69 protein-coding genes and 3 tRNA genes (1 of these 72 cut by a window edge) are annotated in these 83,611 nt (G+C 40.2%); 33 read left to right on the forward strand and 39 right to left on the reverse strand.

Annotated features, from left to right (window positions below; translation table 11 throughout):
• From ABTV71_RS27945 to ABTV71_RS27955, 3 genes are all read left to right on the forward strand, one after another.
• Positions 1 to 2,185 carry the 3' portion of a BamA/TamA family outer membrane protein gene (locus ABTV71_RS27945; protein WP_433901791.1) on the forward strand. It extends 425 nt beyond the left edge of the window, so the window shows 2,185 of its 2,610 coding nt (coding positions 426–2,610); the start codon falls outside the window, past its left edge; the stop codon is at positions 2,183 to 2,185.
• Positions 2,186 to 2,199: 14 nt separating this feature from the next.
• Positions 2,200 to 4,560 carry a GAF domain-containing protein gene (locus tag ABTV71_RS27950; RefSeq protein WP_433901792.1) on the forward strand — a complete coding sequence of 787 codons (2,361 nt, stop codon included), beginning with the start codon at positions 2,200 to 2,202 and terminating at the stop codon, positions 4,558 to 4,560.
• Positions 4,561 to 4,626: 66 nt separating this feature from the next.
• Positions 4,627 to 5,238, forward strand: a complete 612-nt coding sequence (locus ABTV71_RS27955; protein ID WP_121125461.1) for a trimeric intracellular cation channel family protein — start codon at positions 4,627 to 4,629, stop codon at positions 5,236 to 5,238.
• Positions 5,239 to 5,293: 55 nt separating this feature from the next.
• Here ABTV71_RS27955 and def read toward each other — a convergent pair whose 3' ends face one another.
• Positions 5,294 to 5,875, reverse strand: a complete 582-nt coding sequence (gene def / locus ABTV71_RS27960) for a peptide deformylase (protein WP_121125460.1) — start codon at positions 5,873 to 5,875, stop codon at positions 5,294 to 5,296.
• 262 nt (positions 5,876 to 6,137) lie between these two features.
• On the opposite strand from def, the gene ABTV71_RS27965 reads away from it, so the two are divergent.
• The 3 genes from ABTV71_RS27965 to miaA all read left to right on the forward strand — a co-directional run bounded on the left by ABTV71_RS27965 (position 6,138) and on the right by miaA (position 9,051).
• Complete coding sequence (locus tag ABTV71_RS27965; RefSeq protein ID WP_433901793.1) at positions 6,138 to 6,917, forward strand: hypothetical protein; 780 nt, start codon at positions 6,138 to 6,140, stop codon at positions 6,915 to 6,917.
• A 65-nt stretch (positions 6,918 to 6,982) separates the two neighbouring features.
• Entirely contained in the window at positions 6,983 to 8,155 is a 1,173-nt protein-coding gene (locus tag ABTV71_RS27970; RefSeq protein WP_121125458.1) for a Gfo/Idh/MocA family protein, read from the forward strand.
• Entirely contained in the window at positions 8,152 to 9,051 is a 900-nt protein-coding gene (gene miaA, locus ABTV71_RS27975) for a tRNA (adenosine(37)-N6)-dimethylallyltransferase MiaA (RefSeq protein WP_433901794.1), read from the forward strand. The genes ABTV71_RS27970 and miaA overlap by 4 nt, the downstream gene beginning before the upstream one ends.
• Positions 9,052 to 9,101: 50 nt before the next feature.
• Here the strand turns inward: miaA and ABTV71_RS27980 are convergent, their stop codons facing one another.
• The 5 genes from ABTV71_RS27980 to ABTV71_RS28000 form a co-directional block, all read right to left on the reverse strand.
• Entirely contained in the window at positions 9,102 to 10,655 is a 1,554-nt protein-coding gene (locus ABTV71_RS27980) for an Rne/Rng family ribonuclease (RefSeq protein ID WP_077436961.1), read from the reverse strand.
• Positions 10,656 to 10,957: 302 nt separating this feature from the next.
• Complete coding sequence (locus ABTV71_RS27985; protein WP_121125456.1) at positions 10,958 to 11,794, reverse strand: tetratricopeptide repeat protein; 837 nt, start codon at positions 11,792 to 11,794, stop codon at positions 10,958 to 10,960.
• A gap of 17 nt (positions 11,795 to 11,811) precedes the next feature.
• Positions 11,812 to 12,096 carry an HU family DNA-binding protein gene (locus tag ABTV71_RS27990; protein WP_028071165.1) on the reverse strand — a complete coding sequence of 95 codons (285 nt, stop codon included), beginning with the start codon at positions 12,094 to 12,096 and terminating at the stop codon, positions 11,812 to 11,814.
• 247 nt (positions 12,097 to 12,343) lie between these two features.
• Positions 12,344 to 13,390, reverse strand: a complete 1,047-nt coding sequence (locus ABTV71_RS27995) for an aminotransferase class I/II-fold pyridoxal phosphate-dependent enzyme (RefSeq protein WP_433901795.1) — start codon at positions 13,388 to 13,390, stop codon at positions 12,344 to 12,346.
• Between the two features lie 196 nt (positions 13,391 to 13,586).
• Positions 13,587 to 14,582, reverse strand: coding sequence for a D-2-hydroxyacid dehydrogenase family protein (locus tag ABTV71_RS28000; protein ID WP_433901796.1), 996 nt, complete (start codon positions 14,580 to 14,582; stop codon positions 13,587 to 13,589).
• Positions 14,583 to 14,753: 171 nt separating this feature from the next.
• On the opposite strand from ABTV71_RS28000, the gene ABTV71_RS28005 reads away from it, so the two are divergent.
• The 4 genes from ABTV71_RS28005 (at position 14,754) to ABTV71_RS28020 (ending at position 19,678) form a co-directional block, all read left to right on the forward strand.
• The gene (locus tag ABTV71_RS28005) at positions 14,754 to 16,901 is read left to right on the forward strand and encodes a TonB-dependent receptor (protein ID WP_433901797.1); all 2,148 of its coding nucleotides are present in this window, start codon (positions 14,754 to 14,756) and stop codon (positions 16,899 to 16,901) included.
• Between the two features lie 144 nt (positions 16,902 to 17,045).
• Positions 17,046 to 17,660 (forward strand): hypothetical protein, encoded by a 615-nt coding sequence (locus tag ABTV71_RS28010; protein WP_433901798.1) that lies wholly within the window; start codon positions 17,046 to 17,048, stop codon positions 17,658 to 17,660.
• 7 nt (positions 17,661 to 17,667) lie between these two features.
• On the forward strand, positions 17,668 to 18,735 hold the full coding sequence (locus tag ABTV71_RS28015; protein ID WP_433901799.1) for a sensor histidine kinase: 1,068 nt from the start codon (positions 17,668 to 17,670) through the stop codon (positions 18,733 to 18,735).
• A 193-nt stretch (positions 18,736 to 18,928) separates the two neighbouring features.
• Positions 18,929 to 19,678: a LytR/AlgR family response regulator transcription factor gene (locus ABTV71_RS28020; RefSeq protein WP_433901800.1), complete on the forward strand. Its 750-nt coding sequence runs from the start codon at positions 18,929 to 18,931 to the stop codon at positions 19,676 to 19,678.
• A gap of 120 nt (positions 19,679 to 19,798) precedes the next feature.
• Here ABTV71_RS28020 and ABTV71_RS28025 read toward each other — a convergent pair whose 3' ends face one another.
• From ABTV71_RS28025 to ABTV71_RS28045, 5 genes are all read right to left on the reverse strand, one after another.
• Positions 19,799 to 20,263 (reverse strand): hypothetical protein, encoded by a 465-nt coding sequence (locus ABTV71_RS28025; RefSeq protein ID WP_121125450.1) that lies wholly within the window; start codon positions 20,261 to 20,263, stop codon positions 19,799 to 19,801.
• Positions 20,264 to 20,274: 11 nt separating this feature from the next.
• Positions 20,275 to 20,751 (reverse strand): hypothetical protein, encoded by a 477-nt coding sequence (locus ABTV71_RS28030; RefSeq protein ID WP_433901801.1) that lies wholly within the window; start codon positions 20,749 to 20,751, stop codon positions 20,275 to 20,277.
• 141 nt (positions 20,752 to 20,892) lie between these two features.
• Positions 20,893 to 22,023: a hypothetical protein gene (locus tag ABTV71_RS28035; protein ID WP_433901802.1), complete on the reverse strand. Its 1,131-nt coding sequence runs from the start codon at positions 22,021 to 22,023 to the stop codon at positions 20,893 to 20,895.
• A gap of 150 nt (positions 22,024 to 22,173) precedes the next feature.
• A complete protein-coding gene (locus ABTV71_RS28040; RefSeq protein WP_433901803.1) occupies positions 22,174 to 22,956 on the reverse strand; it encodes a lysostaphin resistance A-like protein in 783 nt (260 codons plus the stop codon).
• A gap of 111 nt (positions 22,957 to 23,067) precedes the next feature.
• On the reverse strand, positions 23,068 to 24,012 hold the full coding sequence (locus tag ABTV71_RS28045) for a LytTR family DNA-binding domain-containing protein (protein WP_433901804.1): 945 nt from the start codon (positions 24,010 to 24,012) through the stop codon (positions 23,068 to 23,070).
• Positions 24,013 to 24,231: 219 nt separating this feature from the next.
• Here ABTV71_RS28045 and ABTV71_RS28050 point away from each other — a divergent pair, with 219 nt between their 5' ends.
• The 5 genes from ABTV71_RS28050 (at position 24,232) to ABTV71_RS28070 (ending at position 30,648) form a co-directional block, all read left to right on the forward strand.
• Positions 24,232 to 25,566 (forward strand): amidohydrolase family protein, encoded by a 1,335-nt coding sequence (locus ABTV71_RS28050; protein ID WP_433901805.1) that lies wholly within the window; start codon positions 24,232 to 24,234, stop codon positions 25,564 to 25,566.
• A gap of 181 nt (positions 25,567 to 25,747) precedes the next feature.
• The gene (locus tag ABTV71_RS28055) at positions 25,748 to 26,557 is read left to right on the forward strand and encodes a hypothetical protein (RefSeq protein WP_433901806.1); all 810 of its coding nucleotides are present in this window, start codon (positions 25,748 to 25,750) and stop codon (positions 26,555 to 26,557) included.
• A complete protein-coding gene (locus ABTV71_RS28060) occupies positions 26,557 to 27,321 on the forward strand; it encodes a methyltransferase domain-containing protein (protein ID WP_433901807.1) in 765 nt (254 codons plus the stop codon). The genes ABTV71_RS28055 and ABTV71_RS28060 overlap by 1 nt, the downstream gene beginning before the upstream one ends.
• 10 nt (positions 27,322 to 27,331) lie before the next feature.
• Complete coding sequence (locus ABTV71_RS28065) at positions 27,332 to 29,482, forward strand: sensor histidine kinase (RefSeq protein WP_433901808.1); 2,151 nt, start codon at positions 27,332 to 27,334, stop codon at positions 29,480 to 29,482.
• An 80-nt stretch (positions 29,483 to 29,562) separates the two neighbouring features.
• Positions 29,563 to 30,648 carry a sensor histidine kinase gene (locus ABTV71_RS28070; RefSeq protein WP_433901809.1) on the forward strand — a complete coding sequence of 362 codons (1,086 nt, stop codon included), beginning with the start codon at positions 29,563 to 29,565 and terminating at the stop codon, positions 30,646 to 30,648.
• A gap of 26 nt (positions 30,649 to 30,674) precedes the next feature.
• Here ABTV71_RS28070 and ABTV71_RS28075 read toward each other — a convergent pair whose 3' ends face one another.
• From ABTV71_RS28075 to ABTV71_RS28090, 4 genes are all read right to left on the reverse strand, one after another.
• A complete protein-coding gene (locus ABTV71_RS28075; RefSeq protein ID WP_108635465.1) occupies positions 30,675 to 31,139 on the reverse strand; it encodes a response regulator in 465 nt (154 codons plus the stop codon).
• A gap of 855 nt (positions 31,140 to 31,994) precedes the next feature.
• Positions 31,995 to 32,067: transfer RNA gene (locus ABTV71_RS28080), tRNA-Lys, on the reverse strand.
• A gap of 294 nt (positions 32,068 to 32,361) precedes the next feature.
• Positions 32,362 to 33,099, reverse strand: coding sequence for a hypothetical protein (locus ABTV71_RS28085; protein ID WP_433901810.1), 738 nt, complete (start codon positions 33,097 to 33,099; stop codon positions 32,362 to 32,364).
• A gap of 165 nt (positions 33,100 to 33,264) precedes the next feature.
• A complete protein-coding gene (locus tag ABTV71_RS28090; protein WP_433901811.1) occupies positions 33,265 to 36,468 on the reverse strand; it encodes a S41 family peptidase in 3,204 nt (1,067 codons plus the stop codon).
• A gap of 496 nt (positions 36,469 to 36,964) precedes the next feature.
• Between ABTV71_RS28090 and ABTV71_RS28095 the strand changes: the two genes are divergently transcribed.
• Positions 36,965 to 38,155 carry an MFS transporter gene (locus ABTV71_RS28095; RefSeq protein WP_121125434.1) on the forward strand — a complete coding sequence of 397 codons (1,191 nt, stop codon included), beginning with the start codon at positions 36,965 to 36,967 and terminating at the stop codon, positions 38,153 to 38,155.
• 126 nt (positions 38,156 to 38,281) lie between these two features.
• On the opposite strand, the gene ABTV71_RS28100 is transcribed toward ABTV71_RS28095, so the two are convergent.
• A tRNA-Arg gene (locus ABTV71_RS28100) sits at positions 38,282 to 38,353 on the reverse strand.
• Positions 38,354 to 38,738: 385 nt separating this feature from the next.
• Positions 38,739 to 38,819: transfer RNA gene (locus tag ABTV71_RS28105), tRNA-Tyr, on the reverse strand.
• 287 nt (positions 38,820 to 39,106) lie between these two features.
• On the opposite strand from ABTV71_RS28105, the gene ABTV71_RS28110 reads away from it, so the two are divergent.
• The 6 genes from ABTV71_RS28110 to ABTV71_RS28135 all read left to right on the forward strand — a co-directional run bounded on the left by ABTV71_RS28110 (position 39,107) and on the right by ABTV71_RS28135 (position 45,252).
• The gene (locus ABTV71_RS28110; RefSeq protein WP_077436921.1) at positions 39,107 to 39,739 is read left to right on the forward strand and encodes a peroxiredoxin; all 633 of its coding nucleotides are present in this window, start codon (positions 39,107 to 39,109) and stop codon (positions 39,737 to 39,739) included.
• A gap of 85 nt (positions 39,740 to 39,824) precedes the next feature.
• Positions 39,825 to 40,139: a thioredoxin family protein gene (locus ABTV71_RS28115; protein ID WP_121125432.1), complete on the forward strand. Its 315-nt coding sequence runs from the start codon at positions 39,825 to 39,827 to the stop codon at positions 40,137 to 40,139.
• Positions 40,120 to 40,374 (forward strand): DUF6952 family protein, encoded by a 255-nt coding sequence (locus ABTV71_RS28120; RefSeq protein WP_077436919.1) that lies wholly within the window; start codon positions 40,120 to 40,122, stop codon positions 40,372 to 40,374. Before ABTV71_RS28115 ends, ABTV71_RS28120 begins: the two co-directional genes overlap by 20 nt.
• A 392-nt stretch (positions 40,375 to 40,766) precedes the next feature.
• The gene (locus ABTV71_RS28125; protein WP_433901812.1) at positions 40,767 to 43,220 is read left to right on the forward strand and encodes a PIG-L family deacetylase; all 2,454 of its coding nucleotides are present in this window, start codon (positions 40,767 to 40,769) and stop codon (positions 43,218 to 43,220) included.
• Positions 43,221 to 43,229: 9 nt separating this feature from the next.
• Positions 43,230 to 43,439: a hypothetical protein gene (locus ABTV71_RS28130; protein WP_077436917.1), complete on the forward strand. Its 210-nt coding sequence runs from the start codon at positions 43,230 to 43,232 to the stop codon at positions 43,437 to 43,439.
• 97 nt (positions 43,440 to 43,536) lie between these two features.
• Positions 43,537 to 45,252 (forward strand): sodium:solute symporter, encoded by a 1,716-nt coding sequence (locus ABTV71_RS28135; protein WP_433901813.1) that lies wholly within the window; start codon positions 43,537 to 43,539, stop codon positions 45,250 to 45,252.
• A gap of 135 nt (positions 45,253 to 45,387) precedes the next feature.
• Here the strand turns inward: ABTV71_RS28135 and ABTV71_RS28140 are convergent, their stop codons facing one another.
• From ABTV71_RS28140 to ABTV71_RS28175, 8 genes are all read right to left on the reverse strand, one after another.
• On the reverse strand, positions 45,388 to 46,257 hold the full coding sequence (locus ABTV71_RS28140; RefSeq protein WP_433901814.1) for an N-acetylmuramoyl-L-alanine amidase: 870 nt from the start codon (positions 46,255 to 46,257) through the stop codon (positions 45,388 to 45,390).
• Positions 46,257 to 47,294, reverse strand: coding sequence for a DUF3078 domain-containing protein (locus ABTV71_RS28145; protein ID WP_433901815.1), 1,038 nt, complete (start codon positions 47,292 to 47,294; stop codon positions 46,257 to 46,259). The genes ABTV71_RS28140 and ABTV71_RS28145 overlap by 1 nt, the downstream gene beginning before the upstream one ends.
• Positions 47,295 to 47,317: 23 nt before the next feature.
• Complete coding sequence (locus ABTV71_RS28150; RefSeq protein ID WP_433901816.1) at positions 47,318 to 48,079, reverse strand: hypothetical protein; 762 nt, start codon at positions 48,077 to 48,079, stop codon at positions 47,318 to 47,320.
• A gap of 61 nt (positions 48,080 to 48,140) precedes the next feature.
• Positions 48,141 to 48,974 carry a glucosaminidase domain-containing protein gene (locus ABTV71_RS28155; RefSeq protein WP_433901817.1) on the reverse strand — a complete coding sequence of 278 codons (834 nt, stop codon included), beginning with the start codon at positions 48,972 to 48,974 and terminating at the stop codon, positions 48,141 to 48,143.
• 15 nt (positions 48,975 to 48,989) lie between these two features.
• Positions 48,990 to 49,511: a glucosaminidase domain-containing protein gene (locus ABTV71_RS28160; protein ID WP_121125425.1), complete on the reverse strand. Its 522-nt coding sequence runs from the start codon at positions 49,509 to 49,511 to the stop codon at positions 48,990 to 48,992.
• 22 nt (positions 49,512 to 49,533) lie between these two features.
• Positions 49,534 to 50,169 (reverse strand): O-methyltransferase, encoded by a 636-nt coding sequence (locus ABTV71_RS28165; protein ID WP_121125469.1) that lies wholly within the window; start codon positions 50,167 to 50,169, stop codon positions 49,534 to 49,536.
• 241 nt (positions 50,170 to 50,410) lie between these two features.
• The gene (folE, locus tag ABTV71_RS28170) at positions 50,411 to 51,040 is read right to left on the reverse strand and encodes a GTP cyclohydrolase I FolE (protein WP_121125424.1); all 630 of its coding nucleotides are present in this window, start codon (positions 51,038 to 51,040) and stop codon (positions 50,411 to 50,413) included.
• A gap of 27 nt (positions 51,041 to 51,067) precedes the next feature.
• Positions 51,068 to 51,481, reverse strand: coding sequence for a 6-pyruvoyl trahydropterin synthase family protein (locus ABTV71_RS28175; RefSeq protein WP_104384781.1), 414 nt, complete (start codon positions 51,479 to 51,481; stop codon positions 51,068 to 51,070).
• A gap of 173 nt (positions 51,482 to 51,654) precedes the next feature.
• Here ABTV71_RS28175 and mqnB point away from each other — a divergent pair, with 173 nt between their 5' ends.
• The 3 genes from mqnB (at position 51,655) to ABTV71_RS28190 (ending at position 54,266) form a co-directional block, all read left to right on the forward strand.
• Entirely contained in the window at positions 51,655 to 52,296 is a 642-nt protein-coding gene (gene mqnB, locus ABTV71_RS28180; RefSeq protein ID WP_433901818.1) for a futalosine hydrolase, read from the forward strand.
• 123 nt (positions 52,297 to 52,419) lie between these two features.
• Entirely contained in the window at positions 52,420 to 53,406 is a 987-nt protein-coding gene (locus tag ABTV71_RS28185; RefSeq protein WP_104384779.1) for a pyruvate dehydrogenase complex E1 component subunit beta, read from the forward strand.
• Between the two features lie 104 nt (positions 53,407 to 53,510).
• Positions 53,511 to 54,266, forward strand: coding sequence for a DUF6263 family protein (locus ABTV71_RS28190; protein WP_121125422.1), 756 nt, complete (start codon positions 53,511 to 53,513; stop codon positions 54,264 to 54,266).
• A gap of 58 nt (positions 54,267 to 54,324) precedes the next feature.
• Here the strand turns inward: ABTV71_RS28190 and gcvH are convergent, their stop codons facing one another.
• Positions 54,325 to 54,705: a glycine cleavage system protein GcvH gene (gene gcvH, locus ABTV71_RS28195; RefSeq protein WP_104384777.1), complete on the reverse strand. Its 381-nt coding sequence runs from the start codon at positions 54,703 to 54,705 to the stop codon at positions 54,325 to 54,327.
• A gap of 100 nt (positions 54,706 to 54,805) precedes the next feature.
• Here gcvH and ABTV71_RS28200 point away from each other — a divergent pair, with 100 nt between their 5' ends.
• Entirely contained in the window at positions 54,806 to 56,002 is a 1,197-nt protein-coding gene (locus ABTV71_RS28200; RefSeq protein WP_121125421.1) for an anhydro-N-acetylmuramic acid kinase, read from the forward strand.
• A 1-nt stretch (position 56,003) separates the two neighbouring features.
• Here the strand turns inward: ABTV71_RS28200 and ABTV71_RS28205 are convergent, their stop codons facing one another.
• From ABTV71_RS28205 to ABTV71_RS28250, 10 genes are all read right to left on the reverse strand, one after another.
• Positions 56,004 to 56,675 carry a DUF2461 domain-containing protein gene (locus ABTV71_RS28205; protein WP_433901819.1) on the reverse strand — a complete coding sequence of 224 codons (672 nt, stop codon included), beginning with the start codon at positions 56,673 to 56,675 and terminating at the stop codon, positions 56,004 to 56,006.
• A 7-nt stretch (positions 56,676 to 56,682) separates the two neighbouring features.
• Positions 56,683 to 57,483, reverse strand: a complete 801-nt coding sequence (locus ABTV71_RS28210) for a phosphatidate cytidylyltransferase (RefSeq protein ID WP_433901820.1) — start codon at positions 57,481 to 57,483, stop codon at positions 56,683 to 56,685.
• Position 57,484: 1 nt separating this feature from the next.
• Positions 57,485 to 57,694: a DUF2007 domain-containing protein gene (locus ABTV71_RS28215; RefSeq protein WP_121125418.1), complete on the reverse strand. Its 210-nt coding sequence runs from the start codon at positions 57,692 to 57,694 to the stop codon at positions 57,485 to 57,487.
• Positions 57,669 to 58,592, reverse strand: coding sequence for a lysostaphin resistance A-like protein (locus ABTV71_RS28220; RefSeq protein WP_433901821.1), 924 nt, complete (start codon positions 58,590 to 58,592; stop codon positions 57,669 to 57,671). The genes ABTV71_RS28215 and ABTV71_RS28220 overlap by 26 nt, the downstream gene beginning before the upstream one ends.
• Before the next feature lie 240 nt (positions 58,593 to 58,832).
• Positions 58,833 to 62,150: a S41 family peptidase gene (locus ABTV71_RS28225; protein WP_433901822.1), complete on the reverse strand. Its 3,318-nt coding sequence runs from the start codon at positions 62,148 to 62,150 to the stop codon at positions 58,833 to 58,835.
• A gap of 215 nt (positions 62,151 to 62,365) precedes the next feature.
• Entirely contained in the window at positions 62,366 to 63,118 is a 753-nt protein-coding gene (locus ABTV71_RS28230) for a zinc ribbon domain-containing protein (RefSeq protein ID WP_077436898.1), read from the reverse strand.
• On the reverse strand, positions 63,118 to 64,218 hold the full coding sequence (locus ABTV71_RS28235) for a Nif3-like dinuclear metal center hexameric protein (protein ID WP_433901823.1): 1,101 nt from the start codon (positions 64,216 to 64,218) through the stop codon (positions 63,118 to 63,120). Before ABTV71_RS28235 ends, ABTV71_RS28230 begins: the two co-directional genes overlap by 1 nt.
• Positions 64,208 to 64,693: a hypothetical protein gene (locus tag ABTV71_RS28240; protein WP_433901824.1), complete on the reverse strand. Its 486-nt coding sequence runs from the start codon at positions 64,691 to 64,693 to the stop codon at positions 64,208 to 64,210. Before ABTV71_RS28240 ends, ABTV71_RS28235 begins: the two co-directional genes overlap by 11 nt.
• 19 nt (positions 64,694 to 64,712) lie before the next feature.
• On the reverse strand, positions 64,713 to 65,471 hold the full coding sequence (locus ABTV71_RS28245) for an alpha/beta fold hydrolase (RefSeq protein WP_433901825.1): 759 nt from the start codon (positions 65,469 to 65,471) through the stop codon (positions 64,713 to 64,715).
• A gap of 216 nt (positions 65,472 to 65,687) precedes the next feature.
• Positions 65,688 to 66,398 carry an SAM-dependent methyltransferase gene (locus ABTV71_RS28250; RefSeq protein WP_121125413.1) on the reverse strand — a complete coding sequence of 237 codons (711 nt, stop codon included), beginning with the start codon at positions 66,396 to 66,398 and terminating at the stop codon, positions 65,688 to 65,690.
• A gap of 148 nt (positions 66,399 to 66,546) precedes the next feature.
• Between ABTV71_RS28250 and apaG the strand changes: the two genes are divergently transcribed.
• The 4 genes from apaG (at position 66,547) to ABTV71_RS28270 (ending at position 72,870) form a co-directional block, all read left to right on the forward strand.
• Positions 66,547 to 66,933: a Co2+/Mg2+ efflux protein ApaG gene (gene apaG, locus ABTV71_RS28255; protein ID WP_121125412.1), complete on the forward strand. Its 387-nt coding sequence runs from the start codon at positions 66,547 to 66,549 to the stop codon at positions 66,931 to 66,933.
• A 361-nt stretch (positions 66,934 to 67,294) separates the two neighbouring features.
• On the forward strand, positions 67,295 to 69,160 hold the full coding sequence (locus ABTV71_RS28260) for an ABC-F family ATP-binding cassette domain-containing protein (RefSeq protein ID WP_433901826.1): 1,866 nt from the start codon (positions 67,295 to 67,297) through the stop codon (positions 69,158 to 69,160).
• A 93-nt stretch (positions 69,161 to 69,253) separates the two neighbouring features.
• Positions 69,254 to 71,113 (forward strand): tRNA uridine-5-carboxymethylaminomethyl(34) synthesis enzyme MnmG, encoded by a 1,860-nt coding sequence (gene mnmG, locus ABTV71_RS28265; RefSeq protein WP_433901827.1) that lies wholly within the window; start codon positions 69,254 to 69,256, stop codon positions 71,111 to 71,113.
• Between the two features lie 158 nt (positions 71,114 to 71,271).
• Positions 71,272 to 72,870, forward strand: coding sequence for an Ig-like domain-containing protein (locus tag ABTV71_RS28270; RefSeq protein WP_433901828.1), 1,599 nt, complete (start codon positions 71,272 to 71,274; stop codon positions 72,868 to 72,870).
• Positions 72,871 to 72,924: 54 nt separating this feature from the next.
• Here the strand turns inward: ABTV71_RS28270 and ABTV71_RS28275 are convergent, their stop codons facing one another.
• Positions 72,925 to 73,431, reverse strand: a complete 507-nt coding sequence (locus ABTV71_RS28275; protein WP_433901829.1) for a gamma carbonic anhydrase family protein — start codon at positions 73,429 to 73,431, stop codon at positions 72,925 to 72,927.
• 5 nt (positions 73,432 to 73,436) lie between these two features.
• Positions 73,437 to 75,029 carry an L-aspartate oxidase gene (gene nadB, locus ABTV71_RS28280; protein ID WP_433901830.1) on the reverse strand — a complete coding sequence of 531 codons (1,593 nt, stop codon included), beginning with the start codon at positions 75,027 to 75,029 and terminating at the stop codon, positions 73,437 to 73,439.
• Between the two features lie 2,831 nt (positions 75,030 to 77,860).
• Between nadB and nadA the strand changes: the two genes are divergently transcribed.
• Both nadA and thiL read left to right on the forward strand, forming a co-directional pair.
• Positions 77,861 to 78,856 (forward strand): quinolinate synthase NadA, encoded by a 996-nt coding sequence (nadA, locus tag ABTV71_RS28285; RefSeq protein ID WP_121125406.1) that lies wholly within the window; start codon positions 77,861 to 77,863, stop codon positions 78,854 to 78,856.
• 155 nt (positions 78,857 to 79,011) lie between these two features.
• Positions 79,012 to 80,064, forward strand: a complete 1,053-nt coding sequence (gene thiL / locus ABTV71_RS28290) for a thiamine-phosphate kinase (RefSeq protein WP_121125405.1) — start codon at positions 79,012 to 79,014, stop codon at positions 80,062 to 80,064.
• A gap of 111 nt (positions 80,065 to 80,175) precedes the next feature.
• Here the strand turns inward: thiL and ABTV71_RS28295 are convergent, their stop codons facing one another.
• The gene (locus ABTV71_RS28295; protein WP_108635418.1) at positions 80,176 to 80,964 is read right to left on the reverse strand and encodes a segregation and condensation protein A; all 789 of its coding nucleotides are present in this window, start codon (positions 80,962 to 80,964) and stop codon (positions 80,176 to 80,178) included.
• Between the two features lie 161 nt (positions 80,965 to 81,125).
• Here ABTV71_RS28295 and dxs point away from each other — a divergent pair, with 161 nt between their 5' ends.
• The gene (gene dxs, locus ABTV71_RS28300) at positions 81,126 to 83,054 is read left to right on the forward strand and encodes a 1-deoxy-D-xylulose-5-phosphate synthase (RefSeq protein ID WP_433901831.1); all 1,929 of its coding nucleotides are present in this window, start codon (positions 81,126 to 81,128) and stop codon (positions 83,052 to 83,054) included.
• The last annotated feature ends 557 nt before the right edge of the window (positions 83,055 to 83,611 follow it).

Here is an 83,611-nt window from a genome sequence, read left to right on the forward strand (position 1 = left end):
TGCGACAAGTGCGCAACATCCTTATTCCGCGCTGATGATCCCCGCACTAGCCAATGCTGTCAACGTCCCACATGCACATCCTATTATTGGATTTGTCGCACCGGATCCGATCCTTGGCCAATACGCAGGGCTATTCGAAAATACTGTAGCCCTATTGGAAGAACGGGAACCGCTGGGCGACTCTGATAATAGTGCTAAAGCGGTTCGCAAACTCCAGGAAGACAATGACGATAATTTTAAACCCAAGGCATACCTCAGAGCACGCATGCTGGACGTGATGGTAAGCGATTGGGATCGTCATGAAGATCAATGGCGCTGGTACAATGAAAATCAGAATACGAATGACAAAGATAAGGACTATATTCCCATTCCACGTGACCGCGATCAGGCTTTACGTGTTACACAGGGATTTTTGATGAAAGATATTTACCAGCGATTTGTAAATCCTGTTATGCAAGGTTTTACTATGGGCATTCCAAATATCAGATATTCCCTTTTCAAATCCAGGTTTTTAAATGCACACCCCAGCAATCAGCTCTCCCACAAAGAATGGACAAAAGAAGTAGACCAATTTGTCGCCCGATTGACCGATTCGGTACTCCGGCAGTCTGTCAACAGCTTGCCCCAATCATCCATAGCGATTCGGGGCGAACAGATTTTCCGCACCCTTCAGAGCAGACGTGATGCTCTGCCTACTGCGATGGAACAATATTATCGCTTTATCAATAATATTGTAGATATCCATTTCAGTGATAAGAACGAGAAGGTAGAGATCGTCAACACCAAAGACAGGGGATTAAATGTCAAGGTATCCAAAATCAACAAAGATGGAAGGGTGACTAAAACAATAATGGACAAAGTTTACGAAGAAAATTTGACGAAAGAGATTCGGTTATACCTTTCTGAGGGGCAGGACTCGTTGTTAATAAATAATACAAATTCTCCGATAAAACTGCGAATAATTGGCGATAGTTTGCCAAAAACCTATGTAATCGACAATAGCAGATCAAGAATAAAGCTCTATGAAAACACGTCCAATTCAACGATTTTAGGAGAAAAAAAACGAGTCAAGCTACATCGCGGTAAAGATAGCGTAAATACAGCATTTGTTCCCGTAAATTTATACAATTCCTGGCTACCATTGTTAACAGCTGGCTACAATGCTGATGATGGTTTTTCTTTGGGGCTTGGCGCAGCATATACCCACCAGCGGGGATTTAGGAAAACGCCTTTTACCTACAAACAACAGATTACAGTCGCTACGGCATTCCGCACAGGTGCCTATAAAATACATTATCGCGGTGAATGGGAAGATGTCATAGGCAATGCCGACTTCGTCATTGACGCACTGGCAAAAGCTCCCGACAATACACAAAACTTTTTTGGCGTGGGCAACAATTCATTGTTCTTAGAAGACCAGCATGGGGCAAAGTACTACCGTAGCCGATTCAATATTTTTAATATCAATCCGCTACTGAGGTGGCATCCATCATCAACGTTAAATTACGCGATTGGCCCCCATATCCAGTTCTATCATCTGGATCCCGTTGAAAATCAAGGTCGTTTTATCCTAAATCCGCAGGCGCTGCATTCCTATGATAGTCTCTCCATTACCCATGACAAGGCCTTCGCTGGATTAAATGCTTTTCTAATACAAGATACACGTAATCGCAAGATCAATCCCAGTAAAGGAGTATTTGTCAAGGCTGCAATGCATTCCTTTTTAGGTTTAAATAAATATTCGCGTCATTCGGCACAGTTAAGCGCAGAAATGACCGGTTATTTTAGTGCAATTAACGAAGGTATTATATTTGCCAACAGGGTAGGAGGAGGAACGGTGGTAGGTAACCCAACATTCTATCAATATCTTTTTCTTGGTGGTCACGAAAATCTACGTGGTTATCGACAATACCGTTTTGCTGGGGAACAAATGGTCTACAATAACCTCGAGGCTCGTGTTAAGATCCATGATATAAAAAGCTACGTTCTGCCCGGGGAGCTGGGCCTCATGGGCATGTATGATATTGGAAAAGTCTGGGCAAAAGACCATAACAGTTCCACTTTCCACCAAGGATTCGGCGGTGGGCTTTATTATATCGTGGCAAATGCCTTGCCCCTGCACTTCGTGATGGCCAAATCCAACGAAGGCTGGTATCCTTATTTTAGTACAGGCTTTCGCTTCTAAAGTATGTTCAATAAATGGAAATAAGGAAAGTACAACTGACAAAAGGCAAAAGCATAATCTATAAGCTCGAAAAAAAACTTCATTTTGAACCTTTCTTTCGATACCTAGAATCCTTTACCGAAAGTGGTATATCTTCTGATGATATGATTCCATTATTTGCCCTAGAGCGGATAAAAGAAATTGAAAGTGTCAGCGGTAAGCTATGTAAACACAACTTAAGTGCCTATAAAGATATTTTGCAGCTCATCTATAGCCTTTCGGTATCGCTTATAGATACAGATCCCAAACGATATTGGGCGCTCGCTACGCCGCTTGCAGAAGAAACGTTTTATGGGACAGATGCCTTTTTTGACCTCTGGAAAAATAGATTGGAGGAACAGGATATCCCAGGTCAAATGCAAGATGGAAAGACCCTAAGCAACCAGGAAAAGCTGATATATGCGCTTATTCTCGAACGTCTATACGGACTGCCTGCCAAAGAAAATAATACAATTGTTTATCATCATTTAAATGAAAAAGGCGACATCATCGATTATTATGATCTAACTATAGATTTCAAATTTGTTGATATTAAGCAAAAAAAGGAACTTCCGCAATTTGACTTGAGAAATCTGAGCAAAAACACCAATGACGCTTCTTTGTTCAATTGGGATCATGTCATTAATGCAATTAAGCTAGAAGATTTTGAATTATCCGGGTTCACTATTCTCACTGTCAAAAAAAGTAGTCTTGAACATACTATTAACAGAATTCAGTCTATTTTATTGGATCTTGCCACATACAATTATCATCTTTTTTTATCAGATGTGGAGAAAATTATCACTCCGATCCTAAAGAGTACGGATACAATCTTTAGTCTGTTTCCATTGTTTCAGTTAAATGGCCTGCCTTTTTTTGATTATTCCATTACAAATAAAAGTATTTTAATCTCCGAAGCACACGCCAGCAACAGCTATACCAACATCAATCCGCAAGTTGCAAACTACTTAAAACACCCGCATCTTATTTTTTATAATACCCTAGATGCCATTAAAAATACAACATCCATTTTTGATGAACGAATTAAGGCGTCCGGGGTTAAGACCTATCTGTGTATTCCATTGATACATAACCACGCCTTGTCCGGGATTATGGAAGTCTACAGTCATCGGCTGGATCAATTGGATAATGAAACCATTCAATCCCTTCGCGCGCTTGTGCCGCTATTGTCTCAGCTATCCTATGATATCACGGCAGAGTTCAAGAAACGCATTGACGAGATTATTATTAATCGGTTTACAACAATCCAGCCGGCCGTACAGTGGAAGTTTAATCATATTGCAGCTCAATATATTCAGGAACTGGAAAATGATGAACAGAACGCCCATATTAAACCTGTTATTTTCGAAGAAGTCTATCCTCTTTATGGTGCTATAGATGTAAAGGATTCTACCGTCATCCGCAATGCATCTATTTTAAAAGATTTTGGTTTCAAAGTGAAACAACTAGCTCTTCTCATTGACGAACTATCCAGGGACGGCAAACATCAGCTCATTATTGATTTTTCAAAACGGGTAGACCAGATTACTTTGTCACTCGACCAAATCTCCTTTGATGAATCCATGGTCAAGATCATTGAATTTTTCAGAAAAGATGTACAGCCATTTATCGAGGCCGCGAGACGAGAATTCTCAACAAAGCACGCCATTATTGAGCATTATGCCAAGCATTTTTTCACGAATCGTGAAACTGGAGAATTTTACAGAAATGAATTTGAGACCTCATTATGGAAGATAAATCAAATCATCAGTAAGGAACTCAATCATTTCAACAGTTTTATCCAGGGCAATTATCCATCGTATTTTCAAAAATTCAGAACCGACGGTATTGAATACGATATCTATATAGGAGAATCCATTACACCACAGCAGACCTTTAGCAAAGAATTTATCAATATCTTTAGACGACAGCAGATTATCTCCATGGCCCGTATTGCACTGAAAGCACATCACGCAAAACAGGATTTACCAATTCCCTTAGAGACCACACAGCTTATTTTCATCAACCCTCACAGTATTGACATCAGCTTTCGTGAAGACGAGCGTAGATTTGATGTCGAGGGCTCATTGAATATCCGTTACGAAATCATCAAAAAAAGAATAGATAAAATACGGGTAAAACGGACCAAGGAAAGGCTCACCCAGGTCAACAAGATTGCCATTGTCTATCTTTCGGACGAGGTGTTAGAAGACCTTAATCTAAGTATAAAGGCTATCTATGATATGGGCATCATTGAAAGTACCATAGAGCATCTCAAACTGGAGGATGTACAAGGAATAGTAGGTTTGAAAGCTATTCGTCTTACAGTAAACCTAAACTATCGGGATTTCTCCTAAATTTGCATAAATCTCTCTCGATCTAGTAGAGCGTAAATAGGGGAATTATTTTAATAAAGTATTACGATGATAACTGATGCCAACTATTTTTATTTAAGCGATTTGCTTGGCACCTTATTTTTTGCGATATCGGGCACCTTATCCGCAAAGCGTAAGGACATCGATATTTTTGGAGCTGCTTTCTTGGGCTTTGTGACAGCTATTGGCGGCGGATCCATGCGCGATGTATTTCTAAATTTACGCCCCGTTTGGGTAAATGATAGCAATTATCTTATTGCGATATTCTTAGGCATCTTAATTGCAATTGTCTTCAATAGGCAGCTCTATGGCTATTATAGAACCTTGACACTTTTTGATGCAATAGGAATCAGCTTCTTCACCATCTTAGGCGTGCAAAAGTCATTGAACTATGAAAGTAATGTCTATGCAGCCATCATCTTTGGTATGTTTACAGCTGTATGTGGGGGTATGATACGAGATATCCTTCTCAATGAGACGCCTTTGATCTTCAAAAAGGAGGTATATGCTACGGCCTGTTTGGCGGGCGGATTAATTTATATTCTGCTTGTTCACCTCGATCTGGATTTGTCCTGGGCAGCCATTATTGCTGCCAGTGTCGTTTTTCTGATTCGAATGACCGCGGTTAAGTATCGGTTATATCTTCCCCGATTGGACTGAGTGGGAAGATTGGAAAACTATCGCTACTATAAAATAAGAAAAGCGTTAGTTTGGACTAACGCTTTTTCTTTTGCTGTGGAAATTTCATTTTATAGCTCACTCGGATATTGCCTTTGGCAATCGCATCCAACTTACCCTTTAACATTGTTTTCTTAAGTGTACTCAATTTGTCTGTAAACAGCTTCCCTTCGAGATGGTCATATTCGTGTTGAACAACGCGTGCCGCCAATCCGGTCAGATCCACTTCGTGCTCCTCAAAATTCTCGTCCAAATAATTGATACGAATATTTTTATGACGAAGTACGTCTTCATTAATATCAGGAATACTTAGGCAGCCTTCGCCAAAAGCCCATTTTTCACCAGATTCCTCTACCATAATCGGGTTAATGAAAACTCTTTTGAAAGATTTGAGCATTTCTTTATTCTCTTCGTCGTCGTCAGCAAACGGCGTCGCATCAATAACAAACATACGTATTGGCAAGCCTACCTGCGGCGCCGCAATTCCTACACCATGTGCAGCATACATGGTGTCAAACATATCATCTATCAATTTCTTTAAATCAGGATAGTCTTCATCTATTTCCTCGGCAACCTTTCTTAATACAGGGTCGCCATACGCCACTATCGGAAGTTTCATATATAAATAATTATTTATAAGTGTCGATTGTCATTGGTACAAATGAAGTCGTCGCACTTAGTTTGTTTTTTAAAGTCCTATGAAATATGCTGTATAAATTATATAACACAAATTTTTTTCGCCTGCAGATGCTCAGCCAACATCGGTGTTATGCTTTTTAAGCATGGATATTTCACAGTACAATCATATTTTGCACAAAGATACGGATAATTATTAAAAGCGAATATTTCGTCAGAACTTCCATAAGAGTTACTTTTGTTTTATGAATCCAGCTTTTAAAGATCTTGTTATTCGGTTCAAAATCGAGCTTGAACGGCACCTGGCAGTGCGATTACCCATGATCGAACTAGATGGATATCTACAAATTGAATCTTCTGAATTAACAAAAAAGATCTTCCTCTATCCCAACGAAAGACGTTCACGGTTTCAGGGGCCCGAAGAAGGCATCCATATAGACGAGGATATATTGGCACAAAAATTCGACCTCATTGTGCAGCGCATCGTTGCCAAATGGAAGAATAATCGTCGTATTTACGCACGGAAAACAATCGTTGCGCGGATTGATAAAAAAGTAAGCCAGCAGTTCCTCGTGGAACATCATCTACAAACTCCACTTCCGGGAAAATACAGATACGGACTATATGAGCAGGGCGAACTCGTGTCCATAGCTGTTTTTTCCGGAGGGCGCCGTATGAGCGATAAAAATGACGAATACCGATCTTTTGAGTTATTGCGCTTTTGCAATAAATCTGGCTATAATGTGATTGGCGGACTAAGCAAATTAATCAAGGCTTTTGCGAAAGACTTTTCCCCGGGAGATATCATGACTTATACCGACAGAGATTGGAATCAGCATTCTTCCTTAGAAAAAATCGGTTTCACGATAAAAGACATTACAGCTCCTATCACTTTCTGGGTTGCAGGAGCGCATAGATATACTTATCGTAATGAAGAAGAGCTAAGTGTATTAATGGATCAGGCTCCACTTGGTTTTCCAAAGGAAAACATGGGAAGCATCAAGATGATTTTGTATATAAAATAAGCTAAATTGTGTATATTGTACACTGTAATAAATTTGAAAAATAAATAATCAAAAATAATAACGTTATGAAGAGAAAACTTCGCATGGGTATGGTCGGAGGCGGAAACGACGCCTTTATTGGAGCTGTACACCGCATTGCCGCTTTTATGGATGGAAAGATTGAATTGGTTTGTGGCGCATTTAGCATTGATCCACAGATTTCAAAACAATCTGGAGAAGACCTATTTGTAGCTCCTGAGCGTGTCTATCTAAACTACGAAGAGATGATCGAGAAAGAATCTTTACTCCCTGAGGGGGAACGTATGGATTTTGTAACGATTGTTACTCCAAACTTTCTACATTTTGCTCCTGCTAAATTGGCTATGGAAAAAGGTTTCGATGTTGTTGTTGAAAAGCCAATGACAGTATCTGTTGAAGAAGCAAAAGAATTACAGGAGACTGTAGAACGTACAGGCCGTACATTATGTCTGACACATACCTATTCAGGTTATCCGATGGTAAAGCAGGCCAAAGCGATGGTAAAAGAAGGCCATTTTGGTAAAATAAGAAAAATTGTTGTTGAATATCCACAGGGCTGGTTGAGCCGCTTAACTGAACGCGAAGGCAATGCTGGCGCGGCTTGGCGCGCAGATCCAAAACGCTCGGGCAAGTCGTTGGTCATGGGTGATATCGGTACACACGTAGCTCATCTTGCGGAATATGTTTCGGGATTAAAAATCGAAGAGTTATGTGCTGATTTAACGACATTTGTTGAAGGCCGATTATTGGATGATGATGGCTCCGTATTATTGCGTTTCCAAAACGGCGCCAAAGGTGTATTAATGGCATCACAAATCTCGGCAGGAGAAGAGAACGCTGTTCGCATACGTATTTATGGCGAAAAAGGCGGATTGGAATGGGCCAACGAAGACCCGAACAACCTGATCATCAAAATGCTTGATCAACCTCGCCAGCTGTACCGTACAGGAAATGCATACGCTGCGCCGTATACATTGAGCTCGTTTGCAACGCACAATACACGTGTTCCTGCTGGTCACCCAGAAGGGCTATTGGAATCCTTTGCCAATATCTATCGTAACTTTGCTGCAACAGTTACCGCAAAACGAGAAGGAAGAACTCCAACCGCGGAAGAACAAGACTTTCCAACAGTTTATGACGGGGTCAGAGGTATGGCTTTCATCGATACTGTCGTAAAAAATAATGAAGGAACAGAAAAATGGACTAAATTTGTTCTGTGATAGACAGACTAAAACCTATACTTTCTCTTTTGGAACAACAATCGGTTCCAAAAGAGAAAGTTATTGTTATCCTAGGCCCAACAGCCTCTGGCAAGACCAAACTGGCAGTACAACTAGCCCAACAAATTGATGCCGAAATTATCAGTGCCGATTCCCGTCAAATTTATCGACGCATGGATATTGGAACAGGAAAAGACCTGACTGAATACCAAGGCATTCCATACCATCTCATTGATATACGAGAACCGGGAGCTAAATACAATCTTGGAAATTTTATTGCGGACTTCCATCAAACCCATCAGTCCATTTTAAAAAAGGGCAAGCACACGATCCTCTGCGGCGGAACGGGTTTATATTTGCAGAGTGTTATCCAACAGACACCCTATGCACTAATTCCCAGTATAACAGGCTTCAAAGAGTCTCTCGCCGGGAAGACAACACCTGAATTGATGGAACGGCTGAGCGCCTATGTATGTCCGTTGGATTTTCAGATAGACCATTCCACAAATAAACGTATTGTCCGTGCCATTGAGATACTGGAATTCCTGCAACAGAATCCTGAGTTCAAACCCAAACAGCAAGCTCCAGAAGCTCTTGTCATTGGTTTAAATCCACCATTAGAAAATAGGCGGGAAAGTATTAGTAAGCGATTGAATGAGCGAATCAAAAGTGGTTTTCTACAAGAAGTCGAACAATTACTGACCGAAGGAGTTTCTCATGACCAGCTGCAATATTATGGTTTAGAGTACAAGTATGCCTCCTTATATCTCCTTGAGCAAGTGGATTATACGACCTTTTTCACCAAACTGGAAACAGAAATACACCGGTATGCCAAACGTCAAATGACTTACTTCCGAAAAATGGAAAAAGACGGGATCAAGATCCATTGGATATAAACAAAAAAGGGCTAGTATGACTACTAACCCTTTTCGTTAATCTCTTTCTATTATAACTTGATTTCCTCGTCCTTCGCATTGAAAAAGTGGAATTCAGTTAGATAATATGACGTCATTGGATTTACTTTAATCCATTTACCGTACTTCATAAACCATTTCATTCTTTTAGAAATCAACCCAGACTTAATGTAGGCGTCTATGTACGGGTGAACACATAAGGTCACCTTTTTCTCATTCTGTTCTTGAAGAATAAAACTCAAATTATTTTCAATATCATCCATTAGGACAATGCTTGACCGGATTTCACCTGTACCATCACAAGCCGGACATTTCTCGTTTGTGACAATATTCATTTCAGGTCTTACACGTTGGCGGGTGATCTGCACCAGACCAAATTTACTTGGCGGCAAAATCGTATGCCTCGCCCTATCCGACACCATACATTCTTTTAAGAATGTATACAACTCTTTTCGGTGATTGGGTTTATGCATATCAATAAAATCGATGACTACAATTCCCCCCATATCACGCAGGCGCAGTTGCCGCGCAATTTCCTTTGCTGCTTCCATATTGACCAGCAATGCATTATCTTCCTGATTCTCCTTATTGGCAGAACGGTTACCACTATTGACATCGATTACGTGCAGGGCTTCAGTATGCTCAATTACGAGATACGCGCCGCCGGGCAAAGTAACAGTCTTGCCAAAAGCTGCCTTGATTTGCTTTTCAACTCCGAAATGGTCGAAAATTGGTTCTTTATGTTTGTAAAGCTTTACAATTTTCTCCAGATCCGGAGATATATCGTGTATATATGATTTTGTTTCTTCGAAGATCGAAGGATCATTAACATAAATATGCGAGAACTCATCCGTTAGGATATCCCGTAGAATAGTGGACGCGCGATCCATTTCGCCGAGAACCTTTTGTGGTGGTTCAGCATTACGAAGACGTTTGGTAAACAGCTCCCATTTTGAGATCAGGTCCAATAAGTCGCGTTGCAGTTCTTCAACACCCTTTCCTTCAGAGACTGTACGGATAATTACACCAAAATTAGCTGGTTTAATACCTTCGACAATCTTTTTGAGGCGGTTGCGCTCGTTACTGCCTTTTATACGCTTGGAAATGGAAACAGTACTTGAGAAAGGCACCAAAACGACAAAACGACCTGCAATTGATAGGTCTGAGCTCAGACGAGGTCCTTTTGTTGAGATGGGTTCTTTGGCGATTTGCACTGGCACGAGCATATTTTTGCTCAAGACATCAGAGATCTTACCAGCTTTATCGATATCCTTTTCAAGTTTTAAACTATTGAGCAGTTTTTCTTGATAACTGCCATTCTTTACGATACGCGTAAGCTTTAGCAAAGATTGAACTTGGGGACCCAAATCTAAATAATGTAGAAAAGCGTCCTTTTCGTAGCCTACATCCACGAAAGCCGCATTTAGCCCCGGCATAATTCGCTTAATCCGTCCGAGATAGATATCCCCAACGGCAAAATTGTTATTTGCGGGCTCACGGTTAAGTTCAACGAGCTGCTTGTCCTGTAGTAAAGCAATAGTTACCCCTTTATCAGGAGTCGAATCGATAATTAATTCCTTTACCAAAAGCTACTCATTTTTGATACCTATGCAATATCCTATCGCAATTTTCGGTATCCGATTAAACATTTAAAGAACGTTGTTACGAAAAAAACAATCTACACATCCATAAAGACATGTAGATCGTTTCGTAAAGCTATCTCAGCAAAATGGGCCAAGATGTTTAAAAGCTCATCACAAGATTATTTTTTCTTGTGTCTATTTTTTCTTAAACGTTTTTTACGTTTGTGAGTAGCCATCTTGTGTCTTTTTCTTTTTTTTCCGCTTGGCATAGCTAAATTTTTTAATGATTATAAATAATAAATTAATTACTTGCTCAATTCCGCAATCTTTCGATCGATGAATTGTGATAGGGATGGATCAGCAGCCAGCTCTTTACTTTTTTGAAAAGCAGTGACGGCCTCTTTTTTCATCCCAATATTTTCATAGCCTGTGGCTAAGTAAAAGTATGACTCTGCATCGGGCTTCTGATCGATAACGGTCTTAAAACGCTCGATGGCTTTGTCAAACTGACGGGACTGTAATGAAAACAATCCCAAAGTTTTATTCGCTTCTAAGTTTTTAGGATCAGCAGCAACAACTTCCCGTAATAAAGCAATACCTGCCATTGGGTTGTTTGTTCCTGATACCATTGCGGCACCTAATCCTGTCTTTGCATCCAGACTACTTGAATTCGCTTTTAGCGCTGCCTCATAAGCATGAATTGCATTTTGATTGAGTGCTTGGGCTAAAGTAGAATCTTGCAAATTCGTATAAGCAGCACGATAAGCATTGCCGGCTTTCAACCAATATTCAAATTGAGGGGAAACCTTTGCCATTTCCTCATACACAAATGCTTGAGGGGCTGGTTTTGCGACATCGTCCCACTTATCTGCCAACTGTTGCAACAGCTTTATCTTATCTTCACCAGAAGCTTTTGCAACTTGGGCCTCAATATCGGAAATTTCTTTGACTAAACTAGCATCTAAACCTTGTTTTGTCATCGAAGAGATATTTTCCAAGTTTACTTCATTGGAAGGTTTCGATTCAGATGCTGCAGCAGTTTGTTTTTCTTTGTCCACCAAACCTTTAATAGGCTGCGCAAATAGCACAGCAACCAAGGCTACAACTGCTCCTATGACTATTATCTGTTTGGTTTTTGCCATTTTAATCTATTTTAAGATTATTTATTGCCATTTTTTACTTTCTCTACGAAAATCTTAGCTGGCTTGAAGCTAGGGACAAAATGCTCCGGAATAATGATTGCTGTATTTTTTGAAATGTTTCTTGCAGTCTTCTCCGCTCTTTTTTTGACTACGAAGCTACCAAAACCTCTTACATATACATTTTCTCCTCCGATCATTGCGTTTTTGACAACTTTGAAGAACGCCTCTACGGTCTCTTGAACATCTACCTTCTCTAAGCCAGTTTTGTTAGAGATTTCTGCAATAATTTCTGCTTTAGTCATATCTATTTTACTGTAATTATTTATTTTTCAACCCTTAAGCCAACTAATGTTTGGGGATGCAAAAGTATTGTTTTAAAATGAGGAATGGAAATTATTTAAATACTTTTTTGATAAATAAGCTTCCAAAAGCCAAACATTTACAATCAATTAACGCGATTTCACATCCAACAAATACTGAAATAAATATCAAAAATAAAAACAATTTCCTAATTTACAACAAGTTGATTCATTGGATGTCATAGAAAATTCAAGATATGCCAATTGCATGACTAATACGGTCCAAATCTTCAAATGTATGATGTGCATTGACCACAATCCTATTCAATAAGGAGTCCGTAGGAAGCGGATAGGGGAAACTCGAGACCAGTATACCGGACTCCATCAGCCTTGCATATAGGCTGGTATCCTTGGAAGAAAAGACCGGAAAATTAGCAATGCTATTTAAATATCCATCAGAAAGTGATTCGAAATAACGAATATTTGCCTGCAGTTTTTCAAATTGTGTACGATAGATGTGTTCCCCATTTAAAAAAGCAAAGAGGCTCGCCGGGGAACTGGGGGAGGCCCCCGTATAAAAATTTGATTTCTTAAGCTGTTCAATCCGTTTCGCACTGGCCAAGATCAGCCCTGCATCTGTCGCTAAGCCTTTTGCCAAGGAAGCCACAACAATCAGCTCGATATTTAATCCCAGAAAATCACGCCCGGTTAAAGAAATGCCATTTTCAGACAGTACACCTATACCATGAGAATCATCCAAGATTAAGGCTACTTTCTTCGTTGCCGAAACGTTCCTAAAAATCGAGAAGTCATAGCTTTCTGGAGTCATATTATCCAAGCTATTGCTAACGATAACAAAAGAGGCCGCTCTGGATTGATTGATATACTCGACAGTTCGCAGACCCCAGTCCCTAAAGTCGCCCGTTACAGCAGGATTTACGTCAAGCCATAAAGAGGGGTGGCAGGAAGGAGCGTAAAGCAGCTCACCCTCCTTTGATAACATTTTTACAACAAATTGGGTCGCCAAATAGCCGCTTGACAGCAATAATCCCGACTCAAAATCAAATCGCTGCGCCGCATATTGTTCAGCTTGATCAAATATAGCCTGTTGAACATTATTATTCCGCGAAGTACCGTTATTAACACCATACCGTCTCACTCCCTCAATAAAAAGTTCGGCATATGCTTTATCCGTGGCCAGCCCCAGATAAGAGGTTCCCCCAAAAAAGAGGTACTCCTTTTCATCCAGATATATGGACCGTCCGGTGGGCTGATCAAGTTGTGTGAAATTTTTCATTTTAACCATGGAGTCCCTGCTGCATGCAGGGTATTATAATCAATAATACGCATTTGGATTGGTCTATCAAATTGTAACAGAAACATTCGGTTCTAATTTTCAGCTCCGTTTATGACCAAAGAGTAGCATCACAGGTGTCATTTACTTGCGTCATTTACTCATGAACGAAAAATCCATTAGCACTACAAAAAGCAAGTTAACAGCTCGGGCCGGTCGATCTAGGGTAAGCTTTAAGTACTTCCGGATTGGCGATATGCTGCGGTTTTCCTTGCGCGAAAGCGACAATATTTTCAAAAGCCGGCTTAAACAGCTTTTCGTATCCATCTTCTTCCACATAGCCCAAATGCGGAGAACAGATGACATTTGGCATTTGCAACAATGGATAATTGGGATCGGTGACTGGTTCGGATTCATAGACGTCCAGGCCTGCAGCGCCCGGAGTTCCCATTCGCAACGCGTCCAGCAATGCCCCCTGTTCAACCAACTCCGCACGTGAAGTATTTACAAATAGCGCCGTAGGTTTCATGGACCGTAGGTCTTCCAATTTTACGATACCCCGGGTTTCTGGCACCAATCGTAGGTGCAAGGTTACCACATCCGCAAAATGGAAGAAATCTGATTTACTGGCTGCTGCTAATAGCCCATCCTTCACTGCCTCTTCCCGTGAACGTTCGCTGCCCCAAACGATCACTTCCGCGCCGAATGCTTTGGCATATTGGGCGATCAGCCTACCTATCTTACCGTAGCCCCATATCCCCACTGTTTTTCCTGCCACGGACTGACCGATATTCGTCTGCCATTGCCCCCGTTTCATCGCAGCAATCGCCTGCGGCAGCTTCCTTAAACCATTCATAATTAACAACCAGGCCAGTTCGGCAGGTGCAGTCGGGGCCCCGACACCTTCTGCTACAGCAACCTGATAAGCAGTACAGGCCGCTAGGTCAAGGTGATTGGAAATTTTACCGGTCTGACTGATAAGCTTCAGGTTTGGAAGCTTATCGAGCAGATCCGTAACGATTTTCGTTCGCTCCCGGATTAGCACCAACGCCTCTGTATTTTTAATCTTTTCGGCTAGCAGAGCCGGATCTGTATAGGATTGTTTCAATATCTCAACATCATGACCATCAAGTATTTTGAAACAATCCAACTGTCGGACAGCATCTTGATAGTCATCTAAAATGGTTATTCGCATCTCTATGTGACTTAATTTTCACCGCTCGTCAACACGAGCGGTTCTCATTCCAAGCATTAATTTACAGCATAAAATCGGAATCCGACATTTCATCATCATATTTTGACATTTCATCCACTCTTTTTCTTGAAAGCAAGTGCCCCGTTTCATTTTTGGATAAAAGTCAATAAAATGAAGCTGGTATTAACCTTATTATTTTTAAGTATCACCACCGTTTTCGCTCAGTCTATTCTCAAGGGCAGGATAGTAGAGAAAAACGGTAAACCTATCTATTTAGCCAATGTTTATATAGAAGGTACCTACGATGGGAGTACAACAGACTCGCTCGGAAATTTTACTTTTGAAACCAATGAGCGGGGTGCCAAGACAATCAAAGCGTCAGTTGTAGGTCGTCCACTGTATAGCAAACTCATTGAATTACCACATAAGGAACTTTTGGTTATTCAATTACAGGCCAGCGAGAATCGATTGCAAGAGGTCAGTATTCAAGCCGGAGTCCTTCAAGCCAACAGCTCTGGTAGAAACACCGTGATGAGCCCTTTGGATATTGTCACCACGGCTGGGAGCATGGGCAACATCATTAGTGCCCTGGCAACATTACCGGGTGCACAAGTTGCGGGAGAAAACGGCCGTCTCATGGTTCACGGCGGAGATGCCTCCGAGACACAGACTTACATCAACGGGATACGAGTCGCACAACCCTATACCGCAAGCCCAAATGAAGTTCCTGTCAGGGGTCGATTTTCACCGATGCTCTTTAAAGGGGTGAATTTTTCCACTGGCGGTTATTCTGCGGAATTTGGCAATGCCTTATCCAGCATTTTGGCCCTTAGTACAGAAAACACCATTGAGCAGCCCAAAACAGAAGTTTCCTTATCATCTGTGGGCCTTGGTCTGGGGCATACATTACAATGGGGTAAAAACTCACTGACATTCAACAACAGCTATACAAACTTAAAACCCTATTCAAAAATCATTACCCCCGACATCAAATGGACCAAACCCTATGAAAACGCTTCCGGAGAACTGATCTATCGCCATCAGTTTAGAAAAGGTTTTCTAAATATTTATGGGGCGTACAATTTTGAAAATATGGGGCTTTTTCAGTCCGACATCAATTACGAGGAGCCTATCCCATTGAAAAAGAAGTCCAACAATAGCTACGCCAACATCACCTATAGTCAAGACTTAGGAAATCGCTGGGCATTCAATTCAGGTGTTGGAATAGGCTATCTGACAGACAAGCTTCATTACAGTAACATTTACCTGCCCAACGACGAAAAGAGCCTCCATGTAAAAGGATCCTTAAGGAAAACCTGGAAAAACAGTATAAAAAGCATTTGGGGAATAGAATATTTTGACAACAATTACAAGGAAGAATACCATCGTCAAGAAGTCGCCTACAGCTATGGGTACCATAGCAAAATAACTTCATTGTTTACCGAAACCACTTTTGGCCTATTACCTAACCTTATTGGAAAGATCGGCCTACGGGGGACTACGTCCAATTTACAAAGCAAAAAAACAATAGAGCCAAGGGCATCCTTGGGCTACGCTATGAACAAGTACACCCAGCTCTCGCTGGCCTATGGAACGTTTCATCAACAAGCTCCAAGCCCATTTTTAAAATATGACCCTCAGCTGGATTGGCTAGCCGCCAGACATTATATCGCAAATTACTTTTACGAGAAGGGTGGACATCTCTTGCGTCTGGAAGCCTACCATAAGACATACGACAACCTGATAAAATATAACAGCCAAACAGCAAGGTACGACAGTCAATATGACAACAATGGCAACGGCAAGGTCAAAGGTTTTGATGTATTTTACAAAAACACCAGTAGCGTAAAGAATCTACAATACTGGATTTCATACTCCTACACAGACAGCAAAAGAAATGAAGCGAACTATCCCCATACAGTTACTCCCTCTTATGTTTATAAGCATAGCCTTTTTATTGTTGGAAAATACTGGTTTTCAGGCCTCAGATCACAGCTCAGTTTGACAAATTCGTTTGTTTCAGGAAGAAATTACAACGACCCGAACCAAACCACTTTTATGAATGGCCATACCAAAGGATATAATAATCTATCCATGAGTTGGTCATTCCTCTACAGTCAGCAAAAAATTATCCATTTCTCTGTCAGTAATGTTCTCGGAGCTTCACCGATCTATGGATATCAATATGCAGACCGACCGAATACACAAGGGACTTATGACCGGAGAGCTATTGTGCCTACAGCTAAACGCTTTGTCTTTTTGGGCTATTTCTGGACGATAAGTAAAAATGAAAAAGACAATCAACTGGATAATCTATAACAATCAACAACTCATCATCAAAATATGTCGGTTCATCCAAAAATATTCCCAATTGCAAGCAACTATCCGCAATTTCACTGGAGTTCAACAAGATATGAACCAGCTATAGAAGAATCAAAAATGTTAACCACTAAACGAAAAATCATGAAATCAATTATTATCGCCATTATCTGCTTCATAAGCAGCAGCACATTTGCACAAAGTAACTACGAAAAAAGTATGGGGCAAGCCATGGGCTTATGGCAGTCCGGGGAGATACAGAAAGCCGCTGCACTCTTAGAACGTATTGCCCAAGCCGAAAAAGACAATTGGATCCCGACCTATTATCAGGCAATGATCCTGACGACAGCCGCTTTTAGGGAAAAGGACAAAGAAGCGCAGACAAAATACATACAATCTGCCGAAGACATTCTGAATAACAGTATGCAGGACAATAACTCGGAATGGCTCGTATTGCGAGCCATGAATAAAACTGCATTAATGGTAACCGATCCCATGACAAAAGCCAAGGAGCTATCACCGATCATCATTGGTTTGTATAAAAAAGCATTGGCAATCACACCCAGTAATCCACGAGCGGTGTTGGGGCTGGCAGAATTCCAGATGAACGCCAAAAAATATTTCAATCAGGACAGCAGTAAAGAATGCGAGGATGTCAAGAAAGCGGTATCTTTATTCAATGAAGAAAAGCCTGCTGCTCCCTTTGCACCTTCTTGGGGTAAAGATCGGGCAGAGCAGATACTAAAAGCGTGCAAATAATATTGCTGTGAAAAGATTCCCAATTAGACCCATTATTCAGGCCATATTAGCAAGTGTGGTTGTTTCCACCTATTTTGTCGTGGTGGCCAAGCTCGATCATAAAGACATCCCTTTACTATCCATCATCTTGCATCCTAATATGGCAAGAGGTTTATTGTATGGATTTATTCTTTTTCTGGGTCATGGTTATTTATCAAAGTGGGTCACAAAAAAATATCCAAGCAGTAAGGCTTTTAAAAAGAAGATGATTGCTTTTTATAGTCTCAGTTTCATCTTGACCATACTGGTGGTTTTTTTAGTAAATGCTTTTTTTTCCGGCCTGTTTATCCCGACCGGATCTAAAGACTTTCTCCAACGCTTCAATCATTTTATTAATCAACAGCGTGTTGCTTACTACTTTCAACTTGCGATTATCTCCTGGTTCATTTCAATGCTGTTTTTTGGTTTCTATTTTTATAAAAGGTTCAAAGATTACCAGATTAAAGAATCGGAACAGGAAAAACAACAGATCACAGCACAGTTCGAATCTTTAAAAAACCAATTGGATCCCCACTTTCTGTTCAACAGCTTAAATGTGCTGAATGGACTAATCGAAGAAGATCCCAAAAAGGCAAGCCTGTTTACAACGGACCTTTCAAGGATATACCGCTACGTACTGGAACATAAAGACAAGAGTCTTGTTAGCTTACAGGAAGAGCTGACCTTTTCAAAAGCCTACTTGAATCTCTTGAATCTGCGGTTTGAAGCAGGCATCCAGATTGATTTGCATATCCATCAAGACGAGAGCAGTGGTTGTATTTTACCGCTTTCTCTCCAATTGCTCATCGAAAATGTAGTAAAGCACAATATTATTTCGTTAAAGAGTCCACTGATGTTGAAGATTTATCGTAAAAACGATTATTTATATGTCGAAAACAATCTCCAGAAAAAGAAAGTATTCAACAGCACCCCTGGCATCGGTTTAAAAAATATCCAGGAACGTTATGCATTACTGTCCGATCAACCAGTTTACATTCAGGAAAGCGTTGATTTGTTTTCTGTGGGGCTGCCGATTATTGCCGAAACAGTAGCATGAAAGCCAGCTAGTTCAAAAACAAGTCAATGCCAGTAGTATTTGATGACAAGGATCAATCCGGTCCAAGAGACCATTAAATAAAACAAAGAAAATACCAGTAGCAATTAAATGTCATAAGCAGGCAGGTATGACCTGAATGCGAAATAAATAAACCACTCAGGGATCAGACGATCAATGGGAACGAAAATATCCAATGAAAATATTAATTATAGAAGACGAACTTCCCTCCGCAAGATTGCTCCGAAGAAAATTGGAACGGCTCGGTTACACGGTAGCAGCAACACTGCAGACCGTTGAAGAATCGATTGAATGGTTTAGGTCAAATGCCGAACCTGATCTACTTTTTATGGACATTCAACTTGCTGATGGCATATCGTTTGAAATCCTCGAACAGGTAAGACCTAGCTCGGCTATCATTTTCACGACAGCGTATGATGAATATCTATTACGGGCATTTAAACAAAATAGCATTGATTACCTGTTAAAGCCGATTGAAGATGAAGAACTGGAAAATGCGATTGAAAAGTTTCTGCAGTTTCGGCGCCCAGTCTCTCCATTTGATCTAACAACTTTTGAGACATTATTTAAAAATACCACTCAAACATTTAAGGAGCGTTTTACCATCAGGATCGGCCAAAACCTCAAGATTGTAACCAGCCAGCAGATCGAGTGTATCTACAGCGAAAACAAAGGGACCTACCTGTATACCAATGAAAATGGGAATTACCTATTGGACCAAACCTTAGATGCTTTGACGCCACAATTGTCACCCAAAGACTTTTTCAGAATAAACCGAAGCAACATTGTTCAATTTAATGCCATCAAAACTATTGCGATACATTCCAATGCCAGATTGAAAATATACCTCAACCACTACGAATCTGACGAACTTATCGTTTCGAGGGAGAAAGTCGCTGCTTTCAAAAATTGGCTCGATCAATAACCTCGGGTTGAGCGTACACTTCACTATCCATGAAGTTATTAAATTACATGCAAGTGATCCAGGATCAAGTCATCGAGCAAGCATCTGCCGGCTAGGAAAAGGCAGATATAATGGTAGCGGTTACATATTGAGCCTATAGTTCAGCGGAATACTAAATCTCAGGGATACAGCAAACCCCTTCATTGGACGATAATCTTTTTTGTCTTTGATGGAAAAGCCATATCCAAAATCGATATCCAACAGTGTCGCCAAGCTGGCCCCGACTTTTGGAGTGAAAGTATACGGGGTCACCTCCGCACGTACAAATGGTGTTAATACATACGTTTGCGGATAATAGGTTAACGCTGCTTCTGGAATAACAGCAAATTTCTTTTGTGTCCAGGTAAAGTTGGCTGTGGCATCCGCCCGCAAGATATTATCACCTAAAAATGGAAATGCAAAATAGGCTCCTGTTTTAACGATGCTTCCTTTTTGGAACTGGTAGCTCAGTGTTGGACCGATCAAATGATCTTGTGCAGTGGCCTTTCTTCCAAATGCAAGCAATATGATCATACAGGTTATCCAAAGTGTATTTCTATTTTGCATGGTTCATCATTTTAATAGAGATGAAAATTCAAGGGGATATTCACTCCCACAGATACCGTAAAACCATCTATAGGCTTAAAATTCTTCTTTGTGTTATAATCAAAGCCATAGCCTATACCCAAGTCGACGATAGAAAACAAACTTGCGCCAACTTTAGGCGTTATCGTATAAGGAGTCAGCTCGGCCTTTACAAAAGGAAACAGTACAAAGTCATTCAGATAATAGGTAAAGCCCACCTCCGGAACCACTGTTGTCCGGTTCTCCATCCAACTAAAATTGGCACCAGCATCTATTTTCATATACTGAAAATCGTTTGGGGCAAATAAACCCCATCCTGAAACTTTTAAGAAATTGCCACTTTGGTATTGATACCCTACCGAAGGTCCCCAGATCCATCTATTGTGTTCTTTCCAAGATTTATCTTGTGCCTTTACGAGGAGAAAAGAACAACATAGCACAGCAAATAACAGTAGTGTTTTTAGTTTCATTCAGCTAAATTACAAACTATAATCTATTTTATGGAATACAACAGGTGCGTCCCAGAATAGTTTTACTTAAAACAGAAAAATAGTGTTCATGCAGTCTGATATTCGCAAATTGAATCGGCAAAACTCCCTCTTTGGCACCGACTAAGGTTTAAGCAACTTGATTCTAATAAACTGAGATCTTTCACTCAAACTTCCTTCCTCGCCCCAATAACCATTCACGTGGTTGGCAGCGGTATAGATATACCCATCTTTACCCCAGAACATCAGTTCCTCTTTCCAGGTCGGCATCCATTCTTTAAAACTAACTGAAAGCATTGGGATCACTTTTCCCTGTTTCACGTGGAAGACTTGCAGATCACCTGTTGATTCATAGGGATCAGCATGCAACGTCATCAAATATTTTTTATCCGCGGAAAAGAAAGGATAATCGCCGCATTCCACAATAAGATGACCATCCTGCCGATCAAAAAGGCGTACATCAGCACTTTCCCAATAGTTGCCCGCGACGGCAAAAGCATTCAGAAAATCGTAATGCCCCATATACGAATAGCGAGATTCCAGCTCATTATCTATATCCTTATCTGTAAATGTCAATTTTTTTCCGTTTGCCAATGGCAATTCCAAAATCTTTCCGTTTTTAATATATGAAAGTGTGTCTTTGATCAGATAGTCTTCTGCCGTATTTCGAGCGGCCAAAAAAGTTTGCTCATCTATTAATTCCAAAAAGAGATGCTGATCCAAAGGATGCCCTTTTTCGTAATAGTTTTCCTTTCCGTTCACCCTCTGTGAGACAATAATATTTAAATCTTTGGGTGATATTGTTATTTTATCCTGCTTACCCAATTTAGATTTCGCCACATATCCTTTTTCCCATTGTGTTACATCATTGGCTTCACCATTGGGGCCTTTATAATCCCGTTGTATGCGATCCATCACTGCAAGCCATTCCCCCTCTTCACCGATCACGTCCAGTTTTGTCCCATACGGATATTTTCCAAGCGCCGGAGCATTGTCATCTGCCCCCTGACGCAAAACCACGCCTGCACGGTCGATCACATACAGATTTTTCAAGACCTTCGTCTGATCATAATTGATCGGCAAGGGCGGAAACTTCTCCGCTACCGCGGTATCTTTGATCGCACTCACATCCATTTGCACCGAATCCGCCTTCTGGATAACTTTCTTTTTTGCTCCGTCACCACAGCTTAACATTCCCATCAAAATAGTACTTCCGACAAGCATATACGCAGGTAAAAATAACAGTCTTTTCATATAGGTGAAGATAGCGATTCCTGTGCCGAAAAAAAATACTGGTATTCAGGGGTTCTCCCATATTGCTATAAATTCGGAAACGTCCATATACCGTCCCTACCGATATCACACAAACGCCAATGTATCTCCGTAACTTCACGCTTCCTAATTTTATAACTTGCGCCAGAGTGTCTTTCGATTTACCCGTAGACCGATCTTCATATTCTTGGCTCTTATTACTGTCAATACGATAACCAAAGCGATCGTCAAAAAGCGGAAGATATTAGCATACCAGTTGCCCGCAGCATTGTCGTCCACATTAAATAGCATCCAGGCCAGATTCATCAATATATGTAAGGCTACCGGAATCCAAAGATTAAACTTCCACTCCGTATATAACCAGGCAAACAATACCGATCCCAAAAATGTTGTCATAAAAATGAGAACCAATTCCATCGGATCCTGACTTTGATATAGATGCAGGAATGCAAACACCAACGAAGTTGCCAGAATAGCGGGAATAAACCCAAGGCGTGTATAGCGGTAAACAAGACCAAAAAAATAAGCCCTAAAGATAAGTTCTTCAAACAATCCCGCAGAGAAGGTATTAATGACCAATGAATTGAAATCGGGCTCCCTGATCAAAGAAAACCTAAATGCATAACCGATAAACATCGGGAGTGTTGCCAACGCGGCGATTCCTATCCCTAAAGCAGGAGAACCATTTACTCCAAATTTAGACACCAGTGTATCCTGATCTTTAGGCTTGAGTAAAAGTGCCCCTAAGAGCAAAGGCAGCAGGCTGAGGATATAGGCTACCATATGGGCCAGGGCCCTGTTGTGAATAAAGCCGATTATCCGGGACTGAACAGCCGCAAAAAATAGCTGGTCTAATGCAAAGTAAATCCCGAAAAAGAAAAACAAAACAAGCAAGTTGAAATTAGTGCGATTCATATTTTTTTGGGGACAAAACTATATGGCAATGTCAGGACTAACAAAAATATGTGGCGGTTCGCCAGATTTAGGGACGAATGGTACAGATTATCGCAAGCCAATTGAACCACATCATTTCAATAAATAGGCTTTTACAGCCGGGAGCATCGAACGCGATACCAGTGCATATTCGTCCCTATCAGCGAAACGCAACAGATAGCCTTTTGCATTGCCCTCCTTGACCAGAATCTTGTCGAAATTAACCAGATAGGATCTATGGCAGCGGTGTATGTTCACATCTGTCAATTGCTCCTCTAACTTTCCCAAAGTGATCCGTATAATCTCTTTTTTGGCTATTTTATTTTCATAAAAATAGACCTCACAATAATTATCCATGGATTTGGCAAATATAAAATCCTGTCGGCCAAAACATACAAGCTGGCTTCCATTAGCAAGACAAGCAATAGCGTTGTTATCAGAAACAACGGCATGCTGATCCGTTAAGCTCCCCAATAGTGGAGTTGCTGGGGCATGAGCACCGAGGTTCGATATACGCTGCGCCGGTAAACTCACCCGTATCGGCAAAACTTGCTTCTGGGCGACAGGGACCGATACAGACTCGGTCGGTTTACCCCGATCCGTTTTTATGAGTATTAAAAAATAGATCAGTCCGATGGGCACATAAAGCGACAGGGTATAAAGTCCCATATACAGCAAGTTGATCCATTGCATGGACACCCGGCTCACAACACAACTATTGTATAAAAAATTCAATATTGTCGCTGCTACGTATACCAATAGCATACGCAGGAATTCTTTTTTTACCGTCCATTTCTTTCCGTTGGCCAATAAGGCGGAAGCGAATAGATAAGATAAGGCGAAAATACCCCCATAGCCCATCAATAGTATATATTTGGCTGAATCCTCAAAATTGTAGGTACCAAAAGGCTGAAAAATGATTAAAAAAAGATAACAGGATCCTCCCAGCAAAAAAGCGTACCGCAGCGAGGCCCGGAGAGAAAATATGCCAGGGATGACCTGTTGATACTGCCCTAGCCATCGAGTTAGATTGATCATAATCAGCAACAAATTTACTAAAAATTTAGCGCTGATTATAGCACTTTTTGATCGTACAGAAACACTTATCGACTAATTATGGCGAAATATTATTACACTATAATAAAGAAATATCCAAATTATATTTAACTTAGGAAATAGCTTTCATCAAACAGGCCTTTTATATGGTCTGATGACTATAGTCATAGTATTATTTAAACACATTATATTTTAATAATTATGCGTTTACGTCATGTACTTACCTTCTTTTTCTGTGTTTGCAGTATCCATGCTTTAACAGCACAGCAAAAACAGATCCTTTTGGAAAATGTCAAACTCATAGATTATAAAAACCAGAGCCTTAGCGGCCTGAAGCACGTTCTGATCAATGGCAACACGATTCAAACAATCAGTGCTGCACCCATTAAAACCACGGGAGCCGAAATTGCAAAGATAGATGCCAAAGGCAAAACATTATTGCCCGGCTTGATTGATGCCCACGTGCATTTGGTTTTTGGAGCACTTACTATGCCACAGATGATGACAAACGATCTTTCTGAGGAATTTCTGGTAAACAAGGTTGGCCAATCAGCGCGGAAAATGCTCATGCGTGGATTTACGAGTGTGCGCGATGTGGGCGGGCCGATTTTTCCATTAAAGGCTGCGATTGACAAAGGTAAACTAATCGGCCCCAGGATCTGGCCTTCCGGGGCTACGATAAGCCAAACTGCGGGGCATGGTGATTTTAGGACGCCAGAGGAAAAATCGCGCAGATTCTTCGGCATTGTTTCACGCGCCGAAAGATATGGAGCCACTTTTATAGCCGACGGACGCGATGAGGTACTGACCGCCGTCAGGGAAAATTTACGGTTCGGCGCCAGTCAGATCAAACTCATGGCCGGCGGGGGAACTTCCTCAGCGTATGACCCCGTGGATGTTACACAATATACCCTGGATGAGATGAAGGCGGCGGTCGAAGCAGCAGAAGATTGGGGCACTTATGTTACCGTACATGCTTATACGCCCAGGGCGATACGCCGGGCGGTCGAAGCAGGGGTAAAGTGCGTCGAACACGGACAGCTATTGGATGAGGAAACGCTGCAACTTCTTGCAGAGAAAAATATCTGGCTCAGCTTACAAAATCTGGTCGAAGACACTCCTGATATGGATCCGCAAAGGCGAATAAAACGCAAGCCCGTTATCGAAGGACAGGAAAAAGTATGGCCTTTGGCCAAGAAACACGGTGTTAAGCTCGCCTGGGGAACCGACTTCCTTTTTGAACCAGATCTGAATGAACTGCAAAATTCATTTATCCTCCGTCTTCAAAAATGGTTTACGAATGCTGAGATCATTAAAATGGTTACCCAGGACAACGCGGAGCTTTTACAGCTTGCGGGTTTACGGAGCCCATATCCCGGTAAACTAGGCGTGATCGAAGAAGGAGCCTTGGCCGATATGCTTCTGGTCGATGGCGATCCGCTCCGAGACTTGACACTGCTGGCCGATCCGGACAAGAATTTTCTCCTTATTATCAAAGACGGACAAATTTATAAGAATAGTTTACAAAAACGTTGATAGGTCATTCCAAACTGATCCGCGATCTTTATTTTTATAATTGACTTTTACATATAGGACCAGCCTTACACATATTTTTTGTAAACGGCAGATCATAAAGGTGTTTATTTGTCAAAGCTTTAAACACCTTTTGCTTTTTATTGATTAGTTTTGTGTTTCAACGATAAATTAAAGCATTTCGGTGGCATTATTATTCAACGATGGACGTCCGGTAGTTAGACTGAGAGCATTTCGTGCTATCGACGATCCTACGACCTGTGAACGTTTTATAGAAGGGCACGCCCATGTCTTGACAGCGATAGGCGTCAAGAAAGTTACTTCATCCAAGAACGAATGGATGTATAATCCGGCGTCATTCGTCCTTATTGTAGAATCTCTTGATGGTGAGAAGGTATATGGAGGTGTCCGGATACATGCCGCCGGAGGAAGTGAGCCGTTGCCGATAGAACAGGCTACAGGTGCCATGGATGCGCGGATTTACGATTTAGTATACGACTACGCTTTACACGGTACCGGCGAAGGCTGCGGGCTATGGAACTCCCGTGAAATCGCAGGATATGGAATCGGCAGTATTTTCCTCACCAGGGCCGGAGCAGCCATCAGCACACAGATCGGGATCAAATCGTTATTTGCACTGTGTGCTCCATATACGGTAAAACTGGCAGAAAGTGTCGGTTACCGCATAGATACCAGCGTTGGTAACAATGGTACTTTTTACTATCCAAAATTAGACTTAGTGGCGACAGTCATGATCATGAGAAATCTGGATACGTTGACTGAAGCAGATCAGGAAAATAAGGAAGCCATTTTCTCCCTCCGAAACAATTCCAATATCGTACGGATAGAAACCCTGCGGAATAAAGAAATTGAAATTCACTATCAAATAGACATCCCTAACCTAGACCGGTGGGATCTTGAAGAAGTCATAAAAAATTTGCAACACACATCGGCAGATCACAATACAGATCAACGTAATCTAAATATTTTGTAATGGACACTAAACACTATGGCGCCGGTTATTTACAGGATACCGGAGAGTTTCTCAAGCAATTAAAAATACAGTCCTATTCTCCTTTCACTACGATCAAAGAAGGGCTCCTTGCCGATTTGGGTTGCGGTACCGGAATGGATGCTATTAACCTGGCCAATATGCTGGGAAGCGAAGTACAGGTGATCGGCATTGACCATGATGCGAAATTGATTGATCATGCGAAAGCAGGTAGCGACGGAATCAGCAATGTTAATTTTGTTCAGGGTGAGGTATATCAGCTCGATTTCAAAGATGAGGAGGCTTCCGGAGTGCGGATGGAACGTCTTGTCCAGCATTTGACTGATCCACAAAAGATGTTTCGTGAGGTATATCGCATATTGGGCAAGGGGCAACCTGTGGTTATCGTTGAAACCATCTGGAATAGCCTGACTTTCTACACCCAACATGTAAGCATAGAAGCCAAGATCTGCCATTATTTGACCGAAGAGAAGATCAACAACGGCTGGGCGGGCAATAAGCTAACAGCAGACCTCCTTGCAAATGGATTTCAAGATGTTCAACTGCAAACGTTGTGCATGGTGACACGTTCAAAAGAAGAGGCCAACCGTTATCTTTTTTTAGACAGCATCCTCTTGGAAATGTTCGAAAAAGGCAAATTGAGCCAAGCAGAATTTGATGAATTCCAACAAACCCTGAAACAATTGGATGAAACCGGCTGTTTTTTAGTGTCCATGAATCTGGTCATCGCCCAGGCAAAAAAATAGCGTCCTAAACATGAAATGCTGGTTTTCCTTGATCTGTCTGTATATTCTCGCCTGCCTCCCATCACGAGCACAGCTCACTGTTGACCATTCCGGACAACGGCTACTGATCGGTCGCCAGCTGGAGCGCTATACGGGACCGGGAAATCCTGAATTTTCAAACATTTTATCTTCATCGGACTTTCAACCCCTAAATAGTGCAGTACCAAACTTGGGCACCTCATCTGACGCTGTCTGGTTTCGCCTTCCTATAAAAAATGCCAGCGAACAAGATTTATATTTTCTATTAGAAATTGCCTATCCGCTATTGGATGAAGTTGAATTATATAGCCCGTCCGGGAATGGCTCTTACCAATCGATCAAACTTGGGGAACATCAAAATTTTTCCATACGAAAATATAAAGTTCCGAACTATGTATTTGATATTCATCTGCCCAAACGGTCGGAAAAGACCTTTTTCATTTGTATAAAAAGTACCGAGCAGATTATATTACCCATCTATCTGAGTAGCGAGCGACAATTTGTGACGCAGATGAATAACGATAGCCTCATTAGTGGCATCTATATCGGAATAGTACTTATTATGGTGATATATAATCTCTTTCTATTTTTCTCTGTAAGGGACAGGGGGTACCTTTATTACGTGTTATATGTCCTCTGTGCAGGTGTCACCCAAATGGGCATCAAAGGTTATAGCTTTCAGTATCTGTGGCCTTCCTGGCCTTACTTTGCAACCAAAGGCCCCATCATATTTGGTTGTTTATCGGGGCTTAGTGCGCTTTTATTTGCAGATTCATTTCTCCAATTAAAGAAAAATGCACCGCGATCAAGACGGATAATCACCATTTTTATTATTTTGTTTGCCATTGGTACCATCCTGGCGCTAGCCAGTTTAACGCAATCCGCATTTTTCGTGATGCAGGTGACCACCGGTGCTGGCTCTTTATTTGTCCTCTATTTATCCTACCGAATTATGATAAGCGGTTATAAACCAGCAAAATACTTTGTTTATGGCTGGACCGTCTTACTCCTGGGGTCCGTTGTGTTTTTGTTAAAAGACTACGGAATATTAGACTATAATAACTTTACAAGCAACGCTGTTCAGATTGCCTCAGTAATCGAAATGGCATTGCTATCCTTTGGTCTGGCCTACAGCATCAATATACTCAAGCAGGAAAAGGAAGAATCTAGGCTACGAGAATTAGCTATCTCTTTAGAAAACGAGCGGCTCATCCGTGAGCAGAATGTGGTGTTGGAGCAAAAGGTCAGTGAACGGACACATGAACTAAAAGAATCCAATGCGTCATTGCAAATGACACTGACACATCTGAAAGAAGCTCAGTCACAACTGGTTGAAGCCGAAAAAATGGCCTCGTTGGGACAGTTGACCGCAGGAGTCGCACACGAAATCAACAATCCAATCAACTTCGTCACCTCGAATGTAGCCCCCCTGAAAAGAGATATCAGGATGATCTGGGACACTTTGGACGAAGTCGAACGTATTGCTTTTGCACCGGAGTTTTCTGATGACGAGAAGCAATTACAGATCAAAAAATTCAAGGATGATCTGGACCTTGACTATTTGAAGACAGAAGTCGATTTCCTATTGAAAGGAATGCATGATGGGGCCCATCGTACCGCTGAAATTGTAAAAAGTTTACGTATCTTCTCACGTGTCGATGAGGACACATTAAAATTTGCCGATATCAACGAAGGCATAGCGTCCACGATGGTGATACTGAACAGCTTGATCAATAATACGATTGAAGTTGAAAAAAAATATGGCGACTTGCCGATGGTAGAATGCCATGCAGGGAAATTGAACCAGGTATTTCTGAATATTATAACGAATGCACTGTATGCCATCAACAAAAAATTCGGTGATAACGGAGGAGGGAAATTAGGGATAGAAACCGGACTCGCTGCGGATCAGTCCAGTATTTTTGTTAAAATAGCAGACAATGGCATCGGTATTCCAAAAAATATTCAGGAACGTATTTTTGAACCTTTTTTCACGACAAAGGACGTCGGCGAGGGGACAGGGTTAGGGATGTCCATCGCCTATAATACCATTGCCAAGCATCATGGTAGGATTATTGTAGAATCGGAAGTAGGAGAGGGAACAGTCTTTACGCTACAAATCCCCATACAACAAAAGAATTGACGTAAAAGTAAACCCAATGAGTTCGATAAATTATGATTAATTTCGGTCATTTTGGGAAAGTAAACCAGATTATAAAAATTATGCAGACGGAGCTTGAAATACTATATATTGATGATGAAGCAAATAACTTAATTGGTTTTAAAGCGAATTTTAGATACGATTATGTCATTCATACTGCATCAAACACAGCTGAAGCCGAGAAAATACTTCTCGCCAATCCAAAGATCCGTGTGATCTTTTGTGACCAGCGTATGCCCGAAGAACTGGGAATAGATTTTCTGCACCGCATCAAAAGAGATTTTCCGAAGCCTATCCGTATTTTATTGACTGCTTATGCTGACATGGATACAGTTATTGACGCGATCAATAAGGGGCATATCTTTCGCTTTGTCCGCAAGCCTTGGATGAGGGAAGAGATTATTTCAGCAATTGAAGAAGCAAATAAATTTTATGTTGCAAATTCGCTGTTGGAGACCAAGAATCAAGAACTACAGAAAGCGTACGATGAGCTAGATAAGTTTGCCTATAGTGTCAGTCATGATTTACGTGATCCTTTAACAGGGGTACTCTCCGCCGTAAAACTTGGGCTAGAATTTGACAATATAGACCGCATCCATGAATTACTTACTTTGATGGATAGTTCATTGGTCAGTCTAGACGCTTATATTGATAGTCTAAGGGACTACTATCTGTTGCGGAGAGGTGAGCTCTTGCTCTCTGAAATTAATTTTGATGAACTTTTCGGCAATGTGAGACAGTTCTATAAAATGTATACCCAAAACAAAGACGTAACCTTTGATATTTGTGTTGACCAAAAAGAACCATTTAAATGTGACAAAGCTATCCTGGAATTGATTTTACACAATTTACTATCCAACGCCTTCAAATATCAGCGAAAGGGTCAGGCGGAGCCATTCGTTAAACTATCTGTTGACGTATCTGACAAGCAGGCGAAGATTGTGGTGAGCGATAATGGTATCGGTATTTCTCCCGAACACATTCATGATATTTTCAAACTATTTTTTAGGGGCAGTGATCAGGCCAAAGGCATGGGATTTGGCTTGTATAATGTACAAAACGCATTACTAAAGCTGCAGGGAAGCATTGATGTACAATCGCCACTGGGTGCAGGCACGACATTTACGGTCAGTATACCGAGTAAATAGTTCTGACTTTCCTAAAAGCTTTTGTTTTAGGAAAGCAGTTTTTGGCGCAGCATAAACTCAAGTTGATCATTGGATGATTCGAGTTTCGCATTCGTTTCGATTATTTTTTGCCGTTCCAGATATACCTCATACGCACGCTGAATCGTTTCGTCCAGTTCCGCTTCGCTCCAAGGTTTATTGAGGTAATGGAATATCTTTCCTTTATTGACTGCATCGACCACAGCAGCCATATCAGTATACCCCGTTAAAAGTATCCGCATTGGAGCTGCATCAATCTTAATGATCCTCTCCAAAAACTCGACACCGGTCATTTCGGGCATCCGTTGATCTGTAATAATGATATTAATCGAATTATTTTTAACAAGATCAATTGCCTCTGCTCCACTAATGGCCGTAAATATCTTATATTTTAAACGGAATGTCGCCTTGAAGGAAAACAAATTATTCTCCTCATCATCAACATACAATATTGAAATCTTCTTGTTTTCCATAAACTTATTGCCTCCGATACAAATTTACGGAATAAATTTACTGAATTAAGTAACACGAAGGTAGTTTTTACAGAGTTGGCCATTTAGGGAGCACGAAGAAGATCTGGATCGAAAAAATATCCTTCACATATAAATGTATAAAACAAACCCGTTTAAAAGAGTCTCAATTAAAATCTCGATCCTGCCCATAAATATTTATAGTAGAAAATAACATAACCATCGCTATTAAGGGTTTCATCATCGTTTTGGTATTTGATAAAGAAACAAATTTAGGAGCTATTCAAGTAAAGGTACCATCTACACGGGATTCCAGTTATTATTTAGATTATGGGTGGAGAATTAGTGAGAACTCATTTCTATATTTTATACCCCTTAAAAATTTTGAGTTCTCACAACTTTCTAGTCTTATTCAATTAGAGAGCATTTGGTTCGCTACTCGTTAAAACTTAAAAAATAAAAAACCTCCTTAACTTTATACAAAGGGGAAGGAGGTTTTATCATATAGATTAGCGAGAACAGATGCCTGTTTAAGGCTCAAAAAACAAGGTTAATTAACAATATTTTTAAACTACTGTTCTAACAATAGATTTGTCTATACATTTTGAAGTTTTAAGTATCCCAAGAGAAGTTCAATATTGATTTTTCACTATTTTGCGAGACAAAAATGAGACAAAGTGAGACACTTTGCGAGACAAAAAGGCCCTAAAATGACCATTTTTTAGTATCTTTAAACAAAGAAGTAATTAATAGATTTTATAACTTCTCGGCATGGCATAAATGCAAAAAACCGCTTTAAAGGCACTATAAGCCAACAAAAAAAGCCATCCTACATTTGTAAAACGGCTTTTTTGAAAGTGACCCCGCTGAGGCTCGAACTCAGGACCCACAGATTAAGAGTCTGTTGCTCTACCAACTGAGCTACGAAGTCATTCGATAAATCAAATGTAAGGTTCAGCAAAGAGAAAGTCAAGTATAAAGTAGATTTTTTATTTTTTGTCTTCCATTTTTTGTTCCATGGCTTCGATCACCTTAAATGTACATTCATACATTGGTTCCACAAAATTATAACATGCGATAACGATCAAAACCTATTCGGCAAAGTCCAGATTAGACATATAAGCACTTATAAACTGTCAAAAGAGTCTTCTGGGCATCTCGATGAATCGACCATTACTCACTTACAGCCAAGCAAAAAATAGAACACCTTCAGGTGGCCTAGTTTCTACCGATCCGAAGTAGCAATAAGCCCCATGATCATTGGTCTAACCTCCATCTTAATAGGCTTATTTATAGCTTTCGAGTTGCCCTTTTTTAAGCGAACAACAACAGTCTTATACCCGATCATTTGTGCACGTAGTTCCTGGTCTTTACTAAATAGGGATTGTGGTACCCAAAGCTCAAAGCTGCCATTTTCACCAGCTTTCGTATGGTGATCTCCAATTGACACGTCAGTTCCCGCCATGCTGCCCTCGCCAGAAGCACATACAATTTTTCCTGAGATCTTTACCTTAATGCTATCCTGATTTGACAATGCAGGTTCACTTTTGAGAGCTTGGCTCGGAATTGTCTGTTTTTCGACAGATTCGATCGCTGCTACGTCTTTTGAATGTACCATAGCCACTTTTCCTGTTGTGAAGGTTTGTGCCTGCACCGCAGGCAAGCTCAATGAACCGATCAGCATCAGTCCGGCAGCAATCCCATTCCACTTATTAAGCCATACCGGATTTTTTGCAAAGGAAAAACTGGCATCCAATTCACGTAACAGCTGATCTTCATAAAAACGACCGCAAAGCCCTTTACTGGATCTTTTGATCTGATCAACGATTTCCTGATCACTCATCTGTGAGAAATCAACGACTATCTTTTCGCACTTGCCACAAAAGCGCCCTTGTTCCTTTGCTGTCATTTTTCCCCAATCCGCCATGCAGGATTCTTTTACTTGTAATATGATCTTTTCCATGTCTATTCTTTTTATGTTTTGAGAAGGGATGCACAAAAGATCAAGATTTCACAAGAGCGGGATAAAATAATTTTAAATAGCTGTAAAGAGGTCGCAGGGGAATTAATCTTGCTATAGCCGGAGGGGATTCCCCTCCAGCTTCCAGCCTTGTATTGTTGTGCAGTATTACTTGAGATCGGCTAAGATTTCTTTCACTGCCCGCTCCAGCTGCGGATCTTTATTTTCCATACGGTCCTGAACTGTATTTTTCACAAAAATATCAGGTGCGACACCTGTCTGCTCCAGATCCTGACCATCCAGCGTATAGCAACCCCAGGAAGGTAGGCGGTAGAACGACCCGTCCACCAGTCCCTTACCTGAGGTAAAGATGATCCAGCGGTAAGTTTCATTACCAATGATTTTACCCAGTTTCAATGCTTTGAATCCAGCTGCGGTCATCTCTGCGTCACTCAGAGACTGTTCATTGATCAACAGCACGATCGGCTTGGCAGCGGGTGCAAAATTACTCTGTGGCGCTCGTTTTCCACCACGATACTGCCATTGTAGATAGGGCCGCTGCGACAAAAAGCGTAAGACCTCATCGTGTACATTTCCTCCGGTATTATACCGCAGGTCTAAGATGATGCCCTGCTTGTTATTTTCCTGCTCAGCCATATCGATAAGAAAACGCTGTAATTCTCCGCCCGACATATTCTTCATATGTGAATAAGCAATCTTATTGTCACTAAGTCTGTCTACACGGCTGCGGTTATCCTTGATCCATTCATCGTAAATCAATTCCCTAAAAGCTGTACTCGAAACCGGCCGCACATTGGTATGGACCTCTTTGCCATTACGGCTTAATGTCAGTTGCACTTCCTCTTCCAATGATGGTCCTGTAAAATAACTGTCCCGATCTGCCGTAGTATTCAATTTAACACCATTGACCGCGACCAGCACATCACCCGCTTTAATATCCACCTCTTTCTTTGCTGCAGGTCCGTTGCCTACGATCCGGCTGATCTTATACGGGTTTTCGCTATCATATTCCACTCCGATTTCGTTGGTCACGAAGCCAAAAGGCTTCCGTTCTTCGGCCCCCGTGGAACTAAAGCCCAAGTGTGATGAGTTGAGCTCGCCCAGCATATCGTTCAGGAGAATACGCAGATCATTGCGGTCGTTAATGCCGGGCAGATATTTTTCGTATTTCTTTTTGGTTGCCGTCCAGTCTACCCCATGAAAATTACTGTCATAAAAGTTCTCTTCCAGATTGGCCCAAGTCTCATAAAACATCTGGTTAAACTCTTTCTCCAGATCTCGGTTGAATTTAAAGCTCATGGTTATCGCATCGAGCTTGTTTCCCTCCAGACTGTATTTCTGGATGGTGCCCCTGTTCAGCACAAAGTATTTACCTGCCGATTCCTGTACCTGTCCCATGCCACCTTCGATGACCTTTTCAGTTTTGGGCGCCGTGAATGGTTCATATACGGTACGGTAAGCACTGAATTTACCCTCATGGTCAGACGAATAGAACACATAGGTCTTATCTGCCTTTTGGATCACCAAAGGGTTGTACTGTGTCCCGGACGCAGGACTGACCTGTTCGATACGATCACGCAAGCCCTCAAGATCAAGCTGTACCAAGACCGTTTTCTTCGATTCTGAACCGGGAGCTGCCGGCCTATTCTTATCTGCATTTGACTTACTCTTATCCTTAGCGTCGTTTTCTTTTTTAGGCGCTTTCGGCTTATTTGCGACCGAATCTTTTTTTACTGCGGGCTGGGCAAATAATTCGTCAAACTTGGCACTGCGATACGGTTGGTCAAAATTGGTCAGTGCCATACGGAAGATGCTCGAATTTTGCATTCCTGTAGGGTATGAGGGTTTCGTTCTGTTGCTCGCAAAATAAATATACTTCCCATCCGGAGACCAATAAGGGCTGGTTTCGGAGACACCGGTATTGGTTAGGTTGGTCGTTTGTCCGCTCTTGAGGTTATGGACAAAGATATCCTGCTCAAAATTACGCATTGCCGTAAATAACAGATAATTGCCGTCGGGCGAAAATGAGGGGGAAGAATTCTGGAAGCCCCAGATTTCGTCTTTAACCACGGTCTGGCTTTTGAGACTCCCTAGATCCAATGTTCGTACCTCATCGCGGCCGCTTAGGTATACTGCTTTCGTTCGGTCGGCGTTAAAGCTAATGTCGCGGTTGTTTCGAAGGTCTTCGGTCAGCTGCTTCACCTCACTTTTTCCATCCGCCGTACGTGAAAACCAGTTTTGATATCCCCGGTATGTTTGACTATAAAGCAGGGTTTTACTGTCCTTAAGCCATTTGACTTCCATGACACGCTCGCCTGAGCCCGGCATCTGACGCACAAACTTGCCTTCGCTATCGGAAACAAATAGCTCTCCTCTGGATACAAAGGCTATTTTTTTGCCATCGGGCGAAACATCAAAATTGCTGATATTGCCCGAAATATTGAATTCCTTCAGCTTTCCAAGTACTTGATTACGGTTTAAAGCGATATTGGGCTGTACCGTTTTTTTTCCGGCGACATCATAAATATAGAGTTGATACCCCTTTTCAAATGCAATTTTATCGCCATTTGCTGACACAAACGGTCTTTTAATGGATTCTGTAAAGCTTGTCAGTGCTGATTTGGTCGTACCGCTGAGCTGATACAGGTTGTATTCGCCGTTGTTTTCATCCGAAACATAGTAGATGTTTCCCTTTTGATCTGCCGTTGGCCAAAGATCTTTTCCAACATAGTCTGTATATTGCTGAAAGGCTTTTGTTTTGGGGTTATAGGAACGGATATCGGGGTTGAATGCTCCTTTATATCGCTTGCGGTTTGCCGAACTATATCCTTCCCAGCTATCGTTAAATAGGAGCTCTCCTGAAGGTGTAGGAACGATACCGCTGATATAGTTGAAAAAATGTGGAAATAGGCGGGTTGCCGTCCCCCCGTCCAATGAGACTTGGTAGCCTCCCATGCGATTATAACGTGTCGAAGTAAAATAGAGTGATTTACTGTCCCAGCTCCAGCTGTCCACCTCATCGGAGGCATCATGTGCGGTCAGCTGACGGATATCCCCACCGGCCAAAGGCATGACATACACATCCATATTCCCATTTTGATTGGCCGAGAATGCTAACCATTTACCGTCCGGAGAGATTCGGGGGTTGATTTCGTTGCCCTCCATACCCGTAAGCCGGACAGCAACCCCTCCCTGGCTCGCTACTTTCCAAAGATCTCCTTCATAGCTGAATACCATCTCCTTCCCATCGGGTGTCAATGTTGGATGAGACAAAAATGTCGGTTGCTGCGCAACGACATAAGCAGATCCGCCGTAGGCCAGAACTGCACTCAAAAGCAGTTTTTTTATCATTTATCTAGGAGGCTAATAATTGTTTGCCTTTAACAAAAATAGAATACGAAATCGAAAAACTACTGACGTATTGCGAATTTTACATTTTGATTGTATTTTAACCTGACATAAGTAGGTCTTGTTTGGACAACTTCGTATATTTAAAGTAAAAAAGGCAGGTAAATTCTACATATGCCGTCTTGATCAAGTAGAAGTAGGGGCAAGTTTGGTTCTGGAAAATGTATCAATCTGATAATAAAGCGTTTAACATAACAAAATTTACACAAATGCATAAAAGAAGATAATTATCGCAACCTTAGCTGTTATAAAGCAAAATTAAAGAAGATAATTATCACTTATTTTAGATATAATTTTCAACAATCTTTATTATCATTTTCTACTCTTGCCAAGCCTTAGCGATTATGTTCCTTCGGGACTGAGTGATTAAATTTCTTTATTGATGCTGTCGTAAAATGAAATACTTATCCGTAACTTTGCACCCTCAAAATCAGGAACTATGGACACTACGCTAACTCTCTCAGAAGAAGATCTTTATAATAAACGTAATCGCATTCGGATTGCAGTATCTCTTTTCTTTTTTTGTCAGGGTATTGCTTTCGCCTCCTGGGCTAGCCGTATTCCGGTCATCAAGGAGCGTCTTCATCTGAGCGAAGGGCAGCTGGGAACCATTTTATTGATGCTTCCCATAGGACAGCTGGTCACAATGGCTCTTTCGGGTAAATTGGTCACCAGATATGGTAGCGCCAAAGTGCTGCGTATCGTACCGATTGCATATGCATTGGTCCTATGCTCCATCGCCTTTGCTCAAAATGCCTGGCAACTGGGAGCTATTCTCTTTCTTTTTGGCGTAACGGGAAATATGTGTAATATCTCCGTCAATACGCAAGGGGTAGCTACCGAACAGATCTATAAAAAGTCCATTATGACATCTTTCCATGGCGCATGGAGCATCGCCGGCTTTACAGGCGCTTTGGTCGGGCTGCTCACCATGAACCTTGGTCTGGATACCTTATCACATTTTTTGATCATATTGGCCTTGGTCATCGGCAATACATTCATCAATCAACGCTATCTGGTTCCTGGAAAATCACCACAGAAAGAACGGCGAAGTTTTTTTTCCAGACCTGAGGGCAGTCTTTTACAACTGGGCATCATCGGTTTTTTCAGCATGGCAACCGAGGGCGCCATGTTTGACTGGAGCGGGGTATACTTTAAGGAAATCGTTCATGCGCCCGAAAAGCTCGTTGTCGTGGGCTATGCTTCTTTTATGATCATGATGGCGACGGGCCGTTTTGTGGGCGACGCCGTGATCCGTAAGCTGGGACGCAAAAGAACCTTACAATATAGCGGACTCCTGATGTTCGTAGGTATGATGACCTCGGTCATTTTTCCTCAATTTATTATATGCACGCTTGCTTTTATGCTCGTGGGTATCGGTGTCGCCTGTAATGTACCGTCTATCTATAGCATCGCCGGTCAAAATAAAAATGTGCCATCAGGCGTGGCCTTGGCCATGGTTTCCAGCATTAGCTATCTCGGGTTTTTAATGGGTCCTCCACTGATCGGCTATATTGCAGAAGCATTTAGTTTGCGCTATTCCTATGGTGTTTTCGCCTGCTTCGGCCTACTCATGTTTGGCATGGTCGGAAGGCTATCCCTATTTAAAGAGACGCCGTCCAACACCTAATTCAACTACATTAGGGAATACAAATAGCGAAGATGATTATCCATTAAAATAAAACAGGAGAAATTACTTTCATCGTATTTCTCCTGCAATTGAAAAGCGAAATTGCTGACATCACTTCTCCTTATGTAGCCCCGAGCAGAATCGAACTGCTATCAAATGTTTAGGAAACATCTATTCTATCCGTTGAACTACGGGGCCGTTTCAAAAGCCAAACTTAGGTTTATTTTATAAATAAGTCAATAGTAAGTTGAAAATCCATACTATATTTTTTTCCGGACGCTGTGATCAGAAGCAAAATGCAATTCGGTGAGGATTGCCGCCAATAATCTCAACTGCCACCGCACGCTGTTATAAACCCGATAATACATACAATGGCAGTTCCAGCTATACCTTAATAGATTCACCGAATTTTTAAAAGGCAGTACTTAATACACTTACAATATGCTTTATAAGGGCAACAGCAGTAGACTCCCATCAATGGAGTTATATAATTTAAAAATCCATCTTTAAATGGTGCCGTTGGTCCAATATGCTCATCTATTTTGGCGGGGAAATTTAAGTCAATTTTATAAAGGAAAAAATGTGGAGGGAGAAGGATTCGAACCTTCGAAGCCGAAGCAACGGATTTACAGTCCGTCCCATTTGACCGCTCTGGAACCCCTCCAGCATTGCCCTATTTTGAAATAGAACGTCGCAAAAGTAGTTTTTGCACATCAATTGTGCAACTATTTTGACGCATTAATCTGTAACTACCCCAGTATGAATTGTTTTATTTTTTCAAGAAATCCCCGTTCGGGCCGTCTCCCTTCAAACGCACTATATTAATATAATAAAAACTTATTGTTATATTCCAGTCATAATAGATTTTGATGATAGTGTATTGGTAAAATCAATTCGCTTTTTGAACCGGGTTACCTTATCTTTGTGTCAACAAAAAAAGAAAGATATATTATGAGTTTCACAGGTAAAAGTTTTCCAAGCATTACAGTAGATGCGATTGATTATTTAGGCGACAATTTGCAGATCAACATTTTTGAAAAAGCAGTTAAAGAAGGTAAAAAAGTACTTTTGTTCTGGTATCCAAAAGATTTCACTTTTGTATGTCCTACAGAATTACACGCGTTCCAAGAGGCTGCTGCTGAATTCGAAAAACGCAATACAATTTTAATCGGTGCTTCTTGCGACACAAACGAAGTTCACTTTGCTTGGTTAAACACTGCAAAAGATAATGGTGGTATCGAAGGTGTTGAATATCCTATTTTAGCTGATACGAACCGCAACTTATCTAGCGTATTGGGTATCCTGGACGTTCAGGAAGTTGAGCATCCTGAGTACGGTACATTAGCACAGGGATCTGCTGTTACTTACAGAGCTACTTATTTGATCGACGAAACTGGCCGTGTATTCCACGAGTCTGTAAACGACATGCCTTTGGGCCGTAACGTAAAAGAATATTTACGTTTGATCGACGCTTATGCTCACGTGCAAAAATTTGGCGAAGTGTGTCCTGCAAACTGGGAAGAAGGTAAAGATGCAATGAATGCAGACAGAAAAGGTGTAGCTGACTATTTAGCTAAACACTAACAATAAAGGACCTCAGGTCTTATCAACAGGGGCCTTTATCCCGGCTCCTGTTGATTTCTCCATCAATCACCTTAATAATAAAATCATGTTACAAGAATTAGAAAGCGATAATTTACAAGAAATTGTAAACAATAACGATATTGTGATGGTTCAGTATGCTGCTACATGGTGTGGTAACTGCAAAATCATGAAACCAAAATTCAAGAAATTGTCCGGCGAAAACGAGAGTGTTCCTTTTATCATCGCTGATGCGGAGAAATTTCCTGAATCACGCAAATTGGCAAACGTCAATAATCTGCCTACATTTGCTGCATTTAAAAATGGTAAATTGGTAAATCAAGTACAAACAAATAAGTTGGACGCATTAGTAGAATTATTCAATGAAGCTGCCGGTAATTAAACATCTTACAGAATTCATCGAACAAAATGATGTTGACTATGTCCTGGAGACCATCGAGACACTGGAAGCTCTTACAGAGGCTCCATTGAAAGATGAGGAACTCGACGTGATCGGTGAATTAATTTCTAACCTATACGGTGCCGTGGAGGTTGATAAATTGATAAAAGAAGGCAATTCGAAGAAAGATGCCTTAAATATGTTCATGAAACGTGTTCTAGGAGCAATAGACAAATAATTTTGCTTGACTTAACACACTGAAGTGAAACTTTCTTTTCATATTTTTAGTTGCTCAAAAGCTAAATTGTTGACAAAATTTAGCAATGTGGAAAACTAATTGAAGGAATCTGACAGAACTAAATATTTTCTACATATATTTACTATGTTAAAGGTTGCCACTTGGAGCGAAGCGACAAAATAACTATTCTCTAAAAATTCGTTTCAGGAAAAAATATTTTAATTGTTAAACGGAAATTTCAACTTGGTTGGAATTTCCGTTTTTTAGTTTTGGACGAATTTTAAGCTAACCTTCTTATTTCCTCAGCTTTTCACCTTCTTTAAATCAAATAATATACATTAATATTACAATGCGTAACGATGCTGTTTTGGATGAAATCTTTATCTTTAGGCATGCGAAAACCCTTTCTTTCTGTCATTATTCTATTGGCCAGCATGCTGTCAAAGTCAACTGTACAAGCACAAAATCCCCAGTGGAATGCCGCCGAGATTAAGCTCAACCTGGAAAAATTGAATGTTTTAGGCTCCGTTCTGTACTTTGCAGCACATCCGGATGACGAAAATACCCGTCTGATCGCCTGGCTGGCCCAGGAGAAAAAATATAGAACGGGTTATTTATCCCTGACCCGTGGTGACGGAGGGCAGAATCTTATCGGCACCGAACAAGGTGTTGAATTGGGACTGATCCGCACGCAGGAGCTTCTTGCTGCGAGAAAGATCGACAAAGGGGAACAATTTTTCTCCTCAGCTTACGATTTCGGCTTTTCAAAGACTCCTGAGGAAACATTTGACTTTTGGGACAAACAACGGGTGCTCGCCGAAGCAGTATGGTTAATCCGCAAATTTAGACCTGATGTGATCATAACGAGATTTCCACCCGATGCCAGGGGTGGCCATGGCCATCATCAGGCCTCCGCAATGCTCGCACACGAAGCATTCAAAGCCGCCGCTGACCCCAAGCAGTTTACGGAACAGCTTCAATATGTAAAGCCATGGCAGGCGAAACGCCTTCTCTGGAATACCTTTAACTTTGGCGGACAGGACAATACGCGTGAAGATCAGCTCAAAGTGGACATCGGCAACTACAATGCGCTGATAGGTGCCTCATACGGTGAAATTGCCGCACATAGCCGCTCTTCCCATAAAAGCCAGGGTTTCGGATCTGCCGCCCAACGCGGCTCTTCCATTGAATATTTTGAATATGTCGACGGCGCACCCGCAACAGCTTCTCCGTTGGAAGGAATAGATACTTCCTGGAAAAGAATACCAAATAGCGGAACAGTACAATCACTGATCACAAAAGTCAATCAAAACTATCAGATCGACAAACCGGAATCGGTCTTACCAGAACTGCTGCAGCTCTATAAAGCCCTCAATCAGATCGAGGATGATTACTGGCGGGATCAAAAGAAAAAAGAAGTCGAAAAACTGATCCTTGCCTGCGGCGGGATCTGGCTTGAAAGTATCGCAAAAAACCCGGATTATGCTGTAGGTGATCAGATCAATGTCGACAACGCCCTTATTGTGAGACGTCCGGATGCTACCGTACAGCTGGTGAAGCTCAATGGCAAAGAGATCCATAAAAATCTGGTCAGCAACCTTCTTTTAAAAGATACTATTGCGGTAAATGCGACAAACTCCACACAACCTTATTGGCTGAATGAGCCCCATGCCAAAGGGAAGTTTAATGTCAGGGACTTCAGCCTCACCGGTTACCCCGAAAACCCCGATCATCCAAAAGTACGCTTTGAATTAATGATCAACGGTACCACCGTCACATTTGACCAGAATATACAATATAAGTATACGGACCCTGTCCGTGGTGAAATCTATAATCCGGTCGTCATTCTGCCACAGCTCACAGCAAAGAGTTCGAGCCCACTGGCTCTGACCCAAAATGCCCGATCTGTCAAAGTAAATATTTCATTCCAAAAAAATGGACAGGCACCCGCACAATCATTTCGCATAACGCCAATTAGCATAAAAGGCTGGGAAATAAATCCGCCTTCATTTGACCTCCAGTTTAACCCGGACGTTAACAGCCTATTAAAAGAAATCACAATAAGCCCTTTGAATTCGGCTATTTCATCCATTGATACGCTACTCTTCCAAGTTGATCAAAAAGATCGACTAAAAGAGATAAAAACCATAGGCTATAACCATATTCCGGAGATCGTTTATTTTCCTGATGTTGCTATAAAAATGAGCAATATAAATCTCAGCAATGAAGTCAAAAGAATAGCCTACATCCATGGCGCGGGAGACCTTATTCCCGAGTCGCTCAGTGCTATTGGCATCAAAGTGGATGTATTAACAGGTGAGCAGCTCTTAAAAGGAGATCTATCAGGCTACGATGCGGTCATCCTGGGTGTCAGGATATTCAATGTCAATAAAGATATCGCACAGATTCAGAAAACACTGCTGGACTATGTCAGTAGTGGCGGCACTGTTCTCGAGCAATATAATGTAAGTAACGGATTGGTTTCCAAAAATTTGGGCCCCTACGCTTTTGGCCTTGGGAGGAACCGGGTTACCGATGAACTTGCCACGGTTCATTTTGACGAAAAAGATCCGGTTTTCAATTATCCCAATAAAATTACAAAAGCAGACTTTGATAATTGGGTGCAGGAGAGAGGTCTGTATTTCGCCGAAAATATCGACAAGAGATACCGTACACCGATCAGTATGCAGGATCCGGGCGAGCAACTGCACAAAGGATCTCTTTTGATTGCTAACTATGGGAAAGGGAAATTTGTCTATACATCACTATCTTTTTTTAGACAATTGCCTGCGGGAATTCCCGGAGCTTACAGATTATTTGTAAATTTGTTATCAAAATCAAAATAGAATATCATAATGGAAAATCAGATTGACAACAACTGTACAACAATAGATGCAGGAAAGGCTAAAGGAATTATCCTTTTAGTTGCTGTAGTATTTGGTGCATTAATTGGCTTCACTGCAAATGAGACATTTTTAAGTATCATTGGTGGTGCTGTTATCGGATTGATTATCGCTGCATTTTTTAACAGTGTGATCTATCCTCAAAAGGCCTCAGATAGATAAAAAACAAGATGAATAGCTGGAAACGTTACTATTGGATAGTCGTTATCTGGCTATTTATATTTATCCTTTTTCTGTACTTTTTTACGAATCATTATTCATGAGTACGGTAGATTGGATTGTTCTATTGCTAACACTTTTGTCGATTGTCGTCTATGGCATCTATAAAAGTAGAGGGATCAAAAATATTGATGGTTATCTTCTGGGCAATCGTTCATTGCCCTGGTACCATGTCGGGCTTTCGGTAATGGCCACTCAGGCGAGTGCCATTACTTTTCTGTCGGCTCCGGGATTAGCCTACTCCTCGGGAATGAGTTTTGTACAGTTTTATTTTGGCCTCCCCTTGGCCATGATTGTACTCTGTATCACTTTTATTCCGATATTTCACAGACTTAAAGTCTTCACGGCTTATGAATTCCTGGAGAAAAGATTCGATGTCAAAACCCGAGGGCTCACGGCATTGCTGTTTTTAATCCAGCGTGGTATTTCAACGGGTATCACCATTTTTGCCCCTTCGTTGATCATTTCGGCCATTCTGCATATCGACCTGACACTAACAACGCTGATTATCGGAAGTTTTGTAGTTATCTACACCACCTACGGAGGCACAAAAGCCGTATCCCATACACAGTTGCTCCAGATGAGCATTATCTTTGGATCACTACTTATCGCAGGTATGCTCGTCATCCATTTGCTCCCGGAGGATATCGGTCTTTCCAAAGCGCTTCATATAGCCGGTAAATCGGGTAAAACCAATGCACTGGACTTTACTTTTGACTTGAATAACAACTATACGCTGTGGACGGGGCTGATCGGAGGTTTTTTCCTGCAGCTTTCTTATTTCGGAACTGACCAGAGCCAAGTAGGCCGTTATCTCACCGGTTCATCCATAAAAGAGAGTAGAATGGGACTAATTATGAACGGGCTTTTGAAAATCCCCATGCAATTTGCCATCCTGCTGATCGGTGTCCTGGTATTTACGTACTATCAATACCATCAACCACCGATTTTCTTTAACCAGGTCGAAGTACAGAAGTTGAAAGAAAGTCAATATGCTGCGTCCTATCAAGAGCTTGAACAAAAACATACACAGCTATTCCAACAGCGTGAATCGCTCGTCAATGGCCTAAGTACCGCACTGGATCAGGAAGATCGGGATGGCATCGAGGCCTCACGCTCGGCATTACAACAACTGAATGCACAGATGCAGCAAGTGAAAGACAGTACACTGACACTAATCAAGAAAAACAATCCGGCAGCCGAAACAAACGATAATAATTATGTATTCCTTTCGTTTGTAACCAAAGCATTCCCGAAAGGCCTGATCGGTTTACTGATCGCCGTTATTTTTCTGGCATCCATGGGTTCCACGGCCAGTGCCATTAATTCCCTGGCCTCAACCACAACCATAGATATCTACAAACGTTTTATAAACCGCAACGCAACCGAAAAGCAGGATCTCTTCTGGTCACGTATATTTACCTTGATCTGGGGTATTTTTACCGTCGTTATCGCACTTTATGCAAACAGACTGGGCAATCTTTTGGAAGCGGTAAATATCCTAGGTTCTTTATTCTACGGCACGATCCTCGGTATATTTATCGTCGCTTTCTATCTACACAAAATTCAGGGGAAAGCCGTTTTTATCGCTGCGGTCCTCTCTGAAATCATGGTCATTGGCATCTGGTATCTCGATAAGATTCCTTTTCTATGGCTAAATCTCATTGGTTGTGTGGCGGTAATGATAATCGGGTATCTTATACAGCTTTCGCTCGGAAATAATACTGCGGCATCAAACAGGAGCAGTAATCCATAAAAATAATCCATAAAAATAGGGTAGCGGTAGATGGCCCGTAAACAGAAAATCTGATTACGAATCGGAGTTTTATTTGAAGAGGGGATTTTAATCGTCTTATTTGGCATCACGGCTCATGATTCGCTTTTAGAAAGCCTATTCGTATTTTTTATAAATATTGTAAAGTACGCTCTTATCATACACCGTCAGCTCGGGTGTTGTGTCGCGCACGATAAATTTCCGCTTAAATGCGACGATCGCTGCCTTTAGGTTAGAGGTGTCATACCCGATGATTTTAAGCGCATCTCTGGCATTAAAACTATCAGGAGGGGTAATTAGTTGGCCTTCATCATACCAGATACCAAATCCTCTTTCCGCAAGCTTCTTCCAAGGGAAGAACACACTGGGGTCATTCTTGCGCGACGGAGCGATATCTGCGTGACCGATAAAATTATTGTCAGGGATCAGATAGCGTGATTTTAAAGTATCCAAAACCGTCATCAGTGAATTGATCTGGGCATCTGGAAAAGGCTCCCTGCCATTATTGTCCAATTCTATTCCGATAGAGCAGGAATTCATGTCCACAATGGATCCCCACTTTGCAACACCAGCATGCCACGAACGGACATAGTCATTCAGCATCTGGATAATCTCACCGTTGCGGCCGATCACATAATGTGAACTCACCTTGGTCCGTGGAATCTGGAATGTCTTGATGGTCTGAGCGACGCTATCTTGTGCCGTATGATGGATGATCACAAAGTTTGGCTTGCGAACATCATAGTGAATAGCTTCTGCTTGACGCCATTCGGGGTGAACCCCGGTTTTCTGCAGGAAGATTACCTTTCTCTCCTGAGGTGTCAATTGATTCGTATCGGGCTTGGCAACAACCTTTTCTTCCAATACAACTGCAGGCGCAAAAGAAGCGACCAATGGTCTGGACACAGCGGCATGTCCCTTGGACTTACAGCTCGCCAAGGACATCAACACAGCAAGTATGATCCCAATTGACACTGGTCTAAACATTATTTTGGTAAACTATAGACAATTCCCATGGCCAACGACTGGCTTAACTGAACTTTTGAAATAACATCCGGATCATAGATCATAATGCCGTTTAAATTGACGTTGATCACCCGGGTCACTTTTGCTGTTACGGTAACATCCAAACGATGGGTCGGATCCGAAATCTTCTCATAGTCAGCGAATAGATTGTAACGTGCCTTCACATTCAATTTATCCGTAAAGTTCTTGTCCAGGTTGCCCGTAAGCTGAAAAGCGAGTGCATTCGCAAAAGTACGGTCTTCTTTCACCCCAAATCGTTCCCCTGTTCCTACCGTAGGGTTGTTAGGGTCTCTATAATAACCGTATTTCTGAAAAAAGCCTTCTCCCGAACGAGGTTTTACACGCTCATCCAAAATAAAGGTCTGCCGTGCGGTACCCGTACCAAAACGCAACGAAAACTCATTGCTCGGCTTATATTCAAGACCGAATGATTCCGTTAGATAGGCGGGCGCCATAAAGGCATTTTCAATGTAATCAATGGTGTCCTTACCATTCACCGTTTTATATTTATAACCCGCATCGAATTGTGACTCGAAGGTAACAGATGTAAACAGGGCCCAGTTTGCCGATAATTTATAAGATAACTTGTTATCCCAAAATATCCGGTCATTATTCTTTTTGGCGATATTATTCGTATTCTTGATCTTACCGTAACGAAGGTCTACTTCGGTCACAAAATTAAAGTTGTCCCGCGTATAGTCTGATTTATGATTGGCGTTGAGGCCAACAGCGATGGAACCGACACCACCACCTTTCCAGTTATCATTAAAGGACGCCTGGTTTAAATTGATACCAAACTTGGTCCAATGCTTCCAGTAATCTACTTCAAGATTGAGCTTGGGTACTACCGGACGAATAGTTTTGATATTTAAAGGTTGCTCTTTTTGTACAGAAATTATGGTATCTGGTTTTGCTCTAAGATCCTTCAGATCCTGTGCCCTTATGCTCGTAAAAGAAAGGCAAAGCATAGCCATGCCCACAACATTGAATAATTTCATTCTGAAAACGTCTATTTTTTTGTTTACGGTACTAATTTATAATTAATTGTTGGAAAAGGCTCTATAAAATATTGCGAAGGGTTCAATCGGTAGCGTGAATAGCAGTCTTTGATGTAATTTGTTACTTCGTAATCGCTTGCTGCCAGAATGAAAAAATAGGACGGTCTAAATATTCGCCTAAATTTTTCGGCTTCCTCAAAACTGAGTCCTGTCACTTTACTGATGAGTTCCTTCGTAAATTTATAATCAATCACATTCTCCTTATAATCGTTTTCAATGGTTTTAGTCAGCCTACGCGCTCTCTTAGCCTCTTTGCTAAATAAACTGTAAATGGAATTTATACTCAGTCCTGCTCCGGTAGGGCCAACGGAAAAAACATCACCATATCCAGCCAGCCGATAGGCTTTGTTATAATCTTCTTTTGCTTTTTTCAGAATTTCCTCAGGACTCTTTCGTGCGGACACCTGAACTTCATCAATATAAATGGATTCACGCAATAAATGAAACAATAGCAATCCCTTATTATCAACAGATAGGGTATCTGAAAAATAGCCTTTGCTCATCGCGACAACCTGATCACCTATCCGGGCAGAAAAGTCAAATTCGCCTTTGATATTATTATAGATTACTTCACCTGTACGGAGGTTCGCAAGTCTCACATTTCCGATACGTTGTTTGGTGTTTTTGTCAAATACGATACCTTCAACTCTTTTTTCCTGACAAAAAAGTAGCGGGATACAGCCAAGTATGGCCGAAAATAGAAAAATATATCGTAATAGCTTCACTTTCGTAAAACTACTATATCGCCATACAAAACTGAAATATTTAACATCTTTTAAAGCGTAACTATTTAGATATAACCAATAGCTGTCCTAAGGACAATGCTTCATCTGTTAGGTCATTTAATGATTTGATCTGTTCGACAGAGACATTATAGCGTTTGCTCAGCGAATAAAGGGTATCTTGTGCTTTTACCTCGTGAATACGCATTGCCACGGGGCTTTTGATTTCTTCGGTCTTGACGACAGCAGGAGGAGCCTCCTGAACATGCTGAACGATTTCCTCTTTCACAGTCTCTTCACGTACCACTTTCTCCTTCGGCGTTTCTTTACGGTCATATTGGTCGAGCTGATACCGTTCGATCATTTCTATCAATAAATCCGGATAACGGGGGTTGGTTGCGTATCCTGCGGCTTTAAGCCCTTTGGCCCAGCCTTTGTAATCGTTCTTATCTAATTTAAACAATGCGGAATATCGGGGACGCAACAGGAATTCGGAATGATCCCTAAACGATTGTTCGGGGTTTTCATATACGCGAAAACAATCGTTGATATTATCGTCAGGGCGAGTTACAGACTTACCTTTCCATACGCCTCCGCACTTTATGCCAAAATGATTATTTGCTTCACGCGCTAGATAACTATTGCCATTACCTGACTCTAAAAGCGCCTGAGCAAGTTTTATACTGGCCGGAATACCATACTTGTTCATTTCCGCAATTGCGATATCTTTATAATGCGCAATGTAGTCATTTCCAGCCATGGAGGGCCGACCTGTAGAAGAAGATGAAGAAGTTTTTGAATTGGAACCGGATTTAGCTGATGATAATGTGCCTCTCCGGCTTGAACAGGATGTAATCAACATCATGAATACAAACATGCCATAAAAAAACTTCTTCATGCAGTAATGTCGTGCTTATTTTTTTGTTGACGAGAATTTATTTTGCTTAGAATCGTTATCAAACATATCAAGGTGATACCGTTTTATGGTAGCGATTACTTTTGCTGTCCAACCTTTACTCGTGGAGTATCCCGAACGAGCTATCGCCTTGACCCAAGCTTCATATTTTTCTCCCGGATGTTTTTCAAAAAGGCTTTGGGTAGTCTTTTTTCTTTTTACTATCCCTACAAAGTCATCGTACGAGTCCAATACAGACCGATAACCTTTGTAAGCTGACCGAATAACGGTACTGTTGTTTTTTCCTTTGACACCAAAATGGTTGTTCAAATTCTTTGCTACCCTGCTACCACCATTTCCACTTTCATGCATGGCGATGGCTAAGATAACCGATGCCGGAACTCCATGTTCCTCCATCATTTCTTTTGCAATTGGACTGTACTTATCGACATATGCCGCACTTTGAGCTGAAACCTTTGATATTCCAAAAGTTGCTAAAGCCAGTAACAGTACAAAGCTTTTTAATTGTTTTAAATTCATGAAGAATGTTTTAGTTCACAAATTACTTCTTGCGCAACGCAAAAAGTCCGTCTCGAATCGGTAATATTACCTTCTCTACGCGCTTGTCCTGAGCTAAACGTGCATTCAAATCAATGATCTGCTTTGTTTGGTTGTCTGGTTTTGAATCTAACACCTTACCTTTCCATAAGACGTTGTCAATCAAAATGAGTCCCCCAGACGGGACTTGATTTATTATCGTTTCGAAATAATATAAATTTCTCTTTTTATCAGCGTCAATAAATACCAGATCAAATGTTTCATTCAATGTGGGTATGATCTCCGCTGCGTCACCAATATGGTACTTGATTTTATCCGCAAATTCAGATGCATCAAAATACCCTTGGACTCTTTCCTGTTGCTCTTCATTGATATCAATGGTATGTAAAATCCCATTTTGCTGAAGACCTTCTGCGAGACATAATGTGGCATATCCCGTAAAAGTTCCGATCTCCAAAATGCGTTTCGGAGCAACCAATTTACTCAATAAAGAAAGAACTCTTCCCTGGTAATGACCAGATAACATATGGGGCATTGTCTCCTTCAAATATGTCTCCCGATTTACCCTTTTCAGTAACGAATTTTCTTCGTCTGTAGTATGTTCCAAATAGGACTCTAAATCGTTGGCAACAATTTCCATAACCACAAAGGTACCAAAAAACATTTTTATGATAAAAATATTTTTTTATAAAAAACTGATAAACAGAACGATATAATTATCGGTTTGTAAAGAGATTTTTGAGCGACTTGCCCTAAAAGCCCAAAAACGCACTATCCCCATTTTTTGATTTTTGCATTTATTTCCCGAATTCATCAAAAAATAAGCCCTCTTGAAGACGTGCTTCGAGAGGGCTTATTTTTATTATTTAGCGATAAAAATACTAAGCAAGATCGGCCGTGATCAGGCGTAAAAACTCGGATCGGGTTACGTCATTTTGAAATGCGCCTGTAAATGCGGAGGTCGTTGTAACGGAGTTCTGCTTTTGTACCCCACGCATCGCCATACACATGTGCTTGCACTCCATCACCACAGCGACTCCACGGGCGCCCAAGGTTTCCTGGATACAATCTCTGATCTCATTGGTAAGGCGTTCCTGTACCTGCAGACGACGGGCAAAGATATCCACGACACGAGGAATTTTACTCAAGCCTACAATATGTCCATTTGGAATATAGGCGATGTGTGCCTTGCCAAAGAAAGGTAACATATGATGCTCACACAAGGAGTATACTTCAATATCCTTTACAACCACCATCTGGCTATAATCTTCCTCAAACATGGCTCCTTTAAGCACTTCTGCAGCATCAATATCATATCCATGCGTTAAAAATTGCAGGGCTTTAGCGACACGCTCAGGAGTCTTTACCAGACCTTCACGCTTGGGATCTTCGCCCAAACATTCCAATATATCTGTATAATGAGAAGCGATGCGATCTACTTTTTCAGTATTGTATTTGTCGATCTTAATATATCCATCCAACTCTTCGCTGTCAAATGAGTGTTGACTCATAGTTTCTCTATTTAAATGTATTAAAGATTAATCGCCAAAATATTCGACGTAGTTATTTTCGGTTTCATGCAAACGTACACTATGCAATGCAACTCCTTCTTCCTCAAAAAGCGGTTTGAGGATTTTGAATATCTCAATAGCGATATTTTCTGTAGAAGCCATGACGTCTTTCATAAAATCAACATCCAAATTGAAATTACGATGATCCACTTTGTCAATAATGCTGCGGTTGATAATTTCTTTCATGATCTTTAAATCGATCAAAAAACCAGTTTCGGGATTTACTTCCCCCTTGACCGTGACAAAAAGGTCATAATTGTGCCCATGCCAATTTGGATTAGAACAAAGCCCAAACACCTGTTCGTTTTGTTCATTGCTCCAATCTTCACGATACAGCTTATGTGCTGCACAAAAACGTTCACGACGAGTTATAAATATCATAATAATACAAAGATACGGCTTTAAGGCCAATTTTAACATTTCTATTTTAGGAATGCCGTCAGAATATGGTAATATAATTAAGGGAGAAAGATCATCCGCTGATTTTTACTTTAAAGTACCCGAGACCTGCTCGATAATTCGTAATTTTCGCACACTATAAAAGGAAGTTCATCATGAAAATATTAATTGTTTCCGCCACGCAGTTCGAAATTCAGCCTTTTTTGGAGGTTGCCGCAAATTACCCCGCCTGTGACACAATAATCACAGGCGTAGGAATGGTGGCAACAGCATTTGAATTAGGAAGGGTGTTGCACGAGAATAAATATGATCTCCTTATCAATATAGGTATTGCGGGCTGCTTTGACCGCAATCTGAAAATAGGAGCGGTTGTACAGGTCGTCTCAGAATCGTTGGTCGAATTGGGGGCGGAGGATGACCAACAATTCATTCCGATCGAACAATTGGGTTATGGAAAATCCAAATTTCAATCGTCTTTGCTTCATGGCGAAAATATAGTGCTTCCGTTTTTACCCCAAGGACAAGGCATCACAGTGAATAAGGTACACGGGAATGCAAATACTATTGAAAAACTTAAACAGCTCCACCCTGACAGCTGTATCGAGAGCATGGAAGGCGCTGCAGTTTTCTTTGCGGCGGATAAAATGGATCTTCCGGTGATCGAGCTTCGTGGTATCTCCAATTATGTCGAAAAAAGAAACCGTGCCACGTGGAACATTCCGCTGGCAATAATGAATAGTAATAAAGCACTTATACAAACATTGGATTTCCTGCCGGACTTATTTTCCAAAATTTAATACAAAAGTCATTTACTTATTAAAAAATGACATAAAACTATACAATTAGGCTGGTCAAATCTTCAAAATATCAATTTTAAATAGTAGATTTGTAATCTAAAAATTGACACTATTTTACAACTGATGAGAGAAATACAATTCAGAGAAGCACTTCGTGAAGCAATGAACGAAGAAATGCGTAAAGACGACAAAATATTTTTATTAGGTGAAGAAGTTGCTGAGTATAACGGTGCTTATAAAGTAAGCCAAGGTATGCTTGATGAATTCGGTGCAAAACGTATCATTGATACACCTATTGCTGAACTTGGTTTTGCTGGTATCGCTGTTGGTGCAGCAATGAACGGTCTAAAACCGATCGTTGAGTTCATGACATTTAACTTTTCACTTGTTGCGATTGACCAAGTTATCAATGCTGCTGCAAAAATCCACTCCATGAGCGGTGGACAATTTTCTATTCCTATAGTATTCCGTGGCCCGACAGGAAATGCAGGTCAGCTAGCAGCACAACACTCTCAAAACTTTGAAAACTGGTTTGCAAATACACCGGGTTTAAAAGTGGTTGTTCCTTCAAATCCTTACGAAGCTAAAGGTTTATTGAAATCTGCCATTATTGACCCAGATCCAGTTATTTTCATGGAATCCGAGGTTATGTACGGTGATAAAGGTGAAGTGCCTGAAGAAGAATACTACCTCGAAATCGGAAAAGCAAATATCATTCAGGAAGGTACTGATGTTACTGTTGTTTCTTTCGGTAAAATGCTTCCTCGTGTTGTAATTCCTGCTGTTGAAGAATTGAAGAAAGAAGGTATTAGTGTAGAATTGATCGATTTGCGTTCTGTGCGCCCAATTGATTACCCTACACTTATCGAATCTGTTAAGAAAACAAACCGTCTGGTTATCGTAGAAGAAGCTTGGCCTTTGGCATCAATCTCTACGGATTTGGCATTTAATGTGCAACGCAATGCGTTTGATTATTTGGATGCTCCTGTTATCCGTGTGAACTGTGCTGACGTACCTCTTCCTTATGCACCAACCTTGATCGAAGCTGCTTTACCGAGTGTAGAGAAAGTGGTCAAAGCCGTGAAAGAAGTATCTTATATCAAAAAGTAATTCAGTTACTTTTCGAAGCAAATAAAAAAAACCCTTTTACATCAGTAAAAGGGTTTTTTTTATATATTTATTTGTCCTGTTATTAACAACAAAAAATCTAATAGATGAAAACACTAAAAACAATGGCTTTGACTGCTCTATTTGCATTTATAGTCCTATCTGTATCCGCACAAAAAAAATACACCCTACGGGTAAATCCCGACGAAGGAAAGAAAATAGCGCAAAATGTGATCATGGCAATGGACATCGAAACCGGGGAACAGAAAATTGTAACCGATTTGACGATGGGGTTTGATATTACAAACACTGCCAAGAAAGACAACTCCTTTCTATTTGAGCTTAAATACACTGGTATCAATATGAAAATGAGCGGAGAAGCTATGGAAATGACCTATGATTCCAAAAATCCGGAAGCAAATGAATTTTCAAAACAGATGCATGCTACAGTAGGCAAGCTAGTAGATAGTAAGATCAGCTTTTCAATAGATCAATTGGGAAAATCTTCCGATATACAATTGCCAGAAGGGGTCAATCTGCCTTTTGATCGAAGTATGTTTGAAAATATTAGCACAGTATTGCCTGAACAAGCCATTGCTGTCGGCGAATCATGGAGTTCAAAAACCGAATCGGAAGAATCAGGCCTACTCATCGAAAATAAAATGACACTCGCCGAAGTGAATGAGCAGGGATATAAAGTAAATGTGGAAGGAAAAATGTTTGGATCGGACGCAAAGCAGGTGGGTAGTATTCAGGGATTCTATGTGTTGGATAAACAGAGCTGTCTGACCAAAATAACAGAGATGACAAGTGATGTCGATATGCCCGAGGCAAAGATCAAGACGGTCATAAAATGCCAGTAGATGGCAACAAAAAAGGGGCTTAATTTTAAAATTAAGCCCCTTTTTTGTCACGCAGATATTAAGCGTTGATTTCTTCTTTGTATTGATCCGCAGATAACAATGCATCTACATCAGCTGCATTATTCAATTTAATACGAACAATCCAGCCTTCACCATAAGGATCAGAATTCACCAATTCAGGAGAAGCATCAATTGCATCATTAACCGATAAAATTGTAGCTGCTACAGGTAAAAACAGATCAGAAACCGTTTTTACAGCTTCGATTGTACCGAAAACTTCATTTGCGGCAACTTCTTCACCTACAGTGTTAATGTCAACAAAAACGATGTCACCCAATTCACGTTGAGCGAAATCGGTAATCCCTACAACTGCTTCATCACCTTCAACACGAATCCATTCGTGATCTTTGGTGTATTTCAATTCTGCTGGAAAATTCATTGTATCTAATTTTTTGATTTTTAATGCCGTGAAGTTACAAAATATCTTCAATTGTCAAAAATGTTATAATGAATATCATTTTTGTGTTTATTTTTAAGCTATGAATCCTCAAATCGAAAAACTTTATCAGATCGGCCTAAAAAAAGAGCGCTTTATTATTGGTCTGATGTCCGGAACCTCATTAGACGGCCTTGATATCGCATTATGCCGTATTGAAAATGCCGGAAAGACGACCAAAATCAGTTTGGAAAAGTTTATCACAATGGACTACGAGGAAATTTTTAGGACCAAAGTCCGCGAAATATTCGCAAAAAGAACCATCGACCAGCAGCTACTTTCAGGCCTTAATGCATACATAGGTATCACCCATGCAAATCTGATCAATCAAGCGCTCAAAAGTTGGCGTATTTCAGCTGCCGAAATAGACTGTATCGCCAGTCATGGGCAAACGGTCTACCACGCACCGCAGTCGTTGACAAAAGACCTTAATTGGCCTAACAGCACATTGCAGATCGGTGATGGAGATCATATTGCCATGCATACGGGCATAATTACACTGTCAGATTTTAGGCAGAAACACATTGCCGCAGGGGGAGAGGGGGCGCCATTGGCAGCCTATGGCGACTACCTACTTTTTTCTCATCCTACTGAAAACAGATTTTTACTGAATATAGGTGGTATTTCGAATTTCACCTTTATTCCGAGTCATCAAAGTCAACTGGAGGCTTACGCTACGGATCTGGGACCTGGAAATACCATGATGAACCAGTATATGAAAGCACATTTTGACCTGGAGATGGATCGAGACGCCGGGACCGCAAAAAAAGGAAGTGTCAATAAGGACTTGTTGGAACAGCTTCTGGCCGAAGAATTCTTAGCCTTGCCCTTTCCCAAAACAACAGGACCGGAACTGTTCAACCTAACTTACCTAAAAGAGGCTCAAAAACGTTCAGATACAGTAGCACTTCCGGATGAGGATGTCATGGCTACACTCAATCGCTTTTCGGCTCAGGCCATGATCAACGGCATACGCCGGCAAGCAGCCGGATTACCGAACGTCTCGGTATATATCAGTGGTGGAGGATTACATAACCCTTTGCTTTTCGACGGTATCAAAGCCAGTCTGCCCGACTGCAAAGTAGAAAGCTTCGCAAGCCTGGGGATTGACCCAGATGCCAAGGAAGCTGTTCTCTTTGCTTTGTTAGCCAATGAAACCCTCGCTGGAACAAGATCGAATGTTGAACACATTAAAGACTCTCCGGCGGTTTGCATGGGCAAAATTAGCCTGCCAGAGTAGACTACTCACTTTCTATCGCCTCTTGTAAAAACTCCTTGAACGGTAACATCTTTTTATAAGAGGCGATAATATTATCCAGCGCATTTTTGTTTGACAGGTCTTTAATGGTCAGGGGCTGATCCAGAACAAAGCTTTTTAGCTTGATAAAATCAATATGGGGATTGTCCTCGCTATAACCAGCAGGAGCACGCTTAAGCAGATCTTCTTTGAACAGCGTTATTTTCCCATCATCCAAGGCTCCGTTGAGAATTTTTGCCAAATGCTCACCACTATAGTCAATTTCCTGTCTTATCGCTTCCAGATGAGGTTTCTCCGGCCGCCAATAACCACAGGCAATAAATGAATTTTCTGCACCGATATGAATATAATATTCAGGACCCTGCAACTTCCTTCCGTCAACAGATATCCCAGCCCCAAACCAAGTCTTATAAGGCGTTTTATCATTTGAGAAACGAGTATCTCTATAGATACGGAACAGACATTTATTGGCTTGAATGGAGGTATTTATTTTGGGGTCAAATTCACTCAGCGCAGCTATTAAATCGGTTAGAAAACTCCGTACATCCGCTAATGCAGACTCATATTTCTCGCGGTTCTCCGCAAACCACTCCCTTGAATTATTTTCCTTTAATTCTATCAAAAAATCAAAGGTAGATTTCTGAATGTGACTCATAATGCTATTAACTGATTAAAATTAAGAAAACATAAACTATAGGTGCTGCCAATAGTAAGCCGTCAAAACGATCTAAGAAACCTCCATGTCCCGGTAGAATACTGCCCGAATCTTTGACGTGCAAGCTTCGCTTTAACATAGATTCAACCAGATCACCCAATGTTCCAATAATACTGATAATCATGGCAACAGTAATCCATTGCCACAACGGCAAACTTCCAAAATATTTTTCCAGATTTATAGCGACAACAATGGCCAAAATGAAACCTCCAAAAAAACCTTCCCAAGTCTTTTTTGGAGAGATACGCTCAAACAATTTATGTTTACCAAAACTCCTTCCGGCAAGATATGCCCCCGTATCATTGGTCCAGAGCAATATTAAAAACCCAAGGGGAATATAATGATTATATACCCCATTGATAAATCCCAGTTTAGCAAAAAGAAAGAAAGGAAATGTGACATAACAGATACCCAAAAAAGTATAGGCGATATCATTAAAGGGAAAACTTCGCTTTTGAAAAAGTGAAATGATATAGGTCAGGCCGACCAATGGTGTAATGAGCCATAGAAATTTAGGTTCCAAAAGGTCCATGGCCACCATAGCGCCTATAGCAAATCCTGTCACCGCCAAAATGATCCCCAAAGTCTTGTTGGGCGCTCGCTCTTCAGAAGACACAATACCATAAAACTCATACAGACACCATGCACTTAACAGTGTGAAAAAGATACTGTATAGATATGGCCCGAATAAAGTGGATGCCACCATGACAGCTACAAAAATAGCACCTGTTATCGCTCTTGTTTTCATTTTAATTCTCCCCCTCAGCTTCTTCAATCAATCTTTCGGCAGTATCAACCGAGTTTTCACTAACATATAGTTCTATTTTTCCAAACAGATAGGAAGAATCCTGTTTATTTAATACCACCGTTGGGATACCATTCTCTTCCAGCATCTGTTTTACTATTTCAGCCTGAATAGCATTTGTATATGTTTTAATTTTCCTCCAATCGTTCTCCATGGTTTCCTTTTTGTGTTGACAGATAAAATAAGAATACAAAAATAGCAGTAAAAATGAAGCCTACAACATATATCCACCAAGATTGCAGCTCAAATGCATTGATCTCTTCATAACTTTTACCATTTCTTGTATAATAAAAAGACATCACTGTCGCTCCGGCGTTATTGACAAAATGACCAAAAATAGGCAACAGAATATTTTTGCTCCAGACATAGAGGTAACCGAAAAATGCCCCCAGCAGCATCCGTGGTATAAAACCAAAAAACTGCAGGTGTATTGCACTGAAGACGATTGCAACAACCCAAATGATAACATGAGGATTGGAAATCCACCGGCCGACGATATTCTGGAGGACACCGCGGAATAAAAGTTCTTCGCCTATGGCCGGTATCAGCGCCAGAACCACAAGATTAAACAGAAATCCGAAAAAACTTGTTTCAACGATAATTCCTTTGATCAGATCCCCTGATTCTCGCTCACTGCGCTCCATCCATAACTGCACGGATCTCATATTGTCCGGCAGCTGTAACGATTCGTTCCAATGTCCGATCAAACTCATCAGCGGCATAAAGGCAAGCATCGCAAAAAAGATGTAAGCAAACTGCTTTGCCTGTGGTGTATATTCCTGTTTAAAATAAGTGATTCCGTACCCCTCACGTGTATGCATCAGATATGCCGGTACAACAAAGGACCCCAGACTACTCATCAACAACAAAAAACGCATTTCATTTGCGGAACCTTGCATGAGGGTCGCCAATGAAAATACTTGCCCTGTAAATTTGTAATAGAAAAAGAGCATAAGGATACCGATGACCTGTGAGAGAAAGGTAAATCCGATGACCAACAGGACCAGACGCAATAAGGATTGAAATGGGGAAGTAGTTTGCTCGGGATACATAAAATTTTAAATATGTTTTAAAGATAACAATAAAAGCATGCTACTTTATAAATTTCGCGGCAATTCAATAAGACATCCCAGACCGGATCAGTAGAAAAAACGTTATTATGAAATGCTCCGGATCTGTTTGAAACTATAGAAATAATTATCAAAATCTAGTAAAAAGCGCTGAGATGGTATATAAAAAAGGTTCCGGGAATTATTTCGGAACCTTTTTTATGCATTATCGATATTGATCTATTAATTTACCCGTATCGGATCTGCCGGTTTTTGTAGATTTTTGTAAGGATAGGTTTTCATTTCTTCCAGTAAAATCTTCACCGTTCTTTCCAGTTGTGGATCACGTCCTTCTAAGAGATCCTTCGGCAATTGCTCCACAAAGATATCCGGAGCAACACCTTCATTTTCTATAATCCAGTTACCTTTCAGGTCGTATACCCCAAAGTTTGGCGAGGTAATGCGGCCACCATCCAACAACGGTGGATATCCGCTGATACCGACCAAAATACCCATTGTAGTGCGGCCAACCAGCTTACCTAAACCTTTGAAACGGAACATATATGGCATCATATCACCTCCCGAACCCGCATTCTCATTAATAATCATTGCTTTTGGTCCGTAAATACCATTGCCAGGAGTGGTAAACCCTCTACCATCACGGATCCCCCACCCAGCAATTAATTCACGGGATAGTAAATCAATGACATAGTCGGCTACCCAGCCACCACCATTGTTTCTTTCATCCATCAGAAGGGCCTTTTTATCCATCTGGGAGAAGTAATAACGGTTGAAGTAGGTGTATCCCTCCGGACCGGTATTTGGCATGTAAACGTAAGCTATTTGTCCATTGCTTAGCTGATCCACTTTCTTGCGGTTACGTTCCACCCACTCCATACTGCGCAAACTCATTTCGTCTGCAAAAGAAATCGGTTTCACAATGACTTCGCGCGCGCCAACCAGCGATGGTTTAGAATTAATTTTTAACGTCACCTGTCTGTCTACAGTATTATCAAATAAACTATAGATATCCTTGTCTTCCGTTAATTCAATACCATTTACAGCAACAATGTAATCGCCCTCTTTGATATTCAATCCCGGTTCCGCCAACGGTGCCTTAAAGGAAGGATTCCATTCCAGGCGTGTAAATACCTTCGCGATCTGGTAATAGCCATTTTTGATCGTATAGTCGGCTCCTAATACGCCCACCGACACAGATGGGGTGGAAGGCTGGTCACCCGGATAAATATAATTGTGTCCAACAACCATTTCACCCATCATTTCATTCAATAAATAACCCAAATCTGAACGATGGCTAACAAAAGGGAGAAACTTCTCATATTTTGCTTTCATGGCTTTCCAGTCTGCTCCATGCATATTCTCCACATAGAAATAGTCTTTCTGCATTGCCCAGACTTCATTGAAGATCTGTTTCCATTCTGCGACAGGATCCACCAACTGTTGAATACCATCCAATTTGATAACTCCTGCTGTCGGGGAGGCTACTTTCTGTCCGGCAGTCACAATATTATAACCGTTAGCTGTCTGATATAACATCTTCTTGCCATCGGCACTGATCACAAAACTACGGGCATTCTCCACCAATGTTTTATTTTCCAGATCTTTGAAATCATAGGCTCCGATGGTACCTCCGCGCTGATACGTCAACTGGTTTGGAACCAGTCCGTTCAGATTCCAATAAGTACCTACCGGCAAAGGTAAAGCGACAATGCGACTCTCAATACCGTCAAAATCGACCTGAATTTTTTTATCTTCAGGCTTACTGGCCGGAGTTTCTTCCTTTTTATCCTTTTTCGGTGCTTTTTTATCGTTTTCTTTTACGCGAGCTGTTTTGTTGTCTTCTTTTTCAGCTGGTTTGTCCGCTTTATCTTCACGAATCTGCTCTTCGTCACTTTCATTCTTAAAGAACGAAGGGGTTTTACTTGACAAAATAAAGGCATATACGGCATAATCAACATTACGCTGTGTAGCCGACATGTGCAGACCAGAATTGGTCAATCCCGTATTGGTACTTGCCGTGAAGAAAAGATATTTCCCGTCCTGTGAAAAAGCAGTGCTGCGAACAGAACTCATGCCATCTGTAATCTGCTGCGTTTTCTTGGTATCCAGATTGTACATAAAGACTGCCGGTACGCCGTTTTCTAAGGTACGAGTAAATGAAATCCATTTGGAGTCCGGAGACCAGCTCGGTTGAAAATGATTCGAAACTCTGCCGGTTTGGCCACTCAGTTTATCATCCGCGACCTTCACGATGGCTTTAGATGTTATATCAATGTAGTACAGATTGAGGTGAGCATCGTTATAAAACAACTTTTTCGAATCTGGAGACCAGGTAGGTTCAAAATAAAAATTGGTTTCGCCCAGATTGAAATATAACGGCTGGTCCTTTCCAAACTGATCCACTAAAACTAACTGGTAAGAACCGTTCTTATCCGAAATATAAGAAACCCATTTTCCATTGGGTGACCAATCCGGAAAACGTTCGTGTGAACCCGGAGAATTCGATAAATTGCGTGCTTCACCTTTCTCCTTGGGAACAGTAAAGATTTCTCCACGGGCTTCAAAAAGGGCACGTTGCCCTGTGGGAGACAGGGCCGCATAACGAATGTCGTCCTTGATATTTTTATAGAAAGGGCGCTTAAACATGGCATCCGTATTTACACGAATGTGCAGGGCGGTTACCTTATTATTTGTTAAGTTTAATGTATTCAATACACCTGCGTATTCAAAAATCAGTTCATTGCCGTTTCCATTTAACGAGCGCACATCGTAATCCTTGAAATCAGTTAGCTTTTCGACTTTCTTCGACTTGGTATCGTAACTGAAGATGTTGACTATTTTATCGCGATCCGACAGGAAATAAACCTTATTACCTAACCAAAGGGGCTTAACATCATTACTTTTTACCTGGGGAATTGCTTCTATTTCCTTGGTTTTTGTATCAAAAATCCAGATGGTAGGTGTACCACCGCCTCTATAGCGCTTGAAAGCCACGCGATCCCGCTCTGTCGGATCGGTATTTTTGATATAGGCCCAATAGCGTCCGTCCACGGAGGGGCTACCCTGTGTTGCTTCAGGCATCAGTAAAGCCTTATCCATACCAAGCCGCTGAATATTAGAACTGTATAATCGTGGGCTTAGTGCATAGGTAAAATCACGGGATGTCGTATAATAAACTTCATCATTATTCAGCCAGCCACGTAATACATCCGAAGAAGGATGATAAGTAATGCGTTGCGGTTCCCCTCCTTCAATAGGAAGAACATAAACATCTGTGTTACCGTCATAATTGCCCGTAAAAGCCACTTTCTTTCCATCAGGAGAGAACATCGGGTTTTGTTCGACACCCGGATTTGTTGTCAGACGTCTCGGATTAGCACCATTTTTGTCTGCTATCCAGATATCTCCACCGTACACAAAAGCAATATTACTGGCGCTGATACTTGGATTTCGGAGTAATAAAGTTTCCTGGGCTTTTACCTGTAGAAATGAAGTACCAATCAAAAATGACACAATAAACTTAAAAGGAGTTTTATTCATAAATGTTAAATGGTTAAAATTAATATGCAAAGCTACTATTTTGTTCATTACATTGCTCAGCATATCAACTTCATAAAAATATAAAGGTTAAAACTTACCATACAAAGCTACTATTTTGTCCAATAAATAACTTCGTATATCAACAAAGTTGCATAAAAAATACCGTAAAAAAAAAGCCCTGCTTTATGGGCAGGGCTTTATCCTTTTATTAACGATTAAAAACCGTATTCTTGCTCAATTTCCAATACGATACCTTCGTCGACCAAAACACGACCGCAATGTTCGCAGATAATGATTTTTTTACGTTGACGAATCTCAGATTGCATCTGAGCAGGGATTTTATTGTGACATCCTGAACAGCTATCACGATCGATAGAAACGACCGCCAAACCATTTTTGAAAGAATTACGTAAACGGTAGTAAACTTTTACCAAACGTTCTTCAATATTCGCTTCCGCTTCTGCAGCTTTAGCCAATAAAGCATCTTCTTCCTTTTGAGTTTCTGAAGTAATTGTTTCCAATTCTTTCTTTTTACCCTCAAGTTCGTTTTTGCTGTATTCCAGGTTACCTACAGTAGCATCGTAGTTTTCTGTTTTGTTACGAATCTCGAATTCTGCTTCTTTGATTCTTTTTTCACAAACCTGAATCTCAAGACCCTGGATTTCAATTTCTTTCGAAATAGCGTCGTATTCACGATTGTTTTTTACCTCATTTAACTGCGACTCATATTTTTTGATGGCAGCCTGGGCATCCTTAATCATGTTTTTACGCTTAACGATCGAATCTTCTAAATCGTCTAAGTCTGTTCTGATCTTCTCAATACGAGTTTCTAAACCCGCAATCTCATCTTCAAGATCTGCAACTTCCATAGGCAACTCACCACGAACCTGGCGAATTTTGTCTATTTTAGTATGTATGGCTTGCAAAAGCCATAGTGCTTTCAATTTTTGTTCTACGGTTTGTTCCATCAACTGTAGTATTTTATAGGATTTGTATCTATTTCTGTTGTTAAGGTTGCAAAGTTAGGAAATTTTTTCGTAATAATGTCGTACAATAATTCTTGCGTAAATTGTTCGCTCTCAAAATGTCCCGTATCCGCAATGACAATTTCACCCTCCGCATCAAAAAATTCATGGTATTTATAATCAGCCGTTACAAAAAAATCAGCTCCAGAGCGCTTTGCCGCCCCTAATAAGAAACCGCCTGCACCACCGCAAACAGCAACCCTGCTTACCTTTTTGCCTAAAAGCGCCGTATGACGAATAACATTTAGTTTGAGATTCGCCTTCAGATAAGCCAAAAAATCCTGTTCATCCATAGGCTCCGATAAATTACCGATCATTCCGGCTCCAATTTCTGTGGCTGTATTCTGCAAATCAAAAAGATCATACGCAACCTCCTCGTAGGGGTGTGCTTCATAAAGTGCCAGAAGAAGTTTTCTTTCAATTGAACGTGTATAGATCACTTCAATACGCGTTTCCTCGACACGCTCCTGTGTTCCTATTTCGCCGATAGTAGGTGCTGATCCAGCCAAGGGCCTGAAACTTCCATAACCAGCCGTATTAAAACTGCATTGGTCATAATGCCTACCGATCTGGCCCGCTCCGGCATCAAATAGGGCTGTCCTGACTTCTTCTACATGACTCCTTGGCACAAATACAACCATCTTGCGCAGCACATTGGGTTTCGATTCCAGTATCGCCTGATTAACCAATCCAAGCTTATCTGCTATCTTTGAATTGACCCCGCCAGTGACATTATCCAGATTGGTATGTATCGCGTATAGCGCAATTTTATTCTCTATAGCTTTTATGACAGTGCGCTCCACATAATTCTTTCCATTGAACTTTTTTAAGCCTTTGAAAACAATGGGATGATGTGAAATAATTAAATTGCATCCTTTTTCGATCGCTTCCTGTACAACTTCCTCCGTACAATCCAACGAAATTAATACTTTGGTAATCTCCTGATTTGCATCGCCTACGATAAGTCCGGCATTATCATAAGATTCCTGCAAATCCAATGGAGCCAGCTGCTCCAGGTATTGAATAACTGCTTTAATTTTCATCGTTTATAATCACCTCCTTTTCTCTAAATTTATCGTGTTCTTCTAAAATTCTACGGTTTGCACTGATGTTGAACCAATAGTTGGCCAATGTGACAAAGTGCATAATACCCAAAACACCTAGAATAGAAATCGGCAAGGGGATATTTGCAGCCAAATAAACCCATGCATATAATGATCCTTTCCGATAAGTTGGGTTTTCCTCTACAGCTATCTTACGATCATAGAACTCATTGATGAGGGAATCTCTCAGGCGGGAAGCGACCTGAAAATTCCAATAAATATTGACTAATGGAATCGCCACCAACCAAGATTGATTGGGTGTCATCAATCTATTTTCCACCGCGACCAAGTTTAAAGTTTTGCGAATCGTATTCGCAAATAATAACCAAATAATGGTGCGTATAACGATTAGACCTAAGGCTGTATACAGTACTTCGGGTTTACTCAATTCTTTTACTAATTCTTCTTGCGTCATTGGAATATCTTGCTCTTATTTATTTTTCCTGTAATAACAAATCTACTAATTCTTTCAGCTTTTTTATTTGGGGGTTGTGATCGCTGATCAATTCAACGGTCTTAAAATGACGCTTCTTTGCTTTGGCATAAAACGGATAAAAGTCATCTTTGTCCATTGCCTTATTATCTTCGTAGGTCAAGATGTAAGTCGCCGGAATTTTCTCTCTTTTCGGGTTTCTTAAATTGATTTTATCAGTTATCGTTTTCAAAGGGTGGGGGACATCCCGCGGAAACTTGCGTTCATCCTTTACCCAAAATGGAATAATAAAACCGTCCTTCTCAAATTTTAAAAGACCATTGTCCCCATCAGGCTTTACCATCAAACTCAGAACGGACTCCTGATTATCCGGAAGGATAGCATCTAAATATACCAACTTTTTTATCCGGTCCGGAAGACTGTCTGCTACACCCGTTATGATCATGCCTCCATAGCTATGTCCAACCAATACAATATCCGTAAGATCTTCAAATAATATCGTATTGATCACATCGTTGATATGAGTCTGTAAACGAATAGAAGTGTCCGCTAAATGATAACGTTCTCCCAAACCGGTTAGTGTAGGACGATATATTTTATGCCCTTCTTTCTCTAATTCATTTGCTGTCTTTTTAAATTGCCAGGCGCCACCCCATGCTCCGTGCACAATAACATAAGTAGTTTGCTGTGCATAAGTGGATTTTAACCCCACAACTAATGAAAAAAACAATATAAAATAACTTAATACACTAAATTTCATTGTATTATATTTCTATAAAATAAACATGTCACCATTTCTAAATCTACTCAACAATTTGCTATGTTCCAATATGCATTTACCATTTCAATAGCAAAAACATTAAATGTAAGTACTCACTCATTATCCATTTACTCAATTAAACGGGTTTAAATACAGATTTCATATAAAAACTGTTATCACAATTAAGCAGGGTAGGGGAGAACACCACAAAAAAAGTCAGACATACAATAAAAATATGGTTGGCTTTTTATGATAATCCACCTTCTGTTTTTTCCATTCCGCAATGGTCAGGCTCCGTATAGATTCATCAGCAGAGGTCACATTACAGGCTACACAGAGCTGGGTATTCGCTTTACAGGTTTTCAGAAGATCCTCGAGCAGGTGATTGTTTCGGAAAGGTGTTTCAATAAAAATCTGGGTTTGCTTTTCGCGCATGGATTGCAGTTCAAGATCTTTGATCTTCTTCGTGCGTTCATTTTTATCAATAGGTAAATAACCTTGAAAAGCAAACTTCTGTCCACTAAATCCTGAAGCCATAAGTGCCAATAGGATCGAGCTGGGACCAACCAATGGCACCACTTTTATCCCGAGCTGATGAGCACGGGCAACAACAGAAGCGCCGGGATCAGCTACGCCCGGACAGCCGGCCTCCGACATTAAGCCGACATTTTTACCTTGCTTCAAGCCCTCAAAAAAATCGTTGATATTTCCTTTGTCCCGCGCATGCTTCCCATAATCATGTATTTTCAATTCGCTTTGGGGTATTTTTAAACCAGCCAGCTTTAGAAACTTTCTTGCAGTCTTTTCATTTTCCACGATATATTCGTCCAATGCATTGATTGTTTCGACCAAATAGGGAGTAAAAGACTGGAATGCAGCATCATCGCTCAGAGGAACGGGAATTAAATATAATATACCATTTGCCATATACAAACCTACTAATTAACGATCATTTGATTGTAGTAATTTTAAACTTAGCATAATTTAACCTTTAAAAATGATTAAGTTTGCAAATTTTAAACTCATTATTAGTATTTTAGCATAAGTATTTGTTGCAACAATAAACATCATCCAAATGATCACACAAATTACAGAAGGCGTAAAAATCTCGGTTGAAACCATCTATCAATCGGAGTATTCTAATCCCGACCGTGAACATTTTATGTTTGCTTATCACATCAGCATAGAAAATCTGAGCGATTACACGGTACAATTGATAAGTCGTTACTGGAGAATTTTTGATGCAAAAGGCGACTATAGGGAAGTATCAGGTGAAGGTGTTGTAGGCGAGCAGCCCGTCATCGAACCGGGCCAGATACATCAATATACTTCGGGATGTAATCTTAACAGTGAATTTGGTTTCATGGAAGGCCATTACAACATGATCCGTTCTTTGGATAATAGCAGTTTTCAGGTTGAAATACCACGTTTCAATCTGATTGCGGATTATGCATTGAATTAAATTTATCAAGGTAATATCATTATTGCCGATTTATCACACAACGACGCTTTTTTCGCATCGAATAAGAAACTATTTCTTTATTTTTGCGTGCATTCTAAATCAACTTGTTACTGAGACCATGCTACACGGCGACAATTTACGCCTCATGCACCGGTTAACATCATATAGAAAGCCACCCAACAGATTTAATTAGTCAGCAATCAAAACAGATTATTGATTCACTATATAAATAATTGAAAATCAAAAAGAAACAACACAACTATTTGATTTTCAGATCATTAAAAACTATCAAGGGTAATGAATTCTTGAAGGAAATTTTATTGTATTAAAATGACTAAAATTAATTTTTGGGTGATATAACGTGAGTATTTTAGCTACAGAACAAGTAAGCCATTCCTTCCACGATAGGTGGCTTTTTAGAGATTTACACTTCGGACTTCAAAAAGGAGAGCGGGTGGCTTTGGTCGGAATAAATGGTACGGGCAAATCAACATTGCTTTCTATTTTAGCAGACCGTACCTTGCCAACAGCAGGAAAAGTTGTCAAAGAAAAAGGTATAAAAATAGGTTTTCTCGAACAAGATCCTGATTTCACAGGATTAAAATCAATCAATGATTTTATATATAGTGCGGACAACGATCAGCAACGTCTAATCAGGGAATATGAAGAACTTCTTGAAAGCAGTGATATCGATCAAAAAAAATTAGAAGACCTTACGGAAAAAATAAGTTCACTGAATGCCTGGGAATATGAGCATAATATAAAGACGATTTTAAATCGCCTAAACATTATGGACTTTCAACAGGATATAAAAAGTCTCTCCGGAGGGCAACGCAAAAGACTGGCACTAGCCAAGCTTTTGATCGATGAGCCGGATGTATATATCCTCGATGAACCAACCAACCACCTGGATATAGAGACCATTGAATGGTTAGAGAAGCTACTCACAACAGGAAATAAAACTGTACTTTTGGTCACACACGATCGCTACTTTCTCGATAATATCTGTACGGAAATCCGGGAACTGGATAGGGGCAATCTATATATATATAAAGGTAACTATTCCTATTTTTTGGAGAAGAAGTCAGATCGCGAGACTATAGATGCAGTCATGGTTGAAAAGAGCAGAAATCTACTACGTAAAGAGTTGGAATGGATGCGGCGCCAGCCCCAGGCTCGGGGTACCAAATCGAAATCCCGTATCGAAGCATTTTACGATCTTGAGGAAAAATCAAAATCAATCAAGGGAAACGACTCTGTTCAGCTTAGTGTAAAAGTAAGTAGACAGGGAACTAAAATTCTTGAGTTGGAAAAAATCTCTAAACATTATGGACCAAAAGAAATCATTACGGATTTTTCTTACACATTCAAAAAAGGAGACCGCATAGGTCTAGCAGGAAAGAATGGCACGGGTAAATCGACCTTTCTAAATCTTATCACAAAAGAAGAAACCCCGGATGCCGGAACCATAGCAGTAGGAGAGACCACCGTATACGGATACTATAAACAAGGGGGACTCGAAGTAAACGAAAATGACCGCGTACTTGATGTTGTGAAAAATATTGCGGACTATATTGAGATGGCAAACGGAGAGGTAATTACGGCATCTCAATTACTCACGCACTTTTTGTTTCCTCCGGAGAAGCAGTTTGGCTTTGTCAACAAACTGAGCGGTGGAGAGCGAAAACGTCTCCAGCTGATGCGGGTATTAATGAAGAATCCAAATTTTCTTATACTGGATGAGCCTTCCAATGATTTGGACATCGATACCCTAAATGTACTTGAAGAGTTTCTCGACAACTACAGAGGAGTACTGATATTGGTATCTCACGATAGATATCTATTGGATAAGTTGACGGACCAACTTTTTATATTTGAAGGAACAGGCAAGATCCGTATCTATAACGGAAACTATGCCGACTTTAAAATAGAACAAGACGAACTTCAAAAGTTAGAAAAGGAAAAGCAAAAAAAGAATGTTCAGGAAATAGCCAAGCCTCAGATTAAAGAGGAAAAGAAAAAGCTTTCTTATAAGGAGCAACTCGAATACAACAAACTCGAAACAGAAATAGAAAACCTAGAACTACAGGTGAAAGCCAAGACTGAAGAACTAAACCAACTGACAGATCATACCAAGCTTTCAATAGTCGCAGAAGAGATAAAAACGATGCAAGAACAAATAGATCAAAAGTCCGAGCGGTGGTTATATCTTGCCGATTTTATGTAAAATTTTTCATTGGGTTTCACGTGGAACGTAAAGAAAAGAGTAAATTTGTAGATAAATAAAAAGCCACGTTTCACGTGGAACAAGGAAATAAAAATGTTTAAAAAATATAATGTAATTGTAGTAGGTGCCGGACATGCCGGATGTGAAGCAGCAGCAGCAGCAGCCAACCTGGGTTCTTCCACATTACTTATTACAATGAATATGGGTGTGATAGCTCAGATGAGTTGCAACCCAGCTATAGGTGGGGTAGCCAAAGGACAAATCGTAAGAGAGATAGATGCTATGGGTGGATACACCGGGATCATTGCAGATAAATCAACGATTCAATTCCGCATGCTTAATCTTTCAAAAGGCCCAGCAATGTGGAGTCCACGTACACAAAATGACCGGATGCGATTTGCAGAGGAGTGGAGATTACAATTGGAATCTTTACCTAACCTGGACATGTGGCAAGACACCGTAAAAGAGGTCATCGTTAAAAACGGAAAAGCATGCGGAGTAATCACTTCTATGGGAATAGAAATTGAATCGGATGCTGTTGTCTTAACAAATGGAACATTCTTAAACGGTGTGATACACATCGGTGATAAAAAATTTGGCGGCGGCAGGACAGGAGAGAAGGCGGCTACAGGACTAACCGAACAGCTCGTTTCACTGGGCTTCGAATCGGGCAGAATGAAAACCGGTACTCCACCGAGAATTGATGGCCGCAGTCTAAACTATGCGCTCATGGAAGAACAGTGGGGCGATGAAAAGAAGGGACGATTCTCTTATACAAATGTAGAGATGCCTACCGAACAACGCTGTTGCTGGATTACATATACTAATGAAAAGGTACACGAAATGCTCCGCACCGGATTTGAAAAATCACCCATGTTTACTGGACGGATCAAAGGATTGGGACCACGTTATTGTCCTTCCATAGAAGACAAGATCAACCGTTTTGCAGAACGTGAGCGACACCAGATTTTTGTGGAACCGGAAGGATTCAAAACAGTGGAAATATATGTAAATGGTTTCTCTACCTCTCTTCCCGAAGATGTACAGCTAAAAGCACTTCAACTCATCCCGGGCTTTGAAAATGCAAAGATGTACCGCCCGGGATATGCAATAGAATACGATTACTTTCCGCCAATGCAGCTTGACCTAACATTGGAAACTCAATTGGTAAAACATCTGTTCTTCGCCGGACAGATCAATGGAACCACAGGGTACGAAGAAGCAGCAGCACAAGGTTTCCTTGCTGGTATAAATGCACATCAACGTGTCAATGACGATAAAGAACTTATTCTAAAAAGATCTGAGTCCTATATCGGCGTACTGGTGGATGACCTCGTCACAAAAGGAACCGAAGAACCCTACCGTATGTTCACTTCAAGAGCAGAACACCGGCTGTTATTACGTCAGGATAATGCCGATATCCGCCTTACGCCTTTAGCTTACAAACTAGGATTGGTCAGTGAGGAAAGACTAAGGAAAGTGCAGGATAAAATAGAAAACTCGAATAACATCATTGAATACCTCAAGCAGAATTCGACAGATCTCGAAAAGATGAATACTGTAATGGCCGAGGTTGGTTCAAGTGCGCTTCCACAAAAAACACGTTTAAGTAACATTCTTGCCAGACCGCAGGTTAACATACAGGACATCGTCAAAGGGGACGAAGGCTTCGCTCAATACGTTTCCCAATTTGATAAAGAAACCATAGAGCAGGCTGAAATTAACCTCAAATACGAAAGCTATTTCGAAAAGGAAATCGAAATCGTCAATCGCATGAAGAAGATGGAAGATAGAGAAATAAATCCTGATTTCGATTATAGTTTGTTAACTTCACTGTCCATAGAAGCCAGGCAGAAATTAGCGAAAGTAAAACCGAGAACATTAGGGCAGGCTTCCCGAATTTCAGGCGTATCACCGTCAGATATCAGCGTTTTGATGGTACATATGAGTTAATTAACTGATTATCAGATTATTATAAATAAAAATAAACAAGCTTAAAATAAGCGATTTAAGACAATATTCTATTTTTTATGACAACTTCTTTAAAAAATAATAAAAGTAGTTCAGAAAGGCTAAAAAGTAGCTTAAAAACGAGATTACTTATTTTAAGCATGTTTATAATGCTCATTGGCTTGTCAATACAATGTGCGAGCATACAACAGCCGACAGGAGGGCCCAAAGATTCTATTCCACCAAAAATACTACAGGAAAGTCCTACGAACTTTTCGAAGAATTTTACAGAGAAAAAAATACTCATTACGTTTGATGAGTATGTCAAGTTGGCCAATCAACAAAAGGAATTTAGTGTCACGCCTGATATGGGGACTGCTCCCCAATTCAAAGTCAAGAAAAAAAATCTGGAAATCACTTTACCCGATTCCCTGGAAAAAAATACAACCTATAGCATTTATTTTGGTAAAGGTCTTGTCGATTATAATGCAGGAAATGCATTGGTAAATTATGCTTATGTATTTGCAACGGGCGATAAAATTGACTCACTCAGCATATCGGGCAATGTAAAGAGCGCAATCACAAAAGAAGTCCTGAAAGAGGTTAAAGTTCTTCTAATCCCCATCAGTCAAGATTCAATTTTCGGAAAAAAGAAAGCGAATATTTTTACAACAACGGATACTGCCGGAAATTATAAACTCAATAATCTTCGGGAAGGGACATATCGTATCTATGCGCTCCAGGAAAAGAACAATGACCGGATCTATAATGCACCTGATGAAGAAATAGGTTTTCTAAAAGATTCCATTGTATTGGGGCAAGATCTTACCAATATTAATCTCGAAATATTTAAAGCAATTCCAAAGAAATTCCGTACCCAGGAAAAGAAGTTTGAAAAAAATGGTAGTGTACTCCTCATTTTCAATAGAAGAGTGGACAAACCCAAACTCCATATTCTGAATGATGAAGTCAACAACAAGGATAAAATAGTACGGTTCTCGAAGAGTTCTGATTCCGCAACTTTATTTCTGCCAAACCTGAAAATAGACTCTTTAAAACTCGTTCTAACGGAAAATGAAAAACCGTTGGATACCATTCTCGTCAGAAAGGGAAATGTAAAAATCGAACAGGTAATTGACCCTCAATTTACACCAAATAATGGAAAAGTGGACAGAATCAATCACCTTCAGGTATCAGCCTTTACACCAATAAAAAATATAGACAAGGCAAAGCTAAAATTCAAAGAAGACTCGCTTGTAAGAACAAATTATCAATTGGCAGTGGATACAAATGATGCCAATATTTACCACATCCGTTATAATTGGAAAAAGGATAAAAAATATCAAATAGAATTTACCGAAGGTGCCATAACAGGATATTTCGGGGAACAAAATAAAGAGAAAAAATTCGATCTGACATACGACGATAGCGAAAACTATGGGGATCTAACATTTGATTTCACCGATCTGGATAGCAACACAACCTACCTGGTCGAACTGATCAATGAGAAAAAAGATAAAATATATAGAATTGATAAAATTACCAGCAATAATGCTTCTGTAGCTTATAAACAATTTCCGGGGGGAAAATATACCATACGTGTCATTCGGGATGACAATGACAACGGCATATGGGATACCGGAGATGTTGAAAAGAAGACTTTTCCAGAACCCGTTGTGTATTTAAACAAGGTTTTCACGATACGTGCAAACTGGGAACAAAAAGATAGCTTTTCAATAAGTGCGCTCAAAAAGGAATAAAGTCAAGGTCACTGCTAAAGAAAAGACAAAAATGTATTTGCTAATACGTTTAAGCTAAAACCAGGAACTATATAATACGTAGTTGTGCGGCAATTGCTGCAAAAGCGCTTTCTGCTCCTCAGTCAGCGCTTTTATCTTTTTAGCCGGAACGCCGGCATATAAAAAACCGGACTCACAACGCGTATTCTCCAAAACAACAGCGCCAGCCGCGATAATTACATTGGATTCTACTACAGCATTATCCATTACGATAGCTCCCATCCCGATCAACACATAATCTTCCACGATACATCCGTGCAGCATTGCCTGATGCCCAATATTCACGTAATTACCAATGGTAGTCCCGCACTTTTGATAGGTACAGTGAATAACAGCGCCATCCTGGATATTTGTATAATGACCTATACGAATATAATTAACGTCTCCGCGAATCACTGCATTGAACCAAACCGAACAGTGGTGCCCAATCTCTACATCGCCAACAATCGTCGAATTGGGTGCTAAAAAGCATTCTTCCGCGATCAGTGGAGACTTGTCCAGAACAGGTAAAATAAGTGCCATAGCTCCTAAAATATAGTGTCTTGTAATACAGTTGAGTGCTGTGGATAATCCGTCGTATAATGCAGGCCCCTACTCTCTTTCCTCAACATAGCCGACTTGGTTACAATATAAGCTACCTGGATCACATTTCGCAGCTCACAAAGCTTCACAGAAAGCCTCGTGTTACGATAAAAATCCTCCGTTTCCTCATATAATAAATGTAGACGCTTTAGGGCTCGTTCCAATCTAAAATCTGATCGGACAATACCTACATAGTCACTCATAATTTTCTGACATTCACGTAGGTTATGACTAACCAAAATATCCTCATTAGAAAGTGAAGTTTTCGAGTCATCCCAATCCGGAACATCAGTAACGTAATGTATGGACTCGATCGCTTTGGTCCCATCCAAAAAGATGCGATGAGCATATACAAGGGCTTCCAGCAAAGAATTCGAAGCTAAACGATTTGCCCCATGTAGTCCGGTTGACGAACACTCACCACAAGCGTACAGGTTGCGTATGCTGCTTCTTCCGAAATCATCCACATAAATTCCCCCGCATAGATAATGTGCTGCCGGAGTGACCGGTATAAAGTCTGTCGCCATATCCAATCCTATGGAGAGACACTTCTCATAAATATTTGGAAAATGCTTAATGATATCCTCCTTATCCCTATGGGTAATATCCAAATACACATAATCTATACCCGATTTTTTCATCTCGGCATCTATGGCACGTGCGACAATATCCCTGGGAGCCAATGATGCTCGCTCATCATATTCCTCCATAAAAGACTCTCCATTCACACGTCTAAGAATTCCTCCGAAACCACGAACAGCTTCAGACACCAAAAATGCCGGAGAATCTTTAGGATTATATAATGAAGTGGGATGAAACTGCATAAATTCCATATTACGCACCTTGCCCTTGGCCCGGTAAACCATGGCTATACCGTCACCGGTAGCAATAGTCGGGTTCGTTGTACTCGAGTACACGTGGCCAGCTCCACCGGAAGCCATGACAGTCACCTTACTTAAAATTTTGTCCACGAGATGTGATGAAGTATTGAAAGCATAGATACCATAACAGGTAATATCCTCCCTATTTTTATCGACATATTCCCCCATATGATGTTGGGTAATCAGATCAATGGCAAAATAATGTGTTACTATTTCAATATTGGGATCGCTATGGGCCTGTTCCAACAGCGCTCTTTCTATTTCGTAACCTGTTATATCCTTATAATGAAGAATACGGTGAGCTGAATGCCCGCCCTCTTTAGCCAGGTCATATACCCCGGATTCTTCCTTGTCAAATGAGGTTCCGTAGGAAATAAGTTCAGCAATACGGTCCGGTGCTTCCCTAACGACGTTTTCCACAATTTCCACATCACATAATCCATCCCCAGCTATCTGAGTATCAATGATATGCTTTTCGAAGCTATCAGACTTATCCACAACGGCAGCCACTCCCCCCTGCGCATATTTCGTATTAGACTCATCCTCATTGGACTTGGTGACTATCAACACTTTACCAAATTTAGAAGCTTTTAACGCAAAGCTCAATCCGGCAATACCTGATCCAATGACCAAAAAATCTACCTTTCTATCTGCCATATATTTTAATTTCACAAACTATCCCCAAAAATGATGGTTGAAATTAACGAAAAATGTGGAAAACGTGTAAATAAAAGGTTAAATAAAAATGAAAAGTATTTAACATTCCACAGATCCCCTATTCACAGCACGAATTCCAATTATTTTTCCGCACAAAATTTGATAGATTTCCACATTTTCTAGACATGAACTATTCAACAAAAAATTATGGAAAATAAAAAACAAGAAAAATTAGATTTTTAAAAATCAGCTCTTTAATGCAAAAAATCTGTTGAAAAATTGTTGAAAACTCTATAAAAACGGTAAATCAAAATCGATTCAGATCAATTTATACCACTTTTCCACACCCTAATAAACAATAAGAGAATCTTTAATTTAAAATATTAGTATTTATTGAAAAAAAAGATTGTGGAATACGTTCGAGAATCTTTGTTTAGCTTTGTCAACATCGAATCAAACCTATTTAGGATGCGATATTTGAAAAGGGATAAACTCCCCTTTTCAAATATTCAATTCTAAACGGCTTTATTTTCGATAACTGAATTCTTGAGGTATTTTAGACCTTTTTAGAATGGAATATTTTTTTTAAAACTTTTTAAACAATTTTTTATGGAATTTTAAACAGGTTTGTAGCAGTATTTTTATGTCGCTTATCTCAGAAATCGGTTTTTGAGTCGTTTACACTAAATTATTTAGGCTTTGCTGGCTTTATTTCAATTTTATGAAAGTCTGAAAGCGTTTGAAATTGAAAAAAATAGGAACTGGAGTCGTTCAGGTTTGTATATTTCTTTTTTTTTTAGATAAAAATAAAAATATACGATGCTGAGAGCGTTTTCGCTGATTTTTTATGGAATTTTCAAATTGGAATTTTATCGATATCTAGTTTTTCGTTTCTCTGAAGCTATTTAGATTCGCATATCGGATTTTTTTTATAATTTTTGTGATTTTATGGCATTTTGAGAGACCTTGGATCAATCTAATTTAATTTTCGCAATTGCAGATTTCAAAGTGTCTATTGGCAAAAAATCTGGTAAATGTGTTCGGAGATCAGTTTTTAGCCGATTTCCTTGCAATATTTTACATTTTGCAAGATCTGTTTGTAATTATGCGATTTCTGAAGGGTTTGTCACCAACTTTAACATAATTAAACTCAATTAGAATTGAATATTTTTTTTTGTCAATGCTGTTTTTATTAATTATTCGATTTTAAGCAACTTAATGATAGATTTTGCGACTGATCTTTGAATCCTCTCCACTAGCAAATGGCAAATGGATCAAATTCTGGGAGATTATTTATAAAAAATTGTTGTGGATTGAAGATTCTTACTATATTTGCGACCCAGTAATGATTGGGAAGCTAAAAAAAATATAATTTAGTCTTTTAGATTTCGATAATTACCATTATCAGATATAATAAATTTTTTAGACGAAAGTCAGGCGCTTTATTTTAAAAATAAAGTCCTTGTGATTGCGATAGATTTTTATTTTAAATGCTTTATAGGATTAAATGGATTGTAAAGCGCTATTTTGCTGTTAAAAATAAACTTTTATAAACTTATTATAATTTTATTATTTTATAAATTAATAAAATAAAGCTTTAAATTAACTATTCTCTATAAATGTAGGATATTACTAATATTTTATAGTAGAGATTTCTTCAATTTTTCATTTCAAAATTTATTGAACCGGAAAAATAATATTTTTAAGGCTCTTCAAACAAACCAGCTTAGATTTTTATAAAATTTTGTTTACTCAATAATAGCGTAAATATTGCATTCTAAGGGCGTTAAGCTTACTTCTTTTGATCTCATAGATAAAATAAAACCCGCCAGTTTGCGCTGTAATTTTTCGTTATCAATCTTTACGCGATAATCGTATCCTAAATGACCTTAAAGTACGAAGGCATCGAATAAATTATAAAGCTGATCTGCCTATTCAAAGCTACTCGAAAACTATCCGGGCCCAGATAACTGTCTATGCCCGACTATCTCGAATAATTTCGCTTTTAATAGTTAAAGTATATGCTTTACAATTTTTCAATTTGAGTGCTCTTACAATCAATTGTACGATATGATACTATAATTCATTGAAAATATCCGATTCTCATAGACTTTAATAGCGATTTGGTAATTGAAAAGAGAAAGCTAATGGATTTCCTTCCAATTTTATGGACCTAAATTTTAGATTTTATCGAAATAAAGCCCTTTAGGTTTTCTTAAATACATCCCGTTAGGCTATTGTACGAAAATATTCCATTCTAAACGAGTTTATAATGGAAGCAGCCTTATCTTCTCGCATTTCATTCTCTGTCGTTAGATACGACAGAATGATATCTGGTACTTGACGTTTGAAACAGCATAGAGTAACTTTTTACTAAACCCTTTGAGCTTTTAATATATTTTTTCTTTCTTTTTTTCTTGGTAAATTTTAGATTCTAGAGGGCACAAAACCATAACAGCGTGAGAAATGTTAATAAATAAAGCTTCCGTTTGTGCTATATTTTTGCTTGTTTTGTATTATGCCTAAGAACGTTCAATAAGCGGAAAATGGAAGGAAAGTCATTTTCTACCTTGGAAAGATTTTGGTACAAACCCGCTGAGATTTTGATATATGATATATTGCCTGGCAGTTTTCTGTATATCTGACTCAAAAAAGGTTTAAAATGGATCAAATCTTTGTGTATTTATTTTAATGATAATTATTTAATTTTAAATTTATATTATCTTTTTCCCAATTGCTCGACTACATATTTGATTAATTTGCTTTTTATTGACTTTTATATATGTAACAATGCGTATTTTTGTTGTTCATAAACTGTTGAAAGTACCCGCATGGAAATTGTAAATTATGAGCTTCAGGCAAAAGGATATAATGATGCTCCGATTGACCCCTCATTGGATTTGGTAGCTGAAATCCAACGATTAAAGAAAGAAAAGAATGCTGTAATTTTGGCACATTACTATCAGGAATCTGAAATTCAAGATATTGCAGACTATATTGGAGATAGTTTAGGCCTGTCCCAGGAAGCTGCAAAAACAGATGCCGATTTAATTGTTTTTGCCGGAGTACATTTTATGGCGGAGACAGCGAAGATACTTTCGCCAACAAAAAAGGTTATTTTGCCGGATGCTAAAGCAGGCTGTTCGCTGTCGGATTCATGTCCACCACACTTGTTTGCTAAATTTAAGGAACAGTATCCGGATCATTTGGTCATCACTTATGTCAATTGTACTGCCGAATTAAAGGCACTTTCGGATATAGTATGTACGTCGAGCAATGCAGTTCAAATTGTGGAAAGCCTTCCGATAGATCAGAAGATCATTTTTGGTCCCGATCGTAATCTTGGGGCTTATGTAAAGAAAAAAACCGGCCGTGATCTAGTATTATGGAACGGTGCTTGTATGGTTCATGAAATTTTTTCTCAGGATAAAATTGATCGCCTGAAGAGTGAATATCCTGAAGCGAAGTTTATTGCGCATCCTGAATGTGAAGATCATATTTTAGCGAAGGCGGATTATGTGGGTTCCACATCAGGTATGCTTAAGTTTACGCAAACAGATAATGCACAAGCTTATATTGTAGCCACAGAATCTGGGATTCTTTATCAGATGCAGAAAGCAAGTCCTGGCAAAACTTTTATTCCTGCACCACCGAACAATGCCTGTGCATGTAATGATTGCCCTCACATGAAGCTTAATACGCTTGAGAAGCTTTATAATTGTTTGAAATATGAATCGCCTGAAATTTTACTTCCCGAAGACGTCATACTTCGCGCACAACGCCCTATTGAGCGTATGTTGGAGATATCAGCAAGCTTAGGATTGTAATAAATTGTATAATTTTTGATGATAATCGATATGATAACAGGTTGGTTTTCATATCGATTATTATTTTTATAGTGCTATTAACGAAGCTAGATCATAGCGGTATGAGATACCTGTTTGGGCATTATATGATAGTTTAATATTTTAAATTTTTTAACATGTTCGATTTTGATAATACTGAACGCACCAGTCTGGAGGAAATGGGCGAGTTCGGTTTGATTGACTATATCAGTAAAGCAGTGGAACTGACCGAAAAATCTACCATTAAGGGAATTGGTGATGATGCAGCGGTATTGGATTTTGAAGGAAAGAAAACCTTGATTTCTACTGATTTGCTTTTGGAAGGTATTCATTTTGATCTGCGGTATGTCCCTTTAAAGCATTTGGGATATAAGGCAGTACAGGTCAATTTGAGCGATATCTATGCGATGAACGGAATAGCTTCCCAGATTACGTTTTCTATCGGGTTATCTTCCAAATTTCCACTGGAAGCCGTAGAAGAGATCTATCAGGGAGCTTTGATCGCCTGTAAGAAGTATAATGTCGATTTGGTTGGGGGGGACACTTCGGCTTCGGCCCAAGGTCTTGTTATATCCGTTACGAGTATAGGTTATGCCGACGCAGATAAGATTGTCTATCGCAACGGTGCAAAGGAAGGCGATTTATTGTGTGTATCCGGAGATTTGGGAGCAGCATACATGGGACTGCAGCTATTGGAAAGAGAAAAAGATATTTATTTGGAAAACCCTAATGTGCAGCCGGATCTGGAGGGTAAAGACTATATTGTTGAACGTCAGTTAAAACCGGAAGCACGAAAGGATATTGTTGAATTATTTGCAAAATTAGATATCCTACCTACATCAATGATGGATATTTCTGACGGTTTAGCTTCCGAAATACTTCATATCTGTCGACAATCTGATAAAGGTTGTAGATTGTATGAAGAAAAAATTCCATTGGACCAGATGACCTACGATACCGGACGTGAATTCGGTATTGACCCGACGGTTGCAGCATTAAATGGGGGGGAAGATTATGAACTGCTGTTTACAATAGCACAGGCAGATCACGATAAGATCAAGAATTTACCTGATATCAGTATTATAGGCTACATGACGGCAGCATCAGAAGGCTGTGAAATGATTTCTAAGTCCGGAAATCTTTATCCAATCACGGCGCAGGGCTGGAATGCTTTTAAAAAGAAAGATTAAATTAAGATAGCTAAAGAAAACAGCCAAGTTTTCAATGAATGAATATTGAAGAAGTTGATGTTAAAATATTCAGTCGATAATAAAAAAGGTTGTCCAGCTGGACAACCTTTTTTATTGTTCTAGTTCTTCTTCGAGTACCAGATCCTCTTGCTTGGGATCTCGCTCCTCGACATTGAAATTGTTGTAGCCTAATCCTACTTCAATCTGCAGAAGACGCTGCTGTAACATTTCTAGAATTGCCAGGAAATTATAGACAAATTGAACCTTGTTTTCGGAGTTTTTCAATAGTTCCTGAAAATCTAATTTCTTATTGATTTCAATAAGCTCAGCTATCGCTTTCTTTTGTTGTTCGATTGTATAAGGATATTTCACAACGGTATGCGTTACCTCGGGTGGCCTATTGCGAAATTGATACATCATTTGCTCATAGATCATCATCAGGCCATATAGATCAAAGCTATCCAGGTTTTCACCTGTAGCATCCAATTGAAGCTGTTGGCGTATATCATAATGGATATTGCCTCTGCTATACAATTGGAGACGGTTTTCTTCCATCACCCGGAGGCCTTCGCAGACCTCTTTGAACTGCTTATAGAGAATAAGTTTCTGAACGAGGTCTTCCCTCAGATCTATTTCGTTCTCATTTTCATCCAGATCCGGTCTCGGCAGTAACATCTTTGCTTTGATACGCATCAATGTAGAGGCGACAAAAATAAATTCGCTGGCCATCTCCATATTGAGTGCCTGCATCTGACTTACGTAAGACAAAAAATCATCCGTAATTTTCGAAATAGGGATATCATGAATGTTCAGTTCGTCCCGCTCGATAAAAAATAGTAATAAATCAAAAGGTCCCTCAAATTGAGGAAGCTTGATTTCGTAACCTTCTTCTACTTGCATATCTTATTACAAATTTACATAATAAAATCTGTTGGAATTGTTCATATGAAAACTATTGCTGTTTTTATTTGTTGTAGCTCAATATGGAAATGCGATTTATTTTAAAGATTAAATAAAATTGTCGTTACTTTGTGTGAACATTTAATGTAAATAGCAGTACTATGCAATTGGAGGCTGGAGAACTATTAAGTAAAATAAACGATCCCTCTGATCTAAAAAAGCTAAAGGAAGACCAATTAGAACAACTAAGCCAGGAATTACGTCAATTTATTATTGATCAGGTTTCGGTGAATGGTGGTCACTTTGCAGCAAGTTTGGGAGTCGTTGAGTTAACGGTGGCGTTACATTACGTAATGAATACCCCCTATGATCAATTGATATGGGATGTAGGCCATCAGGCTTATGGTCATAAAATTCTGACTGGACGTCGCGAGGTATTTCATACGAATCGTATTGAAAACGGTATTTCGGGTTTTCCGAACCGTTTTGAATCAGAATATGACGCATTTGGGGTAGGCCATTCTTCTACCTCAATTTCAGCAGCTTTAGGGATGGCTGTTGCTTCCCAAATAAAGGGAGAAAAGGATCGTCAGCATATTGCGGTTATTGGGGACGGAGCTTTGACCGGTGGAATGTCTTTTGAAGCATTAAACCATGCTGGTATCTCCAAATCTAACCTATTGGTTATTCTGAATGACAATTGTATGTCGATAGATCCTAATGTTGGCGCGCTGAAAGAATATTTGACGAGTATTACGACATCAAAACGATACAATAGATTTAGGGATGATATCGCTGCTGTGCTGACAAAAATTTCTGAGGTAGGGCCAAATGCACTCGGTATTGTTAAAAAACTGGAGAAAAGTATCAAAGGGACTTTATTAAAGAATGCTAATCTTTTTGAGTCATTGAACTTTAGATATTTTGGTCCGGTTGACGGACATGACGTAAAGAAATTAGCTAAGACGCTTGAAGATCTTAAACATATACCCGGTCCCAAATTGCTACATGTTGTAACAATTAAGGGAAAAGGGTTCGCACTTGCTGAAAAGGATCAGACGAAATGGCATGCGCCGGGCTTATTTGATAAAATTACCGGAGAGATAAAAAAATCTTCCAGTGAAAAACCGGTAGCACCCAAATACCAGGATGTTTTTGGACATACGATGGTCGAGCTTGCTGAAGCAAACAAAAAAATTGTTGGTATCACACCGGCGATGCCTTCAGGCTCTTCAATGAATATCATGATGAACGCAATGCCTGATCGGGCCTTTGATGTCGGTATTGCTGAACAACATGCCGTCACATTTAGTGCCGGTCTGGCGACACAGGGGCTATTACCTTTTTGTAATATTTATTCGTCGTTTATGCAACGTGCCTATGATCAGGTTATCCATGACGTCGCGTTACAAAATTTGAATGTTGTTTTCTGTCTGGATCGTGCGGGGGTAGTTGGAGCGGACGGAGCCACACATCACGGAGCTTATGATATTGCATTTATGCGTTGTGTCCCCAATATGACCGTTTCTGCTCCAATGAACGAAGAGGAGCTCAGAAACTTAATGTATACTGCACAATTGCCTAATAAGGGGCCTTTCGTCATTCGCTATCCGAGAGGAAATGGAGTAATGCCGGATTGGCGCCGTCCATTTACGGAAATAGAAATCGGAAAAGGGCGTGTGATTACCGAAGGTGAAGAACTTGCTATTCTAAGCTTCGGCGCTATTGGTAATGAAGCCGTCAAAGCCGTACAACAATTGAATGAATTGGGAATACATCCTGCACATTATGATCTGCGATTTGCCAAGCCTTTGGATGAAGACTTATTGCATCTGGTCTTTAAAAAATTTAAAAAGATAATCACAGTTGAAGATGGCTGTCTACAGGGGGGGATAGGGGCTGCTGTATTGGAATTTATGGCAGATCATGGTTACAACAGTCAGATTGTACGGTTAGGTATTCCAGACCGAGTTGTAGAGCATGCCGAGCAGAGTGCCCAATGGCGAAATTCTCATTACGATGCCGCTGCAATTGTGCAAGAGGGAAAGAAAATGTGTGATGGAAAATTTACCCATACGATGGTTGGATAGATACGAGTATTTTTATTTATACCATAAAAAGGAAATTCTTTAAGAGGGTTTCCTTTTTTTATGATATAAAACCAAGTCTTTTTTTTAAATTTTCACGTCGGCTATGTTACAAAATGATTTTCCAATAACTTGTTGATACGAGATTTTTTTATTTTCCAATGGCTCCAGAATCGGTTAGAAAGATATTTGGTAATGTTGTTAAGTAGACTTTAAATTCTTATAAATTTAATATTAAAAATATATGAACTAAAGGTTGTATTTCGCTTTTATTTTGGTTAATTTAGTTCTAGACCTTTAGACTGATCTGTAGTATGTTTACTACTTTTTTTGTTCTTTTTTTTGAAATAAATTTGGAATGTTAATAATTATTTTTAGAGATCAATTTTAGCGCAAGTTTTCCACAATTTTACAAGGTAACTAACTGATATATAGATTTTTATTAATTATTTTATATTTTAGTTTTTTAGCTGATTTTTTTTTGTCATCTTCGTTCTCAGAGAAAGTTATCAACATATTTTTTGTCGCGTATTGTAAATCAACTTATTAACAATTTTAGA

The organism is Sphingobacterium puteale (genome assembly GCF_050986225.1).
In the GTDB taxonomy this organism is placed as follows: domain Bacteria; phylum Bacteroidota; class Bacteroidia; order Sphingobacteriales; family Sphingobacteriaceae; genus Sphingobacterium; species Sphingobacterium puteale.

Bases quoted from the DNA above. Each gene is read 5' to 3' on its own strand.
- ABTV71_RS27950 (WP_433901792.1), top strand. From the start codon at position 2,200: ATGGAAATAAGGAAAGTACAACTGACAAAAGGCAAAAGCATAATCTAT.
- ABTV71_RS27955 (WP_121125461.1), top strand. From the start codon at position 4,627: ATGATAACTGATGCCAACTATTTTTATTTAAGCGATTTGCTTGGCACC.
- def (WP_121125460.1), bottom strand. From the start codon at position 5,875: ATGAAACTTCCGATAGTGGCGTATGGCGACCCTGTATTAAGAAAGGTT.
- ABTV71_RS27965 (WP_433901793.1), top strand. From the start codon at position 6,138: ATGAATCCAGCTTTTAAAGATCTTGTTATTCGGTTCAAAATCGAGCTT.
- ABTV71_RS27970 (WP_121125458.1), top strand. From the start codon at position 6,983: ATGAAGAGAAAACTTCGCATGGGTATGGTCGGAGGCGGAAACGACGCC.
- ABTV71_RS27985 (WP_121125456.1), bottom strand. From the start codon at position 11,794: ATGGCAAAAACCAAACAGATAATAGTCATAGGAGCAGTTGTAGCCTTG.
- ABTV71_RS27990 (WP_028071165.1), bottom strand. From the start codon at position 12,096: ATGACTAAAGCAGAAATTATTGCAGAAATCTCTAACAAAACTGGCTTA.
- ABTV71_RS27995 (WP_433901795.1), bottom strand. From the start codon at position 13,390: ATGAAAAATTTCACACAACTTGATCAGCCCACCGGACGGTCCATATAT.
- ABTV71_RS28000 (WP_433901796.1), bottom strand. From the start codon at position 14,582: ATGCGAATAACCATTTTAGATGACTATCAAGATGCTGTCCGACAGTTG.
- ABTV71_RS28005 (WP_433901797.1), top strand. From the start codon at position 14,754: ATGAAGCTGGTATTAACCTTATTATTTTTAAGTATCACCACCGTTTTC.
- ABTV71_RS28010 (WP_433901798.1), top strand. From the start codon at position 17,046: ATGAAATCAATTATTATCGCCATTATCTGCTTCATAAGCAGCAGCACA.
- ABTV71_RS28020 (WP_433901800.1), top strand. From the start codon at position 18,929: ATGAAAATATTAATTATAGAAGACGAACTTCCCTCCGCAAGATTGCTC.
- ABTV71_RS28025 (WP_121125450.1), bottom strand. From the start codon at position 20,263: ATGCAAAATAGAAATACACTTTGGATAACCTGTATGATCATATTGCTT.
- ABTV71_RS28030 (WP_433901801.1), bottom strand. From the start codon at position 20,751: ATGAAACTAAAAACACTACTGTTATTTGCTGTGCTATGTTGTTCTTTT.
- ABTV71_RS28035 (WP_433901802.1), bottom strand. From the start codon at position 22,023: ATGAAAAGACTGTTATTTTTACCTGCGTATATGCTTGTCGGAAGTACT.
- ABTV71_RS28040 (WP_433901803.1), bottom strand. From the start codon at position 22,956: ATGAATCGCACTAATTTCAACTTGCTTGTTTTGTTTTTCTTTTTCGGG.
- ABTV71_RS28045 (WP_433901804.1), bottom strand. From the start codon at position 24,012: ATGATCAATCTAACTCGATGGCTAGGGCAGTATCAACAGGTCATCCCT.
- ABTV71_RS28050 (WP_433901805.1), top strand. From the start codon at position 24,232: ATGCGTTTACGTCATGTACTTACCTTCTTTTTCTGTGTTTGCAGTATC.
- ABTV71_RS28060 (WP_433901807.1), top strand. From the start codon at position 26,557: ATGGACACTAAACACTATGGCGCCGGTTATTTACAGGATACCGGAGAG.
- ABTV71_RS28065 (WP_433901808.1), top strand. From the start codon at position 27,332: ATGAAATGCTGGTTTTCCTTGATCTGTCTGTATATTCTCGCCTGCCTC.
- ABTV71_RS28070 (WP_433901809.1), top strand. From the start codon at position 29,563: ATGCAGACGGAGCTTGAAATACTATATATTGATGATGAAGCAAATAAC.
- ABTV71_RS28075 (WP_108635465.1), bottom strand. From the start codon at position 31,139: ATGGAAAACAAGAAGATTTCAATATTGTATGTTGATGATGAGGAGAAT.
- ABTV71_RS28085 (WP_433901810.1), bottom strand. From the start codon at position 33,099: ATGGAAAAGATCATATTACAAGTAAAAGAATCCTGCATGGCGGATTGG.
- ABTV71_RS28090 (WP_433901811.1), bottom strand. From the start codon at position 36,468: ATGATAAAAAAACTGCTTTTGAGTGCAGTTCTGGCCTACGGCGGATCT.
- ABTV71_RS28095 (WP_121125434.1), top strand. From the start codon at position 36,965: ATGGACACTACGCTAACTCTCTCAGAAGAAGATCTTTATAATAAACGT.
- ABTV71_RS28110 (WP_077436921.1), top strand. From the start codon at position 39,107: ATGAGTTTCACAGGTAAAAGTTTTCCAAGCATTACAGTAGATGCGATT.
- ABTV71_RS28115 (WP_121125432.1), top strand. From the start codon at position 39,825: ATGTTACAAGAATTAGAAAGCGATAATTTACAAGAAATTGTAAACAAT.
- ABTV71_RS28120 (WP_077436919.1), top strand. From the start codon at position 40,120: ATGAAGCTGCCGGTAATTAAACATCTTACAGAATTCATCGAACAAAAT.
- ABTV71_RS28125 (WP_433901812.1), top strand. From the start codon at position 40,767: ATGCGAAAACCCTTTCTTTCTGTCATTATTCTATTGGCCAGCATGCTG.
- ABTV71_RS28130 (WP_077436917.1), top strand. From the start codon at position 43,230: ATGGAAAATCAGATTGACAACAACTGTACAACAATAGATGCAGGAAAG.
- ABTV71_RS28135 (WP_433901813.1), top strand. From the start codon at position 43,537: ATGAGTACGGTAGATTGGATTGTTCTATTGCTAACACTTTTGTCGATT.
- ABTV71_RS28140 (WP_433901814.1), bottom strand. From the start codon at position 46,257: ATGTTTAGACCAGTGTCAATTGGGATCATACTTGCTGTGTTGATGTCC.
- ABTV71_RS28145 (WP_433901815.1), bottom strand. From the start codon at position 47,294: ATGAAATTATTCAATGTTGTGGGCATGGCTATGCTTTGCCTTTCTTTT.
- ABTV71_RS28155 (WP_433901817.1), bottom strand. From the start codon at position 48,974: ATGAAGAAGTTTTTTTATGGCATGTTTGTATTCATGATGTTGATTACA.
- ABTV71_RS28160 (WP_121125425.1), bottom strand. From the start codon at position 49,511: ATGAATTTAAAACAATTAAAAAGCTTTGTACTGTTACTGGCTTTAGCA.
- ABTV71_RS28165 (WP_121125469.1), bottom strand. From the start codon at position 50,169: ATGGAAATTGTTGCCAACGATTTAGAGTCCTATTTGGAACATACTACA.
- folE (WP_121125424.1), bottom strand. From the start codon at position 51,040: ATGAGTCAACACTCATTTGACAGCGAAGAGTTGGATGGATATATTAAG.
- ABTV71_RS28175 (WP_104384781.1), bottom strand. From the start codon at position 51,481: ATGATATTTATAACTCGTCGTGAACGTTTTTGTGCAGCACATAAGCTG.
- mqnB (WP_433901818.1), top strand. From the start codon at position 51,655: ATGAAAATATTAATTGTTTCCGCCACGCAGTTCGAAATTCAGCCTTTT.
- ABTV71_RS28185 (WP_104384779.1), top strand. From the start codon at position 52,420: ATGAGAGAAATACAATTCAGAGAAGCACTTCGTGAAGCAATGAACGAA.
- ABTV71_RS28190 (WP_121125422.1), top strand. From the start codon at position 53,511: ATGAAAACACTAAAAACAATGGCTTTGACTGCTCTATTTGCATTTATA.
- gcvH (WP_104384777.1), bottom strand. From the start codon at position 54,705: ATGAATTTTCCAGCAGAATTGAAATACACCAAAGATCACGAATGGATT.
- ABTV71_RS28200 (WP_121125421.1), top strand. From the start codon at position 54,806: ATGAATCCTCAAATCGAAAAACTTTATCAGATCGGCCTAAAAAAAGAG.
- ABTV71_RS28205 (WP_433901819.1), bottom strand. From the start codon at position 56,675: ATGAGTCACATTCAGAAATCTACCTTTGATTTTTTGATAGAATTAAAG.
- ABTV71_RS28210 (WP_433901820.1), bottom strand. From the start codon at position 57,483: ATGAAAACAAGAGCGATAACAGGTGCTATTTTTGTAGCTGTCATGGTG.
- ABTV71_RS28215 (WP_121125418.1), bottom strand. From the start codon at position 57,694: ATGGAGAACGATTGGAGGAAAATTAAAACATATACAAATGCTATTCAG.
- ABTV71_RS28220 (WP_433901821.1), bottom strand. From the start codon at position 58,592: ATGTATCCCGAGCAAACTACTTCCCCATTTCAATCCTTATTGCGTCTG.
- ABTV71_RS28225 (WP_433901822.1), bottom strand. From the start codon at position 62,150: ATGAATAAAACTCCTTTTAAGTTTATTGTGTCATTTTTGATTGGTACT.
- ABTV71_RS28230 (WP_077436898.1), bottom strand. From the start codon at position 63,118: ATGGAACAAACCGTAGAACAAAAATTGAAAGCACTATGGCTTTTGCAA.
- ABTV71_RS28235 (WP_433901823.1), bottom strand. From the start codon at position 64,218: ATGAAAATTAAAGCAGTTATTCAATACCTGGAGCAGCTGGCTCCATTG.
- ABTV71_RS28240 (WP_433901824.1), bottom strand. From the start codon at position 64,693: ATGACGCAAGAAGAATTAGTAAAAGAATTGAGTAAACCCGAAGTACTG.
- ABTV71_RS28245 (WP_433901825.1), bottom strand. From the start codon at position 65,471: ATGAAATTTAGTGTATTAAGTTATTTTATATTGTTTTTTTCATTAGTT.
- ABTV71_RS28250 (WP_121125413.1), bottom strand. From the start codon at position 66,398: ATGGCAAATGGTATATTATATTTAATTCCCGTTCCTCTGAGCGATGAT.
- apaG (WP_121125412.1), top strand. From the start codon at position 66,547: ATGATCACACAAATTACAGAAGGCGTAAAAATCTCGGTTGAAACCATC.
- mnmG (WP_433901827.1), top strand. From the start codon at position 69,254: ATGTTTAAAAAATATAATGTAATTGTAGTAGGTGCCGGACATGCCGGA.
- ABTV71_RS28270 (WP_433901828.1), top strand. From the start codon at position 71,272: ATGTTTATAATGCTCATTGGCTTGTCAATACAATGTGCGAGCATACAA.
- ABTV71_RS28275 (WP_433901829.1), bottom strand. From the start codon at position 73,431: ATGGCACTTATTTTACCTGTTCTGGACAAGTCTCCACTGATCGCGGAA.
- nadB (WP_433901830.1), bottom strand. From the start codon at position 75,029: ATGGCAGATAGAAAGGTAGATTTTTTGGTCATTGGATCAGGTATTGCC.
- nadA (WP_121125406.1), top strand. From the start codon at position 77,861: ATGGAAATTGTAAATTATGAGCTTCAGGCAAAAGGATATAATGATGCT.
- thiL (WP_121125405.1), top strand. From the start codon at position 79,012: ATGTTCGATTTTGATAATACTGAACGCACCAGTCTGGAGGAAATGGGC.
- ABTV71_RS28295 (WP_108635418.1), bottom strand. From the start codon at position 80,964: ATGCAAGTAGAAGAAGGTTACGAAATCAAGCTTCCTCAATTTGAGGGA.
- dxs (WP_433901831.1), top strand. From the start codon at position 81,126: ATGCAATTGGAGGCTGGAGAACTATTAAGTAAAATAAACGATCCCTCT.